The organism is Bradyrhizobium sp. ARR65 (assembly GCF_000472385.1).
Taxonomy (GTDB): domain Bacteria; phylum Pseudomonadota; class Alphaproteobacteria; order Rhizobiales; family Xanthobacteraceae; genus Bradyrhizobium.
In genome coordinates this window covers 55444-167814 of sequence record NZ_AWZU01000011.1, presented here as the reverse complement: position 1 = coordinate 167814, position 112371 = coordinate 55444, and the positions used below count along the sequence as shown (strand labels likewise).

Below are 112371 nucleotides of genomic sequence, written 5' to 3'. Positions count from 1 at the left end.
CTCTTGGGCGGAATCCGCGCCATCGTGGCGATCGTGGTTTCGATCTCCTTGATGCCAATGGTCTTCTTGCGCTTGTTCTCGGCGACCAGCATCTGCGCCGCTCCCGACTCGTCGATCACGTCGATCGCCTTGTCCGGCAGCTTGCGGTCATGGATATAGCGCGAGGACAGCTGCACCGCAGCCTCGATCGCCTCATTGGTGTATTTCAGCCGGTGATAGTCCTCGAAATAGGGCTTCAGCCCCTTCAGGATCGCGATCGCGTCTTCCACCGACGGCTCGTTGATGTCGATCTTCTGGAAGCGCCGCACCAGCGCGCGGTCCTTCTCAAAGTGTTGGCGATATTCCTTGTAGGTCGTCGAGCCCATGCAGCGGATCGTGCCCGAAGCCAGGGCCGGCTTCAGCAAATTGGACGCATCCATGGCGCCGCCGGAGGTGGCGCCGGCACCGATCACGGTATGAATCTCGTCGATGAACAGGATCGCGTTGGGATGCGCCTCCAGTTCCTTCAGCACCTGCTTCAAGCGCTCCTCGAAGTCACCGCGATAACGTGTGCCCGCAAGCAGCGTGCCCATGTCCAGCGAGAACACGGTGGCGGCTGCCAGCACTTCCGGTACCTCGCTGTCGACGATGCGCTTGGCGAGACCTTCGGCGATCGCGGTCTTGCCGACGCCGGCCTCGCCGACGAACAGCGGATTGTTCTTCTGGCGCCGGCACAACACCTGGATCGCGCGGTTGATCTCGGAGTTCCGTCCGATCACCGGGTCGATCTTGCCGTCGCGCGCCTTCTTGTTGAGGTTGACGCAATACGTCTCGAGCGCTTCGCCCTTTTTCTTGGAGTCCTCGTTGCCCTTGGTCTCCGTCTCCTCGTCAACGCCGCGCACGGGCCGCGCCTCGGAAACACCGGGCCGCTTGGCGATGCCGTGGCTGATGTAGTTGACGGCGTCGTAGCGCGTCATGTCCTGCTCCTGCAGGAAATACGCAGCATGGCTTTCGCGCTCGGCGAAGATCGCGATCAGGACATTCGCGCCGGTCACCTCTTCGCGACCGGACGACTGGACATGAATCACCGCGCGCTGAATCACGCGCTGGAAACCGGCGGTCGGCTTGGCGTCATCGGCGCCGTCGGTAACCAGATTTTCGAATTCGGTTTCGAGATAGTTGACCAAGCTCGTGCGCAGCTTGTCGAGATCGACACTGCAGGCACGCATCACGGCCGCCGCATCGGAGTCGTCGATCAGCGACAGCAGAAGATGCTCGAGCGTCGCGTATTGGTGATGTCGCTCATTGGCAATCGCCAGCGCACGATGCAGGGATTGCTCAAGGCTCTGGGAAAAAGTCGGCATTCGCGCTCCTGTGGCCCCCTGCCATCATGATCGCCGTCGCCCGTCGAGGCAACAACAACCTTGCTCACCATATAGTTATACAAGTTCGCGGCAAAAGACCGGTTCCGCGAGTTAAGCGTCGCAACAGCGGCATCCGTCCACGGTATTTCTCGATGCAAGACCCGTTCCGCTTTGGACCGAACGGGCGCGCCGTTATTTTTTTTCCATTACGCACTGCAGGGGATGCTGGTGCTTGCGCGCGAAATCCATCACCTGCGTCACCTTGGTCTCGGCGATCTCGTAGGTGAAGATGCCGCACTCCCCAATCCCGTGATGGTGGACGTGCAGCATGATCTTGGTCGCGGCTTCCGGGTCCTTATTGAAAAATTTTTCCAGCACGTGAACGACGAACTCCATCGGCGTGTAGTCGTCGTTGAGGATCAGGACGCGGTAGAGATTAGGCCGCTTTGTCTTCGGCTTGACCTTGGTGATGACGGAGGTGGAAGGACCGCCTGCGCCCCCGGTACGGTTCTCGTCGTTGCTCATTCGAACGGCAAAGACGGCGGAGGCGGGCCGAACAGATGGATCAGAGCTCAAAGTTAGTTGCGACATGGCACAAGCGTTCAAAAGGTCCCCACGGAAGCCGAATAGCGATCGTGTGACGCTGCCGAAGCTACCTCGGTCTCCAGACAAGCTTTCCAGATCGCCGCTCCCGTTCGGTCCGGCCCCCAGGGCGGATCGATCGATGGAATATGGGTCAGTCGGCGCCTCATCGCAAGCGCGGGGTCCTTGGACCCGCATACGGCGAGGTCGATTCCCGACCAGACGATCAACATCGTAGGTTAATCAATCCTGCGCCGATTTACAAAACCAATTCCATTCGGCTTTGCGATTCCGCAAGAGCTGTCCGCTTTCTGACAAGTTTCAGCGGCGGCGGAACAGGCGAGTCCCTGACCTTGCTTCGCCCAAACAAGCCCTTGCTTGGCCCAAACAAAAAGCCCGGCCGACGCGACCGGGCTTTCGGCGATGATGGCGTCGGCGTGGCGGCTTTACTGAGCCGGCGTTGGCGCAAACTTCGCGGCCAGCGTTTCCACCGGCTTGAACACCTGCTTGGCGAGATCGCCGTAGAGGCCCGCGATCTTCTGCGACTCCGCGACAAAGGTTTCATACGCCGTCTTGACGTATTCGGTCTCCGCCTCGAGCACCTTGTCGAGCGATTTCACGCTGGAGAGTTTTTCCACAAACGACTTGGTGTCCTCATACGATTTCTTGGTGTAGTCGCCGTACGCGGTCGCGATCGCGCTGAGCCCGTTCTGCACATTTGTGGCGGAAGCCACGAATGTTTCGAACTGCTCCTTGCCGTAATTCTGGAAGTCCTCAACCTTGAACATTACGAATTCCTTTTCCCAGACTGCTTGAATAGCCGGGAGGTCCCGGCTCCCTGACGCGATCGTTACATACTGCATTGCACAATAAACGTCAAGAATCTTGTGCGCTGCACAATAAGCCAAAATTCCCGGCGAATACCGGGGTTCAGAGCAAGGGTTCCTTAAGGCTTTGGCAACCCTCGCCGCCTACCCTGATTCCTGGACCTGTTCACCCTTCCGCAGGCAGTAAAAGGCTGTTTGTGAGCAGTGCCTCAGCTAGAAAAGCGGCCTGAACTTCGACTCCGCAAGGCAAGCCAATGGCCTGGATCGACGTTCGCGCAGGGAATGATCAGCGGGGACTGGGCACAATTTTGCCTCACGAGCCGGTGATCAAGTCAGAAACTGGGACGGGGATTCATGCTTCGCAAAAACCTGGCTTCCTCGCGCTTGGTGCGAGTTAGCATTTTCGGGCTCGTCACGCTGACGGCCGGCGCGATGGTCACGACCGACAGCGCTCAGGCGCGTCGCTATCACCGCTCTCACCACCACGCCGCCCGCTCTCATCATCAGGACTCGGACGACGATTACAGCCCGAAATTTTCGTCGATCATCGTCGACGGCAACTCCGGCGCCGTGCTTACGGCCAATAGCCCCGATGGGCTTCGTCACCCAGCCTCGTTGACCAAGATGATGACGCTCTATCTGCTGTTTGAGCGTCTCGATGCTGGCAAGATCAAGCTCGACACCGAAATGCCGGTATCGGAACACGCCTCCGAGCAGGATCCGACCAAGCTTGGACTGCGTCCTGGCCAAACCATCAAGGTGGAGGACGCCATCAAGGGGCTGATCACTCGCTCCGCCAACGACGCCGCCGTCGTGATCGCCGAAGCACTGGGCGGCAGCGAAGATAACTTCGCCAGAATGATGACGCGCAAAGCGCGCGAACTCGGCATGAGCCGCACCGTCTATCGCAACGCATCCGGCCTTCCGAACGACGAGCAGGTGACGACGGCACGCGACCAATCGATCCTCGGACGCGCCTTGCAAGACCGCTTCCCGCGCTACTACCGCTATTTCTCGACGACGGCCTTCACCTTCCACGGCCAGACGATCCGCGGCCACAATCACCTGCTCGGCAGCGTGGAAGGCGTCGACGGCATCAAGACCGGCTATACCCGCGCCTCCGGCTTCAACCTGGTCACCTCGATGCATCGGGGCAACCGTTTCCTGATCGGTGTGGTGATGGGCGGACGCAGTGGCGGTTCGCGTGACGCTATCATGCGCAGCCTGTTGGCCGAAAACCTCGAGAAGGCTTCCACCGTCCGTACCGCTGCCGCGATCACCGAGCACAACGTCGCGGACAACACGGCTGACGCCGATGATGACGCGCCCGATGCCCGCTCAAAGGGCATGCAGGCCGCCGTCGCGGAACCTGCGGCGGCAGCGCAGGCCCCTGCGCCGACTCCCCGCATGTCCCTCCTGGCCCAAGCGACCGCAGCGGTGCCACCCGCGCAGCCGAAAGATCCCGCTCCGCTCACCAACGGCGTGATCCAGAGCCAGCCGGTGGCAGTCATTCCAGGCTCGTCGGAGCCCATGAAGCCGGTCCGGGTGAAGACCGTGCAGGTGAAAGCTGGACCGTTGAAGCTCGCTTCCGCAGCCTCGTCGCAGCCGGCACCGCCCGTGACCAGCGCCCTCCCGCCGACGCGACCTGACGTCGCCGAAACCTCCAATGCCCTCGTTGCCAGGGCCGAGACCGGTCGCGGCGAACCGCCAAAAGCCGATACCGCCAAGCCCGAAACAGCGAGAACTGATCTGCCGCCGCAACCGCCGGGCTTTGGTACCGGCAACGGCATTCTTGGTGTCCTCCCCGCCTCGAGCGTGCCCTCCTCTTCGCCGCCGCAGGCGATGGCCTATGCCGCCTCATCGCAGCCCGCACCGCAGAGCGCCGTCAGCAAGTCCGCGGCCGTCCATACCGGCTGGATCGTCCAGGTCGGCGCGCTGGAGAGTGAAAGCGAGGCACAGCAACGCATCGAGGCCGCGCGCAGCCAGGCCCGCGGCCTGCTCGCCAAGGCGGACCCCTTCACCGAGCCCGTGATCGCCAAAGGCGAGCGTAAGCTCTACCGCGCCCGTTTCGCAGGCCTTGACCGCGATCAGGCGGAAGCGGTGTGCCGGACGCTAAAGCGTTCCGAAATATCCTGCATCACCGTGAAGAACTAATCATCAAATCCGCGAGAACGAAGACAAGAGCCCGCGCCGCAAAAGCGCGGGCTTTTTTGCGTCTGTGCGATAGCGTGTCCGGCGGAAGTCCGGTCCCGAACCTCCTCGCGGCGACCGTCTCGCTTGGAGCAGATGTGTCGGAACAGAAAGCCCGGGTCACGGTTCTGGCAGAACCGCGGCTTCTGCCGAGCTGCAGTGCCGCAAAGCTGCAAACGTCTCGTCAAGAATTTGCGGTTAGAACTTTTTGGAACAAATGATCGACCACGCCGCGCAACGGCGGGCGACCTCGGCGTCACTCAGAGGCGGCCAGCGGCTTTCGGTTGTAGCGTTTGTTGGCGTTGCCGGAGTCAGCCGTGATGCGTGCGAAGCAGAGTATCCTTGGCCTCGTTTACACGGGCGGCGAGATACGTCGACCCCCCTTGGTCGGGATGCAGTTTCTTCATGAGCGTACGGTGGGCTTTGGCGATTTCGTCGCGCCCCGCGCCCGGCTGCAGGCCAAGGATCTGGTAGGCCTCCTCTTCCGTCATTTTGCTGCTCGTCGTCGCGCGGCGCTGCCCCCCTGCCGCATTTCGCTGCGCGTCCTCACGCCAAGCGGGAAACCGGCGGTCCAGATAGCTTTCAAGTAAGGCCACGCTTTCCGCGTCAAAGGCCGTGATCATCGCCGTCAACTGCGGCAGGTCGAACTCATCCAGTTGGCGCCCTGCATGGGGGCCGGCAACAATTCGGCCTTTCAGCTCGCCGCTGTCGTGGTCCAGAGTCATTTCCAGAAAATGCGAGCGGACCTGCGAGCGCTGTCCTGCGGAGCGCTGGCCGCCGCCAAACAAGCCGCCGATGTTGCCGAACCCCGACGATCCGAACGGCGACCAGCCCAACAAGCCCGCGCCAAACACGCCGATCGGAATGGCGACCGCAAGCTCGCCGCGCAAACCGGCGAAGGCGGCGACCGCCAACGCCACCACGCCACCGGCGATCTTGAGCGCGCGCGCGAGTACGGCCGGGTTTGCGGCCCGGAACATCTGCAGCAGCAAGTAAAGCGTGAGGACGGCAACGGCGCCCGCGATCAGGGTCGGCATGGCTCCAATATAATGAAATCAGCCGCAAAAAGCAGGGATCACTTGATCTGGCCGAGCAGCTTGGCCGCGCCGCTCTCGCGGGCCGAGAGCCGCCTTAAGGCTTCGCGCCCTCCGGCGGCATAGGCCGCCGCGGCGCGCAAAAGTTCGCGCAACTGGGCCCCGGCGCCCGGATCGAACCGGCACCACGCCCCGCCGCTCAAGCGTGCGATTTCGCGAAATGCCTGCTCGGCCGTGGGATCATGTCCCTCCTGGAACATGAACACCGGCACTTTGAGCATGCCGAGTTCGCCCGCCTTGGCGCAGAGATCGTCGACGCTCTCTTCCATGGCATCGCCGACGAACGCCACTGCGCGCACGCCGGACGCCGCCGCCTCACGCCTCGCTTCGGCCAGCACCTTGCCGATCTGGGTGTTGCCGCCGCGACAATCGATCTTGGCCATCAATCTTGCGAGTTCGGAGCTGTCGGAAATCCATCGCGAGGCACGGCATTCATTGAACCCGCGGTAATAGACGAGACGAATATCGAGACTGCCGAGCGAGGCCGCTTCGCGAAACATATCTGCCTGGAGCGCGCAGGCCATGTCCCAGGTCGGCTGGCGGCTCATGGTGGCATCGAGCGCGAACACCAACCGCCCTCTCGCGCCTGCATGCGGCGACATCGTCCGCGCCTTGGCGACGAAGGCCGCGATGTCCTCCGAGCTCGATGTTTTGGCTTGAGGCACGGAGCCCGAGTGCTCGGCCTGTCGGGCCTCGTCTGGCAATTCATTTCTGGTCGGCTCGCGTGACACGACCAAGGCCCTCGCAGTTGGTGGCGAGCCTAATCTGGGCCGGCTTGTCGGGATGTGCCAGTGCTTTCGGTCGCAGCCGAAGGGCGGTTGGATAACTAGTGCGTCAGCGGCTTTACCTTCTCAGGTTCCTTCCCGACCGGCACGTAAGGCGCCACCGGACCAGGCTCCGCCAAGACCTTCGGCGTGCTGACTTCAACCGGCGTGCTGTCGGAAGTATCACTATCGGCCAGGAATTTATCCAGCATGCTCTGGATCGAGGCCTTGGCCGTCTCGGAGCCGGTATCGCGCATGTCGTTATGCTGGAATTCGGTCTTTACGACCGTAATACCTTCCTTCTCGCAAATGTCTTCGGTCGGGACCACGCCAGGATCGGCCTTGAACTGCGGATCGTGCGAGCGGAACGAAAGGATCTTGAACTTGCCCGAGGTGACGAAGGGCACGCGCAGATTATCGAGCGTCACGACCTTCTTGACCTCTTCTGGATACTGCTTGGCGAAATACATGGTGATATCGCCGCCCATGGAATGTCCAACGACGGTCAGGTGATCGTAATCCGCATTAGGTTGAACGTTCTTCATTTCCTCGACGGCGAACCTGATATTGGCAACGCCGCGCTGGATCTGCTTCAGACGTCCGACATAGAGCTCACCAACCTTGGTCACCATCGGCGGGTCGGTCGGCAGGTCGTGCTGGATACTGACGACGATATAACCGCGCGCGGCGAACACGTTCGCCAGGAACGAGTACTCGGTGTTCTTGACGGTGTTGCCGTGATTGAGGATCGCAACCGGCAGCTTGATCATGCCGGCATTCGCCTGCATCTCCTTGTCGCGGCGAACGGCGATATCAACCGGCACAGGGCGGTTGTCCCGCGCCGGATCGTAAAAGGTCAGAGACTCGTGCTTGATCGCCCATTTGCTCGCCGTGATATAGCCAACGACGAAAACGGCGCCGACACACAAAAGAACGGTAATTCCACGCTTCATTCTTGACCTCGGAGATCGGCTTGATCGCCCAATTCGAGTGCGGAAAGTCGCTCTATTCACTAGTATATGTAACGACTGCGTGACAGGAAGACCAAATGTTGTGAATTTGCCGCCTTATCGTTGTGCGCCGCACCTAGATATTGCACGGCGATAACGAGGAACTGCCGGCCTCACTAAACTTCGACGCTTTGCGCCAAGCTCCGGTTCAAATGCACAAAAGCCCGCGCGAGCGGGCTTTGCATTGCGCGGGATCAATCTAGGTAGGGAGATACCGTAAAGCGCTAAGCGAGAATGTCGTGCAGCTCGAGCGGCTTATCGACCTGGGCGAACCACTCCGCCCGATTTGCGGCGCGGCGCCGGCCGCGTTCATCCAGTGGTAATTTGAGCTGGCGCAACAGGCTCGTAACCTCTTCGCGGGCGGTAACATGGCCAAGGCTTGGCCGCGTGCCAAGCGTCGCCTCGTCGATGTCATCGAGCGCGGTCAGGCCGCGCGGAAAGAACTCGCGATAGACCACGCGCTCGGCAAGACCATCGATGGCGCGGAAGCCGAGTTGCAATGACAGTTCCTTCAGCCCGTCGGCGACGAGTTGCTTGTTACGCGAGCCCAGCATCGACAGGCGATTGCGGACCACGATCCAGTCGGTGGTGGCGCCGTCGAGCTGGCGGCGCTTGCGCCGGGTATCCCGGACCATCTCCGCATAATGGCTGATGCCGGTCACCGCATAGGTCGCGGGGTCGACGGTTCCGAGCACGTCGAAATCGAGAAAGCTGTCGTTGATCGGGGTGACCAAGGTGTCGGCCATGGAGTGCGCAAGCCGCATCAGGTAGCTGTCGGTGCCCGGCGTGTCGATGACGATGAAATCGAAGGTCCGCTCGACCGCGCTCACTGCCTCGGCAAACTGCTGGAACTCCGAGTTCTCGTTCTCGGCGATCTGCATGGTCTCGCCGAGCTTGATGCAACTATGGACCGGCAGTTCGAGACTGAGGCCGGTGCGCCGCGCCCAGGCGCTGCGGTTGTTGATGTAATGCGTAAAACTCTGCTGGCGGGAGTCGAGATCGATGGTGGCGACGCGCTGGCCTGCTTTCAGAAGAGCAACGGCAATGTGCAACGCCGCGGTGGATTTGCCCGACCCACCTTTCTCGTTGCCCATCACGACCACATGGGCGGCGCCCGATCGCCCCTGGCCAGCCTGCACCAGCATGTTTCAATCCCCGTGACATCTTTGAGTTGCGCGCGCCTGTGGTCAAGTGAAATGCACGCAGGCAGCATTAAATCGCACGTCGTGTCACTTATTGATGACTCGCCCGTCCGCGTTGCATCTTCTGCGGCCGAGCCCACAAATTTTGTACGAGTGATGTACGCGTTCAACACAAGGACGGAAGCGGACGCGCGTGGGTGCGCCAACCGCGCTGTTGCCAAAGTCGAATTCTCTGTTGTTAATGCGCGCGCCCTTACGCCAGCCTGGCGATATTGCGGTCCCGCCATCAAACCAGTCGAGCCCCGATGTCACGAAGTCCCATGATCGTCCGCACGGTCCCCACCTTGCGGCGCGCCGTCGACAGTCTCCGCACCCGCAGAGCCACCGTCGCGCTGGTGCCAACGATGGGTGCGCTCCATGACGGCCATGTATCGCTGGTCCGCCTCGCGAAGCGGCGCGCGGACAGAGTGGTCGTCTCGATCTTCGTGAACCCCACCCAGTTCGCACCGACGGAGGATTTCGGCTCTTATCCCCGAACCTGGAAGGCGGATATCGCCAAGCTGGCGGCCGAGAAAGTCGATCTCGTCTGGCACCCCGACGTCAAAGCCATGTATCCGGACGGCTTCTCGACCCGCATCCTGCCGGAAGGACCCGCGACAGTCGGCTTGGAGGATCGTTTCCGTCCGCATTTCTTTGGCGGGGTCGCAACCGTTGTCGCAAAGCTGTTCGCGCAGGTCCGGCCGGACGTCGCCATTTTCGGCGAAAAGGATTTCCAGCAGCTACGGGTGGTGACGCGGATGGCGACCGATCTCGACCTTGGCGTCAAGGTGATCGGTTCAAAAACCGTCCGCGAGCGCGATGGGCTCGCGATGTCGTCCCGCAACGTCTATTTGTCGCCAGAGGAGCGGCAGATTGCGCCCGAGCTTTACCGCGCCATGAAGGAAAGTGCCGGGCTCTTGCGCAGCGGCACCGAAATCGAGGCGGCGATGGCCGCTGGCACCGAAATCATCAAGCGAGCGGGCTTTAAGCTGGACTATTTCGAACTCCGGCATGCGGAGACACTGGCGCCGGTCAGCTCGCGCGACGAAAAACCGATGCGCATCCTGGTCGCCGCCAAGCTCGGAACCACCCGCCTGATCGATAACATGGGAGTCTAGCTAAAGCAGCCCAAGCTCGCGCAGTTCACGCCGCATCGGTTCGGGCATCTCGGCGAGGGCGGAGGCCGATGTCTTCGTGAGATCCGGCGGCACGGCATCTTCCTTGAGATAGCGCCAGCCCTGGAAGGGACGCATCGGGCGCGGCGACACCGCGATCACCTTGGGCTGCATCACCAGACGACAACGGCCGATGCCGTCGCGGTCACGGAACGGCTCGATCGCAACAATCTTCTCGCGCGCCGCGATCTCACCGCGGATCACCCAATAAAGCGAGCCGCCATTCAGGATCTCGTCGATCCGCTTCGGCGTCATCCGGGTCACGTGGACGTGCCGCTGCGGTAGCCCCTTCTTCTTGGCCACCTTCATTCGCTCGGCGACCCATCCTTTCAGCTCTTTGACGGAATCGCAGCCAACGGCGAGCTTGATCAGATGCAACGGCATGGTTGTTCGAAACTAACGACCGGCGGAGGCGCAATCAATCGTTCGATGGCGCGGGCTGAGAAGGTGTCGGGGAAAGCAGGGTTGGCCCTACCCCGGGCGCTGGCGTTGGCGATGGTGTCGTGTGTGCCGGTTTTGGTGTCGTCTTCTTGGCCGCGGCCACGGCCGGACTGGGGCGTGGGGCCGGCGCTGCCGCAGTCCCTGGCGGCGAAGATGAACGCGCTCCTGCCGGCCCCGCTGTACCGGTGCCCGGCTCCGGCGCCATGATGCTCACAGGAGGCGTAGAGGCTGCCGACGGAAACTCGGCATTGGTCGGCTTACCCGTCGGCGCCGAGGGCGGGAACGCCGCAAGTGCTCCCATGCCCGGAGCCATGGCGGGCGATCCGGTGGCAGCCGTGGTCTGCGGCGCATTCCACGCCGCGGCATAGCGATTGACGAGCGCTTCATAGAGATGCTCGTCCATATTGGTGATGATCTGGTGATTATCCGTCAGCGAGCGGAACACGCTGCATTCGGTCGGCGAGCAGTGCTCCCGCGCCTGCAGAACCTGCGCCACCAGACCGTAGCGGTCATGCTCAATCGAACGGCGCACCGCCTGCATGTCCGGGGTCATGGTTTTCGCCGCCGTCGCGGCATCGCCCAGTGCGGTCAGGCGCGAAATCTGGGAGGCGATATAGCTCACCGCGGCAGCAGTGGATTCGGCCGACGCGAACACCGCCTTCTCGCAGGCTGCCAGCACGACATCGCCGGCAAGGTCATCGAGGCAGGCCAGAGACGGCAATACGGCGCCGGTGATTGGAGCCACGGACCGCGCCTCGGTTGCAGCGCTACGACCAGACGGCGTGCCGTACCCGCGAATCGTGGACGCCACCGCGATCCCGACCGCCAACAGCGTAATGACCGTGAGCGCGCCGGTGGCGACCGATTTCTCGGCACGCACAAGCGTGATCACGACGAGAACCCCGAAAAAGCCCGCCGCAGCCAGCGTCAGCCACATCGGAAAGGCCGACGAGCGCCAGAAATCGTCCAGCGATGTAGCCCATGACCAATTCATGCGCGAAGAATCCCTGAGCCAGCCCGAGAAGCATTCTCAGCCAAGGTGAATGCCTCTTCAAGGCATGCGTAGTGCAGAATGACCGCGAGGCCCCTTTTGCTCGGCGCAGACGCAGGTTCCGCCTTGGTCCTGCCGGATACGGCAGTTGCTTCCAAGCGAATCGGACGGCATCGCCGCAAACTGTGTGCGGGCGGTTGAACACACTTGGAGACGGCGCGCCAGGGGGCCCAAGCGCGCAGGCCTCAAAGGGAAACACTCTGGTCGTGTGTTTAGCTGTTCGGTTACGAGAGGGCGAGCTGGCTTTCCTTCGCGACCCGTTCGAAAGCTTCCGTGGCGCTCTTGATCCGGTACTGGCAGTCATCACCTTCGGTCGGGAGCTGACGGATGACCTCATAGGTGCCGCGCGCGGCCGGACGCGAGATATTGCTTGCAGTGAAGTACACGGTCGATCCAACGGGGAATTTGTGTTTCAACGCCCTCTCCATCACACAACAGTACCGGTCCGCGCCCACGGTCCCGCTGCAGCGGCCGGTTGGATTCAGCGCCGGTTGTATAGCACGCGCCCATGCGGATTGGCCAGCTTCATGGCGGCATGGCAAACCCACAAATTCCGCAAGCTTTTCAGAGTGATAAAAGGTTAACCGGGATGGCTCACGGCCGCCCGCGACAGTCGCCCTACGCCCCTGCCCCGGCGCGCCCTTTACGCATTGTGCGGCAGCTTCCCATCGGGGCTCGCGCGGTCCACGGCGACCGGCAATTGGTGCGCCAGCACCTCCGAGACCTGATCGATCGGTATGTTGTACTTGGCAGCGATCTGCCGGACGGTGTCGTTGCCAAGCACCTGCCTGATTTGGTCGGCGGTTATCGGCAGGTTCTGGCCGGTGCCGATCCAGGACTTGACCTGCTCGCCGAAGCCAGCCTGCTGGAGCTTGGCGACGATCGCATTGAGCCCACCCTGGCCGCCCGAACCGAAGACTTCGCTCATCACCACCGGCAGCACCGCAGCGCCAAGCTGACCGAGCGCACTCTTAAACGCCGGCGAATTTTCTAGTGAATCGAAGATACCCATGGTCGTTCCCTCTGTTTGCGGGCTGCAGAACAGTTCCGATTGAGGCGCGGCGGCACCTGCCCGTCAAGCCGCGGACGTCGTCACATTGTCGTTGCGACGGTCTGGAGCGTTCCCTCTCATCGGTCATGATCTACACGTTCTCGAACTTTTCGATGACAAGCGTTTCCGCGAGCGCCGCCTCGGTCCATTCCCGAAAGGCGGGCAGCGCCATCATCGTTTGCATATAGGCCTTCGCCTCCGCCCCCACCTCGATCGCATAGGTGCGGAACCGATGCACGACCGGCGCGTACATCGCATCCGCGCCGCTGAAGGCACCGAACAGGAACGGCCCGCGACTGCCGAAGCGCCGGCGGCACTCGCTCCAGATCTCCTCAATGCGCGCGATATTGGCCAGGGCATCCGACGACAGCGCGACGGCGCCGACCGGCCGGTGCAGGTTCATGCCGCATTCGTTCCGCAGTGGCATGAAGCCTGAGTGCATCTCGGCGGAGATCGAGCGCGCATGCGCCCGCATGGCGCGGTCCTCGGGCCACAGCTTTTTCTCCGGGAAGCGCTCGGCCAGATATTCGATGATGGAGAGCGAATCCCACACGGTGATGTCGCCATCGACCAGCGACGGTACCTTGCCCGAACGCGAATAGCTCAAGATGCGCTGCTTGTCGGCCGGGTTGTCGGTGTAGAGCGGTATGAAGACCTCCTCGAAGGCGATATCGCTGGCGCGCATTGCGAGCCATGGCCGCATCGACCATGAGGAATAGTTCTTGTTGCCGATCACGAGCGTCAGTGTCATCCCGCACGAATCCTTTTTTGGCGTATGGTCGCGCCTATTGGGCGGCGCTGACGCGCTTTACCATTTTAGCGCGGGGGCTGCATCATGGCTTCATATTCGTACACGGCCGACATCCTGACCGTAGGCTTTTTCATCTTCGAGTGGTTGGCTTACGCCATCACGCTCGAGCATACGGCCTACGGCCGCGACAGCCTTTCGGCGCGCATGAATGTGTATCGCGAAATCTGGGTGCGCCGGCTGCTGGACCGCGAGGCCCGCATGGTCGACATGCAGATCATGGCGTCGCTGCAGAACGGCACCGCGTTTTTTGCCTCCACCAGCCTGTTTGCCATCGGTGGCGCGCTGGCGCTGCTTCGCGCCGGCGCTGACGCGGCGATCGTGCTCGGCAAACTGCCGGTCGACTTGAGCCCCTCGGCGCATCTGTGGGAGGTCAAATGCGTCGGCCTGGTGCTGATCTGCGTCTATGCCTTCTTCAAATTCGCCTGGGCGTATCGGCTATTCAACTATGTCGCAATCCTGTTCGGCGCGATGCCGCCGGCCACCAAGCGGGACACGGCGGAGGCTGAGGCCCATGTGATCCGCACCACCCGTCTGTTCGAGGCAGCCGGGCGGCATTTCAACCGCGGGCAGCGCGCATTCTTCTTCGCACTCGGCTATCTCGGCTGGTTCATCAGCCCTTACGTCCTGTTCGTGACCACCGCAGCTGTCGTGATCGTGACCTGGCGGCGCCAGTTCGCCTCCAACGCCTGGCGTGCGATGGAAAGCTAAAGCATGATCGCTTTGGCCTGACGCGCACACCCATCTCGGACCGTCATCCTGACGTGCTCGCAACGCGAGCCTCGAAGGATGAACGGCCCCGCTGCGAGAGCCGGGCCGTCGCGCTTTGAGGCCTCGCTGCGGCGCCTCAGGGTGACGGTGATAGTTCGGTCCGCTTGGGGCCAAGAGGGCCAGCTCTAGACGAAATCCTGCGGAGTGAAGGAGAGATCGAGCACCTTCCACTCGCCGTAGCGATCCGGCGGCAGCATGTCGTAGGGTTGGCAGGCCAGCAGCGCCCGGACCGCGCTCTGCTTCAGATCCACGCCTTTCAGCGAGGCGGTGCCTTCGATCAGGATGGGCTCGGCCGCAAGCCGCGCCTGCGGCGTCATCATGACGCGCAGCTTCACCATGACATGATCCGATCGCGCCACCGACACCGGCAGCTTCGAGCAGCTCTTCAGGTGCTGTCGGAATGCGGCCACCACGCTCGCGGACACGTTCGCGGCAGAAGATGCGTTCGCGTCGATGCCATCGCCCGACCTGTCCGGCGTGGAGGTTGGAGGCGGCGGGGCGTCCGGCAGCCCGAGCATGACGTGATATTTGACGGTCAGATCGGGCTCGGGCGGCGTATAGGTGGGTGACGCGGAAGTTGCCGAGACTGCGGCGGTCGGCTGCTGCGGTGCGGCTTGCAGCTGAGCCGCGGTTTCATGGCTTTCCGGAGCCGCTTGGCTCTGCGGCGGCTGGGCCGCTTCCGTTGGCGGCGGGGACGCGGCCGGCTGCGTCATTGCGGCCGCATCAAGCTGCGGAAATTGCAGCTCCGGCTTCTGCTCAGGTTCCGGCGGCTTCGGAGCCTCCTCCGGCGTAACCAGATCGACCGCGATCGGCTCGGCCGTGACCGTGCCGAACGGATGCACCTCGCTGAACAGCAGGATCAGCGCGAGCCCTGCGAGATGCACTACTGCCGACGCTGCAATGCCCGGCCGTGTGAGCTGCCGAACGTCCATCCTGTCCGACCGAATTGATCGCCGTCCCTCGTCTCAGCATAGCCGCCGGCACGGCGGCCTCAATCCCATTTCGGCGCGAATCCAAAATCGGTCAGCCGGCCCTTTGGACTGGCAAGCTCAAAAATCTGCTCCATTTCCTCGTCGGAGAGCGCGAAATCGAAAATGTCGATGTTCTCGGACAGGCGCTCGATGCGGGAGGTGCGCGGGATGGCCGACACATTCTGCTGCACCAACCAGCGCAGGCAGACCTGGGCCGGCGTCTTGCGGTGTGTGCGCCCTATCCGCAGCAAGGTCCCGTCGTTCTTGATCTTGCCCTTGGCGACCGGACTATAAGCAACCACCGCCATGCCCGCCTGCGCGCATGCCGCCTTGACCTTGGCCTGGTCGAGATAAGGGTGGTACTCAACCTGGTCGCACACGAGCGGTTCAGGACAAGCCTTCACCGCCTCCTCGATCAAGGCCACGGTGAAATTGGAGACGCCGATGTGCCGGGTCAGCCCAAGCCGCTTGGCATGCGCCAGCGCGCCCAGCGTCTCGGCCAGTGGCACGTGCGGATTGGGCCAGTGCAGCAGCAACAGGTCGACATGGGGCTGGCGCAGCCTGACCAGGCTTTCCTTGGCCGAACGCTCGAGATCATTCGGCGCGAAATGATTGGTCCAGACCTTGGTGGTGAGGAAGACCTCGTCGCGCTTTACGCCCGCGGCGCGCAGTCCATCGCCGACCTCGCGTTCGTTCTCGTAGACCTGGGCGGTGTCGATGTGGCGATAGCCGAGCTTGAGCGCCTGCTCGACGATGCGCGCACAGGTACGCCCACGCAGCTCCCACGTGCCAAGCCCGATGGCCGGGATCCTGGCGCCATTGGCTTCAATGAATTGCATGACGGAACTCTGACCAGTCGTGCCGTCATTATGTCCCGCAGGCACTGCCGTGCCAACCGGCGGCGCCGGGCCCTCCTCTTTGGATCCGGCCTTTGCCCAATCAACTTTTCGCCAGGGCCGCAAACACGGTATCGGGCGCGTGGGCAATGACGGCGAGCAGCGCCCGCGCGGGCCCCCGTGGCATGCGCTTGCCCTGCTCCCAATTCCGGATGGTTTCGACGGGCACCCCGACCTTCGCGGCAAATTCCTGCTGGGTCAGCCGTGCGCGGCGGCGCAGGTCGCGCACTTCAATCGTCCCGGTTTCGGCGCGTCCGCTTGGTGCATCCGGCGCCAGTGGAAACTCCTGCCCATCGCGCAATTCGACGATGCGTCCATCCGCTTTCAGCCGAAACCGCTGCATGCTCAAACCTCGCGCATGGCCTGCCAAGCGCGCCACGGAACAAGAGCTGGGGTGGATTTGCCGTGCGCGCTCGATGGGACCATGATGGGACAAGCGCGTTAAGGTCGGATTAACGATAACCACCGTTTGACACAACAAAGCACGTGATCTTGGGCTGTACTCTCATGCGTTCCCCCATCGGCCAACCAAGCGAATTGCCGGCCAGGCGCCGTCCTGGAGCATGGCTCTTTGGGTTGCTTATCGCGCTGGCCACGTCCTGCTCTACCGCCGCCGCACCAGTTGCGGCAGGCGCGCCAATCGAAGGCGCCGCTTGCCCGCGCAACGACGCGCTGGGCACCTCGCGTATTCTCGAGGTCGATGCCGCGAGTTTCCCGCGCGTCGGTTTGAAGAGCTTTCCGCAGACCTTGCCGCTGCAGGACAAGGAGGTCGTGCTGACCTTCGACGACGGCCCCTGGCCGCCGACGACGCGGAAGGTGTTGCAGGCGCTGGCGCAGGAATGCGTGCACGCAACCTTCTTCCTGATCGGCAGGTCCGCGTCCGAATTTCCGGACCTGGTGAAGCGGATCGCCGCCGAGGGGCACACGATCGGCCATCACACCTGGTCGCATCCGAGCCTGAAGCGCATTCCGCCCGACGAGGCCGCGGCCCAGATCGAACGAGGGATCGCAGCGGATGAAAAGGCGCTTCACGGTGTTGCGAGCCCAACGCCATCGACCCCGTTCTTCCGCTTTCCGGGTTTCGAATCCACACCCGCAACGCTCGATCTACTGCAATCGCACGGCATCCTTGTGTTCGGGGCTGATCTCTGGGCGAGCGACTGGCAAGAGCTGACGGCGCAGCAGGAACTAGCCCTGCTGATCAAGCGCCTCAAGGCGGCTCAGAAAGGCATCATCCTTCTGCACGATACCAAAGCCAGGACCGCCGCCATGCTGCCGGCCTTTCTGCGCTATCTGCGGGAGAACGGCTACCGCGTGGTGCAGGTGGTGGCTGCGGACCAGCAGAAGTCACGGGCCGCCGACATGAGCCGGGCGCCCTGATCTGACATCTTTGTGAAACTTGGACGGTTAATGCTGTATTCATCCCACGAGGTGCAGTCATAGATATTTGGCGTGGGAATACGGACGGTGCGTGATGGTCGGTAAGGGTTCGTTTGGCGTCCGGATCGGAGCTTGGGTCGCCCTTTGCGTTGGGTTCGCCTGGCTCCCCGCGCAAGCCGCTGTCGCGGCCGAATGCCCGGGCCATCCCGATGCGATCGGCACGGAGCGAACCATCGTGGTCGACCCGCGGGAGCACCCGCGCATCGGCACCATGCAATATCCCGAAACGCTACCGCTGCGCGACCATGAGGTGGTGCTCACTTTCGACGACGGACCGCTGCCGCGTCACAGCAACCAGATTCTGCAGATCCTCGCCGATAATTGCGTGAAGGCGACGTTCTTCCTGATTGGCCAGCAGGCCCGTGCCAATCCGGAAGGCGTGCGCAAGCTGGTGGCGGCCGGCCACTCCTTCGGCACGCACAGCCAGACCCATCCGCTGACTTTCGAGAAGATGTCGGACGAGCGCGTCAGGCAGGAGGTCGACGAGGGGATTGCATCCGTCACGGCGGCACTGAGCGATCCCAACGCTCTTGCGCCCTTCTTCCGCGTTCCCGGCCTGTTGCGCGCCAAGAACGTTGAGGACTACCTGGCTTCCAAGGGCATTCAGGTCTGGAGCGCGGACTTTGTCGCCGACGATTGGCGCCACATCCCGCCGGCGCGCGTCTATCAGCTTGCGATGAAGCGGCTGGAGCAGAAGCACAAGGGTATCCTGCTGCTGCATGATATCCAGGCCCGCACGGCTGCCGCACTGCCTATGATCCTGCATGAGATGAAAGCGCGCGGCTATCACATCGTACACGTCGTGCCGGCAACGCCTGAGCAGCCGGCAACGCCAACCGAGCCGCAAGACTGGCACATGCGCCCAACACCCGAGGCCATGCCGGTTGCCGGGGGGGCGAAGCTTCCGACTTTCGTCTTCAGCGAGGCGGAACGCCTGGTGGCACCGTCGTCTGATTTCGGTACGCTTGACGGCAAACTGCTGCTGAGCGGCGAACCGTTGGACCGGGTCAAACGGCCGATCGAAGCCACCACTTGGCCGAACCCGACGGCACAGCCGGCGAACACTGCTGCAACGACGCTCCCGGCGCCGTCGGAAAGCCTGTTCGAGATCCCCGAGAAAGCGCAGACGCCGCTGGCGACGGCTGCAGCCGAGACACCGCAGGCAGCCGCTGCAAATGCGGCGCGAACAGCCTTCGCCCGCGCCGCTGGCTCGCAGAAGCGCGTTGCCCGTGGCGGCAAGGCTGAGCCGAAGGCACAGGTGCGTGGCGAGAAGGGCGTGCGGCACCCGGTGAAGGTGGCCAGCCTCAAGAAACGCGAACGCTAGGATCAGCCTTCGAAGCGATCAGCCCGATAGGCCGAGACGTCCACGCTCGGCGTCTCGCCGCTCATCAGTTCGGCCAGCAGTCGCCCCGTTACCGGTCCCAGGGTAAAGCCCTGATGGCCGTGCCCGAAATGCATCCACAGCCGCTTGTGCCGAGAGGCAGGTCCCAAGACCGGCAGCATGTCGGGCATGCATGGCCGGGTGCCGAACCACGGCTCGGCTTCGACCGGCCGCCCCAGATCGATGATTTGGCGCGCTGCCTGCTCCGCGCGTGCAAGCTGCACCGGCGTTGGTTTTTCGTCGGGCATCGCAAGCTCGGCCCCGGTAATGATGCGCAGGCCGTTTTTCATCGGCGCTATCACATAGCCGGAAGCCACATCGCGCAACGGCAGACGCAGCGTGCTGCCGCCTGCATAGTGCCGGTGATAGCCGCGCTTGCGGACCATCGGAATCCGGTAACCGAATTTTCGCAAGGCGTTCGGCGACCACGGTCCCAGCGCGACCACGACGGCCTCAGCGTCGATGCGCCCATCGCGGGCTGTGACCGACCAAACGCCGTTGCGTTCGGTTAGCGTGGCGGCGTCACCGTGCACGATCGTCCCGCCTGAACGTTCAAACAGCTTGGCATAGGCCGCAACGAGCCCACCGGGGTCGGAAACAGTCCACGGTTCCAGCCAATGCAACCCGCCTAGGCCGGCATCGATCAGGCCCGGCTCGGCCTGTTTGAGCTCGTGCGCCGTCAAAACGCTGAACTTCACGCCGTGAACCGCATGCAGGGCCTCGGCCGCAGCGACCTCAGCGTCGAATGCAGACTGCTCGCGGTAGAGCACGCGAAAACCCTCGCGGCGCACCAGCGCGCCTGCCCCGGCCTCGCCGATCAGATCTTCATGCTCCCGCGCGGCACGGCTGATGATCTCGGCATAGGCCGCCGAGATTCGATCATGCCGCCCCGGTGCCGAGTGCCACCAGTAGCTGAGCAGCGGGCCGAGATGATGATGCAGCGTCGCCATCCGATAGCGCACGTCATTGGTTCGGCCGGTTGCGATCCGCTGCAAAGAGCGCCAGTCCCGCGGCATCGGATAAGGCCGCAACGCCTCACTCTGGATGATCACGGCATTGCCATAGCTGGTCTCCTGTCCCGGCGGCTTGCGGTCGACGAGCGCCACCGACCAGCTGCGACGCCGCAAATGGAGCGCGGTGGCCACCCCGACCATCCCGCTGCCCAGAACGATCGCGCTTCTCATGGCAGAAAGTCCAGTTATCCCGCTGTCCGCGCCGAGCGGCCCGCTAATCCAGTTCGAAAGCCGAGCTGTAATCCTGCTTGAGCGCAGGATCTTGCTCCGATTTCTTCAGCACGCAATTGCCCACGACGAGCAGATCGAGCTCATTTCCCATGAAACAGCGGAAGGCGTCTTCCGGCGTGCACACGATCGGCTCGCCCCGCACGTTGAAGCTGGTGTTGACCAGGACCGGACAGCCGGTCAGCGCCTTGAATTGCGTGAGCAGTCGATGGAACAGCGGATTGGTGGCGGCACTCACCGTCTGGATGCGGGCGGAATAATCGATATGGGTCACGGCGGGGATGTCCGAGCGCGCGACATTGAGCTTGTCGATGCCGAACAACGCCTGTTCTGCCGCCGTCATCGCGCGCCGCTTCTCGCGCCTGACGTCGGCGACGATCAACATATAAGGACTGTCGGAATCGAGCTCGAACCAATCGGCGACGTCCTCACGCAGCACCGCGGGAGCAAAGGGGCGGAAGCTCTCGCGATACTTAACCTTGAGATTGAGGTTCTTCTGCATGGTCGGCGAGCGTGGATCGCCAAGGATCGAGCGCGCGCCAAGCGAGCGCGGGCCGAATTCCATGCGGCCCTGAAACCAGCCGACCGCGAGCTGATCGGCCAGCGCTTGCGCGGTCGCCGCGATCATCTCGTCTTCGCGCAGCACCGCGAAGCGCGCCCCCGCTTGGCCGAGCCTGCGCTCGATCTCCTCTTGCGAAAATTGCGGCCCTAAAAACGCGCCCGACATCCCGTCGCCAGTCGGAATCGGACGCGGCTGGCCCTTGAACTGATGATAAGCGGCGAGCGCCGCACCGACCGCGCCGCCCGCATCGCCCGCCGCGGGCTGAATCCAGATCCGCTCGAATTTGCCGTCACGCAGCACTTTGCCATTGGCGACGCAGTTCAGCGCAACGCCCCCGGCCAGGCACAGGTTGCGCGCGCCAGTCTGGCTCGCGAGACTGCGCGTCAGCCGCAGCACGGCCTCGTCCAGCACTGCCTGGATGGAGGCGGCAACGTCCATGTGAAACGAGGTCAACAGCTCGTCGGGCGCCCGCACCGGTTTACCGAACAGTTTTGCAAACCGCTCGTTGGTCATGGTGAGACCGGTGCAATAGTCGAAATAACACATGTCGAGCCGGAACGAGCCGTCCGGCTTCAGGTCGATGAGGTGATCCAGAATGAGCTGCGCATATTTGGGCTCGCCGTAGGGCGCGAGTCCCATCACCTTGTACTCGCCGGAATTGACCTTGAACCCGGTGTAGTACGTGAGCGCCGAATAAAGCAGCCCGAGCGAATGGGGAAAGTGAATCTCCTGGAAGATCTCGAGCCGGTTGCCTTCGCCCATCGCTGCCGACGTCGTCGCCCACTCGCCGACGCCGTCCATCGTGAGCACCGCGGCCTTGTCGAAAGGCGAAGGAAAGAAAGCGGATGCCGCGTGGCTCAGATGATGTTCGGTGAAGAGCAGCTTTTCAGGCGCAATCTCTTCGTCGAACTCTTTTAGATGCTTTCGCAACAGACTCTTCTGGAACAGCTTTTCCTTCAGCCACAGCGGCATCGCCATCTGGAAGGAACGGAAGCCTTGCGGCGCCAGCGCAATATAGGTCTCGAGCAGCCGCTCGAATTTCAAGAACGGCTTATCGTAGAACGCGACGTGATCGATCTCGGCGAGCTTCGCACCTGCCGTTTCCAGGCAGTAGCGGATTGCGTGTCTCGGGAAAGACGGATCGTGCTTCTTGCGGGTAAAGCGCTCCTCCTGGGCGGCCGCGACAATGCGGCCATCCTCAACCAGCGCTGCAGCGCTGTCGTGGTAAAAGGCGGAGATGCCGAGAATGCGCATTTAGAACAGCGTGTAGATGAACGGGGCGAACACGGTTCCCTTGGTCAGCACCACGAGGCCGCCGAACACGACCATCATCGCGAGGATCGGCAACAGCCAGAATTTCTTGCGCACGCGCATGAAGCGCCACAATTCGGCGAGAAAATCCGTCATCAAAACTGGTCTCTCATGGTCTCAGGCGCGGGCCCCGGTGGGCGCGCGATCCAGTAGGTCGCAGCGTCGGGATCACGTCGCAAGCGCAACAAGTCCCTGCCCCGCATCCGCATCACAAGCCCGGTGGGAAGGATGGTGCCGTAGAACAAGAGCCCCATCACGATCGGGTTGACGATCCTGTGCAAAAGCAGTCCGAGCTTCATCCACAGGCGGTTGATCGGATGGAGCGCGGACGGCCGCAGCCACGCCGCAATGAGGAACAATGCGCCGGCGAGCGAAGACCACGGCCAGAGCCGCCCGTAATGCCAGCCGTTCAGGAGGCTGACGGCCGCGAGCGCACCCGCCATGGCGAGCCCAAAGGTCCGGTCTGAGCCGGGCTCTGTGACTTCCTCGCGGATAAAACTCTCGTGGGTTGACTGCTTCATCGAAAATTGTCGATACGACCTCACACGTTCGCGGGCTGCTTTATCAGGTGCGAGCCGTCAGGTCGCGGATTTTTTCAGCCCATTTCGGCCGGACGAACATGGTCCTGAACGACCAAACTGAGGCAAAATGCAGGAATTGACGCCCGATAAGCCGCTTTCGCATACCCCAGGCCGGTCTTGGGCCGGTGCGATCAGGCGCGCCTTCGCGCCAAAGCAGGTGCTGCTCAATACGGCCATGGTGCTTTACTGCCTCGGGTTGTTTCTTATCTTCGATTTTGCCTATTCGGCCTACACGACGGGTCAGGAGCGCGCCCGGATGGCGCGCGTCGCCGACCCGATCTACGATCACGGCTTTGCGCCCAATTTCGACGGCTATGACATCTGGGGCGAAGCGCGTTATCGGCTGATCACCGACAATCTCGGCTTCAAGGATTCCTCAACGCGCGAGGTGCCGCTGAAGGCCACCTCTCGCCGCATCCTCATCATCGGCGATTCCTTTGCGGAAGGAATCGGCATGCCCTTTGAGAATTCCTTTGCCGGACTCTTGCAGCAAGCCGGTCAGTCACGGGCCGACAAGGTCGAATTCCTCAACGCCGGCGTCGCCTCCTACTCGCCCACGATCTACTATCACAAGATAAAATACCTGCTCGATCGCGGCCTCACTTTCGATGAGGTGGTGCTGTTCTCCGACAGCTCCGACGTCGAGGACGAAGCGACCTCCTATTTCTGCATCGACGATAATCCAAGATATCGCGCGTTCTGCACCACGCCGCCCGGCGCGACGCCGCCGCCTGCGATCAAGCGCGATTTCTTCATGGACCACTTCGTTATCACCAACCGCGTGCGTATCATCCTCAAGCGGTGGATCCTGGCAAAGCTGGGCAACCGCCGCCACGCGATCGAAAACGATCACAACAGGATCGGCTGGACCACCCCCCATCCTGATCCGGCCAGGTACAAACCGCTCGGCGTCGAAGGCGGTATCGCGCGCTCATTGGAAAACATGCAAAAGCTGTCCGACCTCTTGAAGAGCCGCGACATTCCCTTGACCATCGTGGTCTATCCCTGGGCGCAGCAGATCGCGCAGGACGACCGTGACAGCAAGCAGGTCACGCTGTGGCGCGATTTCTGTCCCGGCCGCTGCAAGGCCTTCATCAACCTGTTTCCGGTGTTCTTTGCCGCCGCCGACCGCGACAGGGATTGGTACGAGCACCTCTACATCCTCGGCGACGACCATTTTTCCGCGGCCGGAAACCGCATGATGTATGAGGAGCTGGCCAAGCGGTTGCTCAATTGAGCAGCTGCTCAGTCGGAAGGGCGTCCCCAACTCCCTCGTCGTCGCCCGGCCTGACCGGGGCGACCCAGTATTCCCGAGACCGTTGTGTTAAAGTCAGACGGCGCGTACTGGATCTCCCGCCGGAGCCTGTCATCGGGCGGCGCATTCGCGCCGCCCCGTTGGCGGGGAATGACGGTCGGGCTTGGGATTGCGGTGGGTTCTTCGCGCTTCCGCGAAACTCATCGCCTCGGCCGGCGGACGGCCCTCACCTTGCCGCTGTTGCCACCGCCGCAGAAGAACTGGTCGCCGCCGTCGGATTCGAGCCCGGAGACGCCGATGCCGGGCGGCATATCGAGCCGCTCCAGCACCTCGCCGGTCTGCGGATCTATTCGCCGCACATCGCTCTCGTCACCTTCCCAGGTGCCGTGCCAAAGCTCGCCCTCGACCCAGGTCACGCCGGTGACGAAGCGATTGGTCTCGATGGTGCGAAGAATCCTCCCCGTTTCGGGATCGATCTGATGGATCTTGCGATCCCGATACACGCCCACCCAGAGCGCCCCCTCGGCCCAGGCGAGCCCGGAATCTCCGCCGGCGCCAGGCGCAGGGATGGTGGCGAGCACCCGTCCGCTCTTCGGATCGATCTTCTGGATGCGATCCTCGGCGATCTGAAACAGGTGCCGGCCGTCGAAAGCCGTTCCTGCATGTGCTGCGACATCGATCGAGCGTTGCATGGTCCCGCTCGCCGGGTCCAACGCGCTCAGCCTGTCCCCAGTCGCGAACCAGACCTGCTCGCCGTCATAGGTGACTCCATGCACCTTTTCGACACCCGGAAAAGGCCCATATTCGCGGATGATTTCGGCCGCCGCTCTCTTCATGTTTCGATCCTCGCCAGGAGTTTGATGGCGCGATCCTAGTCCGCGGGCAGAGGAGCCGGGAGTAACAAGGTGGTCGCGAATCCGGGCACGGGCGGGGTCACCCACCGGCGCGCGCGGCCGCGGCCAAAGAATTGCACCTTGCCGGCTGCGGCAAGCTCGTCGAGCGAGCGCTGCACGGTCCGCTGGCTGGCACCAAGCGCCAGCGCCAGTGCGGAGCTCGACCAGGACTCGCCGTCGGCGAGAAAAGCGAGCACCGCCGCGTGCGCCTCTTCGACCGGCCGCGCCAGCACGATCACCTTGCGCGCACTGCGCGGCACCAGTGCAAAGCCTTCCCTCGTCGCGCTGATATCGGCGAACGTGCGAAGAACGCGGCGAAGCCGCCCGATTTCCACGCGCAGCCGCGCGCGATGCGATTCATCGGCGTGCTTTCCTCGGAAAGCTCGGGCGACCAGCGTGCCCCTGGGCACGTCATTCGGCCAAGCTTCGGCCAAGGCGCGCGCGAGTGCAAACAACACCGGACGCGTCGTCAGCGAGATCACCTTGGTCGCATCACGTACGGCATGGCGACATGCGTCCACGACGAGCGCGTCCGATGCCAGCAATCTCTCGACCTCCTCGAGCAGAAGCGGTCGCGCCTCGCCATTGGCAATCAGTCGCGCCGCGGGCGTGTTCAGCACGAGGGACGCGCCTTCGACCTCGGCGATCAACGCCGGGATGGCCGCGTGCCGCGCGGCGCGCTCGGCCCGCACGAGCGCTTCGCGCGCCGCTTTCGTCCGGAGGCGTCGCATTGCGATCCCGGCAACGACCAGTTCATGGACGGCTCGTGAGGCCGGCGGCAACGGCGTGGGGTCGAGTACGGCAAGCCGGCGCTCGGCCTCGTCGAGATGTCCGATCAGGAGCAGGCGCCGGACCTCGAGATACCGCGCATGGGCGGCATTGACGCGATCGCCGTGCGCTTCGAGCGTCGCCTGCGCCGCATCGAGCGCTTTCGCCGAAAATCCCAGGTCGCGCGAAACCAGCGCGATCTCGGCCTCGGCCACCACGCACCGCGCCCGGGCGACCGCCTCTTTCGGACTGAACGCACGCGTCGCGATTCGCAGCAGGGCCTTGGCGCGAACGAGATCGCCGAGCTGCGCCATCGCGATGCCGCGAAGCGCGAGCGCAGGCGCATCGTCGCGCAACGCGACCCGCTTCAGCGCACCCAGGGGATCACCCGCCGCGAGCGCCCGGCCCGCGGCCGTGATGAGCGAGTCCATTTGAATCCCGCCACACTTGTCACTCTCACCGCTGCTCGGTCCTAGTCTATCTCACGGCCACAAACCAGTACGTCCTAGCGAGGAGGCCATCATGGTCGACTGGACGGCCACTCAACGTGAAACTGCAGGTGCCTGCGCCAGAAGCGGCAATGGCACCGCCCTTGGCGCGGCCGACTGGCTCTCTCTGGCGGCGGCCCCGACCTTCGCAACGATGGCGCTGCTGACGTCTGTTCTTGGTGGTGGCGCAACGGACATGCTCTGCACGAGCGCACATGCCTCGCCCCTAAGCGGAATGGTGCCGATGTACCTGCTGATGAGCGCCTTCCATTTGGCGCCCTGGCTGAAATTCGTCTCGCGGCGACGCGCTGCGAGGATGCGGAATCATGTTTAGCATCAGGGCGAGCAAAGGCGCGTCAGCAACGTGTCCACCCATTCGCATTGCAGATCGGGATTGGTGGGCACGCTTGCGGTTTGCCCACCCTGCTCGGCTACTCGGCCCCCGTTGGTCCCACTCAATCCGTCACGATCTTGGCGACGCAGAGCAGCACTACGAGCGCCAGAAAGAACAGGTCCATGTAGGCCTTCAGCTCGTTGTCACGGCGCAGCACGCTGACATCCTGAATGGTCTGCTTGCGCAGCGGCGAGACTGCACCGCCGTCGGTGATCAGAGAGACGAGCTTGCGTCCCTCCGCCTCCAGCCGTTCGATCCGCTGGTAGAAGAAGAATGAGCGCACGGCAGAGACGGCGCGCAGGCCGGCATAGATCAACACGAGGAGCGCGAGGACCGCGCGGTTGTTGTATTTCTCGATGTAGTTCAGGCTGAAATAGACCGAGGCCAGCAACGCGAAATCAGTGACGAAGTGGTAGACGAAGCTCAGGAATCGCATGGGTGCCCCGTGGCGGTAGGTGTTTCGTCTCTCGTTCGTGCGCGAAGTCTTGCCTTCCGGACGCAGGGCCGGAACAGCCGCAGTCAGTCCCACTCTTAATCGGGCTTACGCCACTGTTGTAACAGCAGGGCAACGGAAGTGAGGTCCGGCAGCGTTTGTCCCCCCGCGCAGCGAACCGGCGCCGCCATTTAGGCGCACGAGCGAGCCGCTTTCAACCCCGATTCCGAATGCTTCATCCCGAACGGTATATGATTCCTCTATTCGGCTTCCTGCGGACCGGCCGCGCCCTTGGCAAATCCCCCGATTTCTCCGCACAAAGCAACGTGGCAGCGAACACCGGATCGGGCTACAATGGGCCTTGCCACAGCATGTGGAGTGCGCCGATGCCCAGAAAGGGAATCACGGGCCACGACGAATGGGTCGTCACCGAAGCCTTGGCAACCGCCTTCGTTGCGCTGGAACAGCTCCCGTCGAAGCACCAGCCGCGGGCCCACATGGAGGACATCAGGAAGCTGCTCGCCAACGGCCGGGAGCCGGCGACCGTCCGCCTGCATCTGGCGCAAGCCAAATGCCGGCTCAACCCTCACCTTAACCCCTTGAGCATCTACGAGGAATACGGCATCAGCAGCGACCTTTACGGCTGAGGCCTGCGTCGCCCTCACGTTTCGCTGCTCCGGGCGAACCGAGGTATGGCCATGCTGCCAGGCGCTATCCGCCCTGGAGCGCGGAGAGGCCGCTTCAATAGCTTGCCAGGACATGGGAGAGGCCGGCGGCTCGAAGGCAAGGCACGATCTCGACATCACGTCCGACGACATTTGCGTCAGACACGGCAGCAGCTTCGGCTCACCCACCGGCGGGTTACGCACACCTTCCGCGGCCGCCCGCAGTTTGCGCGGTTTGGCCGAAGCCCCCATCTTTTGCCATGACTTTCCGTTGCGGAGAACGGCTATGAAAGCGTTTTTATTGGGTTGCGCAGCCGCGATCGTGATCGCGGCGATCGGCGTTGTTGTCCTGAACCAAGTTCAAGAACCGGTCCAGCAGGCCTTTGCGACGAGCGCAGTGCGCCTCTGATCAGCCGATGAAATCGACCCGCCTATTCCGCTGGCGTGGCGGCCGGTTGCCGTCGCGCATCATTGGCACCGGTGCGCGCGTTCTCCTCTTCGAGCCACAGGCTGTGGTGCTCCTTGGCCCAGTTCATGTCCACGGTACCCGATCCCATTGCTTCGAAGGCACCTTCCATTCCGATCGTGCCGATGTAGATATGAGCCAGCATCGCCGCTATGAACAGAACCGCGACGACGGAGTGGACAACTTGCGCGAGTTGCATCCCTTCAATGCCTGACAGGTAGAAGGGAAACATGAGCTGATATCCGCTGGCCGCAACCAGACCGCCGCCGATGACTACGATCCAGTAAATCGCCTTCTGGCCGGCATTAAAGCGGTAGGCCGGCGGCTGATCGTGTCCGATGATGCCGCCGCCTCGCTTGAGCCAATCGACATCAACCTTGTTTGGGATATTCCCGGCGAGCCACATCAGGAAGATCAGCACGACGCCGATCGTGAAGGGGAAGCTCAGATAGTTGTGAGCGTACTTCGCCCATTGCGACCATTCGGAAAACGCCTCGAAGCCGATCAGCGGCAGCAGCAAAGGCCGGCCGAAGGTGATGTTCAGCCCCGAAATCGCGAGCACGATGAAACAGGTCGCCGTCATCCAGTGCACGAAACGCTCAAAGGTCGTGAAGCGCACGATGGTCCGACCGGAACGTCCGCTTTCGAGCCGAACCATGCCGCGGGTGAGATAAAAGATCAGGAGCACGGCCAGCATGCCCAGGATCGCAATTCCGCCGACCCAGCGCAGCGCTACTGTCCGAAATTCACGCCACTCGCGCCCGGCCGGCTGCACGAGGACGCTGGAACGCTGATCGGGAATGCTGACGCGCCCCTGTATTCGGTCGAACTCCCGGAGAAGCTGCTGCTCCCTCACGGAGCTCGCGGTCGGATTGACCTGATCCTGCTGGGCGATGGATGGTGTTGACGCCGTCAGAATCAACAGAAATGCCAACGCGCCGACAGTCAAAGAAATCAACCGCTCGAAAGAGGCCATGAACTCCTCCCGATAGCTTGCGCGCTTCGCATGCCGCGCCGCCTCAAGACTCGATGGTTTCGCGATACGCGGTTTTCCAGCCCCAGGCGCCAGAGCCGTAACCGCGTTTCATGACGCGCTCCTTGTAGATCTGGGCGATGACTTCACCGTCACCGGCGAGCAACGACTTGGTCGAGCACATCTCGGCGCAGAGCGGCAATTTGCCCTCGGCGAGACGGTTCGCCCCGTACTTCTCGTATTCTTCCTTGCTGCCATCGGCCTCGGGACCGCCGGCGCAGTACGTGCATTTGTCCATTTTGCCGCGCGAGCCGAAATTACCGATCTTTGGATATTGCGGCGCACCAAACGGACAGGCATAGAAGCAATAGCCGCAGCCGATGCACAGATCCTTGGAGTGAAGCACGACACCGTCGGCCGTCGTGTAGAAGCAGTTCACCGGGCAGACCGCCGCGCAGGGCGCGTCCGTACAATGCATGCAGGCCATCGTGACGGATCGCTCGCCCGGCTTGCCGTCGTTGATGGTAACGACGCGGCGCCGGTTGATGCCCCAGGGCACTTCGTGCTCGTTCTTGCAGGCGGTCACGCACGCATTGCACTCGATGCACCGGTCGGCGTCGCAGAGAAATTTCATCCGAGCCATGTACGTTGCTCCTCTCAAGCCGCGACGATCTGACAGAGCGTAACCTTGGGCTCTTGCATGCCGGTCGCGGGATCATAGCCGTAGGTCGTGATCGTGTTTGCGCTCTCGCCGAGCACGATCGGGTCGGTACCCGCGGGATAGTTCTTGCGCAGATCGTTGCCGCCGAACCAGCCGCCGAAGTGGAACGGCATCCAGGCAACCCCTTTCCCGACCCGTTCAGTGACCAGCGCTTTCATCCTGGCGCGCGAGTTGTTTTCGGCGCCGCTCACCCAGACCCAGCCGCCGTCCTTGATGCCGCGATCAGCGGCATCAGACGGATTGATCTCGATGAACATGTCCTGCTGCAGTTCGGCGAGCCACGGATTGGTGCGCGTCTCCTCGCCACCGCCCTCATATTCCACGAGGCGACCAGAGGACAGGATCAGCGGAAATTGCTTGGCGATCCCTTTGTCTACTGCAGCCTTCTGCACCGAGAAGCCGATGTTGGGCACGCGGAACTGCTTTGCGTCAGGCAAGGTCGGATACTTTGCGACCAATTCGACGCGCGGGGTGTAGATCGGCTCGCGATGGACCGGAATGGGATCCGGCAAGCCGAACGCATTCATGCGTGCCTTGCCGTTGCCGTAAGGCACACAGCCATGCATCAGTGCAACGCGCTGGATGCCCCCCGACAGGTCGAGCGACCAGGAGACCGTATCGGGGTTGGCAGGATTGACCCTGGTGATGGTGGCCATCTCGGCCTCGGTCAGCTCCTTGTCCCAGCCGAGCTTCTTCAGCACCGCGAGCGTGAACTCGGGATAGCCGTCCTGAATCGCCGAACCCTTTGAATACGAGCCCTCTGCCAACAGGCTGACCTTCCGTGTGGTGCCGTCGGGCAGCTTCTCCTCGCGCTCGAGACCGAAGCGCGGCCGGAACGTGCCACCGCCATCCATCACATGGAGATTGGTATTGTAGAGCAGCGCCGATCCGGGATGCTTTATCTCAGGCGTGCCCCAGCATGGCCACGGCAGCCCGTAATAGTCGCCTCCGACTTCCGGATCGTCCTTGGGTGCGCGCATGGTCACCAGGTCGAATTTGGCCTGGTTCTTCATATGTGCCTTGAGCCGCTCCGGCGACTGGCCGCAATAGCCGGTCGACCAGCTACCGCGATTCATCTCGCGCAGCACGTCCTCGGCCTCGGGGAGATTGTTCTCGACCTTGATGTTTTTGAACATCTTGTCTGCAAAACCGAACTTCTTCGCCATCAGATAGATCAGCTCAAGGTCATCCTTGCATTCGAACACCGGTTTGACGATCTGCTCACCCCATTGCAGCGAGCGGTTTGAGGCGACCCGCGATCCCTTGCACTCGAACTGAGTAGCGATGGGGAGAAGATAGAGACCATCTTTGCGCCCGGCCTCGACCGAGAGCGACGTCCATGTCGTTGGATGCGGGTCGGCGACCACCAGCAGTTCGAGCGCCTTCAGTCCCTTTAGAGATTCGGGAATGCGCGTGATGCTGTTGCTGGCGTGTCCCTGTACGAACACCGCCTTGATATTGTCCTGCTGCGCGACATCTGTCCTCGGCAGGATCGTGGCATCGAACCAGCGGGTCAGCGGAATACCTGGCGTTTCCATCTGCTTCTTATCGCTGAAGCGCGAGGCCAGATAATCGTAATCGACTTCCCAGACCCGCGCCCAGTGCTTCCAGGCGCCTTCGGCAAGGCCGTAGTAGAACGGCAGCGTCACGATATCGAGACCCACGTCCGTTGCGCCCTGGACGTTGTCGTGGCCACGGAAGATGTTTGCGCCCGTGCCCGGCTTGCCCACGTTTCCAGTAAGCAAAAGCGCAATGCAACTCGTTCGCACATTGGCCGTGCCGACCGTGTGCTGCGTCTGGCCCATGCACCAGATCAGTGTCGAAGGCTTCTCTGTGGCGAACATCTTGGCGACCCGCTCGAGCTGAGCAGGCGGCACCCCGCTGACGCGCTCGACCTCGTCCGGCGTCCACTTCTCGACTTCCTTGCGAAGATCGTCAAAGCCATAGACGCGTTGCCGAATGAACTCCCGGTCCTCCCAGCCGTTCTTGAGAACGTGCCACATCATCCCGTAGAGCACGGGGATGTCGGTGCCGGGCCGCAACCGCACATATTCGGTCGCATGCGCCGCGGTCCTCGTCAGACGCGGGTCGACAACGATGAAATTGGCCCTATTCAACTCCTTTCCTTCGAGCAGATGCTGCAACGATACAGGATGGGCCTCCGCCGGATTTCCGCCCCAGATGATCAGGGTCTTCGAATTTCTGATGTCATTGAAGCTGTTGGTCATGGCGCCGTAGCCCCATGTATTGGCTACGCCCGTGACTGTCGTCGAATGGCAGATGCGCGCCTGATGGTCGGTGTTGTTGGTGCCCCAGAACGCGCCTAGCTTGCGGAAGAGATAGGCGCCCTCGTTCGTCATCTTGGCTGATCCGAGCCAGTAGACGGAATCCGGGCCGGACTTCTCGCGAACCTGCATCAACTTGTCGCCGATCTCATCGATGGCAGTGTCCCAGGAGACACGCGACCATTGACCGCCGGAAAACTTCATCGGGTAGCGCAGACGGCGCTCGCTGTGCACCAGTTCACGTACCGACGCTCCCTTGGCGCAATGCGATCCCCGATTGATTGGAGAATCCCAGCTCGGCTCCTGACCAATCCATACCCCGTTCAACACTTCCGCCGTCACCGTGCATCCGACCGCGCAATGCGTACAGACGTTCTTGCGAACGGTCGCACCTGCAGACAGTGGGCCGGCGACGGCGGCGTCCGCTTTGCGGACACCTCCGATCGGCAATGTCCCCAGTGCAGCCAGCGCGCCTCCGGCGAGGCCGGAACGCCGCAGGAATGCGCGGCGGTCAAGTCCGCCGACCTGCCCGGACAGGGTGGCCGCGACGGATCCACGCGATGCGGCTTCGGAACGCTCTGTTCTCTTGATCAGCACCGCAACCTCCCTCAATCCGGATAACGGTTGACGCGATAGTACTTCTTCACATGGTCGGTTTCTTTGTAGCGCGCCTTCCGTTTCTCATCGTTGGTCTCGCTGTCTGCCCGCGCGGGCGCGAGCAAGGGCGTTGCCAGCGTCGCGCTTGCGCCAACTGTGCCGATGCCGACCTTGCGGAGGAAATCGCGGCGGCCGACGGTCGTTTGCTTCTCGTCCTTCATCGCATTCCTCCTCAACCGGTACATTGGTCAGTTGGCGAACGTAAAAGCCTCAGCTTCGATTTCCAGAAACACGCGTCCAAGTGTTCCGACCGCGCGGTAGAATTTGGCGTTTTCGGCCTTGTCCAAATCAGCGAAAAAATGTCCCAGCCAGCGGGACAGATGTTTCTCGAAGAAGGCGCGCTGCGCGTCCGGGGACGCGAGGAAGCGACCAGCCGCAAGCCCGGCCATGACCTCGCATAAGGTCGCCGCATGATCCTCGGGTTCGGCATTGGTCTCGACCCGCTTGATGCCGAGCGCGGCAAGATCCTCGCGCAAGCGAGACAGCGGGCGCTCGTTGAGAAAGCCGGTCAGATAATAGGATGCGTAGGGCAGCAATTCGCCACGGCCTACTCCGACGAACAAATCAAAATATTCGCGCTCAACCTCGGTTGCGACCGCGCGCGCCGCCGCTTCCGCGAGGGCCGCATGGGCGCGCCCCAGCGGCGTCGCATCGTGGCGCAGTTGCGCGATCTGTTCGAGCAACGCACGCGATGGCGCGGAGGCGAGCAACGTTGCGAGCAACGCATATTCCTGCGCTCGCGCGGCATCGAGCGGATCAACAGCATGATCCGCCGCCGCTGACTCACCAAAGAGATCGGGACGAAGCACCTTGCGCGGCACGCCCGTCGCGGCTTCCACGGCGACCACCCGCTCCGCAGGCACCCTGTTCCAGTTGGAAACGGAAGGCTGCGCAATACCAATCTTGCGGGCAAGCTGGGCTACGCCGCCTGCTGCATCGATAGCGCGATTGAGGCCCGCATCGCGCACGTGGACCTCCCCATCCAAGGTGCCAAGCGCTTGATTAGCTTTGCGCAATCAAGACTAGGAGCGAGTTGGGGAACGGTCAATCAAGAGGCATAGCCCGAGACTATATCATTTGGTCGCAGTCTACCGAGGCAACGCGCCGCCATGCGTGCGTCGCCAGGGGAGATTTCCCTCGCTCTCTCCCGGCTCGCCCTGCATCGCACACGTTCGTTGCGATGCAGCAGAGCTTGGCTGCTGTTCGGCCGAGATGGACGCGCTGGATGGTTGAGGCTCCCCAGTCACTTCCGCCGGCTCTGACGCTTGCCGGAGTTCGCCCGATTGTTCGGCCGCCTCGGTGGATGACTCCGAGATGCTTTCAGCCGCCTGCGCGACGCCGCCGACAATGCGGTGAACGAGGGCGGCTAGCTGCTCCGCCGAAAAGTCGAGCGGACCAAAGCCAGGCATCGCGTCCGGGTCGTTGAAATCCCAGGCATTCTCTGCGAGCCCCACAAAATCGCGGATGGCAGGATCGCTGCTCCAGGCTCGACGAAGCGCCGCGCGGCTCAACTCCTGCGGAATGCCCTCGCGCAGAAACGCGGTGATGTCGGTGGCCGCGTCGATAGAATCGACTGGCGGCAAACTCGCAAGATCCAATTCCGGATCGGAAACCTCTTCCGCAGCACCGGCCGATGATGCCGGCTGCCGCGCCTCAACGGGCTTCTCGGACTGTGGCACAGCCTGACCGGCCCTCGCCTCCTGCTTGCGACGAGACCAGCGCGCGAGAAAATCATCGCCGCTCATTCTCGCCCATCCTCACGGCGCCGTCGCGCCAGCGCCTCTGGATCGGCCCGGCGCCGCTCGCGCTTGACGAATTGCCTTTCAACGTGGTGCTCGGCAACAAAACTTTCAATCGTCTGATGCAGAGCCTCAGGCATCGGCACTGCCTCGACCAGATTGGCGGCGGCTTCGGTGAACGCCTCGCCCTCGGCCGGGTCCGCGGTGACGGCCGAAACGGCGTAAGGCCAGGCGCCCTCGGAAGGGCTCAATACGATCCAGATGCTCGGTGCGCCGCTGGCAAGATTGTCGCGGTATCGCTCGGTCTCCGATCGATAAAGATCGACCGTCGCACTGCCGGCATAAAAGAGCGTCGCCTCGCGCTGCTCGCGTATGACCGTCCAGGGCGTCATCGCGGGCTCATCCGGCAGCACGCCGATACCGCGCCAGATGAATTCGATCCACGGAGACCCCGATTTGCGACGCTCGACCACGACGCCAACGGGAATGCGCTGCAACGGCGGGGCGGCGAGAGTCACGCTGTCGCCTCCGGATGCTTGATCGGCAACCCCGTCAAGAGATTCTGCGGTTTCATTCGCACCAGCCGATCGGATGTCATTGCCAATATCAAGTAGACCGGCTCGTGATCGAGAGTATCGGCCGCCAGGTCGGCGTCACCAAAGGTGAGCCGGAACAGCGCAAGCACGCGGCCGGCAGTGCGGTCGTCGAGAGGTTCACCATGCCAGAGCCGGTCGCCGATGCGGGACGCCTCGGCGTCGAGCCCGACATACCAGGTGAGCCTTGCATCGCGCAGCTCTGTTATCGGCTCGATCGTGACATCGATCCCCAGCAGGTGAGAAATCAAATGCGTCATCGCTTCCGCGATCGCTGCTCGTCCTTGTCCAGTTCCGCTGAGGTCAAGCGCCATGTCGAACTGATCGCTGCGCTGCCAATAGCTGTCGGCGTTCTCTTCGCTGAGAACGTCGATCTCGCCATCGACGGTTGCGCCGAGCATGGACATCAGCGACATAACCGGAGTCGCGGTGCGGCCGCCGATCATCTCATCATCTGCCAGAAGCAGCGAATGTTCGTGCGTAATGAGCCGCTGCTGCCGGAAGAACAGCTCACCCGCGCGCAACGTGAACGGATCGTCGCAGCCGTCCAATGCGTTGCGCAGGATCACGTGAACGAGTTGATCGAGGAACAGCGGCGGCAAATTGACCGAGGCGGAACGGATCAACGCGAGATAGGCCGCCTCCAGGGTCGGATGACGCAGCAAAAGGTCGCGGAACGCGAGCACGAACTGCCAATTCTCCCGCGCGTCGGCATCCGCCATTGCTGCCAGTTCGTCAGCGCCGACCGCCATGCGCGGATTGTCCAGCAGGTCCCGGTGTAACCTGCGCTCGACGGGACAGGCATCATCAGGCAGCCTCAGTTCGGGACGCACGAAATAGGCTTTCAGAAATTCGTCCGTGACCACAAGCCCGCCGCTCGCATCACGATCGAGCAAGTGGTGACCGCTCGCGATCCAGAAATCTCTCATCGGCGCGATTGCTCCCGGCTCATGTTTCCAAAATTGAAACTGCTCTCGAGTTCGGTGTCACCCTCCACTTCCATGAAATAAGAGCGCCCTCTTTGCGCCGCCGCTCTCCTAGCAGCAATCTGCGAAACCACTCGCGGATGTTGCGAACCGAGCTTCACAGGCGCGGTCCTCCGAGCTTCGCGTCGAGCCAGGAGGGCGCGACGAGCGCTTTGCGGAGATCGTGCCGATCGGTGGTCTCTGCCCCGATGTGGCGCACCAGAAGGTCGCCATTGCCGTCGATGGCACGAGAGGTCTGCCGCTCGCGTCCCAGGCGGCTCAAGAAATCGCGCGCGATGCCGTCGAAGCCGTCGACCTGCCAGCTATCGAGAACCCGCATCAGATGCTGGGCAAAGCTTTGCGTCACCTGAACCGCGCCTGTCTCGCCGAAGCCTTCCTGGTCGAGCGCGGAAGCGAGCGGATGCACGCCTGGTTCCCTATCGACGGCCGCCACCGTCCGGATCATGGCGCCGAACACCAGCCAGCGCGGCGGTTCATTCTCCCTCGCGGACGAAGGCCAGCCGAGCCGCCCGCCACCGACAAGCCCGCCGTCGACCCGGATCGCGTCCGGCCATTCGATCGTGATTTCCTTGTTTGGCGGTGCGTGGGCGCGCAACGCATCGGTCAGCGCCACCATCGCAGCATAGAAAGCGCGACGTGCGCTACGCAACGGCTCGCTGGGTTCTAGCACCACGGCGAACTCGGCAAGGTCAAATCGCCCGACATGGGTGAGCGTACCGGCGCCGCTCTCCTCGGCGATATCGATGGCATGCGCGAAGGCGTCGCGGCTCTCGCGCAGCCTCACCAGCGTGAACGGCGGAGGCAGATCGATCGGTTCTGAAACGAACGCGCTCGTACGGATGGCTTCAGCCTCCTTTCTTCTTTAGACAGAATAGCTTATACGAACGGGATGGGCGGCGCGAGTCTCTCGGCTTGAGAGGATGGTCAGCTCGCATGGTGCAGGCACCGAAAACGATCCTGATGTGCTCGTGTGAAGACACGATGCGCCTCGATGTATCCGCCGCAAAGTGCGCATGCCGCAAGGGCGAGATTGCGACGTTCCGTCAGTTGTGTCGCGCCGAGCTTGATCGATTTCGCGATGCGGCGAAATCTGATGCACCCCTTATCGTCGGCTGCACCCAGGAAGCTCCGCTGTTCACTGAAGAAGCCGGAGAGCGCCGCCAGAGCATCGATTTCGTCAACCTCCGTGAGACCGCCGGCTGGTCCGCTGAAGGAGCGCGCGCCGGGCCCAAAATGGCAGCGTTGCTTGCGGCTACATCCGAGCCCTCGCCTCCCTATCCTTCCGTGACCTTGTCGAGCGAGGGCGTGGTCCTGATCTACGGCCGCGACGAAACCGCCATCGAAGCCGGCGCCTTGCTCGCCGATCACCTCGACGTGACGGTCATGATCACGACGCCGGCGCAGATCGCGCCGCCGGCGACGACATCGTTCCCCATCGTCAAAGGAACCATCCGCAACGCCAAAGGCCATCTGGGGGCCTTTGAGCTCATGATCGATGACTTTGCGGCGCCGCGCCCCTCCTCGCGGGATGCTTTCGTGTTCGAGGCTGCACGCAACGGCCTGACATCGCGCTGCGACCTCGTCCTCGACCTCTCCGGCGGCTCGCCGCTGTTCCCCGCGCATCATCTGCGCGAGGGATATCTGCGCGCCGACCCGAAAGACCCGGCGGCGATGCTGCGTGCCGTGCTGAAGGCGCGCGATTTCGTCGGTAGCTTCGACAAGCCGCAATATGTCAACTTCACCGCCGACCTCTGCGCCCATTCGCGCTCGAAGCTGACTGGTTGCCGTCGCTGCCTCGATCTTTGCCCGACCGGAGCCATCACGCCGGATGGCGATCACGTGAAGATCGATGCGGAGGTCTGCGCCGGATGCGGCCAGTGCGCCGCAGCCTGCCCGACCGGCGCAGCCTCATACGCCCTGCCGCCGGCGGACGCGCTGCTGCACAAATTGCGCGCGATGCTGCTGACATACCGCGAGGCGGGCGGCCCCAATGCGGTCATATTGTTTCACGATGGCCAGCACGGCAGGGCGCTGATCGATGCGCTCGCCCGCTATGGCGATGGTCTTCCGGCGGATGTCCTGCCGTTTGCCGTCAACGAGGTGACGCAGGTTGGCCTCGAGGCCGTCGTGGCGGCTTTCGCATACGGCGCGGCGGGAATCCGTTTTCTGCTCAGGGCAAAGCCGCTGCACGACATCGCCGGCCTCTGCCAAACCATCACAATGGCCGATGCTATTCTCGCCGGACTTGGATTTTCGGAGCGGGCGGTTTCAACGATCCAGACAGACGATCCTGACGCGCTCGGCGAGGCGCTGCGCGGGATGGAGCCCGGACCGATTGTGGAGCATCCCGCCACCTTCAAAACCATTGGCAAGCGGCGCGACCTGCTTCGCCTCGCCCTTCATGAGTTGCATCGCGTGGCACCCGTGCCGACCGACGTCATTGCCCTTCCCGAAGGTGCACCACTCGGCACGGTCACCGTCGATGTGGCCGGATGCACGCTGTGCCTGTCCTGTGTATCTGCCTGCCCCACCGGCGCCCTTCGCGACGATCCCGAACGTCCAGTCCTCAAATTTGTCGAAGACGCCTGCGTGCAATGCGGATTGTGCCAGAGTACATGCCCGGAGAAGGTGATTACGCTGAAGCCGCAGATCGATTTTCGCGCCGCCAGAGCCGCGGCCGAGATCATCAAGGAGGAGGAACCCGCTCGCTGCATCCGCTGCGGCCAGCCGTTCGGTGTGAAGAGCACGATTGAGAAGATCGCGGCGAAGCTGGAAGGCCGCCACTGGATGTATCCCGCCGGCGATAGCCGGCTGGACGCGATCAGAATGTGCGCAGACTGCCGCGTCATCAGCATGAGCGAGCAGCAATTCGATCCGTTCGCCGGCGCTGGCGAACGCGCGCCGGTCCGAACCACCGACGATTATCTCCGCGAGCGCGAGTCCAAGCATTAGACGGCACACCCGCCAAAGGGCTGCGCGGACGCATGCGTCCGCCTCGCGCGTAGGCTCACAAATCTAAAACCCAGGCCATTGCTCGACCGGGAGGTCTGTCAAATTCGGATGCTGCTTGAGCAATTGAGTGACGTCCAGGTTCGGACGGTCCTTGAGAGCCTCCGTGACGCAATGGTTTACGTATCTGCGACGCGCGAGCCATTTGACCTTCCTGCCCTTGGCCTCCGCCTTGCACGCGATGACCGCCTGCTTTGCGGCAGTCTTGTCAGCCTTGGACGGAGCCGCAGCCGCGGCCGACATGAATGCAGCGACGCTAAGCAGCGTCGCGGTAACGCCCGCAAATAGAGCTGTGGCGAGACGAGACATGATGCCCTCCCCGTGATTATCGTCTGCGATGAACTTACGGCAAAAACAGGCATTCGGGCAGGGTTACAGACGTGGCGAATGCCATGCACGGCCTGCTGCAGCGCGCTCATTTGGCGGTCGCACGCCCCAAGAAATCCGTGAGCGCCTTACGGTCCTCAGCCGATCCAATGCGCTGCTCCGGCATCTTGGTACCAGGCGTGTAGGCACTCGGACCGATTTCGAAGAGCCTAGACACGGTTTCCGGCGTCCAGATGATGTTCATGTGCTTGAGTGCCTCGGAGAAGCGATATCCGGGCAGCGACGCAATCCTGCGGCCATACAATCCGGCGAGCGTGGGCCCGGCGCGCTGCGCCTCCTTCTCCGACAGTGTATGACAGGCAACGCAGGCCCTGAACACCTCGGCACCATGATCTCCGGCATAGGCGGCCAGCGGATCGTGCGCCGTGCCTTGCAGCGACGAGCCGATGGGATTACCGGTACGCGCGTTCCAATGCCGGATCCTGCCGTCGGCGCAGCCGGTCAGCAAGCTTGCATTGTCGAGCAGGAATGCCAGCGACCACACCGGCGAACCCGGACCCAGCAGCGTTCGCTCGACGCGGCGCGTCTTTCGATCGATCACCGCCACGGCGCCGCCAATTTCGGCTGCCGCTATCAGCGTACCGTCCGGAGAGATCGCCAGCGCAACGATCGGCGTCGAACCAGCCTGCGCTTCCCCGATCTCCCTCCCCTCCTTGGTCAGAAACCGCAGCCTGCCGTCGGCTCCGCCCGTTGCGATTTCGCCGTCGGGTGCGATGGCGACTGCGTTGAGAGGTGACGGGAGCGTAACGACGTCCGGCGGCCCTCCCGTGAGTGGCCAGATCCTTAGTGCGAGATCGTAACCGACACTGACCAGTGATCGTCCATCCGGCGCGAACGCAACGCCGTTGACGTTCTGGCTGTGCCCCTCAAGCACCTGCTGCGCGCTGCCGTCAAGCGACCAGAGTCGAACCGTGTGATCCCAGGACGCCGATGCGAGCTTCGCACCATCGGGCGAGACCGCAAGCGAGACGATCGGCGCGCGATGCCCCTCGAAAATTTGATCCGGCTGCTGCCGACCCGCGGTCCAGATGGCTATCCGCGCATCCGCTCCTGCGGTCGCCATTCGCCCGTCCTTAAGGAGGGCAACCGCATTCACCGCGTCCGAGTGGAAACGAAGGACTTGCTCTGCGGATTCCGTTCTGAGCGACCACCGGATGGCTGCGGTATCGAAGCTCCCGGACAGGGCGCTTTGGCCATCGCTCGAAACGGCGATCGCCCGCACCGGCCCGCCGTGCCCCGTCAGTTGCGCTTGCACCTGCCTTGGACTAAGCGCCAACAGAGCCACGACGATGAAGAGACTTACGGTCCAATTCATTAGCGGCCCCGACGAGCTATGGCCCGATCACCACTCTCGGCTCAACGTCCGCGATGCTGACCCGCGCGTCCAAGACCGCGCAAGTCAGAACGGTCCGGACCAGCCGCAGCATACCAGCAGCAGTTTGACGCCCGTGGTGCTCGGCCGGACGTTTGCGCCTCCCTCCTGCGCCGCAACGACAGCGGTCGTCATTCCGTTCCATGGTGCATTGCAGGGCGGAGAGCCCTCCTGGCGCTAAACGTCGCGCAAGCCGCGGTGGGCGTTGAATCACAACAGGCCAATTCCTATCGTCAATTCGACACGTCAAGGACGACGTCATGCAAATACGACCCAAAACGTATCTGCAGCTCACCTATTGGTGGCGGTCGTTCCGTGATTTGATGCCGCGACGTGCTCGCGACGCGCCTGTCGGGACATCACCGCCCCTCATCTATGCCGCTATCGTGCTGGCGTTACTTTTGGCCATTTTGGAGACAGATGTTCATCGAGGCGAATTGGCATCGCTTGGTCTTCTCAGCAATGAGCACCCGATCGATAGCAGCTTTCTGAGCCCGTAAGGTTTCGAGCTTCGACCAAGCTTGGTCCCAATAGCTCGCTTGTAGGGGCCTCCTTCGCGATGAACCCGGTTTCGCTACGGGCCTTAGGTTTAGCGCGTCGCCTCCCTCGGATATACCAAGGAGCGATCCTCAAAGGTCTCGACCGGCAGCTTGTCGGCGCGGCCGCTTTGCATGTCCTGCAATGTGGACATACCGGCGGTCGCCGTGAATCCATGGTTCGACAGCGGGTGCGATCGCATTATTCCGGTCGCGGCTGAGAGAAGAGCAACGGCTGCGATTGCAGACACAACTAAACCCTTCATGTGAGATCTCCGTCCGGCAGCACTGGAAGAAATTGCAGCGCTATCATCTAGCGCAAACTGCGCTCCGGAGAAGTGAGCCGCCTCACAGGCTTGAGCAGTGTTGTGGGGCTCACTTGCATGGAACTTGCACGAGCCTGCCGACGCGGCCTCGCATCAGCAGCGACGGTACGCCACCGTACATAAGAGGCGGCGGACATATTCGTGCGCCCGAGACCAACGGACATGCCAACGCACATGAATGGCGCATCGATCGCAGCGGAGCATTGCGTGTTGCTGGAGCCGCAGTGATGTTGCATGATCACGTCATGCGAGAGGTGGCCCATCGCACCGTAAGCGCGTTGATCTTTTTTGCGGCGGCCATTCTGACCGCGTTCGGATTGGCAGACATCGCGGACAACGAGCTTGGCCTGTCACTGCAGATCATTCGAAAGAGCGCGCTCTTTGCCGCCGTATTTGGTGCTCGGCTTTTTGCTGCTCATGTACTCGGATCGTTTTGGCAGGCTAAAATAGGACTCTGATCGGGGACTCGGGCTTCGCGGTGCCGATACGACCTACCGCAGCACCGCCAGCGAGCGACGCATCTTCGCGCCTTCTTCGTACGATGACGTACTTGGAAGGTGAATCCGTCATGTTTGCTGACAGGCTTAAGTCGAAATGCAGATGCATACGTTTGGCGGCATAATGCAGCAATAAAAAAGGTCCAGTGGACGAGACAAATCCCTCATCTGGATTCGCCTTCTCCGACTGGAGGCAAAGGGAGGAGGGATTGAATATGAGAACGCGCAAACTCGCGCGCGTCACGCGACGTCGTTTCTTAAAGCAAACGGGTTTCACCCTCATTGCCGCCGGCACGGCACCGCTCATTTCCGCGCCATTCGTGTCGCGCGCACTCGCCGATGCGAAGACGCTTTCGATCGTCCAATGGAGCCATTTTGTCCCCGCCTACGACAAGTGGTTCGACAAGTTCGCAAGGGACTGGGGTGAGAAGAACCAGATCGGCGTCACGGTCGACCACATCCCCGTCCAGGACGTTGCGGCCCGCGCGGCCGCGGAAGCCTCGGCCCAGGCAGGACACGACCTGTTCGGCTGGAACGGCGCTGGTGGTGCGCATCTCTACCGAAAGTTCCTGGTCGACGTCACGAGCCTCGTCGAGTCGGTTGAGCAGAAGTACGGCAAGATCACCGTGATCGGCAGGCAGATCGGCTACAACCAGGATGACCATAGCTGGTCAGCGTTTCCAGACTATTACATCAACTTCCCTGTCATGTACCGAAAGAGCCTGTGGGACGGCATCGGAATGCAGCCGGATAGCTGGGACAATATTCGGATCGGCGGCGCCAAGCTGAAGGCCAAAGGCAACCCGGTCGGCATCTCGCTGGGCCATTCCAACGACCCGAACACGACCTGGCGCGGGCTCTTGTGGAGCTATGGTGGCGCGGTTCAGGACGAAGCCGGCAAGCACGTCGTGCTGAACAGCAAGGAGAGCGTTGAAGCCGTGAAGTTCGTCGCCGCCCTCTACAAGGAGGCGATGACACCGGACGTGTTGTCTTGGAGCGATGCCAGCAACAATCAGTACATCGATTCCGGCGTTAGCTCGCTGATCATCAACCCGATCTCGGCCTATCGCACCGCCCAGCAGCTCAACAAGAAAGTGGCCGACGACATCTTTGTCATGAAGCCGCCGAAAGGGCCCGTGCGCCAGATCATGGGGGCCGCCGCCGAGTTCTACGGCATCTGGAAATTCGCCAAGAACCAGGATGCGGCGAAGGATTTCCTCAAATACTACGCCGACAATTGGGTCGAGGCCTTCAAGGCGAGTTCCGGCTACAACATGCCGATCTTCGCCAATATAGTGCCCAAGCCTATGCCGCTGCTGTCGGACGACCCGACCTCGACGCCGCACGACAAGCTCGCCGTCTTACAGACCTCCGACGAGTGGTCGGCGGCGCCTGGCTATCCCGGGCCATCCTGGCCCGCTACGGATGAAGTCTACAATGACTTCATCATCTGCGACATGATGGCGAAGGGCGCGACTGGCGTGAGCGCCGAAGACTCGGTCAAATGGGCCACCCAGCAGTGCGAAGCCATTTTCAAAAAGTGGCAACACAGGGCTTAAAAGCGCGACGGCCATCGCCTCGACAGTACCCTCCTCCGTCCAGGCAAGCCGCCGCTATCGGCTCAAGGAGCCAGACTGGGGAAGAACTCGAAGGCGCGCCGCCGAACAACGGCGGCGCCGATTGTCAACTCCAATGTCCGGATATCCAATGGCTGCCGTCCTGGCCACGAATATCGTCAAACAGTTTGATGAAGTTCTCGCCGTCAACGGCATCACGCTCGCCGTACCCGACGGCGAGTTCATAGTGCTGCTCGGACCCTCCGGCTGCGGGAAGACGACGCTTCTTCGCATCATCTGCGGGCTTGAACGGCAGACCGCCGGCGATCTGATCATCGGCGGCAGTATCGTTAATGACATCCCGCCGCGTGCCCGCGGCGTTGCGATGATGTTCCAGAGCTATGGGCTGTATCCGCACTATACGGTACGCAACAACATCGCATTCCCGCTGCGAACGCAGCGCGCTTCCCGCGCCGAGATCGACAGGAAGGTCAAATGGGCGGCGCAGCTGCTCGGACTTTCGCATCTGCTCGACCGACGGCCACGCCAACTCTCGGGCGGCGAACGACAACGTGTTGCGTTGGCGCGCGCGCTGGTGCGCGAGCCGACCGCACTCCTGCTCGACGAGCCGCTCTCTAATCTGGACGCGAAGCTGCGCGCTTCGGCTCGACAGGAGATCAAGCAGTTCCAGCAGCGGGTGGGCGTCACTACGATCTACGTCACCCACGATCAGGTTGAGGCCATGGGCATGGGCGACCGCATTGCGGTGATCGAGCATGGCAAGGTGCGTCAGGTCGGAACGCCAGCGGAGATCTATAACGAGCCCGCCGACCGCTTCGTCGCGACTTTTGTCGGCTCTCCGCCGATGAACCTGCTGGCGCGCAATGACGCCTATCTTGGCTTTCGGCCGGAGAACTTCCTGCCCAGGGAAATGGTCGACGACGGCAACGGCGGAGTCACCGAATTCTCGTTCCGCGTCGATCGTTGCGAATATCTCGGCTCCGAGCGGATCGCCTATGGCGTGATCGAAGGCTTTGAATCGCCGCAGCTCATCACGGCGAAATTGCCGCCGGCGCATGTTGCGGAGGAAAGCATCCGCCCCGGCGAATGGCATCGTTTCGCGGTGCGCAACAGCGCGCTGCGCTACTTCGATCACGATGGCAAGCGCGTGAACCGCTCGTAAAGCGAGTTGTCGCCGATGGTTACGATCGCCGAACCAGTCCGCAAGCAACCCGTCTCGCGCTTCCGCTTCATCCTGGATCGCCGCGACGTGCTCGGCGCGCTCTTCGTCGCGCCGGCCATTCTCTACGTCTTTCTGCTGGTCGGGGTGCCATTCCTGCTGGCCGTGTATTACTCCATTAGCGCCTACACCATCTACGATCCTTCCTGGCGCTTCGTCGGCCTTTCAAATTTCGAACAGGTCATCCAGAACCCGGTGTTCCTGGACACGCTGGGCAACACCTTCCTCTTCACCTTCGGATCGCAGCTGCTCGGGCTCATCCTGGGCAAGTTCGGCGCGCTGCTCTTGTTGCGCCCGTTCCCCGGGCGCAAGATCGTCAGAGCCCTTATCATCCTGCCATGGGCTGTACCGATCGCGCTCGCCAGCGTCGCCTGGGAGTGGATGTTCGACTCGCTCTACAGCGTCATCAACTGGACGCTGATCGCGCTCGGCGTCATCGACCGCTCCAACGCTCCGAACTGGCTCGGCAACCCGCATCTGGCGATGCTGTGTGTGATCGTGGTCAATGCGTGGCGTTTCTTCCCGTTCGCGATCGTCGTCTTTCTCGCCGGCATTACCTCGGTGCCGCAGGACATCATCGACGCCGCCACGGTCGACGGTGCGGGATTCTGGCGGCGCAATTACCAGATCATCCTGCCGATGATCCTGCCGATCGTTGCGATCGGCCTGATCTTCGGGATCGTGTTCACTTTCACCGATCTATCTGTCGTGTATCTCCTGACCAATGGCGGTCCGGTCAACGCCACCTCAGTGCTCGGTTTCGAAGGCTTCCAGGTCGGCATCGTCTCCGGTGACGTGTCGCATGGCGCCGCCATCTCGCTGTTCATGTTGCCGGTGCTATTCCTGGTGGTCATAGGCATGCTGCGCTTCATCCGGCGGCGGGAGATCTGAAGATGCGACGAGTCATCGCCAAGGTCGGCAAGGAGGTCGCATTCTATCTCGCGATCGCATTCTTCGTCGGCCTGACGACCTTTCCGTTCTATTGGATGCTGATCACCTCCCTGAAAAGCAATCCCGACCTCTATAACGTCACCAACGTTCCGTTCTGGTTCAATGAGCCGCCCACACTTGAGCATTTCCGCTACCTGTTCGAGCAAACCCTGTTTGGACGCTGGCTTGTGAATTCGCTCATCATCGGCGTCTGCGTGGTCGTGATCACGCTGATCGCCGCGCTGCCTGCCGGCTACAGCCTGGCGCGGATGACCGGCCGCAGCGGCGAGGCAATGGGAATCGGCATCTTCCTGACCTATCTCGTGCCGCCGACCCTGCTGTTCCTGCCGCTGTCGCGGATTATCGCCAATCTGGGTTTGCAGAATTCGATGTGGTCGCTCGTGCTGGTCTATCCGACCTTTACGATCCCGTTCTGCACCTGGCTGTTGATGGGGTTCTTCAAGGCGATGCCGGTGGAAATCGAGGAGGCGGCGATCGTCGACGGATGCAGCGTGTTCGGCGCTTTCATCAAGATGGTGCTTCCGCTGTCACTGCCGGCCATCCTGACGGCGGTGATCTTTACCTTCACCCTGACCTTGCAGGAGTTCGTCTACGCGCTGACTTTCATTTCCTCCTCGGCCCAGAAGCCGATCACTCTTGGAGTCGCCACTGATCTCGTGCGCGGCGACATCTTTTTCTGGGGCGAGATCATGGCCGGCGCCTTGATCGCCAGCATTCCGGTAGCGATCGCCTACAACTTGTTCCTCGATCGCTTTATCTCTGGCATTACGGGCGGCGCCGTCAAATAGCTTACGAAACCTTCGCTCTGGGCCGAGGGACCATTCCCTCTGATTAGCGCGTTCATCATCTCGCATGCGCGTCAAAAATCAGAACTAGGCTCCGTCCGCTCGTTCCGCTAACCGTGCCCTTGAGGCACGCGCGCTCAAGTCGTCGCTCCTACATTCCGCCACGGCAGTACGGTCCCGTACGTTTGTCATCGGCGGCGTGGGCGCGCCCTTCGCAGGGCTGGCCGGGCAGGTGTTGGAACAGCCGCCGTGCGGTGTTGGTTGATCTTGAGGGCGGAGCCAGGAGCCAAGTGTGGTTCAGTCGCCTCATGACTGCCGCAACTTCTGAATTTGTGAAACGGGCCGCGATTGCTGTCGCGCTCGCATCGCTCGCGTTTCTGGCATGGTATCTGCGAGATTTTCTTCTGGTCCTGGTCGGCTCGGTGCTGGTTGCAACGCTCCTTGAGCTGGTGAGCGAGCCGTTTGTGCGCTGGTGTCGCCTGCCGCGTTGGGTTGCCCTGCTCATCGCTGGACTCCTTGTGCTCGTTGCGATCGGCGGATCTGCCTTCCTGTTCGGCACGCAGATGAGCTCCGAGCTTGAGGACGTCCTCAGCCGGGCCAATTCGGCAACGACATCAATCACGAAGACGCTGCAAAATTCCCAGTTCGGCCGGCTGGTGTTGTCGCACATCAGCGGGGAAATGCCATCGCTGAGCAGCCTGCTCGGTGACGTACTCAAAATCAGTCTCCACCTCGTCGAGGCGGTCATCTTCATCGTTTTTGCGGGCATTTATCTTGCAGCGCAACCCGACCTCTACCGCAGCGGTGCGGCCTACCTGTTCCCGGGGAAATCGCGTCTGATCGCCGCCGACACCATAGACGATATCGGCCGGGCGCTCCGACTGTGGCTCCTCGGTCAGCTCATCCAGATGCTGCTGATCGGCCTGCTTTCCACGTTTGCCGTCTGGCTCATCGGGCTCCCCTCGCCACTCGCCCTCGGTGCAATCGCCGGGATCGCCGAGTTCGTTCCCTATCTCGGGCCAATCCTTGCCGCCATCCCGGCCCTTCTCGTCGCGGTGACCCAGGGACTGTACCCGGTCCTTTGGACATTGGTGGCCTACATCGCCATACACCAAGTCGAAGGAAATCTGATCGCGCCGATCATCCAGCGCCACATGGTTCTTGTCCCTCCCGCGACGCTCTTGCTCAGCATCGTGGCAATCAGCCTTCTGTTCGGGAACGCGGCGATTGTGTTCGCCGCGCCAATGACCGTGATCAGTTTCGTTGCGGTCAAGAAGCTCTATGTGCGCGACAGCCTTGGACAATCGACATCGCTCCCGGGTGAAGCCGATGCGGAACGTCTTTGAAGCAGATCGATTGAGACGCCGGTGAAGCCTGAGGAACCAATGGGATGGAACTTGCGTTATCGATCGGCTGGCTGGCCTTCGTGTCGTGGCTGATCCTGCGCGCCTATACGCAGCGCGATCTGTTTCCAGTTGTGAGGCCGGAAGAAGCGGCACGCGACACACCCCCGCGCATCACTGTAGTCGTTCCCGCTCGAAACGAAAGTGCCAATCTCGCGCGCTGCGTCAACTCGCTTGTTAACCAGACCTATCCTTCGGATCGGCTCAAGATCATCGTCGTCGACGATCATTCCACCGACGACACTTTCGAGATTGCGGCCTCGATCGCCCGACACCGACCGCAGCTAATGGTCATTAAGAGTTCTCCGTTGCCGCCGCAATGGGTCGGCAAGTGCCATGCCTGCTGGATTGGAGCGAGGACCGCGTCATCGGACGACGAGTGGATATGCTTCCTTGATGCCGATGTCATCGCCGAGCCTGGTCTTCTGAGTGCCGCGTTGGCGGTGGCGCAGGCGCAGCGACTAGACCTGTTGTCGCTGACGCCGCGGCAGCGGCTGGAGAGCTTCGCCGAGCGTCTCATCATTCCCTGCGGACTGTACCTGATGGCCTTCTGCCAGGATCTGGCGACGGTTCAGGCAGATCACAGCGACAAGGTCATCGCCAGCGGGCAATTCATGCTGGTCCGCAGGAGCGCCTATGAGTCGGTCGGTGGTCACGCCGCCGTGCATGACGCAATCTGCGAGGACGTCAAACTGGCACTGCGGATCAAGCGGGCTGGCGGGCAGGTCATGTTGCAGGACGGAAAAGCCCTTCTCTCGGCCCGAATGTATACGGGCTGGAGCAGCCTGTGGAACGGCATCTCCAAGAACCTTGTCGAGATGCTTGGCGGACCGACTGCAACGCTGATCACGTCCGCACTGGTGCTCGCGTTGTCAGTCGCGACAGTGGCGGTCCCCACGATCGACAGCATTTCATGCGCGCACGGGAGGGAGGCGGCCTGTATCGCCTTGGTCCCCGCTTCGCTTGGGACTGCCGCAGCGTTCGGCCTGCACATTGCTGGCGCAGTCTATTTTGGGGTCCCATTCTGGTACGGCTTACTGTTTCCACTCGGCTATGCGATCGGGGCATGTCTCGCGCTGGACAGCCTTCGGCGGCGCTGGCGTGGGAGGATCGTCTGGAAGGGACGGACTTATCCGTGAGCGACCAACCCGACTCGGGCGGACAAGAACGCGACCACGAGCATGTGGCAAGGATCTCGACCCCAACAATCCTGTTCGTTGTGGCCGCGACGGTGCTTGCGGTCTACGAGCTGCAGCTCGTTCTAATGCCCTTCGTCCTTGCAGGCGTCGTGAGCTATATCTGCACGCCCGCCATCGACAAGATTAGCCAAAAGGCCCGTCTTCCGCGTCTCCTTGTCTCCATTCTGGGCTTCCTCTTGATTCTGGCGCTGCTTGCGGCAATTGCGTTTCTTGGAGTGCCGCCGCTGGTCGAAGAGATCAAACGCATCTCGACCGACTTCGAAGGCACGGTGAACGGTCTCGCGCAGGGCGCCATTGGCGCAGGGAAAATCAACCTGCTCGGGCAGGAAATGGACGCCCAGAGCCTTGCGAAGGCGTTAGCAGGAGCCATTCGCGAGTCGTTCGGCAACATGCGCGTGCTGACATTGCTCGGGGGATCGGCAGTCGTTTCGGGGTTCGGATTTCTTCTGACGCTGCTCCTTCTCTTCTTCTTCATGGTTAGCGGCCACAGCATAGTTCGCGGGCTGCTATGGCTGATCCCTCCAGGAGAGCGCCCGCTCATACGAGATCATATCTTGTCCAATTTGGATCCGGTTCTCAGGCGATATTTCATAGGCGTCCTCGGAGTCGTGGCATTTGCTGGCGCGTTCGCCTATGTCGGCCTTGGCGTGGTGCTTGGGATCCCGCACGCGCTCTTTCTCGCTCTGGTGACGGGGATCTTGGAGGCGATTCCGATTGTCGGGCCGATTGCTGCGGCGACCATGGCGGGACTGGTCGCTCTCCAGCACAACTCAGGATTGGCCGCCATTCTCGGATACGCGATCTATATTGCGGCGCTGCGGCTATCGATCGATCAGCTCTTCGGACCGATCGTGCTGGGCGCAGCCGGGCGCGTTCATCCCGTTCTCATCATCTTCTGCTTTTTGGCCGGAGGGAGCCTGTTCGGCGTGATCGGCGTCATTCTCGCTGTTCCGGTCGCGCTGATCGTGAGGGCGACCCTTGCGGTGCTCTATGACGAGCCAGCGGATGGCGCGATCGACGGCAAGCGATGAGCGCCGGTGTCGGCTCGCACCGGCGCGGCTTCATATGGCCCTCTACCGAAAGACTGAACGATCGGCCCCGACTGTCGGTGCGCTGGAGGACGCGCCCAAATAGCCATGCTTGGCGAACCAGCCGACCGCATCGCGAAGAGCACTTGCGTACGGCCGCGCCCTGTAGCCGAGCTCGCGTTCGGCCTTTGCCGACGTGAAGAACATCTTGTGCCTGGAGAGCAGAACGCCCGCCCAGGTGGCAAGCGGCTCCCGCCTCGTCAAATAGGCCCGCGCCTCACCGGCGGCTGCCGCCGGAAGCGCGAAATACCAGGGAATCCGAACAGGAGGAGCCGATCGCCCGACAAGCCCGGCGATCTCGACCAGCATCCGGGAGAACAGGACGTCTTGCCCACCGAGAATGTAGCGCTCGCCGATCCTGCCCCGCCGCATCGCCGCAAGATGCCCGAATCCGACATCATCGACATGGACGAGATTCAGTCCCGTATCGACGTAGGCTGGCATCCGACTCGAGGCCGCCGCGACGATAATTCTCCCCGTCGGAGTCGGCCGGATGTCGCGCGGGCCGATTGGCGTCGACGGATTGACGATGACCGCAGGAAGCCCCCTCTCCTGCGCCATGTTCAGAACCAATTGCTCTGCCGCAAGCTTGCTGCGCTTATAGGCGCCAATCGCCTGCCGCGGAGACAGGATCTCCGTCTCATCGGCAGGCACGCCGTCGTGCCGACAGCTCAACGTCGCCACGCTGCTGGTATAAACGATCCGCTCGATCCCGGCGCGCAAGGCCTCCTCCATGAGATTGCGCGTCCCGATCACATTCGTTGAAAAGATCGCCGTGCTGTCCCAGGATGACAATCTGTAATCGGCCGCGACGTGAAACAGGTAGCGGCAACCGTCGCATGCGGCCCTGAGCGACTTGGTGTCCCTTAGGTCACCCTCGACGAATTGCAGGCCTGCCGCGGCCAGGTCAGTTCGCTCACTGCGGCGGCGGACCAGTGCGCGTATCGAGAATCCCGCGAGAACCAATTGACGCAACACGGCGGATCCGACGAAGCCGCTGGCACCGGTTATCAGCACGTCGGGCGATCTTGCCATGCAAGCACCTCGGAAGACTGTTCTCGGCGCGGCAGGCCCCATTTTTTCATTGCTGGGGCCGCAAGCAGCACAGCGGATGTCGTGAGAAGGCCGCGCGTTTCAATGACATTGATAACGCACCGTGCGCCAACGGTTCCAATTGCGACCGGGACGCCGTCCGGCGCTGCGTTGGCCGCTCTCGATGCCGGGAATAGCTAAAGCCCCATCCGATAGACGCTTGCGCTGAGGATGTCGCAGCAATTGACGAGCGCCTTGCGTGCGGGCAGCCAATCCATGCACAGCCGCATGACATCGAGCGTATCCGCCGGCCGCTTCAGCAGGCACCGACCAAGCGCAGACATCCGCGCTTCTCCAGTGCTCGACAGGCACGCCAGAGCGGCGCGTGGTATCTTGCGATGCATGGAGTCGATCACGACACGCACGGCCACAAAACGCATCCCATGCCTGGTGGCGAATTGGGCGACGAGGTGAGATTCCATATCCACCGCGAGCGCACCCGATCGCATCCCGAGTTCACGTCGCTGCGTCCTTGGCACGATTGCCGCATCGACGCCAGCAATCGGGGCGTAGAGGGCTCGCGGAATGGCCGACAGCAGCCATCCTGACCAGGCATCATCCGTCGAAAAGCTTCCATTGCGTCCAACAACGCCGGAAGCAATGACGACGTCACCTGAACCCAGCTCGGGCGAAAGCCCGCCTGCGAGCCCAAAGCTTACGACACCTTTGCAGCTTGCGGCTGTCGCCCCATCGAGGACTGTACCCAAATCTGCTGGCTGTCCGCCGCCAATCTCCCCCGGAAATTCACTTATGAGAATTTCCGCCTCAAGTGCGAGGCCGACGCAGATAATCGCCTGGCCATTTTCGGCCGCGTTATCCCCCGGCCCCTTGAGCAGCCTGGTGACTGGCATTTTTCAGAACATCTGGCATTTTTTCGGAATATAATGGTTTTCGGAATATAATGGGCTGCGGACGCGAAGGTCTGGACCAGCGTCCCGTCCCATAAACATGGACGAGGCGGAATCGTTTCAAGGTGCATGCTCGCCGACGCAAGCGGCGTGATCCGGGACATCGTCAGGACATGCGCCGACGCGTCGGCACATCGCTAAAGGAGATCTCTGCGCGCTGCCGGACCGATGTGCCGGCCATTCTTTGGAACCTGCAGCTCCGAGCCGCATTCGTCCTTCCGAAGATGGTCGATAACAGCGTTCGCGCCGGCGTCGACGCTCAAATCCTCTGACCGTTTGCGGCGCGGCTGCCGCTCAAGTCGGAGCGAGCTCAAACAACCGATAGGCAGTACGGCTCTTATGCTTAGCCTTCACGAAAATATTTCGCTGTTGGCAGAGCTCTGCGTGGCGGGGGCGACACTCGGAATTCTTTACAATCTGGTTGCCGCGCTCCTCGTTCTTCGATTTGGGAATCCGGCCAAGCCTGCAGTCTCCAAGCTACCGCGGGTGAGCATCCTAAAGCCGCTCCATGGCGCTGAGCCCGGACTGTATCCGCGACTTACGACTTTCTGCCAGCAGGATTTTCCGGAGGAGGTTCAGCTCATTTGCGGAACACAGCAAGCGGACGATCAGGCGATACACACGGTTCGGCTGGTGCAAAAACTCAATCCTGCTGCGCAGATTGATCTGATCGTCGACGAACGCTCCCGCGGCACAAATCGGAAGATCGGCAACCTCGTCAACATGGAGCCCAGAATTCGTCACGAAGTGGTTGTGCTGTCCGACAGCGATATACTCGTCGACAATCACTTCTTGCAGCGGATCACAGCAGAGCTCGAGAGCAGAAAAGCGGGAGCGGTGACCTGCGTCTATTACGGAGTCGGGTTACGCGGCATCTGGGCGCGCCTGTCGGCTGCCAACATCAATTGCCAGCTTCTTCCCAACGTCATCGTCGCCTTGTCGTTTGGCGCTGCCAGGCCGTGCTTCGGCTCGGCTATCGCCCTGCACGCGGAAACCTTGAAGCAGATCGGTGGCCTGGTCGCTTTCGCGGACGAGCTCGCCGACGATTACGCCATCGGCAAAGCGGTGCGAGCGCTCGGAAAGGAAGTTGTCATTCCGCGCTGGGCGGTCGGCCATGCTTGTTTTGACCGCAGCTTTCGCTCCTTCTGGGACCATCACATGCGATCAGCACGAACCATCCGCTCGATCGATCCCATCGGCTACGTAGGACTGCTTTTCATGCATCCGCTGATGCTGTCGGTCCTTGCCGCGTGCGCCGGGACGTCTCATTCGCTTGTCCTCATCACCTCGGCACTCTCAGCACGCGCCATTCTGACCACCAGCGTGGAGAGCACGTTCGGATTGCAACGACAGAGCTTCTGGCTGCTGGCATTGCATGACGCAATCTCGTTTGCGGTCTACGTGTGCAGCTTCTTCGGCAATTCGGTCACCTGGCGAGGATACAACTTTCACATTCTGCGTAACGGCACCATCGAAACGGACGACCTGATTCCGGAGCCTCGGCGAAGCGAGGACTGATCACCGAATGAAGGTTGGCGGTGGCGGCACGATCTGGATGGGCAGGGAATGTATCTTCCGCACCTGCGAATGGCGCCGGCGCAGTTTCGCGAGCGTGCCGGATCCTCCGGCGGGCAAGCGGTGTCGTCGTGCACCCTTGCGCCGTCTGGAAATTCGCAGTTGCGAGCACCTATGGCCAGATTGGATGATGGTGGGCTCGTTTGTGGTCTTCGGCAGATGATGCATTGGTCCAACAAGAGCCAGGATCCAATTGCCGATGATACTCACGATCGATCAGACCGAAGCAGTCGCAGGACATCCGCTCCAGCTCCTGCACACGCTCGATTTGGATGAACCGCCGCCTGGTGGAGATCACTCCCTCGGCCTCGAGCTCTTCCAGACGCTCCGTGACGCTTGCGCGCCGCACGCCTAGTAGCTGGCCGATGACCTCGTGGGTCAACGGGATTTCGCCCGCATTCAGACTCCTGCGGGCGAGCAGGAGCCATCGCGCCAGGCGTTGCTTCAGCGGATGCCGCAGGTTGCAGGCGCCGCACTGAGACGTCTGCACAAGCAGGAAGGCGACGTAGCGATTTAGCAGCGTGTGCAGCACCGGGAGGCGCTGCAGCATCTCGCGGAATGCCGGTGCAGCAATGCGTAGAGCCGTCCCGCCAACCTGAACGATGCGGCGGTGCAAAGGCGCGATCTGGGTCCCAAGCATTAGAGGTACGCCGACGCAGCCATCCGATCCGATGAGCCACACTTCAACGAAGTTTTCGTTGCCAACTCTTGCCGCGACCGACACCAGCCCGCTTTCGAGAAAATAGATGTACTCCATCGGGAGCTTCCAGTGCTGGAGCACCTGGCGAGGGCGGAGTTCCGCTTTCTCGGCCGATTCAAGCAGGACTGATAGCTCCTCCGGCGGCAGCAAGCGGAGCAGCTTATTTTGCAATGTCCCAGCACTTCGTGCTTCGACAGGGCTCATCCCCTCTGATCGAGGTCTTTCGTCCGAACCTGGCAATATGTCCATGGCAAACCTCTTGCCCCCGGCACTCGCTCTCGCAGCGCAGCCCGCCAAAAGCCCGAAGAGACGTGGCCGCATCCGGCGTAGGCGCGTCTGCCGGCGGGTCGCCCCAGTACAATAGGAACCGGCCGCTTCAATGAGGGTTCCTAAAGAGACGCACACAAGATCCCTGGTTCAAATGAAGCCGGAAGCTGCGGCCTGACGAAAGCTGCAGGCTGTTGTGCGAGTGCGCTGCTCGAGTTGAGACGAACTCGATTCCATTGGGCCGCGAGATGTCCGTTCGCGATCGGCTGCTCCAATATCTGCGCAGGCGTCTCGAAAGCGACCCGGTACCGCTTCGCTTGGTATTCTGGAACGGCTATCAATTCGATTTTGCGCCGGGGCCATCCGTCACCCTCGTCCTGCACAGTGATGAGCCAATTCGCGCCCTGTTGCGGGGCAATTTCGAGCGCCTTGGGGATGCCTACGTGAATGGCGCGATCTCGGTTGAAGGCAGGATCGAGGATGTCCTCGCGGTCGGCATTTCCCTGGCCGAGCGTTTCGGAAGACATGGAGCGCTGCAGCGACTTGCGCGCCTGGCGAGGCTCATCCCACACCGCCGCTCGGCGGAGACCGACGCCGCGAACGTCCAGCATCACTACGACGTCGGCAATGACTTCTACCGCCTCTGGCTCGACGAACGGATGATCTACTCGTGCGCCTACTTCAAGACGGGCCTGGAGGACATTCACACCGCGCAAAGGCAAAAGCTGGATCATATCTGCCGGAAGTTGATGCTCAGACCCGGCGAGCGGCTGCTCGATGTTGGATGCGGCTGGGGCGGCCTCCTGGTGTGGGCGGTAACGCGTTACGGGGTCAACGGCGTAGGTATCACGCTCAGCGAACGCCAATACGCCTATGCGAAGGAGCTTGTCACGGCTTCCGATCTCTCCGACCGGATCGAAATTCGTCGCCAGGATTACCGCGATCTCCGCCACGACGCCCAGTTCGATAAGATCGTGTCGGTCGGAATGTACGAGCATGTCGGATTGGAGAATCTCTCGTCATACTTCTCGATCATCGCCGATCTGCTTGAGCCTGGCGGGGCGTTCCTCAACCATGGCATTGTGGCGACGGACCCGGAAGGTCGTGCTCGCGGACCCGCGGGGGGAGAATTCATCGACCGGTACGTATTTCCCGGCGGCGCCGTTCCGCACCTCTCCCGCGCGCTCGTTGAGATTTCGCGCGCCGGGTTGGAGTTTGCCGATGTCGAAGATCTGCGGCCGCACTATGCGCTGACCCTGCAGCATTGGAGCCGCAGACTCGAAGCGCACCGTGGCGACGTTATCCGTACCGCCGGCGAGAGACGGTTTCGGATTTGGCGAGTTTTCCTTGCAGGCATGGCCTGCGCCTTCGACCGCGGCTGGCTGTCGGTTGCGCAAGTGCTGTCGTTCAAACCATTTGGAAGCGGTGGAGCGAGCAGACCATGGACACGCGCCTATCAATATGCGGAAGATCCTCCCGGTCGGGACGCTATTCCGTACGCGGGCCAATTGGACCGAGGGCGCAATTAAGGAACTCGTTACGGAAGCGCCCTCCGCGGAATCGTCTAGCTCTCCGCCTGGGCGGCATAAATTGAATGAGACGGCCTTGAACGTGTCATGCTGAACGGTCTCGTCAATCTCATCGACAGAAGACTCCGCGCCCTCCACGGAGTGACGGAGTATACGTCATCTCCGGACTGCATTTTTCGGATTCAGTTGGGGACCAGCCGAGAGCGGATCATGCTGGAAGACGGTACGGTGGTCGGCGCGGGCACCCGCATCGCCATCCTGCATTTTTGGAACGAACACATCCCTCCTTTCCCCAGAGGCGGGCCCAGGCTTGGCTGGGCGCGCAGGATAAGCCGTGCATTAGAGGATTCCCTGAGCGAGCTTGAACTGTACCTCGCCTCACGGCCCGATCTCTACGACGTCCTGGCGATCCGAGCCGAGATGACCCTCGCGGCCGCCGAACGGGCTCCGCAGCTCCTTGCTCTCGCCGCTAAATATGGCTTCGCGCCGATCAAGACCGGCAACGCATCCTTGGGCAGGCAGCTTCACCGTTTGGGCGAGAACATCCTGATTGCGATGCTCGTATTGGCGCATAACCCCCGCGCCTTCCGCGTCGATACGCTGCGCCGTTCATGCACGCCGATCTTCATCTCTCGGACCGAAATGCGCAGGCGTTTCGGCAAAGGCGGCGAAAACACGCGCCAGCGGACCGATCTGCGCGAACCGGCCGAAGCGGATGGCGGCAGGCGAGCTACCAACGCCTAACATCATTGGGTCTATATCCGTCGTGGTTGGCTCGGGACGGCACAAAGGCGCGGTGCCGTACCATTTCTGCATCGGGCCTCGGAACCTTAAAGCATTCCCGATCATTTCCCGAGTGCGTTGGCAGAATTCCTGCTGTTGCGCTGCTTTCAACGATCGCCCTTCCCGCCAGATGAAAGGGCCTCATCGCCGCGCCCGCCTCATGTCGAATCCCATCGAAGAGTACGGCCTAATCGGCGATGGAGAAACAGCCGCGCTGGTGCATCAGAGCGGCTCCATCGACTGGTTGTGCTTGCCACGTTTCGACTCCGATGCTTGTTTCGCTGCCCTGCTGGGCACAGCGGAGAATGGATTCTGGAAGCTCGCTCCTGTTAGCCCAGCGCGGACGTCGCGCCATTACGCAAAAGACACCCTCGTCCTGGAGATGGAATTTGAAACCAGCTCAGGAGCGGTGCGGCTGACGGATTTCATGCCCATTCGCGACAAGAACCCGGCTCTGATCCGGATCGTGAGAGGCTTGCGCGGTCGGGTGATGATGCGCAGTGAAATGAACCTCTGTTTCGACTATGGGTCCGCCCACCCCTGGCTTGAGGTCCATGGCGACCGAGCGATCGCGCGCGTCGGTCCTGACCTTGCCGTCCTTTACTCCCCGCTCAAGCTGCATCGGGATGGGCCGACGGTTGTTTGCGAATTCGATTTGAGCGCCTCCGAAGAGCGCGCCTTCGCTCTGATCTATGGCTGCAGCTCTGCACCCGAGCCGCCCGCCGTGGATGCGGCCCCAGCGCTGTCCAAGACTCTGCAGCATTGGCGTGAATGGATCGGCCGCTTTCAAAAGCAAACCGACTGGCCTGATCCAGTTCGCCGCTCGCTCATTACACTGAAGGCGATGATTTACCGCCCAACCGGTGGAATGATTGCCGCGCCGACCACTTCACTTCCCGAGCGGTCCGGCAGTGCTTACAACTGGGACTATCGCTATTGCTGGATCCGCGACGCAGCCTTCAATCTCATCGCGCTGGTCGATGCCGGCTATCAGCCCGAGGCAACCCAATGGCGCAACTGGATGTTGCGCGCGGTGGCCGGCGACCCCGAAAAGATGCGTATCGCGTACCGCGTCGACGGCTCTCGTCGTCTGGAAGAATGGGTTGCCGACTGGCTTGCGGGATATCGCTGGATTGCCCCGGTCCGGGTCGGCAACGCTGCAGCTTCGCAGCGCCAACTCGACATATTCGGCGAACTTCTGGATTCCATTCATATCGGTGCTCAAACCGGTATAGAGCGATCGAGCCAGGAGGAGGAGCTGCTTGAAGGCGTCGTCAAACATGTCGAAGCTGTGTGGCGCCTGCCGGACAACGGCCTTTGGGAATTACGAGGCCAACCCCGCCATTTCGTTTACTCCAAGGTCTCGGCCTGGGTCGCGATCGATCGCTATATCCGCCACCGTGAAGCGTACGGGCCCCATGCCGATGCCAACCTTGGCCGGATGAGAAGATTGCGAAAGACGATGCACGACGAGATATGTCAGGAGGGCTACGTCGCCGGGCTTGGTCATTTTGTCGAATACTTCGGAGGCGAGTCGCTGGACGCTAGTCTCTTGCTCTTGCCCCTCCTCGGCTTTCTGCCGATCGAGGACGAACGGATCGCGCGCACGATCGATGCGATCGAGAAGCACCTTGTGGTCGACGGCCTTGTTCACCGCAAGAAACCGCAGCAGCAGAATCCAGAAGGCGCCTTCCTTGCTTGTAGCTGCTGGCTGGCCGATTGCCAGTTGATGCAGGGACGACGCGAAGCCGCTCGCAAGACCTTCGAGCGTGTCCTCGCCGTGAGCAATGATCTCGGTCTTTTCGCCGAAGAGTACGACGTCAACGCCAAACGTTTCACCGGCAATTTTCCTCAGGCGCTCTCGCATGTCGCTGTCGTCCGCACCGCCTTGCGTTTCTCCGGCGCGGTCAGCGAGCGCGGCAGCGGACGGCCGAACCTGTCCGCGTGACAGAATCGTATATCAGCGGCTATCAGCAGCCGTTCTTGCGAGAGGCTCACTGGCCAGTCTGCGGCGTTTGAATGCCGGGAGCGGTCGGCTCGTAACGTGCCGGCCAGTCTTGCCGATTCGAATAGTCGGTCATGCTCAGACCATACAGAAACAGCAGCCAGAAAAAGCCGCTGACGGCGAACACCCATTTCAGCGAAGCTGATCCTTTCAGGCGCATGAAGAGGATGAACAAAGCGGCTGTCTGTATCCCTGCTATCCCATACTGCACAATGGGCGCCCAGATCCCCATCTTGAGGTACGCGGTCCAAGCGCTCACGGCAGCCAGCAGCAGCATGACGCCCCAGGCGATGACGAAGGGCAATGCCCGCGCACGTCTTGCTTCAATTTCGGGTCCGATGCTCATGAGCGTCCAAGCAGGTAGATGCTAGGGAAGAGAAAAAGCCATACGGTATCGACGAAGCTCCAGTAGATGCCGACCACTTCGAGCGGCGCATAATAGGTGGGTCCTATCTCGCCACGCCGTATCCGCCAGAGCAGCATGTAAAGCACCAGCGCGATTCCGACCGTGAGATGAACCGCGTGCAGGCCTGTTCCAACCCAGTAAAACATCCAGAACAGCTCGCCCGCCGATCCCTCTCCCGGCTTGGATTCGAAATGGACCACAGGCACGACTTTATCCTGGTAGTCGAGATAGTATTCGTAACCCTTGACGACGAGAAAGGCGGAGCCGAGCGCCACAGTGACGACCAGCCAGATCATCATCCTGCGAGGGTTCTCATCCTGGGCGGCTGCGTTGATGGCAAGCACCATGGTCAGGCTGCTGGTCAGCAGCAGCACGAAGTTCAGGCTGCCGCACCACAGCACAGTGTCCCTTGCGGCGGCTGCAAATTCGTGCGGATAAGTCATTCGATAGAGAAAATAGGCGAAGATCAGGGCACCGAAGAAGATCGTTTCATTCACCAGGAAGACCCACATCCCGAGCTGGGCCGTATCGCCTTGCTGTTCGAGCGTGGCGTATTGCACCTCGGGCGCAAGCCGTGCACTACCGGACATGCCGCGTACCCTCCTGGGTCACAAAGCTGTCGCTCTCTGGATCGTAACTGTACGGTCCGAGCCTGACGGCCGGCGTCCGCTCGAAATTGTGCTTCGGTGGCGGAGAGGGTGTGAGCCACTCAAGGCCGGTCGCGCCCCACGGATTGGCTCCGGCCTTCCGCCCCCAGAAGACGGACCAGCCGAGATAGAACAGCGGAAGCAGGTAGGCCACTGCGAGAATAGAAGCACCCGCGGAGGACAGCAGGTTCCACGACTGCCATTCCGCCGGATAGGTGTAGGAGCGCCTGGGCATGCCGAGGTAGCCGAGCACGAATTGCGGAAAGAATGTCAGATTGAATCCGACATAGGTGAGGATCGCGGCAAATCGGGCCCACATTTCCGGATAGAGCCGACCGGTCATTTTCGGCCACCAGTAATGCAGCGCGCCGAAGAAGGCGCTGACGGTCGCGCCGACCATGATGTAGTGGAAGTGAGCGATGACGAAATAGGTGCCATGGACGTCGACATCGACCGCAAGCGTCGCCAGCATCAGTCCCGTGACCCCGCCCATCGTGAACAACAGCACGAATCCGAGCGCATAGAGCATCGGCGCATCGAAGGTGATCCTTCCCTTGTGCAGGCTCACGGTCCAGTTGAACACCTTGATGGCCGATGGCACGGCGACAAAGAACGTCGCCAGCGAAAAGACGATCCCGGAATAGATCGAAATTCCCGCCACGAACATGTGATGAGCCCAGACAAAAAAGCTCAGGATCGCGATAGACATCAGCGCGATCGTCATTCCGGCATAGCCGAACACCGGCCGGCGCGCATAGCAGGGAATGATTTCACTGGCGACGCCCATCGCTGGCAGGATCATGATGTAGACCGCTGGGTGCGAGTAGAACCAGAACATGTGCTGCCACAGTAGCGGATCGCCGCCGTGCCGGGGATCGAACAGCCCGATGCCGATGAACCGCTCGACGGCAAGAAGGAACGTATCCATCGCCAGGACCGGAGTGGCCGTCAGCATCACGACGCTCACGGCATAGATGGCCCACACGAACAGCGGCAGGCGCATCCAGGTCATGCCCGGCGCGCGCAATCGGTGAATGGTGACGACAAAATTGAGAGCGGTCATGATTGACGAGAAGCCGTTGATGAAGACCGCCATGGCCGCCGCGAAGACGTAACCGTTGGCGTAGACCGTCGAGAGCGGTGTGTAAAACGTCCAGCCGGTATCGGCCCCTCCCATGATGAGCGCATAAAGCACGACGAAACCTGACAAATTGAAAACGTACCAGCTCAGAAGGTTGACGCGCGGAAATGCGAGATCACGCGCCCCGATCATCATCGGAATGAAGAAATTGCCGAAGGTCGTCGGGATTGATGGAATGAGGAAGAACCAGACCATGATGATGCCATGCATCGTGAACATGCGGTTATAGAGTGCGGGCTGCAGCAGGCCTTCAGGTGTCGCGAGATTCATCCGCATCAGCGTGGCGGCACCGCCACCGACAAAGAAGAAGAACGTGATCGAGACGAAGAAGAGCAGTGCGATGCGCTTGTGGTCACGGGTGAACAGCCAGGAGACGATCGTATTCTCCGATGTGAGATAGCTCGGCTCGGTCGCGGCGCCAGGTTCGACCGCCGGAACGCGCCCAAATGTCGTGGTGCTCATCGGCCAGCCTCCTGCTTGCCCGCGAGGGATTTGATGTACGCGATCAGCTTCAGCAGTTCGTCCTCCCCGAGCTGCCCCGAAAAATCGGGCATGACGGGCGGGTATCCGGCGACAGTGAAGCTGCGCGGGTTGAGAATGCAGTCCCGCAGGTACGCATCATCGGCAATCCGGACCGAGCCGTCCTCCAGGTGCACCAGCGTGCCGTAGAGCCCTGCGAGCGAGGGCGCATGAACCGTGCTGTTCTCGCCATGGCAGCCACTGCAGCCATGCGCGCGGAAGAGATCAGCGCCCTGCGCCGCAAGGGCTTCGTTCACGCCCTGCTCGGCAAGCCAGCGCGCGTAATCTGGCGCCGTCATTACGACGATATCCCCCTGCATCGTCGCATGCTGAAGCCCACAATACTGCGTGCATTCGAGCTTGAAGACGCCGGTTTTATTGGCCTTGAACCAGATAGTTTCGAGCGTACCGGGCACCACGTCGTGCTTGATGCGGAACGCCGGGACAAAGAAGCTGTGAATGACGTCCTCCGACGCCAACACCAGCCTGATTGTCTTGTCGACCGGAACGTGCAGAGCATCGATCTCGCGCTGTCCGCCTGGATGCTCGACCTTCCACATCCACTGCTTGCCGACGACATAGACCTCCTCGTCTGCCGGCGGCGGCTTGAACAGCCATAGATAGATGGCCGCCCCCCAGACAAAGAGGATCAGGAACACGCCGAGCGTCGCTGATGTCCAGACGATTTCGAAATGCCAGGTCTTTTCAACCAGATTGGCCCGTGAGGCGGTGCTGCGGCTACGATAATGGATGCAGAAGCTCAGCATCATTACTACGACCGTCGCCATGATCAGGCCGCTAAGCGCGAGCTCGGCTATGTAGAGGTTGTTGACCACCACCGCGTTGACGGCGGCTGTATCCGGCCAGAATGGGATCCAGTGATACATGGCCTCACCCGTAACGCCGCCGCCGGATGGCGATGAATATCGCGATCGCAGTCAACGCTGCCCCGATATTGGCAGCCATGAACGCCGCCGTAACCGGGACCGTCCATTGGCCGAGCGGCGCGCCCTGAACATGGCAGAGCAGCAGCAGACGAGTCAGAGGCCCCTGCGACTTGTCTTCCTCGGCATCCGCAAAGGCCGTGACCAGTTCCTGGGGCGAAGCCGTAAACCCCTCCACGTAGCGGCTGATGACGCCATCCGGTGCCGCGACGATGAACCCTGCGGGATGGATGTAGGTATCGAGCAGAGAGTCGTACCGATACGGAAATCCCACAGTCTCCGCGATGTTGCGTACGCTCGCGGGGCTCCCCGTCAGAAAGTGCAGGCCCGCCCTGCTCCCAGCACGATCAAGCAATGCGGCATAGGTCTCCGTTGCGGCGGCCGCGTCGCGCGGCCGATCGCGCGGATCGATGCTGATCGCAACCAACTGGTAATCGCGCCCCGGTTCGAGTGGCAGGGTCTTGAGTGTATCCCCGACGAGATTGCGCAGGGTCACGCCGCACAGCGACGTGCAGCGCAGATATTGGAGCACAACGATGACAGGTGACTTGGTGAAGTACGCGCCAAGCGAGACGCTGCGGCCGTCTTCATCGATGAGCTTCTCGCTGAGCGGCAGCCGCGCACCTGGATGCGCTCGAAACGAAAGGTCTGCAATATCGCTGGCCTGAGGCGTTCCCGATTGAGAGACGCGCGGTCCGAGGTAAGCGATGCTCGAACCAACAGCGCCGAGCAGGACGATAAGGACCAGAGCGTAGGCGATCCGTATCATTGTTGCGCCTTCGGAAAGCCGTCGATCCCCGTCTGCGCAAGCTTCTTCATCGCCTGTTCAATCGGGATATGGACAATCCCCTTCTGCTTGTCGATCCAGTAGTAGCCGTTGAGCCGCTGCGCCTCCTCGGCGCGAAAGCGTTCCAAATCGGCTTCCGCATTGGTCTGCAGACGGGGACCCGGTGGATTGATGTGCAGCGTGCGACTGACGTCAGGCAGCGCATCCGGATATGCGACGATCAGCACCAAGCAAGAGATGGCGAGCAGCACAAGGAGGCCGATATAGATCACGGCAATCGGCCCCAGTTCCCAGTCGGTCGGCTCAAAGGCAGTGACCGGATTGTCTTGCTGAACCTCTGTCTCGGCCATGACCGCTCGGGTCGCGGGATCGGGTTTGGATTCCTTGGGCAGCTTGCGCAAGAAAAGGTAGAATCCAACAATAGCAGTGAGGACCGCGCCGGCGATGACATTCCGCCACGCCATGCGGCCAGCCCCTTGGGTCTCCTCGTGTGCCTGGTCAGCCATGGTCCGTGGTCCAGATCGGTCGGCTCGCCGGCGCAAGCCCGCGGGAATAGCGCAACTCAAGAGCAAACAGCAGCATGATCGCGCCGCCCAGCGCCAGAACGGCCGCTACGTCAAGCCAGAATGGCGTCGGGCTCGTGGACTCCGGCATGATCAGAAGCCAGGTATTCGCGACGCGACTGATCAGGATCAAGGCACAGACGATCCCAACCACGCCGCGATTGTACTTGCTGGGCGCCCACAGCAGGACGAAGAACGGCACCACGAATCCGAAGCCGGCCGAGACGTAGATCGCCGGACGCCATGCCGAGTCGAGTCGCTTCAGGTACCAGGGGATCTCCGTCCTGAGATTCTCCTCCCAGATGATCAGGAACTGCATGAACTCGACATAGGCCCAGAAGATCGTTGTCGCGAGCAGGATGCGCGCAAGGTCGCTCATGTGCGCGCGACGCCTCTCCTCGGCCGGCCAACCGGAAGCCGCGACGGTCAACACGACCGTCGCCATCCCAGTGTTGAACCAGTTGGCCGCTTGCGTGTACGGAAAGATCGATGACCAAAATCGAGGTTCAAGTGAGAGAACCCAGTCGATCGCGGCAAAGCTCGCGGAGAGCGCCAGCACAATGAGTCCGACTGCGCTGATCCAAGACAGGCCGGAGGGGACAGGCTCCTTTCCTTCGCGCGGCCCCCACAGCGCGTAGGCCGCCAGCAGATTCCACAGCACCACATAGGTGCCATATCGGACACGAAAAGCCTGGGGGTTAAGATAGAAGGTATTCGGCAGGCCCGGCGGGGGGTGCGTCCAGCCATACAGCGAAGTCAAGTCGATGAAAGCCGGAATGCCGGCAAGGCTCGCGAGCGGCATTGTCATGATAGCGGCAGCGAGAACCGGACGGGCCGTTTCCATCCAGTCGCCACCGCTGAGGTCGTGGACGAGCACGAGCGTGACGCCCGCGAGTGGGATGCCGAGCCAAAGGACGTAGCTGCACAACCACGCATGCGCAAAAGCAGCCCAGTCCGACAGCGCACCGACGATGCAACCGGTAACGCCGATTGCGCAAACGGCGACTGCACCAATCCTGACCCACATCGGTTTCATTGCAGCGTGCTCCGCTTGTCGGCCGGTACGTCGGACAGCGATGCGCTCGCACTCGCCTGCAAAGCCCGTATATAGGCCACGATCGCCCAGCGGTCCGCCGGTTCGACCCGGTCCGCGTAGGAATACATCGCGCCATAACCGTGCGTGATCACGTCATAGAAGAGCTGGTTGGGCGCGTTCCGCAAACTCTCGCTGTGATACGATGGCGGGTGCGGAAAGCCGCGCTGCACGATGATGCCATTGCCGTCGCCGACCCTACTGTGGCAAGGCGAGCAATAAATGTCGAAACGCTCCTGGCCGCGTTCGAGCAGTGCCATGGTGACCGGCGGAGGGCTCGGCGCAGCGGGAGGATCGTCGCGTGCGACGGTGTGCGGCACCGGCTTGATCGGCCAGTTGACCTGAGAGCCGACGGGCAGTTCATAAGGATTCAGCTTCGGCTGATTGGCCATGTTGTCGCAGGCCGTCAGCGCGACCGACAGGACAGCCACCGCTGCGCCTGACCTCCACCTCATGCCGGAACCTCCTCGATGCGTTCGGCACCGAGCCGCTCGAACAAGGCGCGCACGGAAGCCGCGTCGAAACGCGGATCGGTCGCCTCAATGCAGATGACGAAGCGGTCGCGGGAGGCGCGTTCGAAGGCTCCCGCCTCGAAGATCGGGTGATAGAGCCTGGGCAGTCCGGACGCCGCCAGCATTCCGATAAAGCCGGCGGCAATCGTCACCAGCAGCATGAACTCAAACGTCCCGACCATGAAGGCCGGCCAACTGTTATACGGGCGGCCGCCCACGTTGATGGGATAGTTCAATGCTTCGTCCCAGAATTGGATCCAGTATCCCCAACACGCACCCAGGACGGCAGCGCTGAACATCAGAAGCGGCAGAAGCAGCTTCGCCCCCGGATGGATGATCCGATCCAGTCCCTCGACCGGATAGGGCGTATAGGCTTCGAACGCGCGAAAGCCGGACCGGCGCAGATCTTCTGCCGCGTTCCTCACCGCGTCCGGTGTTGCAAACTCCGCCACGACGCCAAAGAGCTTCTTCATTTGGCCTTCTCGTCTTCGATGATCTCGCGCACTTCGGCGAGCGAAATGATCGGCGCAAATCTCAGGAACAGAAAGAACAGCGTCAGAAAGAGCCCGATCGTTCCGGCAAGCGTCGCCCAATCCCAGAGGGTTGGGAAATAGTTCCCCCAATACGAGGGCATATAATTGTGCTCCAGGCTCGCGGTCGTGAAGACAACGCGCTCCTGCCACATCCCGACGATGATTCCGCCGGAGATCAGGAACAGCAGGACCTGATTGCCGCGAACAACCGGCAACCACAGCAATTGCGGAACGATCACGGTGAGGATCTTCTCCGACCAGAACAAGGGCGCCGTAAATCCGAAAGCCCGGTGAAGGAATTCGGTCCGTTCGGCGACGTCACTGCTGTAGAGCGGACCGAACGCTTCCCAGACATAAGCGTAAGCGAGCATCAGGCTGCCGACGAGCATCACCTTGGCCATGGCATTGAAATGATATTCCGTCAGCACGCTCTGGAGGCCGTAGCCCCAGCGTACAAGGATCGTGAGCATGACGATGACCGCGGTGCCCGACGTTACCGCGCCGAAGAAGAAGTAAGGGGGAAATTGCGTATCATGCCATCCTGGCGTCAGCCCGGCCGCATAGTCGAGGCCGACCACGCTGTGCACCGAGATGACCATCGGCGCCATGATCGCGGACATGATCGCGTAGACGATACGCTGGTTCTGCCACTCCGCGACCGATCCGCGCCACCCCAGGGCGAGGATGCCGTAGAAGATCTTCTTCGGCTTTGTCGTTGCAAGATCGCGTACTGTCGCGAGATCGGGAAGGATCCCCGCGTAGTAGTACATGATCGACATCAGAATGTAGCAAAGCAGGCAGATGAAATCCCACCACAGCGGGCTGCGCATCTGCGGCCAGACGCCCATCACGGTCGAATAGGGAAACAGCCAATAGAAAAATCCCGGCCTGCCCAGATGCATGATCGGCATCAGGCCCGCGCAGGGTGCGGCTGACAGCAACATGCTTTCCGCGATGCGGTTCGTGGCCGAACGCCACGGCGATCGTGTCAGGAAGAACAGCGCGGACACGATCGTGCCGCCGCTCGCCAGTGCGATCCACCAGACATATTCGGCAATCGCAAGCCCCCATGCGACCGGTATCTCGACGCCCCACACCCCGATGCCGACGATGAACAACACCGCCATCTGGACGATCAGCACCATCAGCAGCGCGAATGAAAGGCCGAATCCGATCCACCACCACAGTGGCGCGCTGCGCATGAGCACGCGACTGCTCACGTCCTCGCTCAAGGTGGTCAGGGTCACGTCCGGCCGGACAACCGGCGCCCCGGCCGGCAATTCATTCGTCAGCGTCGTCGCCATGGCGTATTGCCTCGCCGTCTCCGGACGTCTCGGTCTTGATCGTCGGATTGGGATTGCGAATAAGCGCGCTGTAACTGGTCCGCGGCCGCGTATTCAGCTCATCGAGCAACGCATAGTCGATCGGCCACGCTTTGCGTTTGGCGACGCCGCTGTTGCGGTCGTTGCGATCGCCGAACACTATCGCCTGGGTCGGGCAGCTCTGTTGACAGGCAGTACGCACCTCGCCGTCGGCGATCTTTCGATTCTCCTTCTCGGCGTCGATCTGAACGGTTCGGATGCGCTGAATGCAATAGGTGCATTTCTCCATCACGCCGCGGCCGCGCACTGTCACTTGCGGGTTCCAGGACTCCGCAGCGCGCTCGTTCTCTTCGGCATATCCATAGAAATTGAAGCGACGAACCTTGTAAGGGCAGTTGTTGGAGCAAAACCGCGTGCCGACGCAGCGGTTATAGACCATCAGGTTGAGACCTTCGTGATCATGCACGGTGGCGTGCACCGGGCAGACCACTTCACAGGGCGCCTGTTCGCAATGCATGCAGGTCATCGGCTCGAACGCCGTATCGGGCGCATCGGCCGAGCCCGAATAGTAGCGATCGACCCGCAGCCAATGCATCACGCGTCCTGCGAGGACCTGGTCCTTTCCAACGATGGGTATGTTGTTTTCGGCCTGGCAGGCGATCGTGCAGGCTTGGCAACCGATGCAGGAATTGAGATCGACGGTCATGGCCCAGGCACGATCGGGGTATTGATAGGCCTGATAGAGCGACTCTGCTTTCTTCTGCTCTACGATCTTGCCGGGGTCGCTTCTGAATTGCGTGAGATCGCCCTCGCGGATGAGGTCGCGCCCGAGCACGCGATCCTGGCCCTGGGTGGTCGCGAGCCTGTAAGTCTCTCCAGTCTTGATAATTGAGACTATATCGACACCCCAGGGATGGCCGGAGTTACGGACGGTATAGGCGTTAAAGCCGGAGCCGACGCCGAGCCCGCCGGCGGTGCGGCCCCAGCCTAGCGGCAAGGTGATGCAGTCGGGCGCCTGACCCGGCAGCACGAAAACCGGCGCCTTCAGCTTCGCCTTGTCGGCGACGATCTCGACGACATCGTGCGTCTTCAGATCGAGACGCTTCGCTGTACTTGGTGCGACGAGCGCGGCGTTGTCCCAGGTCAAGCGCGTGAAAGCGCGGGCCATTTCAAGAAGCCAGGGATTATTGGCGTGGCGCCCATCCCAAAGCCCGTCATCCGGCCGGAACAGCGCCTGCAGCGCCGGCTGGCTGGCAGTGACCGTGGGGTGTTCTTCAACTGCGACGTCAGAGACCGGCTTGAGCGGCAGGCCGGGCTCTGCACTATCGGCAACGACCCCGGTCCGCAGGGCCTCGTGCCAGAACGCTTCAAAGTCGCCCCGGTTCTCCTGCTGTGCGCGCTGCCGCCAGAAATCACGCAGTAGTCCGTAAGTATCGGGCGACAAATCCCCAAGCAGCACGGCGAGGACTTCCTGCGGGGCGCGACCGCCGTACAGCGGACGCACCTGCGGCTGCATGATTGTCACCGTGCCGTCGAAAGCGCGTGCATCGCTCCACGCTTCAAAGGCGTGCGCAGCGGGAATGCGCCACTTGCATGCGACCGCGGTCTCGTCATCGTAGAGCGCAAGTGCGACGGAGAACGGGACATGGCGCAGCCGCGCGGCAAAATCGAGATCGGCGGGCGCATCATAGACCGGGTTCGGGCCCAGGATCAGGAGCGTGTCGACCTTTCCCGAAGCCATATCGTCGGCGAGTTCGGCAAGGGATTGCTGCTTCGACCCGGGCATTGCTTCGACGGGAGCGATCAACCTGACCGTGCTGCCGAAGCCGCCAAGTTTGGCGTTGATCGCGTCGGCCAGGAGATGGACTTCGGCGGGCTGCTCCCGTCCGGCATGTATGAGGGCCTTGCCCTTGTTCTCACTTAAATCATCGGCTGCTGCCTTCAGCCAAGGCGCATATCTGTTTTCTGACTGCGACCATGCTTGCGGACCAGCTCCCAGCAGTGCCGCGAGATAACGCAAGGCGCCGATGATCTCGCCCGGCTGCATGGCTAGGCGATGATCCGCCTTCGCGCCCAACAGCGTGGGCGTGCTTTCGATCGCATAGACCCGGCTCATTGCACCGCCGGTTTCAGCCGGCCGCCGCGCCGCGGCAAACCGCCGGGCATAGGCGAGCCAACCCGGCGTTGCCGAGATCAGATCGCTTTCGACGCCAAGGATTCGTTCGGCCTTGCTCAGGTCGAAAATCCGGTCCGCATTCTGTCCAAAGCTGCGCGCGGCGGAGACGTATTCGCTGTCGCGATGAAGCGGCTCCCATTGATGCCAGCGCATGGCAGGAAACTGCTGCTGCAGCTTTGTCATCTGGTCCGCCAAGGACGGCGAGGTGATCGCTCCGGTCAGAATGCGCAACCCCTCCCCTTTTGCACCCATCAACGCATTGCGCCGGCTGTACAGCACGCTGACGAAGCTCTCCCTGGGAGCGATCCTTCCCTCGCCAAAGATGGTCTGGGCACGCCGCGGATCATAGAGTTCGAGAATGCTCGCCTGCATGATCGCGCTCGCTGCGCCCAGAGACGCGGGATGATCCGGATTACCTTCGACCTTGATTGGCCGTGCCATCTGATGCGCGACCAGGACCCCTGTGGCGTAGCCATCCTGAAGCGTCGCGCCAGTGTAGTAGCGGTTGCGACCGGGTACGACGTTTTCGGGCTGCTCGACGTAGGGCAGCAGTTGCCGCTGCCCGACCTCAGGACCGCATCCAGATAATCCACCCAGCGCCATCGATGCCGCCATCAGCTGAAGGAATCGGCGGCGGTCGAACGCATTGACGACGTCGCGAAACCGCGGGGCCTGCCGTTCGACCAGCGCCACGAACTCCGGTGACTCGGCCAATTCCTCGAGGCTACGCCAATATGTGCGGACTGGTTCGTTCATCGGTGACAGATCCCGCAGTCGGACAGAGCTTCCGTTTTGATGTGGTACTGCACCAGCAAAGCGTCGCCAGAGGGAGTTGAATCGGTGCGACGCCAGTGCGGGTTGAAGACCTGGTCCTTCGGGCGAAGGTGCGGCGCCGGATCTCGATGGCAGGAGAGACACCAGCTCATGTAGAGGTTGTTGGCCTTCCAGGTCATTGCCATATCGCCAATCGGACCGTGACACTCCGTGCAGCCAACGCCCTTGGCGATATGGATGCTGTGATCGAAATAGACATAGTCGGGAAGCGTGTAGACCCGCGTCCACCTGATCGGAGTGTTCTCAGCCAGGCTTTTCCGGTCTGGCTCCAGCATTGCGGCATTGGTCCAGATCTGCGAATGACAGGTCATGCAAATTGCGGTCGATGGCATTCCCGCGTTCGAGGATTCCTCCACTGTCGTGTGGCAATAGCGACAGTCGAGCCCAAGTCCGCTGACGTGATGCTTGTGACTGAATGGGATGGGCTGCTCGGGCGTGAACTGTTGCTGGCTGTTGTAATCCACTAACGGCACGACCCAGATGGCCGCCACCAAAAACACGCACACGCAAAACACACCGACGAGCGCTGCGGTCATGAACAAATTCGCGCGTGGCCCGAACACCGCCATCAGTACGCCCTGTGACAGCCCCCCAGCGCGTCACGCCAGTTCACACGATGTCGGAATATCGGCGAGCTGCGAAAGGAAACTCTATCGAGGGGGTGTCGTTCCAAAGACTTTCGACGATACTGCCGGCGCGATCGGCGTCGCGTTTGTACGTTCGCGTACAAAGCCCGCTGTGGTGGTGCAGGTGTCGGTGCGGCCGGCGGCTCTGACGCGATGGAGCGCTCCATTCAAGCGGCCGTCAAGGAGTCATAGTCTGGCCCGCATGACCGAGATGCGTGAGCAGATGAGGGCCAAGCTCGTCGATACGGCTCACGCCCAACAGGCCCATCGCATCCAATGCTTCGGACTTGAGGATCTCCAGGGCACGGGCGGCACCTGCGGCGCCGGCCGCGCCGAGCCCGTACAGCGGCGCACGCCCGACCCACACGGCATCGGCGCCCAGCGCGAGCGCCTTGAGCATGTCTGTTCCTCGTCGAACGCCGCCCGACGCGTACAGCGCGATCCGATCGCGGACGATGTTCCGTGCGACGGGCACGAGATCGATCGGCGAAATCGTCCAGTCGAGTTGCCGTCCGCCATGACTGCTCAGCACGACTCCATCCACGCCGCTGTCGACGGCGCGCCGCACGTCATCCGGACTGAGAATCCCCTTCAGAATGAACGGCTTCTTCCAGCGCTGCCGTATCTTTGCGACGGTATCCCAGCTTAGCGAGGTCGGTTGATGCGCGCGAACCCAGTTCGACGTTGCGAAGAAGCTGCGGCGGTTCTTCGGCACGAAATCGACGATGTTCGGAAAGTTGGGTATGCCATGGGACAGCACGTTTTGCGCCATCCAGCGCGGATGAGATATGCTCTCCAGCGCAGCGGAGGTGGAAAGTCGTTTCTTCCCGACCTGGTTACGCCGCTGCCACTCGCGATCGCCGAAGATCTGCGTATTGGTCGTGAGCACGAGAGCTTCACAGCCTGCCTGATCCGCGCGGCGAAGGAGCTCCTGCCAGACTTCGTCGCCGCCAAAGACGTAGAGCTGCCACCAATGGCGCACGCCAGGCGCCGCCTTGGCCACCTGTTCCATTGTGTCGTTCGACATCGTGCTCTGGACGAAGGGAACGCCGGCGTGCAACGCAGCCTGCGCCAGCATGCTGTCGCCGTGAGCGCGGAAAATGCCGTTGAGCCCCGTGGGCGACACCACGACCGGCATGGCGGCGGAGCGGCCGAGGATGTTGGTCTCGAGCGTGCGGCGGGATACGTCGACGAGGGTTCGCGGCACGAAACGCCAATCGGCATAAGCGCGCCGTTCACGGAACAGCGTGGCTTCATCCTGCGCACCGCCTTCGAGATATTCGAGCGCGAAGCGGGGCAAGCGCCGGTGGCTCATCGCCCGCAGATCGGCGATGGCAACAGCGCGTTGCAGGTCGAATCCGGTGTAATACCGCCGCGACGGCGTCCCATCGAGTTGCGCGAGCTCGGTGTGGCGATTGCGGTCGTAGGCCGTTGGATGCGACCGGCGACTGAGCGCCAAGCCGGCGGCGATCCCGGCTAGGCCAGCAAGGCCATACGCCAAGAACGGAGCGCCCCTGTGAGTGGCGGCGTGGTGCTGACCAAACCTGTCTAGGACCGACATCGCGACTTGAATCCTTGAGTTTGGCGTCTGTAGTCAAATCTCGGCGAGGTTCTCGCCGCGCAGCGAACTCGACCCCGGGGGCGTAGCGCTGAGATGCTGGGAGCAGAACATACCGTCCGATGTTGTTCCTCCGAGTCGGGTTGCTCATCTCGAACAGCAAATGCGCGCGGCCGCGGGTCGAATGCATCTCTTTGCGTCGCCTGAAAGCTCGGGCACATCACCTGTCCACAGAAGCAAACTCCCAGGCGCCCGCTGAATTTCCCGTAAGCCGATGCCGCGAGTGCAGCGGTTTCCTCGTGCCGGCAATGGACGTAGCGGATCCGGTCTTTCGCCTTGCGGAACCCTTCCACCAACCCGTTGATGCCGTCGCCGGGTAATCCGAAAACTGTATCGCCCCCCACTGCATCAGAATGCCAACGAGATGATCGGACACCGTTATCGGCATTTGGGTGACCTCGGCGAGGTGATCGGTGATGCTGGTAAAAGCGTCGCGGCAGAAATCGTTCCTGAACAGGCTGCGGACCACGGAACGGCAGACGTTCCGGCCTAAAGACTTTGCCCAGCTCGGAGCGTCGGGCTAGGCTTCGGTTGGCGTTCCCATTCGCATCGATGGAGAGATCATGCGGGTCGCAATTTGCGGCGGCGGAGTGATCGGAGCCTGCACCGCCTATTACCTCACTCGCCGCGGGATCAATGTCATTGTCGTGGAGCGAACAGAGGTAGCCGCGGCAGCATCCGGTAAGGCCGGCGGATTTCTAGCGCTGGACTGGTGCGTCGGGACTCCGCTCGATAAGATGGCGCGCCGAAGCTTTGTACTTCATGCCGACCTGCCCCCCGAGATTGGCGCTGATTGGGCCTACCAGCGCATGACCGCCTATAGCGGGTTCGTTGTCGCCGATGACGGTGCTCGTCGTCACGCACGGGCCAAACTCAACTGGCTATCCCAGAGCGTAATCATCACCGATCGACTAGGCACGCCGGAAACAACGGCCGTTGTTCACCCGCGCAAATTCACTTCCGCAATGATGAGCGCGGCGCAACGACACGGTGCCCTACTCTGCCCGGGCCGGGTCACCGGCATCGTCCGGAGCGCGGATGGATCGAGGATAAGGGGCGTCGAGGCCGACGGCGTCACTGTCGAGGCGGACGCCGTCGTAATCGCCATGGGACCTTGGTCGATGGCGGCTGCAGCGTGGCTACGTCTGCCCGCTGTCTTTGGGCAGCGGAGTCCGAGTCTTGTCTACGACACCGGCACAGATGTTCCGGCCGATGCGCTCTTTCTCGAATATCGCGACGAAAGCGGCACCATCACCATGGTTGAGGTCTTCCCGCGGGCGGACGGGAGCACCCTCGTCACCGCCTTCTCCAATCAGACCGCATTGCCGTCCGACCCCGCCACGGTGACGCCCGAAGCGAGCGAGATCGATCGCCTCCACGTGATCGCAGCGCGGCTGTCACCTGCGTTCCGGCCGGAGCGGATAATCGCCCGACAAGCCTGCTTTCGCCCCGTCACGCAAGACGGTCTGCCGCTCATCGGCAAAGTGCCCCAGAGCGAGGGCGTCTACGTCGCCACCGGCCATAACGTCTGGGGCATCCTCAATGCTCCGGCAACGGGCGAAGCCTTGGCAGAGTTGATCGCAGATGGCGCCTCTCGGAGCACCGATCTAGCTCCGTTCGACCCGGCCCGGCTTCGGCCACTAATTCCATCGCCGCTGCCGTTAAGCTGACGGCGGAACTCCTGCTGCGATAAATTAGTTCTGTCCCGGTGCCGAACGGCGGCGTCGGGCCGCTATCTCAAGGCCGATGCCAGCCATTTCGGCAGGCAGAGAACCTTCGGGAGTCGAGCAATGTTCGAAAACCACGAAGCCGCCGCTCCGATGACCAGCATTGCAGCGCTCCTGACGCAAAAACAGCACCTGCTCAGCCGCCTGGAAGAATGTCCCGGCCCTAACGAGCGGGAGGAGATCGAGCGTCTGCTTGACAGAATAGATGCTGAACTGAACGCAGTAGACAGACCGGATCGACTATGAGCCCACGGGCAATCGGGTACGGCCCCGTTTGCTTCATCGGGCTTGGTTCACAGACATCATTCGGTTGCAAACATGAAAGGTCGGGAGGAGCTCAGTGAAGTCGTGATCGGAGCCCGTCAGCTCGCAGGGATATTGGGCATCCCTCACGATGCAACCGGTATTGTGATCTTTGCGCATGGCAGCGGAAGCGGTCGCATGAGCCCGCGCAACAACCAGGTTGCGGCCGGCCTGCGCGAAGCTGGGCTCGCAACGCTGCTGCTTGATCTTCTCAACCCCGACCAGGAAGGAGACCGGCGCAACGTGTTTGATGTCACGCTGCTCGCCTCACGGCTGTCCGAGGCCGCGGATTGGACCCGCACACATCCCAAGCTTGCGGCGCTTCCGATCGGCTACTTCGGTGCAAGCACGGGCGCGGCCGCGGCGCTGATTGCGGCGGCCGAACACCGCAACGTTGCGGCCGTCGTGTCGCGCGGCGGCCGTCCGGATCTCGCCGGTGGCGCCTTGCGAGCCGTGCGTGCGCCAACCCTGCTGATCGTCGGCGGCGCCGATACGCCAGTGATTGCGCTCAACCGTTCGGCCTTCGCGAAGCTGTCTTGCGAGAAGGATCTCGTTGTCGTGCCGGGAGCCACCCATCTGTTTGAAGAACCCGGTACTCTGGGCCAGGTTGTGATGCACGCGAAGCGGTGGTTCCGTCGGTTTCTGTCATCGCCGCTATAAAGGCCGCATTGGCGCATTGAAAGGGCTCTCAAGGGCGACCCCGCGCAAAATCGTGCCTGCGGTGCCGGTTGCGCCGAGAGAGGCGCTGGCGGAGTTGGGCTCGGAGGCCGACGAGGTGGTCTGCCTGATAACTGCTGATCCGTTCTTCGCGGCTGGCATGCACTATCGGGATTTCCACCAGAGCTCGGATGCGGAGTGACTGAGCTGTTGCAGCGCTCAGCGGGCGGTCAAGCCGGCGCACGCCGATAACGGATCGAAGCCGATGTCGCTTCACCGCATCAAGTGCCGCGCCTTCGGGCTGGACCAGCGACTTACGGCGCGGCGTCCGTCAAGCTGCGTCGCAATATGGGCACGCCGCGTGCTGACTCGACGCGGACTAACACGGACGAGACCAGACCACTACCTACGGCGCCCCAAGTGCGTCATGAATCCTTTTCGCATTCGACGGAAAATCCCTCGAGTCGCCCACGGCCTCACCCGGAGCCGGATAAAGCCAAATGTGCGCATGCGGCACTTCCTCACCCAGAATGCTCGCGTGTATCTCCGGGCAGAACGCCTTTTGCATCGCCCGCGCGATCTTCCATACCACTTCGAAATATGCGCCGGCATTCGGGACGTCCCAGACCCAGCGAACGTGGCGCTTGGGAATCACCAGTGTGTGACCCGGGGATTGCGGGCGAATGTCGAGGAAGGCGAGATAGTCTTCGTCCTCATAGACTCTCGTGGACGGAACCTCGCCGCGGACGATCTTGCAAAATACACACTCGGTCATCTCTCCGACTACTCCGGCTGGCGGCATTCAATCTCATCACATCGATAGCTAATCAGTTAGGCCGGCTATGCCACCGGCCAATGCGATCAGACCTTAATTCTTGATCTCTTGCCGAGGCGAGGTTTGGGTCCTCCTCTCGGAACGAGACCTGCTCCCTCTCATTGACGTCCTAGCCTGGCTTTGGGAGGGGGCTTTATCTGGCGCGCTTACACGATCTGGCGCGCTTACACTGCCGCAAGGCAGGGGCGCGCAAGCTCGACGATCGTTGTTTATTCGCTCTCGCCCGGCTGGTTTGTGCTCATTTTCGTGGCATCCGGCGGTCTGCGGGCAATTATCGGTCCAAAGATTTGGGGAACGCTCGCGAGGCTGGGCGTGCTCGTCGGCACGTTGCGTATGGCGACGGAGGCGGCAATCCTTTTTCGTGCCAGCCGCAGGCAATTGCGGGTAGGCCCTAATACCAGTAGCAGTCTTGCTGACGCGATTTCACGCGTCGAATTCCTGCAGTCAGCGCGCCCTCCACAATCGGGGTTTTTACTGGCTGGCGGCCACCGAGACCTAAAATCGCCTCGGCCACACATTCCGGCGTGACCACCTATCTCCCTATTTCGGCGCCATGCCACCGACCATGTCAGGCTTCACCCGATCTTTCGCGAGGGTCGCCGCAAGGGAACTTCTATCGTCTGCGCCGATTGGAACAGCAGCAGGCAATGGTGACATCGATGCATGCGCGAGACCATCATACTCCAGCGCCGCGTGCCGAACCCTCGGCTGATGTCGACGCGTACAGGCTCGCGCGCCTCGTGCAAGCGGAGCGATTTTATGTGGAAGTCCTTTCGGATTTGCTCGAAGCGCGCCTGCCGTTCCTCGTTGGTGGCGGCTACGCTGTGAACATCTATACCGGTGCACGCCGTCCCACAAAGGATCTCGACATTTTCACGACCGCGCGTGAATTTCCCCGTCTGCTTGCCTGCCTGCAACACGACGGTCGCACTGCATCAACGGTGGACAAGCGCTGGATCGGCAAGATCCATCATGGCAATGATTTCGTCGATATCATCTTTGACTCGAGCAATGGCGCGGTGCCAGTCCAGGACCAATGGTTCACTCAGGCGCGACAGGGTCGTGTGCTTGGGCTTTGCGTGCCCTTGATCAGCCCGACCGAGCTTATTTGGTCCAAAGTCTTCGTCCAAAAACGGCAGCGCCATGATGGCTGTGATATCGCCAATCTAATATTGAAGCAGCGCGATGACATCGATTGGCACCGCCTGCTTGCGTACATGGACGCGCATTGGGAGATCCTGCTTTGCCACGTGCTCACCTTCCGCTGGATCTATCCCGGCGAGCGCGATGCGGTCCCAGCCTGGCTGCTCGACGAGCTTCTCGAGCGATTAAGACGACAGCGCGAACATCCACCACCCGGAGACCGGCTCTGCCGCGGCCGATTGTTGTCGAGCTCCGATTATCGGAGCGCCATCGAAGCGTGGGGATTTCTGGATGTCGAAGGCTAATGCGACAATGACGGCTGACACCAACTCGTTCACATTTGCGAGCATCGGCGATCTCCACGTTAAAGACGATCAGCCGGATTCCCTTCGCGAACTATTCGGCGAAGTCTCAAAGCGTGCGGGCGCCCTCGTGCTCTGCGGCGACCTTACTGACACCGGCACTCCGGCCCAGGCCGAGATCCTCTCGAAGGAGTTGCGCGCCTGCACGATCCCGGTCATCGGTGTTCTCGGGAATCATGACTACGAGTCAGGACATGCCGATCAGGTAAGGCGGATTCTTTGTGATGCCGGCGTGCGCCTGCTGGACGGCCACGCTGCGGAGGTCAATGGCGTGGCATTTATCGGCGTGAAGGGTTTTGCCGGCGGATTTGGGCCACGGATGTTGAGCTCTTTCGGCGAACCGGCGATCAAAACATTCGTCGCCGAGGCAATGAACGAGGCGATGCGGCTGGAAAACATCATGCGCACCGTGAAGAGTGAGCGCGCCGTTGTGGTCCTGCACTATGCCCCTATCGCGGAAACCGTGGAGGGTGAACCGCTGGAGATCTATCCTTTCCTCGGATGTTCGCGCCTTGCGGAGACGATTGATCGTTTCAAAGTGAGTGCCGTCGTACACGGTCACGCACATCGCGGAAGATATGAAGGGCGTACGCCCGCCGGAGCACCCGTGTACAACGTCGCCAGACACGTGCAGAAGCCGTCCGGCCTGCCATATGCCCTCATCTCCGTCTGAGAAGTGAGGCAGCTTTGCCGATGCCTAGACCGCGCCTACACGCGGCGAACGATCCCGTCGCGACATACGATAGAACCGAGAACCCCAGGCGACTCGTCAGATCGTTAGACGGGCCGCTATCTCCTGATAACACGCAGTACCGCGGCTGACACATGGGCATCAGGCGCACATTTGATCGACAAAGTCGTGCACCGACGGAGGCCCTCGACAATGTCCAGACACTACGACGCCGTCCTGTTTGATTTGCTGACCGCTCTCCTCGATAGCTGGTCTCTCTGGAACGCGGTGGCCGGCAGCGAAGCCGCCGGCCGCTCCTGGCGTGCCGAATATCTCAGGATGACCTACGGCACAGGCCCTTACCGCCCCTATGAAGACATGGTTCGGAAAGCTGCCGAGCGGGTCGGGCTGCCCTCCGGCCGCGCCGATGCTCTCGCTGCACGATATGGTGAGTTGAAGCCCTGGCCCGGCGTCACGGGCGTCCTGACCAAGCTTCGCGACGCCGGCTTGCCGCTCGGCGTCGTGACCAATTGCTCCGAGAAGCTGGGGCGCATCGCCGTCGGTCGCGTCGGGGTCTCGTTCGACGTGGTCGTCACGGCCGAGCGGGCGGGGTTCTACAAGCCCGATCCCCGTCCCTACAACCTTGCGCTTGAGGAATTAGGGGTCGCGCCGGAGCGCTCCCTCTTTGTCGCCGGCTCGCCCTACGACCTGCACGGAACCGCGCGCGTCGGGCTGCCGGCCTTCTGGCACGACCGAATGGGCGTGGAGCTTGAGGGCGCTCCCACCCCGATCGCGAGACATCGAGACCTGACGCCGCTCATCGCCGCCGTCCTCGGCTGAACCGATGCGTGACCGGAGCTTGCCAGCGGCGATCGCCTCGATGCTTTGGCGTGGTCAGGACCAATTCGGCTTTGCGAAGCGTGCAGTCCGCGAACGCCGCAGGAGCTGATCGAACACAACTGCCTCAACCTGCGCCTGCCCACCTGTGGCGGCACATGCGCGCCTGGGGCCGCGCCGCTGATGGCCCTAATCGCTGCCCCTAGACGCCCAAATCAAGAACACTGATCGGTGGAAACCGGCTCCGTGATTGGGAACCGGCAAGTTCTGTCACACAAGCTTCGTCACTCGGATGGTTTAAAGCACCTTCACCCGGCATCGGCCGAGGAAGGGACGCCCGATCATGTGTGCACCGGCGCGGGCTTTCGTGGCCCATCGCACTCCCACGCGTATTCGAATCAAGCTGGCAAAGGCTTCGGGGAAGACTCGGGGACCGCGTGCCGATCTTACAGACCTCAAGCAGCATCTCCTGAAACATCCCGACGTTCTCGGCGTGCAGCTAAACCCGCTCACGGCCAGCCTAATCATCGAATGCCGGAAAGGCTTCGAACTGACGGCACGACACCGGCAGCTTCTTCGATTGGATATGCAAGCGCCAAAGCATGTGCAGTCGGCCCACGATCGTCCGGGTCCGGCAGCTACGGACCACGACACGAATGGGCTGTCCGGTACCCTGATGCTTGCACATGTGCTGAAGCTCATTGTCGCGATCAGCACCCGGCAGATCGGCACGCAACTCATCGAGTGCGCTGTTGATGGCTTGATTCAGGCCGCGAGGAGCGAAGCCCAACGCCGCGCCGCAGTTCAAAAGCCGCTTGTCACTATCTCTGCCAGATAAAAATGCGCCCCTGCGGAGCAGCCGGTCCTTCAAGCACGTCCCTGATCCGAGCGCGTTTGATCTCAGTCGCTGGTTGACAAATGTCGAAGCGATCGCGCGCTGAGATTAAATCTGTCGCATCACCCATGCGTGATTTTCCGAGCCTCGAACTTTGCTGTCCTATGTAAATTCATAAAATTGTAACATACCCTACTCTCTTGCGTTAGGCTGAGTGGTTGTGAACCCCAGCGGGCAGAAGGAGCGTGCAATGAGCGTTCTCGAAGACGTCTTCAAAGGTGGGAACATCGTGACAGGTCTGGCTATCGGCATCGGCGCGGCGGTGGTTGCGCCGGCTATTATGCCAGTGCTGCGTCCGGTCGCCAAATCACTGCTCAAGGCCGGGCTCGTTGCTTATGACCAAGGGCGTGTTGCGTTCGCCGAATTGAACGAGCAGACAAGCGACCTCGTCGCGGAGGCGCGTTCTGAACTCGCGGAGGCGGGGCATAGCGCGGAAGCCGCCGCAGAAGCTGGAGAGGCACGGCCCCACCAGGCCTGACCTCGGCAAAATTTCCCGTAGAGCGGCCGACATGCGGCGGGCTGGTGCGGTGCGCCCGCAGGAATTCTTGCGCCGGCCAACAACGCTCGTCACAGGGCATTCCTTCTGCAGTTCGGTACGGGATACCGGCGGTGCGCGAGTCCACAACGATGCCCAGCGACGTCACGCCTCTCCACACGGCCGTTCGAGGTCGCGTGAGGTTCCGAGTCGCCGGATTGCGGGACGAGCAGTTGCTTGCCCGCACTATCGAACGTGGTCTTCTGCTGTTCCCGGGCGTCACCCGGGCGTCCGCCAGTTCACGCACCGGAAATGTTCTCATCCTCCATGACGAGGACACCTCGGTGCACGCGCTTGCCGGGCACATCGATGCGCTGCGGAGGGGCGAAATCCAGTTGGACCGCGAGGACGAGTCCGCCACACATCAATGGCACGCAATGCAGCCGGCCGAGGTTGTCGAAGCCGTTTGCACCTCGCCTTCGAAGGGACTGTCGCACCGGGAGGCTCAGCAGCGGCTCGAGAGCGATGGGCCAAATGCCATTCCTCGCAGCAGTGGCCGCACGGATTGGTCCATCCTCATGGACCAGTTCCAGGGGCTTCCGGTGGCGATGCTCGCGGGCGCGGCCGTATTATCTCTGGCCACCGGCGGACTGCTCGAGGCCGGCGCTATTCTCGCCGTCGTTGGCCTGAACGCTGCGATCGGCTTTGGGGTAGAGAAGCGCACGGAGCAAACGATCAGCCAGATCGGCGCGCCTTGCACGCGAACCGCGCAAGCGGTCCGAGACGGAATGGAAATCGAGGTTCCGACCCAGAGCATCGTTCGTGGTGACATTATCGTTCTGCAACGCGGCTGCGTTGTTCCGGCCGATGCCAGGCTCCTGCGCGTCGATGCGCTCACGGTCAGCGAGGCTGCACTGACGGGCGAAAGCCAGCCGGTCGCGAAATCGGAAAGCTTGCCTGCCGATTCCGCCGCCGCGCTCGGCGACCGCCGCAACATGGTCTATCGTGGCACGATCGTAACCGGCGGCAGCGGAACGGCCGTCGTCGTGGCCACCGGCCGACACACGGAGATGGGGCAGATCCAGCAATTGGTCGGCACCAGCACATCTCCGGAAACGCCATCGCTGCGGCAGATGCGCGAACTGGGCCGCCAGTTATTCTGGGCGACAGCAGCCGCAACCGGCGTGATTTTCGGTGCAGGCCTGTTGCGCGGACTATCGCTGCTGCAGCTCGTGAGATCTTCGCTTGCGGTGGCCGTGGCCGCGGTGCCGGAAGGCCTGCCCATGGTTGCGACCACAACACTCGCGCTGGGCGTCGAGAACATGCGCCGGCACGGCATCCTGGTGCGGCGGCTCGATGCGATCGAGACGCTCGCCGCCGCCAACGTGATCTGCTTCGACAAGACGGGCACGCTGACCCACGGCGCAATGTCTCTCGATTCCGTCGCCATCGGCGATCAGGTCTGGCGCAGCTCCGACGGCGTCTGGACCGATCGCGGGGGCGAATATGCGGACAAGAGCGACATGCGGCGCCTGCAACGGCTGCTCTCGATCGCCAGTCTGTGCAGCGATGCAGAAGTCCGTGAAGCCCAGCAGCGCTTTGAAGCGAGGCATTCCAGCACCGAAGTGGCATTGATCGAAGCAGCGCTCGCAATGGGCATTGACGTGGCCCAACTGCGGCGCGATCACCCGCGCTACTCGGTTCAGCGTCGCACCGAAGCCTACCGCTTCATGGTGAGCTGCCATCACGCGCCGCGAGGCTTCGTCATCGCCATGAAGGGCAGTCCGGCGGACGTGCTCGCGCGTTGCCGGTGGGAGCTGTCGCCAAATGGACGGCGCAGGCGTCTGACGCCCGAGCGGAAAAATGCTATCGAAGGCATCAACCAGCAGCTCGCGGAAAAGGGCTTGCGTGTGCTCGGCGTCGCCTTTCTTGAAGGGCGGAAATCCCGCGGAAGTGGGGAGCTCGATCTGGCCGAGGTTGCAGACCTCGTATGGCTCGGTCTTGCGGCTCTTTCCGATCCCCTTCGCTCCGATGTCCGGGACCTGATGCCGCAGCTTCATCGCGCGGGCATCCACACCATGATGCTGACAGGCGATCAGCGCCGCACCGCGTACACGATCGCCAGTGAAGTCGGGTTGAGCGGTGATGCTCCCATTGAGGTGATCGATGGGGTCGAGCTGGACCGTCTCGACACAGCGGAGCTTGCGCGCGCGGCAAGGCGCGCCCATGCGTTTGCGCGCATCACGCCGACCCAGAAGCTGAAGATCGTGCAGTCTCTGCAACACGCCGGGGCGGTCGTTGCGATGGTCGGCGATGGCATCAACGACAGCCCGGCGTTGCGCGCGGCAAACGTCGGCATCGCAATCGGACGCAACGAGGAGTCCGCCGCTCGCGAAGTGGCCGACATCTTTTTCGAGAGCGACCGGCTTGGAATGCTGCCGGTCGCGGTCGCGTGCGGCCGTTCCACTTATGTCAATATTCGAAAGGCGCTGCATTACGTATTGAGCACCAACACAAGTGAGGTCCTCACGGTGCTGGCCTCAACTGCCGCAGGCGCCGGCGAGATATTGAGCCCCGTGCAACTGCTTTGGATCAATCTGGTCTCCGATGTATTTCCCGGCATTGGACTCGCCATGGGTGAGCCGGACCCGAGCGTCTTGGATCGCGCCCCTCACGCCGCGGACGAGCCGATCTTGAAGACTTCCGATTTCGGGCGGCTCGCGAGGGAAGCCGGGCTGATTACGGCCGGCAGCTTTGGAGCCGGGCTGATCGGAGCCACGCGATATGGCATCGCTTCCCCGCAGGCGGGGACGATGGCATTCGGAAGCCTGGTCACGGGGCAGCTCCTGCACGCGCTCACCTACGCCGACAAGGGCGACGGATCCGACGCCGGGCCGACGCCATCCAACCCGGCCCTACTTGGAATTGTAGGGGGATCGCTGCTGCTCCAGGGTCTGGCAATGCTCGTTCCCGGCCTTCGCAACATTCTCGCCGTCGCGCCGATCGGGGCGCTCGACCTTGCAGCCATGATCGCCGGCGGCGTGCTGCCATATCTCGGCAATCGTGCACTTGCCGAAGCGGGAACGGCATCGGCGTACCAAGTTCAGGGCCGGGAGTTGGTGGGGCGCGTGCGCACGGGTTCAGACGCAGCACGCGCGACAGACCCGGCGGAACGGCTTTTGCAACGGAATGCTGTCCGCACATTGGGCGGTGCCGAAGCCTCAAGACGCCTCAGGCCTGCCCACCCGTCGCGATCCGCCGCCAGACGAGCGTCCTTGACTCGCTGAACCGGTCGGCCGAGCCCGGGTGTTGCGAGCTAGGATCGCCTCGGGAAGACGACCTCCGGCCGCTTTTTCGGTGGTCGCTCGAGCGCCTCTGATGTTGCTTCGGAGGCAACCTGCGCGCGGGTTCTCTTTTCCCGTTCAGACGACGCAAGCCTGCGCGTGACCATCGAATAGAACAACAGCGACGTGGCCGAACCAAGATAGCGTCCGCTCAACACCTGATAGACGCCGATTGCCGCAAACAAGCCGGCCAGACCCGGACGCTGCAGGAGCTGCTTTGCACCATAAGCGTTCCAGAAATTCTCAACAGCGCTGCCAAATGCCTGCCCTCTGGCGAGCTGGAACAAAGCGAGTCCCGAAAGGCCCGTCGCAACCGCGTCCAAGGCAGACGCCGGTCCGACGCCCGAGGTCGTCAGCGGGCTCGACTGGCTCGTCGGTGCCGTCGTTCGATCAGCGATCCTGAACAGTTCATATTCGGCTGCGGCAGCCGCGATCGGCGCGAAGCTTCCGGCATGATGAAGCAGAATACTCGCCGTCTCGGGTGTCACCTTCAACCGTTCGACAGCGGAATTGGCGGACAGTTTTTGCTTCACTGTTTCGAAGTAACTGTCGTCGCCGCGCTTCTCCGTTACGCGCAATCGAATTCGCCCGGCAACCTGGTGCGCAATGTAAGCAGTGGGGGTCATGCGGGTTGTATCCTTCCACTACTGATCACGAGGCCAATGTCGGCCAGATACGTGGCAAAACTTGGAGCCCATAAATGATCTGGCGCCTACCCTAACAACCACGTGACCATGAATATGAGACAGCCTGCACAAGCTCCGACGATCGTGCCGTTCATCCTGATATACTGTAAATCGCTCCCCACCACGAGCTCGAGGCGATCAGAAAGGGTGCGCGTATCCCAATTTCGCACGACCTCCGCGAAAAACGAGCCGATCTCGCTGCGCCACGCGATAACGGAGTCGGCCAAGTCCTCCACGACCTCGTCGATGTGCCGCTGCATCGCGGCGTCCGCCCCCAGCGCCTCGGCGACGATCGAAATCGGCTTTTCCAGCGCCAGTCGCAGACGCGATGAGGGTCGCGCCAGGTCGTCGAGCGTCGCCTGGCAGATTTCGTTCCAAACTGACCTGACCCAATCCTGCGTCTCCGAGTGCGCTAACAAGCGCCTCATGCCCTCATTTATCTTCTCGCGCTGCTCCGCCGAGTCGACCATTTCGTCGATTGCCGATGTGAGCGCCTCACGAAACCTGGAGGAGACCTCGCTGTCCGGCCGAGACAATCCATTGAGCAACTCCGTGATACCATTGACGATGGCGGCTGCAATCCGGCGATCGATCGCCTTGGGAATCCACCAGCGGCTGTGCTCGGCTACAAGCTTGTCGATCTGGTCGCGGTTCTTTTCGAGCCAGCCGCTCGCGAGCTCGCTGACTCGTTCAAACAGAACGTTCGCCTCCTGGCTGCCGGTGAGAACGCGAAGCCCACGTCGGATCATCGGCGCGAAATCCGCCTGGCGAAACTGATCACTCAGGATCCGCTGCAGAAACTCGCCAAGATCCGGACTCCTCAGCGAATGGATAAGATAGGGCAGCATTGCCGTGATCGAGTGCGCGACAAGTGGCGCAGTGGTCGGCGCGGCAAGCCAGGCCGCAAATCGTGCCCCAACATGCATTTCGCGAAGTTTCGGCAGAAGCACATCCGTCGTGAGAAAGTTCCGTTCGATGAAACGCCCGATGGTGCGCCCGATCCTGTCCTTGTTGTTGGGGATGATCGCGGTGTGAGGGATAGGGAGCCCCAGCGGATGTCGGAACAAGGCCGTCACCGCGAACCAATCCGCAAGACCACCCACCATGCCCGCCTCGGCACCGGATCGGATGAGCAGCGTCCCGAAACCGGGCTCCGGAACCAACCGTGTCAAGGTGAATATCACCCCCATGCCGACGAGCATGGTCGTTGCAACGATCCGGTTCCGTCGCAGTCGCTTGCGCGTCGGTCCGTCGGACTCGTTCGCCAACAGCGAAAGTGCTTTGCGGGGCGATGCCGGGGCGTGCTCTGGCAACATTCGGCTCATCCCTCCGTCGCTACCCCTTCGCGCCAGGATGTAAGCCTGCTCTCGGCAAATTGCATCGGAGCGTTCGATTGGACCGAGCGGACGCGGGTACCCCTAGTGTTGAAAAGTTCACCACCATGTCGCGCGAGACGCTTTTGGGCCGGTTCTGGCCATCCAGATTTCTCGCTCGGCGATTCCCTGGGAAAACTCAGCTTTGCCCCTTCTTGCCGGCATATCTGCGCGGCTCATTGGCGATCCGACGGCGCGCGTCTGGGGCGCCCATACCGAGCCGGCTAGCGTCGGTTTGCATCCTCGCGGTTGAAGCCGCGCCGGTGCGCTGCTCCGCGACGCGCGTGAGGAGAAGCGCTGGAGCTCGCGATCGGTGTGGTGATGACACTCCTCGTCCGTTTCCTTCAGGCGTCATGCGCAAGAGAGCATCGACACTGCTGTCGACTAGCTTCGGGGCTCAAGCGGCCCCCAACCCAATCTGCTCGCTGCGCTTGGCCTCGGCGTCGTAGACTTTGACCTGAAGCATCGGAAATCGCCCCTTGAGATCCGTGGCGACTTTGAGGGCGCGATCTTTGGCTTTGTACTCGCCCTTTAGCTGCCCATCCACGATCAATGCGTAGCCGGTTTTTGGACGCTCGCTTACCGCTCTCCGGTCCGGCGGAAGCGCAATGGTTCCTTGCGTGCGCTGTTGCCGCATTGGGAAACTCCGGCTTTGGGGATTGACTTCAAAACAACCGCGTTCGCGCGCATCTGTTCCAGTCGAGCGCGCCGCTCTGGCATCACGCACAGCAATGCCACGATACCAGCGTACCGCAGCTCAGAGGTGGGCAACTGCGTCCATCGTACACCTCCTGGCTACCGCACTCTCGTGCTGCCGCGGTCGATACGTCGCCCTACCGCTCATTCACACCGCGCGCCGGATCCTTCCGGCGGCTTGGGTACTTCGGCGCGCAGCCTTACGCATTCGCGTCGCGATTGACTTCGGTCTTTGCGAGCGTGGTGAGCAATTCGTCCGTCCGCTTTTCCTGCTCAAGGCTGTTGTGCAGCAGATGCTGATCTTCGCGAAATTCGAGCTGGCCGGCGAGCGCGGCTGCGGTGCCGTAGGCCGCGATTTCGTAATGCTCAAGCCTCTGCGCGGAAGCGATAATGCCCGCATCGCGAACGTAATCCTGTGTAACGATTGTGTACATCTTTTTGGTCTCGTTGATGAGCGCCTGCATGGCTTGATCCGTATGCAGTTTTGGGCTGGCTCCGTGTTTCTTCAGGATCGAGCGAAGCCGTTCGCCTTGTACAATTGTCTCCCGCTGGTGCTGCTCAAGCGCGGCTCTCAATGAGGCGTGCGACGATGCCTCGGCCATCCGGAGCAGTGCATTCTCAAGCTGCTCTTCGACACTGACCAGTTCCTGCAACTCGGCAATGTACATGTCCTTGAAATTGTCGATCTGCATAGACGTGCTCCTATGCGGCATCGGCGGCCGACGGTTCTCCCAGCTCTGAGGGTTTCCGATTGGCACAGTCCTTCGCCGGAAGCTGCAGCACTGTTGCCGTTTGGCCAACGCGGAGCATTGTAAGTAGAACGACGCTGCCGTTCTCAAATTCCAGCGCGTCGTGATGCGTGTCCCTCACTTGCTCATGGACCTTCCGGAAGCGCGCCAGTCGCGCTCCAGTGCTGCCAAACCGCATTCTCGGCAACAACTTTGCAAACGGATGATTGCAGACGACGTCCTCACTGAAAGCGAGCTCGGTTCCGGGCAACAGGCACACGGCAACTTCCGGCTCACCGACCGCGGAGAACCCACGCGTGGCAGTATTCGGGAATTCGCTCGTGACCAGCACATCCCCGGCCCTTGCCGGACGCGCTTGGACAGCATGCAGGCTGTAATCACACATTGGACGACCCTCCATTGCTTGTCATTGCTGGCCCGATTAGGTGCCGGCGAGCTTGGGATCGCTCTCGCTCGCAGCGCTCAAACACCCGCCGCCCCAGGCACAATTCCCAACAACCTGCGGAGGAGCCGGTTCCTCTCCCGTTATCAACGCCAGACAGCACCATATGAGCCTGGGTAGCCGGCGCGGGGGAGTGAGAGGTGATTCCAACAGGTGCAATGGCCGCTTGGCTTCATACCGCTCCGCTTCAAGCGCCACTTGAATCCGGACGAACCTCCGATTCATTCCAAGCTAGATGGAGATCGGCGACTGCCTGACGCCAGGCATCGCCGTTCGGTCCGCCGAAGCGACGGGCGTAGGCCGGATGAAAAGTGACGCGCACTGGATAGCTCTCGAATTGGAGCCTCGTCTTGCGCGCCGAGTGGATCGCTCGCTGCTCGCCAAACAGCCGGGCCGCTGTGCCGCCAAGGGCAATGATCACGCCCGGCCTGGAACGCCGAATGTCGGCTAGCACCGCTGCGCCATAACGGCCGACTTCCTCGGTCGTCGGGCTGCGATTGCGTGGCTTCCGGCCTTTGGAAAGCGCGATCGGGCGAAACGGAATGGCGTTCGCCAAACGCACTTGCTTGGGGTCGATCCCAGCCTGCTCTAGCATCTCGCGCAATGCCCGGCCGGCCGGACCGACAAACGGCCTGCCTCGCGCAGCTTCGTCAGCGCCGGGCGCCTCACCAACCAAATACAGCCGGGGCCGCCGGAACTGACCGTCGGGTGCAACACGACGGGGATCTAGACACTTGTTGTCGACGCTTACTCCAGTGACAGGTTTCCGCATTCGCCAGAGCCAGAATATCTCAACGTGGCCCGCCTCCATCAATCTGTCGTCGCGCCGCAGATTTCCAAGAGCCTACGGGATCCGCCTGGGTAGCCGGATTGGCTTGGAACCGGGACCCACAAACGCGTGTTCTCGAGCCATTGGATATGTGGCGCCTCGGCGCGTCGTTTGCTCCTGCGGGCGAGGAGCCCCGCGCAATGGCTGCTGATCAAGACGCATGCAGAAAACTGACATCAGGCCAATGCTTGCGACCCTTATCGACGCGCCGTTCGATGACAGGGAGTGGGTCTTCGAGACGAAGTGGGACGGCTTCCGACTGGTTGCAGAAACAGGAGGCGGAAACGGCTCTCTCTACTCGCGCAACGGCAACGACGTAACGAGGCGTTATGCCCAAGTCGCCGAAGCGCTGCAGGCCATCAAGCGCGATGCAGTGATCGACGGCGAGTTGGTGGCACTCGACGCGGAAGGCCGATCACGATTTCAGCTATTGCAAAATGCTCTTAGAGGTAAGGCACGTCTTCGATACTATGTGTTCGATCTGCTCTTCCTCGATGGGTACGACCTCCGCGGCAAGCCGCTGACCGAGCGTAAGGCGCATTTGCGCAGCATTCTGAGCCGACACCCCCTCCTCCACTACAGCGCGCATAGAAAGCAGCAAGGCAAGGCAGCTTTCGACAAGGCCCGACGTGCGGGGGAAGAAGGCATTATCGCAAAGCGTGCTGCAAGTCTCTACCATTCGGGAAAGCGCACGACAGAGTGGCTTAAAATAAAGGCCAGCCACGAACAGGAGGCCATCATCGTCGGCTTCACCGAACCGCGCGGTAGCCGCCAGTATTTTGGCTCGCTGGTGCTCGGCGTCTATGACAATGGTAAGCTTGTCTATGTTGGCCACAGCGGCGGCGGATTCTCCAGAGAGATGCTCGCAACCCTGCACGCGCGTATGATGAAGTTGAGGACAGACAAGAAGCCGTTCACGGACGCTCCGCACGAGGGCCGGACAACCTGGATCAGGCCGCGTCTGGTCTGTCAGGTCAAGTTCACCGAATGGACACGCGACGGAGAGATGCGGCAGCCGGTGTTTCTTGGCATGCGCACCGACAAGCCGGCGCGACAGGTCAAGCGAGAGCGAGCATGAGCGCGAGTTTTACGTCCTCGACAAGGGCGGAGGGCAGGCAGACAGCCGCTGCTTATCCTGGATTGGGTGCGGAGTCGGTCCCAACCTAATCTCGTCGGCCAAACGCGGCGGCGGTCATGTTCCTGCAAGAGCCTACTCACGTCCAAGCTCACCAAGCTCACCCTCCAAGCTCATCCTAAAGAAATTCAGATTCACTCACCTGTCGTTGCATCGCCTTCAAAAACTGAAGGCGTAAATGCGCCCATCTGCGCCGACATAAAGGCGGTCCTGCGTCGCGATCACCGTTTGAAAGCGTCGGAGACCGCTCAATGGCTCGCTTGCAAAAATTGGCTCGCCCGTATCGCCGCGAAACGCGTGCAGCCGATCATCGCCTTCGGCGCCAAGCACCCACACTGTCGCATTGGAGTGCCCATCGGTGGTCGTCGCAACAGGGGAGCCCCGGCCGCGGAGCGCACCGCACCACGCGGTCGTCATCATCAGCGGTGGTCCTGCTGCAATCTTCACGACTGTCAGATCGTGATCGCGGCCCGGTTGCGGGCAATGCGTTCCTGGGGTTTGAAAAGCAACAAAGACATCATCGCCGACGGCGTATGTTGCCGGTGAGGTGATGATCCATGACCGCGATACTGTTTCGGCGGCAAGCTGGCCGCCAATGCCGCCGAGATCGTTTCGATCAAGAAGATAGGCCTTGCCATCCTTTCCCAGCGCCAGGATCAGAGCACGACCGCCACCCGCGCCGGGAACGTCGAGAGGAAGCGGATTGCTGCCTCCAAGATCCGCATCGCGGGCATCGAGCGCCTTCCAATCTGACGGCGCAAAATAATCCCTCTTGTCTTCGCTGCGCCGCAGGTCGGCTCCGACCCGAAACACGCTTTCGCCGTCGCTCCAGGTCGACGCGCCGAAGGTGTTTCCGGTCGCAAAATAGATGTCGTGTCCGACGACGCTCAGTCCGCCGGGCGACCAGGTGCCACCTCCCCGCGCGCGGGTCTCGAAGCTGACGAGCTTGCCCGGATCCTGCAGCGAAATTCCAACCACCCAGCCATGATAGTTGCCGCAATCCCCGAAATGGCCGCCAAAGGCGACGTAGACTGTGCCATCGAGAAGTGTGAGCGCCGCGCGCTGATTTTGCACTCGCGGATCGAAATGCCGGCCCGACTTTTGCAGGGCGCCGGCAATATCGATCGGCCAGCCCGGAAGAACGCTGCCATCCTTTGTCGAAAGCGCGAACACCTCGTGATGCGCGCCGTTTTCCCGCTCCACGGCTGCATCGAAATAGATGGCCGCCGTCGCTGGGTCGATCACCGGAGTGCCGGTGATGCCAAGCGGATTGATGTTCCCGCATGGCAATGACGAGGCTCGCACGGGGCGCCCGACGAAGCGCCTCCATAATTCCTTGCCAGTCTTCGCATCAAAGGCCTGAACGATATTCGCCTCCGTCGCAACGAACAGAATCCCGGTGTTCGCGCCGGGAGGACGCCAGTAAAGCGGCTGGGCGTACATCGAGCCCGCAACGCGGGCGTCGAACGTGCGATCCAACTGGACCGACCTGGCTTTCTCCCACGACAATGCCGGAACGACGTACTGCCCGCTTCGGCTGTTGTCGCCGTGATGGGTCAGAATTGAGCTGCCCTGCGCGATGGCGTGCAGCGGCGAGAACGCAAGTGCAAATAGCCCCGCCATGACGGCGGCACGTGCTGTGATCGAAAAGGCGCTTCGGATGTTCATGCGCGCCCGGCAGTTCGGTCCTGCGCTGTTCCACCCTCATTGGGCGCCCGTGACAAGAGCTGCGGCGTTCCGCGCATCGAGCGCCAGCTCACTGCTTGTCAGCGAGAATTTCGGCGACCTCGTATAGATGAGGATCGATATCGTCCGTGAGCTTTCCGAACTCGCCCCAGGCCTTGCGAAATTCAGGTGACTGGTGCGCGGCCCGTAGCAGATCACGGTTTTCCCATTGAATGTAATTGACGATACGGCGCCCATCGAGGCTGCGATGCAGGCTGATCGAAATGAAACCCGGTTGACGTTGCATGAAGCGAGCACGCTCGGCCATGAGCGACAACGCTTCGGCCTGCTTTTCGGGTTCAGCTTCGATGATGGTGATCTGGGTGACTGGCTGCTTGTCGGTTTGGATCTGCGGCATGGCGATCTCCTTTCGCGCCTTATCGATCGATCTCCCCAAACACGATGTCCAGCGAACCGATGATTGCCGAGACGTCGGCCAGCAAGTGCCCGCGACTGAGCAAGTCCATCGCCTGCAGATGTGCGAACGACGGCGCGCGGATCTTGCACCTGTAGGGCTGGTTCGTGCCATCGGAGACCAGATAGACGCCGAACTCACCTTTAGGAGCCTCGACCGCCACATAGACCTCGCCGGCTGGCACGTGAAAGCCTTCCGTGTAAAGTTTGAAATGGTGGATCAAGGCTTCCATCGAGCGTTTCATCTCGCCGCGCCGCGGGGGGAAGATCTTGTTGTCCTGCACCGCGACCGGACCCTGCCCGTCAGGAGCACGGAGCTTGGCGATGCACTGTCTCATGATGCGCACCGACTGCCGCATTTCTTCCATGCGGACGAGATAGCGGTCGTAACAGTCACCGTTCTTGCCGGTCGGAATGTCGAACTCCATTTCCGGATAGCATTCATAGGGCTGCGCCTTGCGCAGGTCCCAGGCCGCGCCGGAGCCGCGCACCATCACGCCGGAAAAGCCCCACTCCCAGGCCTGCTTCAGCGTCACCCTGCCGACATCGACGTTCCGCTGCTTGAAAATGCGGTTGGCCGTGAGCAGCCGATCCAGATCGTCGACCACGCGCAGGAAGGGATCACAAAAGGCTTCGATGTCGTCAATCAGTTTCGGGGTTAGATCTTGACGCACGCCGCCTACGCGGAAGTAATTTGCGTGCATGCGCGCGCCGGACGCGCGTTCGTAGAACACCATCAGCTTCTCGCGCTCCTCGAATCCCCACAGCGGCGGGGTGAGCGCGCCGACATCCATCGCCTGGGTCGTAATGTTGAGAAGATGCGAAAGCAGGCGTCCAATTTCACAATAGAGCACGCGGATCAATTGACCCCGTCGCGGAACTTCGATGCCGAGCAGCTTTTCCACTGCGAGGCAGAACGCATGCTCCTGATTCATCGGCGCGACATAGTCGAGCCGGTCGAAATACCCGATCGATTGCAAATAGGTCTTGTGTTCGATCAGTTTTTCGGTGCCGCGATGAAGCAGGCCGATGTGAGGATCGACGCGCCGGACAACCTCGCCGTCAAGTTCCAGGACAAGACGAAGCACCCCGTGGGCAGCAGGATGCTGGGGACCGAAATTGATGGTGAAATTGCGAAGCCCGGCTTCCTGCATGGCGAGTTCTCGGTCACGACGCTGGCGGCCAGTCGTTTGCCGCTGGACGCGCGAAAACCCCATTTTCGGCAGCTATCCGATGCCACTCCCGCTAGAAGGACAGCAGAGCTGCTGTTTAATCCCATCCGAGGGGGCCGCCGGACGTCAAACGCCGCTCAAGCTTTGGTTGTTCCTAATGCTGTCGTGACTACGCGCGCAATGCTCGCGGCGGAGAGATAAATGGCCTCGGCTCGGGCCTGCGTCGCTTGGACCACCTGGCGGGGAACGTGCAGGCACTGGCCCCGTTGAGCTGGTGTTCGCATGTCAATCGAGGAAGCCACCGAGCTCCTTTGAAAGCTTCGCGTGGCGGCACGCATAGGAGACGAACCATGAAGATCAGTGAGGTGATGACACGCGACGCGAAACTTGCAAGTCCAAACGACACGCTGCAGCACGCGGCCAAGTTGATGAAGGCTTGCGATTGCGGCGTACTGCCGGTGGCCGAGGGTGACCGGCTCGTGGGCATGATCACCGACCGCGACATTGCAGTGCGGTGCATTGCGGAGGGCAAGGGCCCCGACGCCAAGGTTCGCGATGCGATGACGCAAGACGTGAAATATTGCTTCGAGGACGAGGACGTATCTCGCGTCTGTGCCAATATGAGCGAGATCCAGGTGCGACGGTTGCCTGTCATGAACCGGAACAAGCGCCTCGTCGGCATCGTCTCACTCGGCGATTTGGCGCGCCAGTCGCCAGCCACCGGGCGGGCGCTGCATGGCATTACGAAGCCGAGTCAGCAGCACAACCAGAGTTCCGCCGCCTAGCGGGCGGCACATCACTCGTTCCTCTGCCGGCGGACCGTGCGAAGCTATGATCCGGCTACGGGCCGGTGGGATAACCTGCCGCGGACGCAATGCGCACACCCGGCTTCGCCGCAGGAGTCGGCGGAGCCTTCCAGTCAGACGAAATGCCGGACGTAAACACCAAGACTGCCGTTCACGAAATGCTGCAAGTCGAACGTTGACCCCGCCATGGAAGCTTGTCCATGCGCGTGAATTGCGACGAGGCGCAGTTGAGTATGGGCTGCACAGGGAGATGTCCGTGATCCGAGATATGTTGATCGCTGGTCTCTTGGCGCTTATCGGGCCGGTCGGCCTCCCCGCGTCTTCTTCAGCCCTCGCGCAGGAGACACCGGCGCCTCTCGCGGCCCGTACCGGACTGCCGGCCAATTTCGATCAGGTCTTTGATCATCGCTTTGCCGAGGCCAACGGCGTGCGACTGCATTACGTGATTGGCGGCCCGCCGGGTGGCGATTTGGTTGTGCTTCTACATGGGTGGCCGCAGACCTGGTACACGTGGCGGCGCGTCATGCCCGCTCTCGCGGACGCGGGCTATCGAGTCGTCGCGGTGGACTACCGCGGCGCCGGCGAATCGGAGAAGCCGCCTGGCGGTTACGACAAGGCGACAATGGCGGCGGATGTCCGCGCACTCGCGCAACAATTGGGCGGACGAAGGGTCAACCTCGTCGGGCGCGATATCGGAGTGATGGTCGCCTACGCCTATGCGGCGCAGTGGCCGGATGAGGTCGCAAGGCTGGCGATGCTCGATGTACCGCTGCCAGGCACGCGGGTATGGGACGAACTGATCCATAAGCCCGACCCGGACATTTGGCACTTTGGCCTGCATCAGCAACGCGATGTCGCTGAGATGCTCGTCGCAGGACGCGAATACCCGTACATTTCCGATTTCTACAAAAAGCGGCTTGCCGCACCCATTGCCGATGAAGATCTCGCGGTTTATGCGCAGGCCTATGCGGCGCCGGGCGGCCTGCGCGCAGGCTTTGAGCTCTATCGCGCCTTTCCGGAAGACGAGGTTCGATTCAAGGAATTCCTGAAGCGGAAGCTCAAGATGCCGGTCCTGGCGCTCGCCGGTGAGCGCAGCAACGGCGCCAAGGAAATCGCGATGGCCAAGGATGTGGCTGATGACGTGCGCGGTGATGTTGCTCCTGAAACGGGACATTGGCTTCCGGACGAGAATCCGGGATTTGTTTCTAGCCGGCTTCTCGACTTTTTCGCCGAGACCGGGAGCGGATCGCGATGAAGATTTCCATGCCGTGGATACAACTCGCAAGCGGCGGCTCCGCGACACCGGGGTCACTCAGGCGAAGGCACGCAGCGACGGATACGATCGTGCTGCGGCGGGCGAACAGAATGTGGAGCCCGTCCCGCCTTGCGGTGGTCCTGAGGCCGGCAAGAATTGGTTCGAAATGATGCTGCCACCTCAATCGGACGGGGGTAGATGCACTCGCCCGAGCTCCGAACCGGCTTTGGTCGCTCCGCACAGGTTTCTGCCTAGAAGATGGCGGCTGAGAAACTCGACCTCGTCGGCAACTACGGCCTCGTGGGCCGGCCCGTCGTAGATGTCGAAATGATCGATACCTGGATAAATGCGGACCTCGCCTCTAGGGGCCCTTCGTGCTGCGTCAATTGCGGGCCCAGGTTTGGCAACCTGATCGTCCGCGGCGACGCAAACCAGCCAGGGGCAGTGAAGCGAGGCGGCATGTTGGATCGGGCTATAAGGCGGCCCCAGCAACCAAGCCGCTGAGCAGCGATTACGCCATCGCGATTCCTCGCCGATTGCGACGACACGACGCCAACCGATCTCGGCTCCAGGCGCGCTAATGAACGCCGCCTCATCCGGCTGACCCACGGCAGGCAAATAGCGACCTTCGGCTGCTGCGGCCTTCACCTCCTCCACGACCTGCTGAGGTTTGCTGTAGGACTGGGTGTCCCTGTCGAGCATCGGAACCTGGCTGATAGCCGCGGCCACCCTGGGATCCGCCGCCGCTGCGGCAAGCGCGTGGCCTCCGCCCGACGAGGAGCCGAACGCCGCGACACGTCCGGCATCGACGTCGGGCAGAGAGCGAGCAAGTGCGATGGCAGCATGCCAGTCTTCCAACTGGCGAGAAGGTTCGTATAGGTCCGGCTCGCCCGTGCTGTCGCCGAAGCCTCGATAATCGAACACAAGCGCCACGATCCCGGCGGCAGCAAACCGTCCGGCGAACGCGCCAAGACGGTCTCGGCGTGTACCGGTCAATCCATGGGCCATTACGACAATAGGTCTCGCGCCTTTATCGGCCCCCGCCGGGTACAACCACGCTGCGCATGTATCACTGCCCGAGGGGAACGTTAGTTCTTTGCGACTCATGCTCATTGGGTGTGTCTCTCAGAATGGGTCCGCTGATCTTCATGTCACGCAACCTCAGGAGCGCTCAGAGGCGTGGAACGCTCACACCGAACACCTGCTATTCGCACTAAACATTGGCCGCCTCCAACTCGTTCCTTGACGGGTCTGCCCAACCCGGGCCCCTCCATTCCCTGGAAAGGCCGACGCATCATCATGCGCGATCATGCGCGCCGTCGCGCACGATGAAACCCGGCCCATCATTGGAAACCTTCCTCAATCGCAGGCGTTCGCCAAAGTCGTCCCACGAAATCAATCGAGGTTCACTGCAATTGACGGAGGCGCTCATGGACGACGAAGATCCCAAGACCCACAAGGTCGATACCGAATATGCGAGCGCCGTCGGGCTCGGAGCAAAGTAGCATGATGGAGAGGCGCAATGGACGAAAGCACACTGCCGAGGACTCTAGTGACAGCGGGGTCGACGCCGATTGAGCGAATGTACTTTGCTTGGAACGACGCGCTCTCGCACAATGACGCGGACGCGCTGCTGGCGCTTTATGCAGAAGACGCCTGGTTCGAGAGCCCACTCGTGCCGCACCTTCTGGGAATCGATCGGGGCTATCTGCGCGGTCATAAGGAGATTCGACCGCTGTTCGACATTCTCGCGATTCGGAAGCCTCCGGTACGGCAGTATTACCGCACGGGCTATCTCACCGATGGCAAGCGGCTGATCTGGGAATACCCGCGAGATGCTGGCAAAGGCGAGCAGATGGATTTCGTCGAAGCGATGGACCTCAACGACGACGGCTTGATCCAGCGCCATTGCGTCTATTGGGGTTGGTTCGGCTTCCGCGTTCTCCAACGCAACGAGTATCACCGCGGCCAAAACGAATAGCGAAACGCAAGGTACTGCGTCGTCCCAGCTTGGGTACCGTTCTTCGTCCCTTGAATTTCGTTGCCATCGGCGGCCGGGCCGGAAAGTGCGATGTCGCCAATCAACCGAGACTGTTCGCGCCCCATGTCTTGGCTCTCGACATGGCCAGCGTCACCTACGGGACCTGTCTCGCCGCAGGTTCTGAAATTCTTCGGGTCCCTGCATCAGCTTTCCTTTCCGGTTCGCCCTGACCTCGGACGTGGCACCCACGTCACCTAGCCGGTCGATCACATCTGAAGCCAGCTCCCGTGCGCGGTCTCGAGAACTCTTGCGCTCTCGCTTGGTAGCGGCACGCCGAGGCTGCGCAAGAAGGTTGTCCAGCGCGATCTCCGCCAGCCGGCGAATGGCTTCTGATCGGTTTGGCCCGTCCTTTTGGCTGCGCGCCCATGCATCGACCTTTTCGAGAAGGTCATCCGTCAATCGAACGACCCTTACCCTACGTGCCGCGGTAGGATGGCGTGGGGACTTCCGCGGGGTCATTCTCGAACTGCGCATGTTGGACATTCCCAGATTCGGTGGGCCGTGAGCTACCAGGCCAACACAAGTACGACGAACTCCAGGATCAAGTGGACGTCGCCCGCACCTAGATACTAAGAATTCGAAAGTGCAAAGACTTGGAGGCACTCCGCTTGCGACTGGAGTCACGAAGGCACCCCGGACTCAGCAGATCATTTACTCTTGCTCCTACCTGTATTCTTTGCGATTGACTCGCGTGACAATCGTTCAGCCCTTAGGCGCCCGAGGTTTTCGCGTAATGCATTCTGATCGCGCTCATACTCCGAGAGCGCCTTCTTGCTTTCCGGCTGTTTAAAGACTCTTTGGGCTTCACGCTCAGCCGCAGACAGTCTCCTCCATTGTGAGTTCATCTCGGACTCCTTTTCACACATATTGCCGTTCGCGCCTCGGCAGGCTGTTTCCCTGTGGACGAACTCAGTGACGGTGCTCCACTCTTGGAAACAATTCCGAAGCCCGGACGGTTCCGCGGAGCGACTGCTCGCGCTGCAGCGCCGTCTCCTTTTAGGGCTAGCTCGCGAAATCGATACTGCGCAGGATAATACCCGGAGGAGTCCCTTCGAACTCCTTCGCGAGGAATTTGCGAGCCGCGCGCTCTTCAATCTGCTCGCGAAGCCTCATGAATTTGTGCCTCGCGCTGGCTCGGGCTGGTCCGCGCGACACTTTCCAGATCATCCATGGCGGAGGTCGAGACTGCGCACGGTATCTCCCTTCGGCCATCGTGCATTGAAAACAGCATGACCATGCGAGCGAATTCGTAACCGACGAAGCGACCTCGTGTGAGTGTCACCTGCGGGCAACTGCCGATCGATGCCCCTGATCTGGAATGGATGTTTGAAAGTAACGACTTCCCGCCGACAGCGGATGGTCATGAGTGGCTGCCTTTTGGAACCAACGCAGCTCCGACGAACACTCTCTATATTAGCGGACCATGCGCTCTTTCGGCTCGGTTGGCTACCCTTTTCTCGCGGTATGATGTCGCGGCACGAACTAGCCCTTCTCCTGCAGCGCGCCTTTTTGGGGCTACCTGCACCGTTTTTAGTCCTCGCTATTCATAGAACGGGAGCGTAGGGTTAATGCATCACCGTCCTTTTCCACGGCATCTACCGGTGACTGAGGGTAACGAACGCTCCCGCCGAAGAAGAAGGAGCGTGCGTTGCCTCAGTTTCGTTTTGCCGAGTGGATTGTGCGCACCTGAACGCACCTCACCTTTCCGGCTCGGACGAAATTCGGTGATCACGATCTTAGCCACAGCTAGATGACGCCTCTGTCACAATAAAAAAGGAGATCGACATGGCCAAAGGTCAGCAAAGGGGCAATCGGGAGGCCAAAAAGCCGAAAAAAGAGAAGATCAAGATAATCGCCGCCGCGCCAAGTCGAAAGGCCACAACATGGGAGCCGACACTTGCTGCCAGCAAGAAGAAGTAGGCATCGGGCGATCATCCGATGTGTTGACGCAAGCTCATTTCATCGTGTCCGCAAAGGCGGCTCCGCGACGGCGAGCACATCGCCCATTGCGGCATCGGCATAATCATGGGCTCGCTCTAGCGTGGTTTGGCGTATGAAGGACATCACGAAGGAAGCAATTGATCTTGCGGCCGCGCGTCATCTTGCGGGTGGCTTCAATTTCCCGGCCTACACGCCGCATAAGATCGCCCACGAGCTGATGCGCTGGGATGAGGAATTCAAAGACGCCGATTACACAGAGCTCGTCGTGGCGGTAACGCTTTGGCAGAGCAGCTCGCGTGACTAGGCGAGAGCGCTGCAAACCGCCACTCCAGCCGACAGCTCGCGTATGACCGATGTACTGAATGGCGGTGTTGCCCGTTCAAGCTGGGCGGGCCGGCGTTGCCTTTGAAGATATTCAGGAGCCGACGAAAGCTCGTCGGCGAATGCAGAACAACGACGTTCAGATGTCAGGCGTCGGGAGTAGATCATGAAGTTGAACGAAGCCCAGATAAGCAAGACTCTGGCTCAATTTCGAGCACAGGTGCTTGCTGAGGATCACCCGGCAGTCGCGCAGTTCTGCGAAATGTTCGGGCATCACACCTTCTTCCTCGATGACAGGGGACTCCACGTGTTGGAGCTGCTCGAGGTTCCTGGAATGGAAGCTCAGGAGGGAGAGATAGTGAGCCTTGCTGATTGGAGCGATGCGGATTTTAGGAAGCTGACCACGCACCAGCCGGAACCGACAGGTGTCGTCATTAGCTTGAAAGAGGTTCAACACTGAGACGGCGACTGCTTCGGTTCTACAGCGTGCCGCCTAAACCAGCTTGATCGATACGCAGGAGGTGCACGCCACGCGAACACGTCTTTGGGGATCGAGTCGCCGGAGAGCTGTCATCTGGGTTGCGGTCCGGCTGATGCCCATCGCTGCGACCGACACTTGAGCAGCAGCTCCCGTATCCACAGCATTGGTGTCGTGGCTCCGCCTCTGGAGGTGGCGATCGATTCAGCAGCTACGAGTGAACCCCCATTCGCTCAAACGCGGCGATCAACTGATCCGCATCGAAGGGCTTCATAAGAATTTGAAGCCGCGCCACAGGCGTGAAGCGTTGCCGTAGCTTATCGTCGGTATAGCCAGTAGTCAGGACGATGGGGATGTCTGGCCGAAGGGCCCGAAGCTCCCCAACCAATCCATCGCCATGCCGTCGGGAAGCCCGAGATCCACGACGGCGGCCGCGAGCTCGTGGAGCGTACTTCTCGCCTTCAGGACAGCTTCCTCGAAGTTTGTTGCGGCTTCGGTGACGAAGCCCCTCTCCGAGAGCATATCCGTGAGCAGCAGGCTCAAGAGGAATTCGTCTTCGACGACGAGGATGCGACGAGCGGGGGCGTTTCACTGGTTTAACAGATCGCGCACCCTGCCGCCAAGCTCCGCCGGGGAAAACGGCTTGCTGAGCAGCTTGGTGCCAGCCTCGAGGCGGCCCTCGTGCGAACGTCGCCGGCGTAGCCCGCCGTGATGAGAACCTTCGACCCGGCGCGATGTGCACGCGCGATGGCGGCCGAAACGACTGACGCAAAAACTCATTTTCGGAGGCGTTTCAATTGGATCACCCCTGTCCAGCCCACGCACGAAAAATATTCTTCTTTCGTTTTTTCAGAAATTGATATCTTATATCCGCGTCCCGCCTCGCATGAGGGGCGTATCGCGATCGTCACGAAACGTCGGGTGCGGGATGCGGTGGGCGCGTCGGGTTGCAGCATGATGCTTCATGCGGACGAACAACGCGATGCGCACGGTCAAATCGTGTGGTCCTGGCATCCCGGTGCTGATGCCGTGCGACGAGGCTTACGCCTCGCGCAGTCGGGGGCAAGAAAGCCGGTCCCCGGGGAGAGCGCGTATACGCCGTCAAACCATCGCGCGGGGAATGCCGGGATGTCTCGGCTGAACCTGTGGTGACTGCCGCCTGCTTTTCTTACTGCAGGCGGGCCATGGGTGCGGCCAGCGCCCGGCATTCCCTGCGCCCTCTTCCGAGGGCGCCCCAATCTTCAGAACTCGGACGCGAAACGCGCCGCGAGATGGGGGTTTCATGCCAGACGGACGCGGTGTCGCAACCCCACAGGCAATTTCCAAGAACTGATGATTTTAGGACCAAACGCGGGACCTTTGGTGCGCTCGGAGGGACTCGAACCCCCACGATGTTACTCACTGCCACCTCAAGGCAGCGCGTCTACCAGTTCCGCCACGAGCGCGCTTGGGAATGCCGGCGAAGGCGCCGGATCAACGGCGCCGATGTAACAAATCGACCCCGGCGGGACAAGGCCTGACGGGTGTCCAAACCCAAGGTTTTGCGATGGCTTTTTGGGATTTTACCGGGTCCCTGGGGATTTCGGCAGCATCTGCTTGACCTCAACCGCGATGCGGTTGCGGTCGACCAGCACGACCCCGCTGGCAACGGGCAGATTATTGGCGAGCACCTTGACCTCATCCGCCTCGGTGGCGTCCAGTTCGATGATGGCGCCGCGCGACAGCCGGAGGACTTGGTGGATGGGCATGGTGGAAGTCCCCAGGACGACCATGAGGTCGACGGTGACTTTATCGAGAGTTGACACTTTTGAACCGCCGAAACCGGGACTAGATGGCTACCTGGAAGACATCACCACGTTATGGTTAGCCAATGGTTAATGGCCGCGAAAACCTCGATTTGACGCCCTTTGCGGGGCCGGCCGGCAATGCGGTGGAATGGCGGATTTCGGATTCGCTCATCCCCTACCTGGACGCGGTCGCGGCCATGGAGGCGCGCGCGGCAGCCATCGCGGCCCAAGAGGCGCCCGAGCTGGTGTGGCTCTTGGAGCACCCTCCACTCTATACGTCCGGCACCTCCGGGAACTCCGGCGACCTCCTGGAGGCCCGCTTTCCCCTGTTCGCGACCGGGCGCGGCGGCCAAGTGACCTATCACGGTCCGGGCCAGCGGGTCGCCTATGTCATGCTGGACCTGAAGCGGCGTCGGCCGGACATACGCGCCTATGTCGCCAGTCTGGAGGAATGGATCATCCGCACCCTCGCGGCCTTCAATGTCCGCGGCGAGCGGCGTGAGGAGCGCGTCGGCGTCTGGGTGAAGCGGCCGGACAAGGGCCCTGGCTTCGAGGACAAGATCGCCGCCATCGGCGTGCGGCTCAAGCGCTGGGTCTCCTTCCACGGGATCGCGCTCAACGTCGAGCCGGACCTTTCGCATTTCTCCGCCATTGTGCCCTGCGGCGTCGTCGACCCGCGCTATGGCGTCACCTCACTGGTCGATCTCGGTCATCTCGTCACCATGGCAGATGTCGACATCGCGCTGCGGCAGGCCTTTGAGGAGATTTTCGGCGCCACAAAGGCCCGCTTGGCGGAAGCGACCGCTTGAGAGCTCAAGCCGCCGCCTGGTCCGGCGCCACCTCGAGCTTGCGCGCGATATAGCGCCGCTCCTGGCTCAGGCCGCCAAAGCCATAGGCGTCCGCCTTCACCTCATCCACGTGAGCATAGCTCTCGTGGTGCAGCGGCCCGAGCAACTCGCCCATGCGCTGATGGATCGCGGCGAGATAGGCCGCCTTCTCGTCCTTGGTGTTGGTGCCATCGACGACATGCACGTCGAGCCAGTAGCTCGCGAGCTTCGCTTCCGCCAGCGACCTGCCGCCGGCGAACCAATCCGCGGCATCGACCGCCTTGACGATGACGGCAGTCACCTTGGGGTCCTTGCGCAGGATCTTTGCAGTGAGCTCGTTCACCGCGGACGCGATTTCAGTCTTCAGTTGCGGCCGCTCACGAGCGGTCGAATATGTGACGGTGATCAGGGGCATGATCGTTCTCCTTTGTCTTTGGCGCGAGGCTTTCGCCTCGCCCGGGAGAAATAGACCTGCACCCATCATTTTGGTATCTTATCTCGATGGATAACAATGATAACCATTCATAATGACAAACATCCTCGACATCGCGACCGTCCAGGCCTTCCTGCTGGTTGCGGAATTGCAGAGTTTTACCCGCGCGGCCGAAGTGCTCGGCACGACGCAGGCCGCAGTCAGCCTGAAGCTGCAACGGCTCGAGGCGACGCTAGGCAAGCGGCTGGTCGAACGCTCGCCGCGCGCGGTGCGCTTGACCGCGGATGGGAGCGCCTTTGTTGCGCATGCCCGCGCTCTCATGGACGCGCACGAGCGCGCCCTCTCCGCACCCGCTGTCCTGACGCAACACTTGACGCTTGGAATCAGCGATCATGCCGCCGGTGGCGAGCTCGTGCCGCTGCTCGAGCGGCTGCATGCGTCGTCCTCGCAGCTCGTGCTGTCGGTGACGATCGGCTTCTCCCGCGAACTGCTCGACGCTTACGATCGTGGCGAGCTCGATGCGGTGGTCGTGCGGCAGGAAGGCAGCCGGCGCGGCGGTGAGAAATTGACGGAAGATGAGTTCGGCTGGTTCGCCTCGTCCCGCTTTGCCTGGCGTGGCGGCGAGCCGTTGCGGCTTGCCGTGCTGGCGCCGCCCTGCGGCGTGCGTGCAACCGCGCTGCGCGCACTGGAGAAGGCGGGCACCGCCTGGAAAGAAGCGTTTGTCGGCGGCGGCGTGGCGGCCGTGGTCGCGGCCGCGCTGGCCGGATTGGCGGTGGCGCCGCTCGCCCGGCGCATCGCGCCGGCCGCTCTGCGCGACATCGGCCCCGCGCACGGCCTGCCGCAGCTTGGCAGATCGAAGGTAATGTTGCACTCCAAGGTGAGCGAGCCTGCCAAGCTTGCCGCGTTGCGAACGCTGGCGGCCACCTTCCGCAGCGTCGCCAAATCCGCCTAGCCAGAGGCAAAACGAACCAAATGCAAATGGATGCCCTGACCCTGTTCGGCCTGTTCGCCGTCACCCTGATGCTCGTGTGCTACGCGCTGGAAGCGCGCAGTGTGTGGTATATCCTTGCCTTTGCGGGCGCCTGCGCGCTCGGCTCTGCCTATGGCTTCCTGCAGGGCGCTTGGCCCTTCGGCCTGGTGGAGGCTGTCTGGGCCGTGGTTGCCTTCCGCCGCTGGCTTCAGGTTCGTGCGTTGGCTGGCTGAGTGGACAGCGACCCGAATTCAGGGGAAAAGGGCCGTGCCGCGGAACAAAGTTCGGGCGCATGCGTTTGCCCGCGTCAAGGCGGGGTCCTGATGGTTCAAAAGGTCAAGCAACAGAGGGACTTGTTCGAGAGCGAACGCAGTTTCCGTCTTCTCGTCGAGGGCGTTGCCGATTACGCACTCTATATGCTGGATCCGAACGGGATCATCACCAGTTGGAACATCGGCGGCCAGCGCATCAAGGGCTACTTCCCCGAAGAGATCGTAGGCCAGCATTTCTCCCGCTTCTACACCGAGACCGACCGCGCCAACGGCAAGCCCGCCCGGGCGCTTCGCATCGCGCGGGAACAGGGCCGCTACGAGGACGAAGGCTGGCGCGTCCGCAAGGACGGCACCTTCTTCTGGGCGAGCGTGGTCATCGATCCGATCTATGAGGATGGCGAGCTTATCGGCTACGCCAAGATCACCCGCGACGTCACCGAGCGGCGCGAAGCCCAACTCAAGCTCGAGCAGATGCAGAAGCAGCTTGCCGAGTCGCAGAAGCTCGATGCGCTGGGGCAACTGACCGGGGGCGTCGCGCACGACTTCAACAATCTCCTGATGATCATCAGCGGCAGCCTGCATGCGCTCAAACGGGGCGCCGGCAACGACCCCAAAATGCAGCGCGCCGTCGCGGCGATCGAGAACGCGACCAAGCGCGGCGCCGCCTTGACCGGTCAGCTGCTAACCTTCGCCCGCCGCCAGAGCGTCAATCCCGAGCCAGTCAATCTGGCCGAAAGAATCGAGGCCATTCGCGAGGTGCTGGACACCGGCGTCGGCAGCGCCGTGCGCCTCGTCTTCGAGATGACGCCGGATATCTGGCCGGTGACGGTTGACATCGCGGAGTTCGAGACCGCGCTGGTCAACCTCGTGATCAATGCGCGCGACGCCATGCCCGTGGGCGGCACGATCACAATATTTGCGCACAACGAGACGATCAACGAAGGACCGAATGCGGGCGACTTCGTCGCGGTCGGCGTCAAGGACACGGGCCAGGGCATCGCGCCCGATATTCTCGGCAAAATCTTCGATCCATTCTTCACGACCAAGCCCGTTGGCAAGGGAACGGGATTGGGTCTGTCGCAGGTCCATGGCTTCGCGCATCAGGCTGGCGGCACTGTCAGGGTGGAAAGCGAGCTCGGCAAGGGCGCCAAGCTGACCATCCTGTTGCCGCGGCAGCATGTGGAGCACCGGCCGGACCAGGGCGAAGCCGTCGAGCTCGGCGGATGCGGTACTGTGCTTCTGGTGGAAGACAATCCGGACGTCGCTTCCGTGAGCCGCCATTTGCTGGAGCAACTCGGCTACAGGGTCCTCCGGGTTGCGGACGCCGACGCCGCGCTGCGCGAGATCGAGCGCCAGGACATTGATCTCGTGTTTTCCGATATCGTCATGCCCGGCAAGCTCGATGGCCTTGGGCTTGCGCGCCGCCTGAGGGAGAGTCGTCCCGGCCTGCCGGTGCTGCTGGCCACCGGCTATAGCGAGGCGGCCGGCGACGTCCGCGGCGATTTTCCGATCCTGCGCAAGCCCTATGAAATCCACCAGCTCAGCCGGGCGATCGCCGGCCTGCGGCGCTAGACTAATCAAACGGTCGGAAGCACCGAAAAGCTCTCGCCCGGCCGGCGCAGATTGAGCTGGTGAGGCTCGGCAGGCTCGTTGAGCACGGCGCTGACATAGGCCGAAGGTGGCCCCTGCTGGCACAACCTCACCAACTCGGCAACCGTAGGCGCGGCGCCTGCGAACAGCGCCTCCACGCTGCCATCGCGGCGATTGCGTACCCAGCCCTCGAGCCCGGCAGCCTGCGCCTGGTACTCGACCCAGGCGCGGTATCCGACGCCCTGTACTCTGCCTTGAATCCGCACCAAGAGGATCGCGTGGGTCATCGCCTGAGCCCGAGAAAATCCGCGGCACGCGCTTTCGTCGCCGCATCGCGCGTGACTTGGTTGGAGAGATCCGAAGAAGCAAGACCCTTTAGCTGCTTTGGCGAGATTCCTTCACGCAGCGCCTTAAGCGTCTCGAAAACCGCTTGCGTTGCGGCGGCAATGGGCGCATGGCCCTGCAGCGCGATCCGCACGCGCAGGGAGGCCAGATAACCGAGATCGTTCATCTCGTCCGGCGCCCCGCCAAGCACGATCGGGAGCCGTGTTGCGGCGGAGAGCGCTTCGAGCTCCGTAGTGCGCTTGATACCGGTGAAGAACAGCGCGTCGACACCCGTCGCCTCATAGGCCTTCGCGCGTGCGATCGCATCCTCAAGCGAGGTGATCGATGTAGCGCCGGTACGGCCGATGATGACGAGCGAGGGATCGCCGCGGCCGTCGAGCGCCGCCTTCATCTTGCCGACGCCCTCTTCCAGCGAAATCAGCCGCGTCTTCGCTTCGCCGAACGCCTGCGGCAGCAGCGTGTCTTCGATGGTGAGGCCACCCGCACCGGCCACCTCCAATTCCTGCACGGTACGGCGGACATTGAGCGCATTGCCATAGCCGTGGTCGGCATCGACCAGGACCGGCAACTGAGCTGCACGCGACATCCGCCGCATCTGTTCGGTAAGCTCGGTCAGCGTGATCAGCGCGATGTCGGGATCGCCGAGCACCGCGAGCGAAGCCACCGAGCCGCCGAACATGCCGACGTCGAATCCGAGATCCTCCGCAATGCGGATCGAGATCGCATCATAGACCGAGCCCGGACGGATGCAGGACGATCCCGCAAGCACCGACCGCAATTTCTCTCTGCGCTGACGGAACGTCATGAAGGTCTCTTCAGGTCACCAACAGTGGCAGTTTGGCTCACCGTCATTCCGGGGCGATGCGAAGCATCGAAACCGGAATCTCGAGATTTTCGGGTTCGCGCTTACACGCGCCCCGGAATGACAGTGCAACTCACGCAAATTCCAAAATCAACGCATCCACGGCCAGCGTGGCGCCCGGAGACGCATAGATCTTCTTCACCGTGCCGTCCTGCTCCGCGCGCAACACGTTCTGCATCTTCATCGCCTCGACCACTGCAAGCGTCTCGCCGGCCTTGACCTCCTGCCCTTCAGTGACTGCGATCGAAACCACGAGCCCCGGCATCGGGCACAACAGCTTCTTGCCGGTATCGGCCGCGGCCACGACCGGCATCAGCCGGGCAGAGGCGGCTTCCGCCTCGGTGAAGACATAGACGGGGACTTCGACACCCTGATGGGCAAGCCGCACGCCGTTGGGAATCGGGCGCACCTGCACCGCGATCAAGAGACCATCGATGGTGCCTTCCCACACGGGCTCGCCCGGCTTCCAGGGCGAGACCAGATGATGCGGACTGCCCAGCTCGCCGTCGGTGACGAATCGCACCGCGATGCCGCCATCCTCGCGCACGATGTCGAGCAGGACCTCATCGTGATCGAGCCACACCGCGCGCCGTCGCTCGCGGCGCACCGGGCGTCCCTGCATCTGGCCAGAGATCTGCCGCTTGCGCTCGCCGAGCACGTGGTCGATGGCGGCGCCGACTGCGGCGATCCGGCGCGCGATCTCGCCTTCGGGATGCTGCGGCGAGAAGCCCCGCGGAAACTCCTCCGCGATGAAGCCGGTGGAGAGTTTGCCTTCACGCCAGCGCGGATGGTTCATCAAAGCCGACAGGAACGGAATGTTGTGCCGGATGCCGTCGACATAGAACGCATCGAGCGCGGTCGATTGCGCTTCGACGGCGGCCGCGCGCGACGGCGCGTGGGTGACGAGCTTCGCGATCATCGGATCGTAATAGATCGAGATCTCCCCGCCCTCCTGCACGCCGGTATCGTTGCGCACGGTGATGCCGTTGGCGCTGCTCTCTGGCGGCGGCCGGTATTTGACGAGGCGGCCGACCGAGGGCAGGAAATTGCGAAAGGGATCCTCGGCATAGACGCGCGATTCCACCGCCCAGCCCGTGAGCGTGACGTCCTTTTGCGTGAGCTGCAGTTTTTCGCCCGCCGCGACGCGGATCATCTGCTCGACGAGATCGATGCCGGTGACCAGTTCGGTCACGGGATGTTCGACCTGCAGGCGCGTGTTCATTTCCAGGAAATAGAAGCTCTTGTCCTGGCCCGCGACAAACTCGACGGTTCCTGCGGAGTCATACTTTACGGCCTTGGCCAGCGCGACCGCCTGCTCGCCCATCCTGCGCCGTGTGCTTTCGTCCAGAAGCGGTGACGGCGCCTCCTCGATCACCTTCTGATTGCGGCGCTGGATCGAACATTCGCGCTCGCCGAGATAGATGACGTTGCCGTGCTTGTCCCCTAACACCTGGATCTCGATATGGCGGGGATCGACGATGAATTTCTCGATGAACACGCGATCGTCGCCGAAAGAAGATTTTGCCTCGGCCTTGGCGAGCTTGAATCCTTCGGCGACCTCGGCCGTCGAGTAGGCGATGCGCATGCCCTTGCCGCCGCCGCCGGCGGAAGCCTTGATCATCACCGGATAGCCGATCTCATCGGCGATGCGGACCGCGTGTTTGTCATCCTCGATGACGCCAAGATAGCCGGGAACGGTCGAGACCTTGGCTTTGGCCGCCGCTTTCTTGGATTCGATCTTGTCGCCCATCGCCGCGATCGCATCCGGATTGGGGCCGATGAAGACGACGCCCGCCTTCGCGAGCGCGCGCGGAAAGGCCTCGCGCTCGGACAGAAATCCGTAGCCGGGATGGACGGCCTCCACCCCGGTCTTGCGGCAGGCCTCAATGATCTTGTCGATCACCAGATAGCTCTCGGCGGCCTGCGGCGGACCGATCAACACGGCCTCATCGGCCATTTCGACATGCAGCGCGTCGCGGTCGGCCTCGGAATAAACGGCCACTGTCTGGATACCCATACGGCGGGCGGTCTTGACGATCCGGCAGGCGATCTCGCCGCGATTTGCGATCAGGATTTTCTTGAACATCTTTTGTTTTCAGGACCTTAGGCGGGCTCCTCCCGCGAGCCTTGCAGGCGGGGCGGATGTCACATTCCGTCTACAGCAAAACGGGGCTGAGGCAACGGCTGATCTGCCGCAAATGCGCAGTTCTGGGCCGATTTTGGTTCGGGTGCTCTACCCCGTGCGTCCGCTTCGCACGCGCGAGGGCGCGGTCATGGCCTCCAGCTTCAAGAGCTCATCGAGCTGCTGGCGCGTCAAGAGCCCCTCCTCCAGCACGATGTCGGCGATTTTCCGCTTTTCGCTCAGCGCGCGTTTGGCGACGCGCGAGGACGCATCATAGCCGAGCGTCGGACCGAGCGCGGTGACGAGCCCGATCGAATCCTCGACTAGCGCGCGGCAACGCTCGCGGTCTGCCTCGATCCCGTTGACGCAACGCGTCGTCAGCGTGGTGATCGCCGCAGTGAGATGGCGCAGCGACGACAAAAGGCAATAGCCGATGGTCGGCTCGAAAGCGTTGAGTTGGAGCTGGCCGCCCTCGGCGCACATCGTCACCGTCATGTCGTGCCCGATCACCATGAAAGCGACCTGGTTAACGACCTCGGGAATAACAGGATTGACCTTGCCGGGCATGATCGACGATCCCGCCTGCACGGCAGGTAAGCGAATTTCCGCAAGCCCGGCGCGCGGGCCGCTGGAGAGCAGCCGCAGATCGTTGCAGATCTTGGAGAGCTTGACCGCGACCCGCTTGAGCACGCCCGAGAACAAGACGAATGCGCCCATGTCCGATGTCGCCTCGATCAGGTTCGATGCCGGCACCAGCGGTTGTTTTGAGATGCGCGCAAGCTCCTCGATCGCGAGCGCCGCATAACGCGGATCGGTGTTGATGCCGGTCCCGATCGCGGTCGCGCCGAGGTTGACCTCGCGGAACAACGCCGCAGCTTCCCTGATCCGTGACTCGTCTTCCTTGATGGTCACGAAATACGCATCGAATTCCTGACCGAGCGTCATCGGCACTGCATCCTGGAGCTGCGTGCGGCCGATCTTGAGCACGTCGCCGAATTCCACCGCTTTGGCTTTGAAGGCATAGGCCAATTCGTCCAACGCCGCGATCAAAGGCTCGGCGGCAAAGATCACGGCAAGGCGCAGGGCTGTTGGATAGGAGTCATTGGTCGATTGCGACATGTTGACGTCGTCATTGGGGTGCAGCGCCGCATAGTCTCCCTTCGCGCGCCCCATGCATTCCAGCGCGACGTTGGCGACGACCTCGTTGGTATTCATGTTCGTCGAGGTGCCAGCGCCGCCCTGCACGGCATCGACCACGAATTGGTCGTGATGCTTGCCGTCGGCGATGATGCTGCAGGCCCGGTCGATGGCGTCGGCCTTCTCCGCGGAAAGGTGGCCGAGCCGCCGATTGGCGCGCGCGGCCGCCTGCTTCACATAGACCAGCGCGCGCACGAAATTCGGGAAGTGCCCCACCGGGACACCCGTAATTGGAAAGTTTTCGACGGCTCGCATGGTGTGGACGCCCCAATAGGCGTCCGACGGAACGTCGCGTTCGCCGAGCAGGTCGTGCTCCCGGCGCATCGTGGTCCGCGACAGCTCGATCGTCTGCGTGGTAGCAAGCTGGACGCTTGGACGAGCTTCGCCGGCAGGCGTTTCAGCGGAAGACGTAGTGACGGCCACTGGATGATCCCTTCAATGTTGCGTACAGCAAGCCCGCTCAGTTGGATTCGCGGGATGATGACCCGCTGCGTCGGCGCGTTCAAGCGCCGCTTCTTGGCGGGATGCAGGCGGGATCAGCCGGAATAGCTCTGAAAACGTCCGCGCACATAGGCGTGCGAAACCGCCTTCATCAGCTCGCTGACCTCGCATTCAAGAAAATTATTGGCAACGATAAGTGCGCGAATGGTCGCACGCATGTCTCCATCGCAGGCGGCAATGGCCTCATCCACCGCGCTCTCCAGTTCGTCATCCTCCATCCCTTGCCGCTTTGAGCTGGATGACATCGAAGCCATTCCCCCTGATCGCCACAAGCGTCATGTTCTATTTTTGTTCTCGCATGTCAACAGGGAACAGCGGCGCCTCGGATTACCTCCCTTGCGGCTTGGCGACATCCTGCACCAGCCGATGGATGAAGCGCAGCTTTTCGATCACTGCGGGTGACAGCACGAAAGGATAGAGATCGCGCGTGCCCATCGCGCGATTGATGCTGTTCATGGCGAAGGTAAATGGCAGCCATGCCGCAATGATCGCATCAAGGCTTCCCACCCCATAGGGATCAAAGGCGATCTGCGCCGACAGTCCGCCGATCCGGTCGGCGGAAGGTCTCACCTCGATACCGAAGGCTGCCGCCATTTCCAGTGTGTCGACGATGTGCAGATAATGCGCCCAGGTCTCGGCAAAATCCTCCCAGGGGTGCATGGTGGCGTAGGCGGAGACGAAATTTTCCCGCCAATCCTGCGGCGGCCCTTCGGCGTAGTGGCGCTGCAGCGCCTGTCCGTAATCCATGGAGTCGTCGCCGAACATTGCGCGGCAGGTGTTGAGTCTGCCGCCATCGCGCACCAGCACGTCCCAGAAATAATGGCCGACCTCATGCCGGAAATGGCCGAGCAGCGTGCGGTAGGGCTCGCCCATCTCGAGCCGGCGCCTCTCGCGTTCGAGTTCGTCCGCCTCGGTCAGCGCGATCGTGATCTGCCCGTTGTCATGGCCCGTCGTGATGCGCTGTCCACGCGCTGGATCATCGGCGAGGAAGTTGAAGATCAGCCCGTGCTCGGGGTCTTCGGCACGCGTCCTCACCGGCAGATTCCAGCGGAGCAGCGAATAGAACAGCCGGTGTTTTGCCGCCTCGAGTTCACGCCAGCGCGCGAGACGCACGGGGGCCGACAGATCCGGCACCGTGCCGTTGTGACGGCAGGCGCGGCAATAGCGCTCGCCGGGTTCGGTCAGCCAGTTGCACGCGTCGAAAGCGGCATTCGCACAGAACGCGCGGCCTCTGCCCC

The 112371-nt window shown here is 61.9% G+C and carries 111 protein-coding genes, 1 tRNA gene and 1 pseudogene (2 of these 113 cut by a window edge); 42 read left to right on the top strand and 71 right to left on the bottom strand.

The genetic code is table 11. The annotated features are described in order from the left end of the window. The 3 genes from clpA to F758_RS0115305 form a co-directional block, all read right to left on the bottom strand. Nucleotides 1-1343, bottom strand: the 5' portion of a protein-coding gene (clpA, locus tag F758_RS0115315) for an ATP-dependent Clp protease ATP-binding subunit ClpA (protein WP_024508672.1). Its footprint begins 1057 nt before the window's first position; the window shows 1343 of its 2400 coding nt (coding positions 1-1343); it begins with the start codon at nt 1341-1343; its stop codon lies beyond the left edge, outside the window. Nucleotides 1344-1535: 192 nt separating this feature from the next. Continuing rightward, nucleotides 1536-1868, bottom strand: a complete 333-nt coding sequence (clpS, locus tag F758_RS0115310; RefSeq protein ID WP_024508671.1) for an ATP-dependent Clp protease adapter ClpS — start codon at nt 1866-1868, stop codon at nt 1536-1538. Between the two features lie 503 nt (nt 1869-2371). Beyond that, the gene (locus tag F758_RS0115305; RefSeq protein ID WP_024508670.1) at nt 2372-2713 is read right to left on the bottom strand and encodes a phasin family protein; all 342 of its coding nucleotides are present in this window, start codon (nt 2711-2713) and stop codon (nt 2372-2374) included. A 393-nt stretch (nt 2714-3106) separates the two neighbouring features. Between F758_RS0115305 and F758_RS0115300 the strand changes: the two genes are divergently transcribed. Further along, a complete protein-coding gene (locus tag F758_RS0115300) occupies nt 3107-4906 on the top strand; it encodes a D-alanyl-D-alanine carboxypeptidase (protein WP_024508669.1) in 1800 nt (599 codons plus the stop codon). Between the two features lie 347 nt (nt 4907-5253). Here the strand turns inward: F758_RS0115300 and F758_RS0115295 are convergent, their stop codons facing one another. From F758_RS0115295 to F758_RS0115280, 4 genes are all read right to left on the bottom strand, one after another. Continuing rightward, the gene (locus tag F758_RS0115295; RefSeq protein WP_024508668.1) at nt 5254-5979 is read right to left on the bottom strand and encodes a DnaJ domain-containing protein; all 726 of its coding nucleotides are present in this window, start codon (nt 5977-5979) and stop codon (nt 5254-5256) included. A gap of 38 nt (nt 5980-6017) precedes the next feature. Beyond that, nucleotides 6018-6701 carry a VWA domain-containing protein gene (locus tag F758_RS0115290; protein ID WP_245286505.1) on the bottom strand — a complete coding sequence of 228 codons (684 nt, stop codon included), beginning with the start codon at nt 6699-6701 and terminating at the stop codon, nt 6018-6020. A 161-nt stretch (nt 6702-6862) separates the two neighbouring features. Further along, entirely contained in the window at nt 6863-7753 is an 891-nt protein-coding gene (locus F758_RS0115285) for an alpha/beta fold hydrolase (RefSeq protein WP_024508666.1), read from the bottom strand. A 281-nt stretch (nt 7754-8034) separates the two neighbouring features. Further along, the gene (locus tag F758_RS0115280) at nt 8035-8955 is read right to left on the bottom strand and encodes a division plane positioning ATPase MipZ (RefSeq protein WP_024508665.1); all 921 of its coding nucleotides are present in this window, start codon (nt 8953-8955) and stop codon (nt 8035-8037) included. Nucleotides 8956-9257: 302 nt separating this feature from the next. Here F758_RS0115280 and panC point away from each other — a divergent pair, with 302 nt between their 5' ends. Beyond that, nucleotides 9258-10109 carry a pantoate--beta-alanine ligase gene (gene panC, locus F758_RS0115275; RefSeq protein ID WP_024508664.1) on the top strand — a complete coding sequence of 284 codons (852 nt, stop codon included), beginning with the start codon at nt 9258-9260 and terminating at the stop codon, nt 10107-10109. On the opposite strand, the gene F758_RS0115270 is transcribed toward panC, so the two are convergent. The 5 genes from F758_RS0115270 to F758_RS0115250 all read right to left on the bottom strand — a co-directional run bounded on the left by F758_RS0115270 (nt 10110) and on the right by F758_RS0115250 (nt 13460). Next, entirely contained in the window at nt 10110-10550 is a 441-nt protein-coding gene (locus F758_RS0115270; protein ID WP_024508663.1) for a DUF1489 family protein, read from the bottom strand. It lies immediately after the preceding gene. Nucleotides 10551-10584: 34 nt separating this feature from the next. Further along, entirely contained in the window at nt 10585-11601 is a 1017-nt protein-coding gene (locus F758_RS0115265; RefSeq protein WP_024508662.1) for a hypothetical protein, read from the bottom strand. Between the two features lie 281 nt (nt 11602-11882). Continuing rightward, nucleotides 11883-12086 (bottom strand): hypothetical protein, encoded by a 204-nt coding sequence (locus F758_RS0115260; protein WP_157450028.1) that lies wholly within the window; start codon nt 12084-12086, stop codon nt 11883-11885. Between the two features lie 215 nt (nt 12087-12301). Beyond that, nucleotides 12302-12703 (bottom strand): YidB family protein, encoded by a 402-nt coding sequence (locus F758_RS0115255; protein WP_502689155.1) that lies wholly within the window; start codon nt 12701-12703, stop codon nt 12302-12304. Between the two features lie 97 nt (nt 12704-12800). Beyond that, nucleotides 12801-13460 carry a glutathione S-transferase family protein gene (locus F758_RS0115250; RefSeq protein ID WP_024508659.1) on the bottom strand — a complete coding sequence of 220 codons (660 nt, stop codon included), beginning with the start codon at nt 13458-13460 and terminating at the stop codon, nt 12801-12803. An 84-nt stretch (nt 13461-13544) separates the two neighbouring features. Here F758_RS0115250 and F758_RS0115245 point away from each other — a divergent pair, with 84 nt between their 5' ends. Continuing rightward, nucleotides 13545-14228: a DUF599 domain-containing protein gene (locus F758_RS0115245; RefSeq protein WP_024508658.1), complete on the top strand. Its 684-nt coding sequence runs from the start codon at nt 13545-13547 to the stop codon at nt 14226-14228. Nucleotides 14229-14413: 185 nt separating this feature from the next. Here F758_RS0115245 and tolA read toward each other — a convergent pair whose 3' ends face one another. The 3 genes from tolA to F758_RS0115230 all read right to left on the bottom strand — a co-directional run bounded on the left by tolA (nt 14414) and on the right by F758_RS0115230 (nt 16498). Beyond that, complete coding sequence (tolA, locus tag F758_RS0115240) at nt 14414-15220, bottom strand: cell envelope integrity protein TolA (protein ID WP_024508657.1); 807 nt, start codon at nt 15218-15220, stop codon at nt 14414-14416. 59 nt (nt 15221-15279) lie between these two features. After that, nucleotides 15280-16098, bottom strand: coding sequence for an aldo/keto reductase (locus F758_RS0115235; protein ID WP_024508656.1), 819 nt, complete (start codon nt 16096-16098; stop codon nt 15280-15282). A gap of 100 nt (nt 16099-16198) precedes the next feature. Further along, nucleotides 16199-16498 (bottom strand): helix-turn-helix domain-containing protein, encoded by a 300-nt coding sequence (locus F758_RS0115230; protein ID WP_024508655.1) that lies wholly within the window; start codon nt 16496-16498, stop codon nt 16199-16201. Between the two features lie 233 nt (nt 16499-16731). Here F758_RS0115230 and F758_RS0115225 point away from each other — a divergent pair, with 233 nt between their 5' ends. Both F758_RS0115225 and F758_RS0115220 read left to right on the top strand, forming a co-directional pair. Beyond that, a complete protein-coding gene (locus F758_RS0115225) occupies nt 16732-17535 on the top strand; it encodes a polysaccharide deacetylase family protein (RefSeq protein WP_024508654.1) in 804 nt (267 codons plus the stop codon). Between the two features lie 94 nt (nt 17536-17629). Further along, nucleotides 17630-18919, top strand: a complete 1290-nt coding sequence (locus tag F758_RS0115220) for a polysaccharide deacetylase family protein (protein ID WP_024508653.1) — start codon at nt 17630-17632, stop codon at nt 18917-18919. A 2-nt stretch (nt 18920-18921) separates the two neighbouring features. On the opposite strand, the gene F758_RS0115215 is transcribed toward F758_RS0115220, so the two are convergent. From F758_RS0115215 to F758_RS0115200, 4 genes are read right to left on the bottom strand one after another with little or no spacing between them, the layout of a single operon-like run. Continuing rightward, nucleotides 18922-20160 (bottom strand): NAD(P)/FAD-dependent oxidoreductase, encoded by a 1239-nt coding sequence (locus tag F758_RS0115215; protein ID WP_024508652.1) that lies wholly within the window; start codon nt 20158-20160, stop codon nt 18922-18924. Between the two features lie 43 nt (nt 20161-20203). Then, nucleotides 20204-22033, bottom strand: a complete 1830-nt coding sequence (locus F758_RS0115210) for a carbamoyltransferase family protein (RefSeq protein ID WP_024508651.1) — start codon at nt 22031-22033, stop codon at nt 20204-20206. Further along, nucleotides 22034-22186 (bottom strand): DUF5989 family protein, encoded by a 153-nt coding sequence (locus F758_RS50845; RefSeq protein WP_198026499.1) that lies wholly within the window; start codon nt 22184-22186, stop codon nt 22034-22036. It lies immediately after the preceding gene. After that, nucleotides 22186-22611 (bottom strand): hypothetical protein, encoded by a 426-nt coding sequence (locus tag F758_RS0115200; protein ID WP_024508650.1) that lies wholly within the window; start codon nt 22609-22611, stop codon nt 22186-22188. The genes F758_RS50845 and F758_RS0115200 overlap by 1 nt, the downstream gene beginning before the upstream one ends. Before the next feature lie 127 nt (nt 22612-22738). On the opposite strand from F758_RS0115200, the gene F758_RS0115195 reads away from it, so the two are divergent. Then, nucleotides 22739-23908, top strand: a complete 1170-nt coding sequence (locus tag F758_RS0115195; protein ID WP_024508649.1) for an SGNH/GDSL hydrolase family protein — start codon at nt 22739-22741, stop codon at nt 23906-23908. 218 nt (nt 23909-24126) lie between these two features. On the opposite strand, the gene F758_RS0115190 is transcribed toward F758_RS0115195, so the two are convergent. Beyond that, on the bottom strand, nt 24127-24762 hold the full coding sequence (locus F758_RS0115190; RefSeq protein ID WP_024508648.1) for a Vgb family protein: 636 nt from the start codon (nt 24760-24762) through the stop codon (nt 24127-24129). Between the two features lie 35 nt (nt 24763-24797). Continuing rightward, nucleotides 24798-26018 carry a hypothetical protein gene (locus F758_RS0115185; protein ID WP_024508647.1) on the bottom strand — a complete coding sequence of 407 codons (1221 nt, stop codon included), beginning with the start codon at nt 26016-26018 and terminating at the stop codon, nt 24798-24800. A 91-nt stretch (nt 26019-26109) separates the two neighbouring features. On the opposite strand from F758_RS0115185, the gene F758_RS0115180 reads away from it, so the two are divergent. Continuing rightward, a complete protein-coding gene (locus F758_RS0115180; RefSeq protein WP_024508646.1) occupies nt 26110-26409 on the top strand; it encodes a hypothetical protein in 300 nt (99 codons plus the stop codon). Nucleotides 26410-26530: 121 nt separating this feature from the next. Here F758_RS0115180 and F758_RS0115175 read toward each other — a convergent pair whose 3' ends face one another. Further along, nucleotides 26531-26905: a hypothetical protein gene (locus F758_RS0115175; RefSeq protein WP_024508645.1), complete on the bottom strand. Its 375-nt coding sequence runs from the start codon at nt 26903-26905 to the stop codon at nt 26531-26533. Nucleotides 26906-27288: 383 nt separating this feature from the next. Here F758_RS0115175 and F758_RS0115170 point away from each other — a divergent pair, with 383 nt between their 5' ends. Together F758_RS0115170 and F758_RS44045 are read left to right on the top strand one after the other, a co-directional pair. After that, nucleotides 27289-27549 (top strand): hypothetical protein, encoded by a 261-nt coding sequence (locus F758_RS0115170; RefSeq protein ID WP_024508644.1) that lies wholly within the window; start codon nt 27289-27291, stop codon nt 27547-27549. 112 nt (nt 27550-27661) lie between these two features. Continuing rightward, on the top strand, nt 27662-27976 hold the full coding sequence (locus F758_RS44045) for a hypothetical protein (protein ID WP_035722057.1): 315 nt from the start codon (nt 27662-27664) through the stop codon (nt 27974-27976). 22 nt (nt 27977-27998) lie between these two features. Here F758_RS44045 and F758_RS0115160 read toward each other — a convergent pair whose 3' ends face one another. The 9 genes from F758_RS0115160 to F758_RS0115120 form a co-directional block, all read right to left on the bottom strand. Continuing rightward, a complete protein-coding gene (locus F758_RS0115160; protein ID WP_024508643.1) occupies nt 27999-29009 on the bottom strand; it encodes a formate dehydrogenase subunit gamma in 1011 nt (336 codons plus the stop codon). Between the two features lie 43 nt (nt 29010-29052). Then, nucleotides 29053-29649 (bottom strand): formate dehydrogenase FDH3 subunit beta, encoded by a 597-nt coding sequence (fdh3B, locus tag F758_RS0115155; RefSeq protein ID WP_024508642.1) that lies wholly within the window; start codon nt 29647-29649, stop codon nt 29053-29055. Nucleotides 29650-29663: 14 nt separating this feature from the next. Then, nucleotides 29664-32609: a formate dehydrogenase subunit alpha gene (locus tag F758_RS0115150; protein ID WP_024508641.1), complete on the bottom strand. Its 2946-nt coding sequence runs from the start codon at nt 32607-32609 to the stop codon at nt 29664-29666. Nucleotides 32610-32620: 11 nt separating this feature from the next. Further along, the gene (locus tag F758_RS0115145; RefSeq protein ID WP_024508640.1) at nt 32621-32830 is read right to left on the bottom strand and encodes a twin-arginine translocation signal domain-containing protein; all 210 of its coding nucleotides are present in this window, start codon (nt 32828-32830) and stop codon (nt 32621-32623) included. A gap of 27 nt (nt 32831-32857) precedes the next feature. After that, nucleotides 32858-33637 carry a molecular chaperone TorD family protein gene (locus tag F758_RS0115140; RefSeq protein WP_024508639.1) on the bottom strand — a complete coding sequence of 260 codons (780 nt, stop codon included), beginning with the start codon at nt 33635-33637 and terminating at the stop codon, nt 32858-32860. A 120-nt stretch (nt 33638-33757) separates the two neighbouring features. Beyond that, nucleotides 33758-34414, bottom strand: coding sequence for a DUF3306 domain-containing protein (locus tag F758_RS0115135; RefSeq protein WP_024508638.1), 657 nt, complete (start codon nt 34412-34414; stop codon nt 33758-33760). Continuing rightward, the gene (locus F758_RS0115130) at nt 34411-34926 is read right to left on the bottom strand and encodes a DUF3305 domain-containing protein (RefSeq protein ID WP_024508637.1); all 516 of its coding nucleotides are present in this window, start codon (nt 34924-34926) and stop codon (nt 34411-34413) included. The genes F758_RS0115135 and F758_RS0115130 overlap by 4 nt, the downstream gene beginning before the upstream one ends. After that, nucleotides 34923-35930, bottom strand: a complete 1008-nt coding sequence (locus F758_RS0115125) for a DUF6352 family protein (RefSeq protein ID WP_024508636.1) — start codon at nt 35928-35930, stop codon at nt 34923-34925. The genes F758_RS0115130 and F758_RS0115125 overlap by 4 nt, the downstream gene beginning before the upstream one ends. A gap of 154 nt (nt 35931-36084) precedes the next feature. Further along, nucleotides 36085-36771 carry a biotin/lipoate--protein ligase family protein gene (locus F758_RS0115120; protein ID WP_024508635.1) on the bottom strand — a complete coding sequence of 229 codons (687 nt, stop codon included), beginning with the start codon at nt 36769-36771 and terminating at the stop codon, nt 36085-36087. Nucleotides 36772-36968: 197 nt separating this feature from the next. Between F758_RS0115120 and F758_RS0115115 the strand changes: the two genes are divergently transcribed. Continuing rightward, the gene (locus tag F758_RS0115115; RefSeq protein ID WP_024508634.1) at nt 36969-38939 is read left to right on the top strand and encodes a 4Fe-4S binding protein; all 1971 of its coding nucleotides are present in this window, start codon (nt 36969-36971) and stop codon (nt 38937-38939) included. A 63-nt stretch (nt 38940-39002) separates the two neighbouring features. On the opposite strand, the gene F758_RS0115110 is transcribed toward F758_RS0115115, so the two are convergent. Continuing rightward, entirely contained in the window at nt 39003-39305 is a 303-nt protein-coding gene (locus tag F758_RS0115110; protein WP_024508633.1) for a hypothetical protein, read from the bottom strand. Nucleotides 39306-39411: 106 nt separating this feature from the next. Next, nucleotides 39412-40698 carry a c-type cytochrome gene (locus tag F758_RS0115105; protein WP_024508632.1) on the bottom strand — a complete coding sequence of 429 codons (1287 nt, stop codon included), beginning with the start codon at nt 40696-40698 and terminating at the stop codon, nt 39412-39414. 1146 nt (nt 40699-41844) lie between these two features. Here F758_RS0115105 and F758_RS0115095 point away from each other — a divergent pair. From F758_RS0115095 to F758_RS0115060, 8 genes are all read left to right on the top strand, one after another. Continuing rightward, on the top strand, nt 41845-42075 hold the full coding sequence (locus tag F758_RS0115095; RefSeq protein WP_024508630.1) for a hypothetical protein: 231 nt from the start codon (nt 41845-41847) through the stop codon (nt 42073-42075). A gap of 254 nt (nt 42076-42329) precedes the next feature. Further along, a complete protein-coding gene (locus F758_RS0115090) occupies nt 42330-43673 on the top strand; it encodes an extracellular solute-binding protein (protein WP_024508629.1) in 1344 nt (447 codons plus the stop codon). A 148-nt stretch (nt 43674-43821) separates the two neighbouring features. Continuing rightward, on the top strand, nt 43822-44853 hold the full coding sequence (locus F758_RS0115085; protein WP_024508628.1) for an ABC transporter ATP-binding protein: 1032 nt from the start codon (nt 43822-43824) through the stop codon (nt 44851-44853). A gap of 15 nt (nt 44854-44868) precedes the next feature. Continuing rightward, nucleotides 44869-45801: a carbohydrate ABC transporter permease gene (locus tag F758_RS0115080; protein WP_035722137.1), complete on the top strand. Its 933-nt coding sequence runs from the start codon at nt 44869-44871 to the stop codon at nt 45799-45801. 2 nt (nt 45802-45803) lie between these two features. After that, on the top strand, nt 45804-46649 hold the full coding sequence (locus F758_RS0115075) for a carbohydrate ABC transporter permease (RefSeq protein ID WP_024508626.1): 846 nt from the start codon (nt 45804-45806) through the stop codon (nt 46647-46649). A 305-nt stretch (nt 46650-46954) separates the two neighbouring features. Next, nucleotides 46955-47992 (top strand): AI-2E family transporter, encoded by a 1038-nt coding sequence (locus F758_RS0115070; RefSeq protein ID WP_024508625.1) that lies wholly within the window; start codon nt 46955-46957, stop codon nt 47990-47992. A 44-nt stretch (nt 47993-48036) separates the two neighbouring features. Beyond that, on the top strand, nt 48037-49188 hold the full coding sequence (locus tag F758_RS0115065) for a glycosyltransferase family 2 protein (RefSeq protein WP_024508624.1): 1152 nt from the start codon (nt 48037-48039) through the stop codon (nt 49186-49188). Beyond that, the gene (locus tag F758_RS0115060; RefSeq protein WP_024508623.1) at nt 49185-50279 is read left to right on the top strand and encodes an AI-2E family transporter; all 1095 of its coding nucleotides are present in this window, start codon (nt 49185-49187) and stop codon (nt 50277-50279) included. The genes F758_RS0115065 and F758_RS0115060 overlap by 4 nt, the downstream gene beginning before the upstream one ends. Before the next feature lie 42 nt (nt 50280-50321). On the opposite strand, the gene hpnA is transcribed toward F758_RS0115060, so the two are convergent. Together hpnA and F758_RS44040 are read right to left on the bottom strand one after the other, a co-directional pair. Continuing rightward, complete coding sequence (gene hpnA, locus F758_RS0115055) at nt 50322-51371, bottom strand: hopanoid-associated sugar epimerase (RefSeq protein ID WP_024508622.1); 1050 nt, start codon at nt 51369-51371, stop codon at nt 50322-50324. 194 nt (nt 51372-51565) lie between these two features. After that, the gene (locus tag F758_RS44040; RefSeq protein WP_024508621.1) at nt 51566-52279 is read right to left on the bottom strand and encodes a phosphorylase family protein; all 714 of its coding nucleotides are present in this window, start codon (nt 52277-52279) and stop codon (nt 51566-51568) included. Nucleotides 52280-52504: 225 nt separating this feature from the next. On the opposite strand from F758_RS44040, the gene hpnI reads away from it, so the two are divergent. Continuing rightward, entirely contained in the window at nt 52505-53854 is a 1350-nt protein-coding gene (hpnI, locus tag F758_RS0115040; protein WP_084305407.1) for a bacteriohopanetetrol glucosamine biosynthesis glycosyltransferase HpnI, read from the top strand. Nucleotides 53855-54023: 169 nt separating this feature from the next. On the opposite strand, the gene F758_RS0115030 is transcribed toward hpnI, so the two are convergent. Continuing rightward, nucleotides 54024-54815: a Crp/Fnr family transcriptional regulator gene (locus F758_RS0115030; RefSeq protein WP_198026498.1), complete on the bottom strand. Its 792-nt coding sequence runs from the start codon at nt 54813-54815 to the stop codon at nt 54024-54026. Nucleotides 54816-55126: 311 nt separating this feature from the next. On the opposite strand from F758_RS0115030, the gene F758_RS0115025 reads away from it, so the two are divergent. The 3 genes from F758_RS0115025 to F758_RS0115015 all read left to right on the top strand — a co-directional run bounded on the left by F758_RS0115025 (nt 55127) and on the right by F758_RS0115015 (nt 59138). Continuing rightward, on the top strand, nt 55127-56407 hold the full coding sequence (locus F758_RS0115025; RefSeq protein WP_024508618.1) for a class I SAM-dependent methyltransferase: 1281 nt from the start codon (nt 55127-55129) through the stop codon (nt 56405-56407). A gap of 210 nt (nt 56408-56617) precedes the next feature. Continuing rightward, a complete protein-coding gene (locus F758_RS0115020) occupies nt 56618-57151 on the top strand; it encodes a hypothetical protein (protein ID WP_024508617.1) in 534 nt (177 codons plus the stop codon). 52 nt (nt 57152-57203) lie between these two features. Then, nucleotides 57204-59138 (top strand): glycoside hydrolase family 15 protein, encoded by a 1935-nt coding sequence (locus tag F758_RS0115015; RefSeq protein ID WP_349542751.1) that lies wholly within the window; start codon nt 57204-57206, stop codon nt 59136-59138. A gap of 46 nt (nt 59139-59184) precedes the next feature. On the opposite strand, the gene F758_RS0115010 is transcribed toward F758_RS0115015, so the two are convergent. The 14 genes from F758_RS0115010 to F758_RS53285 all read right to left on the bottom strand — a co-directional run bounded on the left by F758_RS0115010 (nt 59185) and on the right by F758_RS53285 (nt 73209). Continuing rightward, entirely contained in the window at nt 59185-59541 is a 357-nt protein-coding gene (locus F758_RS0115010; RefSeq protein ID WP_024508615.1) for a cytochrome C oxidase subunit IV family protein, read from the bottom strand. Continuing rightward, entirely contained in the window at nt 59538-60191 is a 654-nt protein-coding gene (locus F758_RS0115005) for a cytochrome c oxidase subunit 3 (protein WP_024508614.1), read from the bottom strand. Before F758_RS0115005 ends, F758_RS0115010 begins: the two co-directional genes overlap by 4 nt. Beyond that, nucleotides 60181-61851 carry a cytochrome c oxidase subunit I gene (locus F758_RS0115000; RefSeq protein WP_024508613.1) on the bottom strand — a complete coding sequence of 557 codons (1671 nt, stop codon included), beginning with the start codon at nt 61849-61851 and terminating at the stop codon, nt 60181-60183. Before F758_RS0115000 ends, F758_RS0115005 begins: the two co-directional genes overlap by 11 nt. Continuing rightward, a complete protein-coding gene (gene coxB / locus F758_RS0114995) occupies nt 61848-62795 on the bottom strand; it encodes a cytochrome c oxidase subunit II (RefSeq protein WP_035722049.1) in 948 nt (315 codons plus the stop codon). The genes F758_RS0115000 and coxB overlap by 4 nt, the downstream gene beginning before the upstream one ends. Before the next feature lie 4 nt (nt 62796-62799). Further along, on the bottom strand, nt 62800-63621 hold the full coding sequence (locus F758_RS0114990) for an SCO family protein (RefSeq protein ID WP_024508611.1): 822 nt from the start codon (nt 63619-63621) through the stop codon (nt 62800-62802). Further along, nucleotides 63618-64145: a hypothetical protein gene (locus tag F758_RS46515; RefSeq protein ID WP_024508610.1), complete on the bottom strand. Its 528-nt coding sequence runs from the start codon at nt 64143-64145 to the stop codon at nt 63618-63620. Before F758_RS46515 ends, F758_RS0114990 begins: the two co-directional genes overlap by 4 nt. Then, on the bottom strand, nt 64138-65238 hold the full coding sequence (locus F758_RS0114980) for a hypothetical protein (protein WP_035722046.1): 1101 nt from the start codon (nt 65236-65238) through the stop codon (nt 64138-64140). Before F758_RS0114980 ends, F758_RS46515 begins: the two co-directional genes overlap by 8 nt. Then, entirely contained in the window at nt 65235-65750 is a 516-nt protein-coding gene (locus F758_RS0114975; RefSeq protein WP_024508608.1) for a c-type cytochrome, read from the bottom strand. The genes F758_RS0114980 and F758_RS0114975 overlap by 4 nt, the downstream gene beginning before the upstream one ends. Then, a complete protein-coding gene (locus F758_RS0114970; protein WP_024508607.1) occupies nt 65747-66280 on the bottom strand; it encodes a DUF3341 domain-containing protein in 534 nt (177 codons plus the stop codon). Before F758_RS0114970 ends, F758_RS0114975 begins: the two co-directional genes overlap by 4 nt. Further along, the gene (gene nrfD / locus F758_RS0114965) at nt 66277-67644 is read right to left on the bottom strand and encodes an NrfD/PsrC family molybdoenzyme membrane anchor subunit (protein ID WP_024508606.1); all 1368 of its coding nucleotides are present in this window, start codon (nt 67642-67644) and stop codon (nt 66277-66279) included. The genes F758_RS0114970 and nrfD overlap by 4 nt, the downstream gene beginning before the upstream one ends. Beyond that, the gene (locus tag F758_RS0114960; protein ID WP_024508605.1) at nt 67622-70594 is read right to left on the bottom strand and encodes a TAT-variant-translocated molybdopterin oxidoreductase; all 2973 of its coding nucleotides are present in this window, start codon (nt 70592-70594) and stop codon (nt 67622-67624) included. The genes nrfD and F758_RS0114960 overlap by 23 nt, the downstream gene beginning before the upstream one ends. Continuing rightward, a complete protein-coding gene (locus F758_RS0114955) occupies nt 70591-71208 on the bottom strand; it encodes a cytochrome c3 family protein (RefSeq protein WP_245286504.1) in 618 nt (205 codons plus the stop codon). Before F758_RS0114955 ends, F758_RS0114960 begins: the two co-directional genes overlap by 4 nt. Before the next feature lie 268 nt (nt 71209-71476). Continuing rightward, complete coding sequence (locus tag F758_RS0114950) at nt 71477-72757, bottom strand: alpha-hydroxy acid oxidase (RefSeq protein WP_024508603.1); 1281 nt, start codon at nt 72755-72757, stop codon at nt 71477-71479. An 89-nt stretch (nt 72758-72846) separates the two neighbouring features. Continuing rightward, nucleotides 72847-73209: a thiamine pyrophosphate-binding protein gene (locus F758_RS53285; RefSeq protein ID WP_502689154.1), complete on the bottom strand. Its 363-nt coding sequence runs from the start codon at nt 73207-73209 to the stop codon at nt 72847-72849. Nucleotides 73210-73479: 270 nt separating this feature from the next. Between F758_RS53285 and F758_RS0114945 the strand changes: the two genes are divergently transcribed. The 3 genes from F758_RS0114945 to F758_RS0114935 all read left to right on the top strand — a co-directional run bounded on the left by F758_RS0114945 (nt 73480) and on the right by F758_RS0114935 (nt 75606). Further along, nucleotides 73480-74586 (top strand): NAD(P)/FAD-dependent oxidoreductase, encoded by a 1107-nt coding sequence (locus tag F758_RS0114945; protein WP_024508602.1) that lies wholly within the window; start codon nt 73480-73482, stop codon nt 74584-74586. A gap of 120 nt (nt 74587-74706) precedes the next feature. Then, nucleotides 74707-74889: a hypothetical protein gene (locus F758_RS44030; protein WP_035722042.1), complete on the top strand. Its 183-nt coding sequence runs from the start codon at nt 74707-74709 to the stop codon at nt 74887-74889. Between the two features lie 72 nt (nt 74890-74961). Then, nucleotides 74962-75606, top strand: coding sequence for a dienelactone hydrolase family protein (locus F758_RS0114935; RefSeq protein ID WP_024508601.1), 645 nt, complete (start codon nt 74962-74964; stop codon nt 75604-75606). Between the two features lie 403 nt (nt 75607-76009). Here F758_RS0114935 and F758_RS44025 read toward each other — a convergent pair whose 3' ends face one another. After that, entirely contained in the window at nt 76010-76378 is a 369-nt protein-coding gene (locus F758_RS44025; RefSeq protein ID WP_024508600.1) for an HIT family protein, read from the bottom strand. An 821-nt stretch (nt 76379-77199) separates the two neighbouring features. Between F758_RS44025 and F758_RS44020 the strand changes: the two genes are divergently transcribed. The 6 genes from F758_RS44020 to F758_RS0114895 all read left to right on the top strand — a co-directional run bounded on the left by F758_RS44020 (nt 77200) and on the right by F758_RS0114895 (nt 84107). Further along, nucleotides 77200-77886, top strand: coding sequence for a nucleotidyltransferase domain-containing protein (locus F758_RS44020; RefSeq protein ID WP_245286503.1), 687 nt, complete (start codon nt 77200-77202; stop codon nt 77884-77886). Further along, on the top strand, nt 77873-78616 hold the full coding sequence (locus tag F758_RS0114915) for a metallophosphoesterase family protein (protein WP_024508599.1): 744 nt from the start codon (nt 77873-77875) through the stop codon (nt 78614-78616). The genes F758_RS44020 and F758_RS0114915 overlap by 14 nt, the downstream gene beginning before the upstream one ends. A gap of 210 nt (nt 78617-78826) precedes the next feature. After that, nucleotides 78827-79453, top strand: coding sequence for an HAD family hydrolase (locus F758_RS0114910; protein WP_024508598.1), 627 nt, complete (start codon nt 78827-78829; stop codon nt 79451-79453). A 364-nt stretch (nt 79454-79817) separates the two neighbouring features. Next, entirely contained in the window at nt 79818-80288 is a 471-nt protein-coding gene (locus F758_RS49595) for a hypothetical protein (protein WP_157450024.1), read from the top strand. A 247-nt stretch (nt 80289-80535) separates the two neighbouring features. Next, nucleotides 80536-80823, top strand: coding sequence for a DUF5132 domain-containing protein (locus F758_RS0114900; RefSeq protein WP_024508596.1), 288 nt, complete (start codon nt 80536-80538; stop codon nt 80821-80823). 194 nt (nt 80824-81017) lie between these two features. Next, nucleotides 81018-84107 (top strand): cation-translocating P-type ATPase, encoded by a 3090-nt coding sequence (locus tag F758_RS0114895; protein WP_198026496.1) that lies wholly within the window; start codon nt 81018-81020, stop codon nt 84105-84107. Between the two features lie 29 nt (nt 84108-84136). Here F758_RS0114895 and F758_RS46510 read toward each other — a convergent pair whose 3' ends face one another. From F758_RS46510 to F758_RS0114865, 5 genes are all read right to left on the bottom strand, one after another. Continuing rightward, complete coding sequence (locus F758_RS46510) at nt 84137-84790, bottom strand: hypothetical protein (RefSeq protein ID WP_024508594.1); 654 nt, start codon at nt 84788-84790, stop codon at nt 84137-84139. Nucleotides 84791-84876: 86 nt separating this feature from the next. Beyond that, nucleotides 84877-86022: a DUF445 domain-containing protein gene (locus F758_RS0114885; RefSeq protein WP_198026495.1), complete on the bottom strand. Its 1146-nt coding sequence runs from the start codon at nt 86020-86022 to the stop codon at nt 84877-84879. Nucleotides 86023-86620: 598 nt separating this feature from the next. Continuing rightward, nucleotides 86621-86860 carry a hypothetical protein gene (locus tag F758_RS0114880; RefSeq protein WP_024508592.1) on the bottom strand — a complete coding sequence of 80 codons (240 nt, stop codon included), beginning with the start codon at nt 86858-86860 and terminating at the stop codon, nt 86621-86623. Nucleotides 86861-87119: 259 nt separating this feature from the next. Next, nucleotides 87120-87611: a YciE/YciF ferroxidase family protein gene (locus tag F758_RS0114875; protein WP_024508591.1), complete on the bottom strand. Its 492-nt coding sequence runs from the start codon at nt 87609-87611 to the stop codon at nt 87120-87122. Nucleotides 87612-88297: 686 nt separating this feature from the next. Beyond that, nucleotides 88298-88921: a uracil-DNA glycosylase gene (locus F758_RS0114865; RefSeq protein WP_084305395.1), complete on the bottom strand. Its 624-nt coding sequence runs from the start codon at nt 88919-88921 to the stop codon at nt 88298-88300. A 178-nt stretch (nt 88922-89099) separates the two neighbouring features. Between F758_RS0114865 and ligD the strand changes: the two genes are divergently transcribed. Then, nucleotides 89100-90017, top strand: a complete 918-nt coding sequence (ligD, locus tag F758_RS44010) for a non-homologous end-joining DNA ligase (protein WP_035722032.1) — start codon at nt 89100-89102, stop codon at nt 90015-90017. Nucleotides 90018-90233: 216 nt separating this feature from the next. On the opposite strand, the gene F758_RS44005 is transcribed toward ligD, so the two are convergent. The 3 genes from F758_RS44005 to F758_RS0114845 form a co-directional block, all read right to left on the bottom strand. After that, nucleotides 90234-91742, bottom strand: a complete 1509-nt coding sequence (locus tag F758_RS44005) for an outer membrane protein assembly factor BamB family protein (protein WP_157450022.1) — start codon at nt 91740-91742, stop codon at nt 90234-90236. Between the two features lie 88 nt (nt 91743-91830). After that, complete coding sequence (locus F758_RS0114850) at nt 91831-92157, bottom strand: antibiotic biosynthesis monooxygenase family protein (RefSeq protein ID WP_024508587.1); 327 nt, start codon at nt 92155-92157, stop codon at nt 91831-91833. A 19-nt stretch (nt 92158-92176) separates the two neighbouring features. Then, entirely contained in the window at nt 92177-93367 is a 1191-nt protein-coding gene (locus F758_RS0114845; RefSeq protein WP_024508586.1) for an NADH-quinone oxidoreductase subunit D, read from the bottom strand. A gap of 368 nt (nt 93368-93735) precedes the next feature. On the opposite strand from F758_RS0114845, the gene F758_RS0114840 reads away from it, so the two are divergent. Then, nucleotides 93736-94170 carry a CBS domain-containing protein gene (locus F758_RS0114840; protein ID WP_024508585.1) on the top strand — a complete coding sequence of 145 codons (435 nt, stop codon included), beginning with the start codon at nt 93736-93738 and terminating at the stop codon, nt 94168-94170. A gap of 271 nt (nt 94171-94441) precedes the next feature. Beyond that, the gene (locus tag F758_RS0114835) at nt 94442-95446 is read left to right on the top strand and encodes an alpha/beta fold hydrolase (RefSeq protein WP_024508584.1); all 1005 of its coding nucleotides are present in this window, start codon (nt 94442-94444) and stop codon (nt 95444-95446) included. A 180-nt stretch (nt 95447-95626) separates the two neighbouring features. On the opposite strand, the gene F758_RS0114830 is transcribed toward F758_RS0114835, so the two are convergent. Beyond that, the gene (locus F758_RS0114830; protein ID WP_024508583.1) at nt 95627-96553 is read right to left on the bottom strand and encodes an alpha/beta hydrolase; all 927 of its coding nucleotides are present in this window, start codon (nt 96551-96553) and stop codon (nt 95627-95629) included. 415 nt (nt 96554-96968) lie between these two features. On the opposite strand from F758_RS0114830, the gene F758_RS0114815 reads away from it, so the two are divergent. Further along, nucleotides 96969-97427, top strand: coding sequence for a nuclear transport factor 2 family protein (locus F758_RS0114815; protein ID WP_024508582.1), 459 nt, complete (start codon nt 96969-96971; stop codon nt 97425-97427). A gap of 1062 nt (nt 97428-98489) precedes the next feature. Here F758_RS0114815 and F758_RS44000 read toward each other — a convergent pair. Beyond that, nucleotides 98490-98769, bottom strand: a pseudogene (locus F758_RS44000) (DUF1488 family protein). Nucleotides 98770-99272: 503 nt separating this feature from the next. On the opposite strand from F758_RS44000, the gene F758_RS52785 reads away from it, so the two are divergent. The 3 genes from F758_RS52785 (at nt 99273) to F758_RS0114790 (ending at nt 100209) form a co-directional block, all read left to right on the top strand. Beyond that, nucleotides 99273-99407, top strand: coding sequence for a hypothetical protein (locus F758_RS52785; RefSeq protein WP_283805861.1), 135 nt, complete (start codon nt 99273-99275; stop codon nt 99405-99407). Between the two features lie 133 nt (nt 99408-99540). Further along, the gene (locus tag F758_RS0114795; RefSeq protein ID WP_024508580.1) at nt 99541-99732 is read left to right on the top strand and encodes a hypothetical protein; all 192 of its coding nucleotides are present in this window, start codon (nt 99541-99543) and stop codon (nt 99730-99732) included. Between the two features lie 183 nt (nt 99733-99915). Continuing rightward, nucleotides 99916-100209, top strand: a complete 294-nt coding sequence (locus tag F758_RS0114790; RefSeq protein WP_024508579.1) for a hypothetical protein — start codon at nt 99916-99918, stop codon at nt 100207-100209. Between the two features lie 357 nt (nt 100210-100566). Here the strand turns inward: F758_RS0114790 and F758_RS50840 are convergent, their stop codons facing one another. From F758_RS50840 to F758_RS0114775, 3 genes are all read right to left on the bottom strand, one after another. Next, nucleotides 100567-100770: a response regulator gene (locus F758_RS50840; protein WP_024508578.1), complete on the bottom strand. Its 204-nt coding sequence runs from the start codon at nt 100768-100770 to the stop codon at nt 100567-100569. Nucleotides 100771-101587: 817 nt separating this feature from the next. After that, nucleotides 101588-101672 (bottom strand) — tRNA-Leu (locus F758_RS0114780). Between the two features lie 117 nt (nt 101673-101789). Next, complete coding sequence (locus F758_RS0114775) at nt 101790-102032, bottom strand: FliM/FliN family flagellar motor switch protein (RefSeq protein WP_024508577.1); 243 nt, start codon at nt 102030-102032, stop codon at nt 101790-101792. A gap of 65 nt (nt 102033-102097) precedes the next feature. On the opposite strand from F758_RS0114775, the gene lipB reads away from it, so the two are divergent. Continuing rightward, the gene (gene lipB / locus F758_RS0114770) at nt 102098-102823 is read left to right on the top strand and encodes a lipoyl(octanoyl) transferase LipB (RefSeq protein ID WP_024508576.1); all 726 of its coding nucleotides are present in this window, start codon (nt 102098-102100) and stop codon (nt 102821-102823) included. A gap of 4 nt (nt 102824-102827) precedes the next feature. Here the strand turns inward: lipB and F758_RS0114765 are convergent, their stop codons facing one another. Then, on the bottom strand, nt 102828-103256 hold the full coding sequence (locus F758_RS0114765) for a tautomerase family protein (protein WP_024508575.1): 429 nt from the start codon (nt 103254-103256) through the stop codon (nt 102828-102830). Between the two features lie 112 nt (nt 103257-103368). On the opposite strand from F758_RS0114765, the gene F758_RS0114760 reads away from it, so the two are divergent. From F758_RS0114760 to F758_RS0114750, 3 genes are all read left to right on the top strand, one after another. Then, nucleotides 103369-104226 carry a LysR family transcriptional regulator gene (locus F758_RS0114760; protein WP_024508574.1) on the top strand — a complete coding sequence of 286 codons (858 nt, stop codon included), beginning with the start codon at nt 103369-103371 and terminating at the stop codon, nt 104224-104226. A gap of 26 nt (nt 104227-104252) precedes the next feature. Next, nucleotides 104253-104477, top strand: a complete 225-nt coding sequence (locus tag F758_RS0114755; RefSeq protein ID WP_024508573.1) for a hypothetical protein — start codon at nt 104253-104255, stop codon at nt 104475-104477. A 90-nt stretch (nt 104478-104567) separates the two neighbouring features. Next, nucleotides 104568-106088, top strand: a complete 1521-nt coding sequence (locus F758_RS0114750; protein ID WP_024508572.1) for a PAS domain-containing hybrid sensor histidine kinase/response regulator family protein — start codon at nt 104568-104570, stop codon at nt 106086-106088. A gap of 5 nt (nt 106089-106093) precedes the next feature. Here F758_RS0114750 and F758_RS0114745 read toward each other — a convergent pair whose 3' ends face one another. From F758_RS0114745 to F758_RS0114720, 6 genes are all read right to left on the bottom strand, one after another. After that, a complete protein-coding gene (locus F758_RS0114745) occupies nt 106094-106393 on the bottom strand; it encodes an acylphosphatase (RefSeq protein ID WP_024508571.1) in 300 nt (99 codons plus the stop codon). After that, nucleotides 106390-107256, bottom strand: coding sequence for an isocitrate lyase/PEP mutase family protein (locus F758_RS0114740; RefSeq protein WP_024508570.1), 867 nt, complete (start codon nt 107254-107256; stop codon nt 106390-106392). Before F758_RS0114740 ends, F758_RS0114745 begins: the two co-directional genes overlap by 4 nt. Before the next feature lie 130 nt (nt 107257-107386). Then, nucleotides 107387-109399, bottom strand: coding sequence for an acetyl-CoA carboxylase biotin carboxylase subunit (locus F758_RS0114735; protein ID WP_024508569.1), 2013 nt, complete (start codon nt 109397-109399; stop codon nt 107387-107389). A 147-nt stretch (nt 109400-109546) separates the two neighbouring features. Beyond that, nucleotides 109547-111055, bottom strand: a complete 1509-nt coding sequence (locus F758_RS0114730) for an aspartate ammonia-lyase (RefSeq protein WP_245286501.1) — start codon at nt 111053-111055, stop codon at nt 109547-109549. Between the two features lie 113 nt (nt 111056-111168). Then, nucleotides 111169-111378, bottom strand: coding sequence for a hypothetical protein (locus tag F758_RS0114725; RefSeq protein ID WP_035722086.1), 210 nt, complete (start codon nt 111376-111378; stop codon nt 111169-111171). 82 nt (nt 111379-111460) lie between these two features. Then, nucleotides 111461-112371: the 3' portion of a zinc-binding metallopeptidase family protein gene (locus F758_RS0114720; RefSeq protein ID WP_024508566.1), read on the bottom strand. The gene runs 154 nt beyond the window's last position; 911 of the gene's 1065 nt are visible here — the last part of the coding sequence; its start codon lies beyond the right edge, outside the window — the gene reads right to left on this strand; its stop codon occupies nt 111461-111463.

Bases quoted from the DNA above. Each gene is read 5' to 3' on its own strand.
- F758_RS0115270 (WP_024508663.1), bottom strand. From the start codon at position 10,550: ATGCCGTTGCATCTGATCAAGCTCGCCGTTGGCTGCGATTCCGTCAAA.
- F758_RS0114990 (WP_024508611.1), bottom strand. From the start codon at position 63,621: ATGATACGGATCGCCTACGCTCTGGTCCTTATCGTCCTGCTCGGCGCT.
- nrfD (WP_024508606.1), bottom strand. From the start codon at position 67,644: ATGGCGACGACGCTGACGAATGAATTGCCGGCCGGGGCGCCGGTTGTC.
- F758_RS0114850 (WP_024508587.1), bottom strand. From the start codon at position 92,157: ATGCCGCAGATCCAAACCGACAAGCAGCCAGTCACCCAGATCACCATC.
- F758_RS0115160 (WP_024508643.1), bottom strand. From the start codon at position 29,009: ATGGCCTCTTTCGAGCGGTTGATTTCTTTGACTGTCGGCGCGTTGGCA.
- F758_RS0115090 (WP_024508629.1), top strand. From the start codon at position 42,330: ATGAGAACGCGCAAACTCGCGCGCGTCACGCGACGTCGTTTCTTAAAG.
- F758_RS0115245 (WP_024508658.1), top strand. From the start codon at position 13,545: ATGGCTTCATATTCGTACACGGCCGACATCCTGACCGTAGGCTTTTTC.
- F758_RS0115135 (WP_024508638.1), bottom strand. From the start codon at position 34,414: ATGAGCGGCGATGATTTTCTCGCGCGCTGGTCTCGTCGCAAGCAGGAG.
- F758_RS0115305 (WP_024508670.1), bottom strand. From the start codon at position 2,713: ATGTTCAAGGTTGAGGACTTCCAGAATTACGGCAAGGAGCAGTTCGAA.
- F758_RS0115095 (WP_024508630.1), top strand. From the start codon at position 41,845: ATGTTGCATGATCACGTCATGCGAGAGGTGGCCCATCGCACCGTAAGC.
- F758_RS0114815 (WP_024508582.1), top strand. From the start codon at position 96,969: ATGGACGAAAGCACACTGCCGAGGACTCTAGTGACAGCGGGGTCGACG.
- F758_RS0114750 (WP_024508572.1), top strand. From the start codon at position 104,568: ATGGTTCAAAAGGTCAAGCAACAGAGGGACTTGTTCGAGAGCGAACGC.
- F758_RS0114765 (WP_024508575.1), bottom strand. From the start codon at position 103,256: ATGCCCCTGATCACCGTCACATATTCGACCGCTCGTGAGCGGCCGCAA.
- F758_RS46510 (WP_024508594.1), bottom strand. From the start codon at position 84,790: ATGACCCCCACTGCTTACATTGCGCACCAGGTTGCCGGGCGAATTCGA.
- F758_RS0115110 (WP_024508633.1), bottom strand. From the start codon at position 39,305: ATGTCTCGTCTCGCCACAGCTCTATTTGCGGGCGTTACCGCGACGCTG.
- F758_RS0114835 (WP_024508584.1), top strand. From the start codon at position 94,442: ATGTCCGTGATCCGAGATATGTTGATCGCTGGTCTCTTGGCGCTTATC.
- coxB (WP_035722049.1), bottom strand. From the start codon at position 62,795: ATGTATCACTGGATCCCATTCTGGCCGGATACAGCCGCCGTCAACGCG.
- F758_RS0115200 (WP_024508650.1), bottom strand. From the start codon at position 22,611: ATGAAGCAGTCAACCCACGAGAGTTTTATCCGCGAGGAAGTCACAGAG.
- F758_RS0115030 (WP_198026498.1), bottom strand. From the start codon at position 54,815: ATGAGCCCTGTCGAAGCACGAAGTGCTGGGACATTGCAAAATAAGCTG.
- F758_RS0114960 (WP_024508605.1), bottom strand. From the start codon at position 70,594: ATGAACGAACCAGTCCGCACATATTGGCGTAGCCTCGAGGAATTGGCC.
- fdh3B (WP_024508642.1), bottom strand. From the start codon at position 29,649: ATGGCTCGGATGAAATTTCTCTGCGACGCCGACCGGTGCATCGAGTGC.
- F758_RS50845 (WP_198026499.1), bottom strand. From the start codon at position 22,186: ATGACGGATTTTCTCGCCGAATTGTGGCGCTTCATGCGCGTGCGCAAG.
- F758_RS0114880 (WP_024508592.1), bottom strand. From the start codon at position 86,860: ATGCGGCAACAGCGCACGCAAGGAACCATTGCGCTTCCGCCGGACCGG.
- hpnI (WP_084305407.1), top strand. From the start codon at position 52,505: ATGTGCCGGCCATTCTTTGGAACCTGCAGCTCCGAGCCGCATTCGTCC.
- F758_RS0115175 (WP_024508645.1), bottom strand. From the start codon at position 26,905: ATGCGATTCCTGAGCTTCGTCTACCACTTCGTCACTGATTTCGCGTTG.
- F758_RS0115280 (WP_024508665.1), bottom strand. From the start codon at position 8,955: ATGCTGGTGCAGGCTGGCCAGGGGCGATCGGGCGCCGCCCATGTGGTC.
- F758_RS0115230 (WP_024508655.1), bottom strand. From the start codon at position 16,498: ATGCAGCGGTTTCGGCTGAAAGCGGATGGACGCATCGTCGAATTGCGC.
- F758_RS0115065 (WP_024508624.1), top strand. From the start codon at position 48,037: ATGGAACTTGCGTTATCGATCGGCTGGCTGGCCTTCGTGTCGTGGCTG.
- F758_RS0114935 (WP_024508601.1), top strand. From the start codon at position 74,962: ATGAAAGGTCGGGAGGAGCTCAGTGAAGTCGTGATCGGAGCCCGTCAG.
- F758_RS0115210 (WP_024508651.1), bottom strand. From the start codon at position 22,033: ATGCGCATTCTCGGCATCTCCGCCTTTTACCACGACAGCGCTGCAGCG.
- F758_RS0115080 (WP_035722137.1), top strand. From the start codon at position 44,869: ATGGTTACGATCGCCGAACCAGTCCGCAAGCAACCCGTCTCGCGCTTC.
- F758_RS0114955 (WP_245286504.1), bottom strand. From the start codon at position 71,208: ATGACCGCAGCGCTCGTCGGTGTGTTTTGCGTGTGCGTGTTTTTGGTG.
- F758_RS44040 (WP_024508621.1), bottom strand. From the start codon at position 52,279: ATGCCAGTCACCAGGCTGCTCAAGGGGCCGGGGGATAACGCGGCCGAA.
- F758_RS46515 (WP_024508610.1), bottom strand. From the start codon at position 64,145: ATGGCTGACCAGGCACACGAGGAGACCCAAGGGGCTGGCCGCATGGCG.
- F758_RS0114970 (WP_024508607.1), bottom strand. From the start codon at position 66,280: ATGAAGAAGCTCTTTGGCGTCGTGGCGGAGTTTGCAACACCGGACGCG.
- F758_RS0115190 (WP_024508648.1), bottom strand. From the start codon at position 24,762: ATGAAGAGAGCGGCGGCCGAAATCATCCGCGAATATGGGCCTTTTCCG.
- F758_RS0114845 (WP_024508586.1), bottom strand. From the start codon at position 93,367: ATGCAGGAAGCCGGGCTTCGCAATTTCACCATCAATTTCGGTCCCCAG.
- F758_RS0114725 (WP_035722086.1), bottom strand. From the start codon at position 111,378: ATGTCATCCAGCTCAAAGCGGCAAGGGATGGAGGATGACGAACTGGAG.
- clpS (WP_024508671.1), bottom strand. From the start codon at position 1,868: ATGAGCAACGACGAGAACCGTACCGGGGGCGCAGGCGGTCCTTCCACC.
- F758_RS0115085 (WP_024508628.1), top strand. From the start codon at position 43,822: ATGGCTGCCGTCCTGGCCACGAATATCGTCAAACAGTTTGATGAAGTT.
- F758_RS0115265 (WP_024508662.1), bottom strand. From the start codon at position 11,601: ATGAATTGGTCATGGGCTACATCGCTGGACGATTTCTGGCGCTCGTCG.
- F758_RS0115195 (WP_024508649.1), top strand. From the start codon at position 22,739: ATGCAGGAATTGACGCCCGATAAGCCGCTTTCGCATACCCCAGGCCGG.
- F758_RS0115075 (WP_024508626.1), top strand. From the start codon at position 45,804: ATGCGACGAGTCATCGCCAAGGTCGGCAAGGAGGTCGCATTCTATCTC.
- F758_RS0115235 (WP_024508656.1), bottom strand. From the start codon at position 16,098: ATGCAATTCATTGAAGCCAATGGCGCCAGGATCCCGGCCATCGGGCTT.
- F758_RS0115285 (WP_024508666.1), bottom strand. From the start codon at position 7,753: ATGAAGCGTGGAATTACCGTTCTTTTGTGTGTCGGCGCCGTTTTCGTC.
- F758_RS0114830 (WP_024508583.1), bottom strand. From the start codon at position 96,553: ATGAGTCGCAAAGAACTAACGTTCCCCTCGGGCAGTGATACATGCGCA.
- F758_RS0114795 (WP_024508580.1), top strand. From the start codon at position 99,541: ATGAAGGACATCACGAAGGAAGCAATTGATCTTGCGGCCGCGCGTCAT.
- F758_RS52785 (WP_283805861.1), top strand. From the start codon at position 99,273: ATGGCCAAAGGTCAGCAAAGGGGCAATCGGGAGGCCAAAAAGCCGAAA.
- F758_RS0114975 (WP_024508608.1), bottom strand. From the start codon at position 65,750: ATGAGGTGGAGGTCAGGCGCAGCGGTGGCTGTCCTGTCGGTCGCGCTG.
- F758_RS0114760 (WP_024508574.1), top strand. From the start codon at position 103,369: ATGACAAACATCCTCGACATCGCGACCGTCCAGGCCTTCCTGCTGGTT.
- F758_RS0115185 (WP_024508647.1), bottom strand. From the start codon at position 26,018: ATGGACTCGCTCATCACGGCCGCGGGCCGGGCGCTCGCGGCGGGTGAT.
- F758_RS0115070 (WP_024508625.1), top strand. From the start codon at position 46,955: ATGACTGCCGCAACTTCTGAATTTGTGAAACGGGCCGCGATTGCTGTC.
- F758_RS0115125 (WP_024508636.1), bottom strand. From the start codon at position 35,930: ATGAGAGATTTCTGGATCGCGAGCGGTCACCACTTGCTCGATCGTGAT.
- F758_RS0115025 (WP_024508618.1), top strand. From the start codon at position 55,127: ATGTCCGTTCGCGATCGGCTGCTCCAATATCTGCGCAGGCGTCTCGAA.
- F758_RS0114745 (WP_024508571.1), bottom strand. From the start codon at position 106,393: ATGACCCACGCGATCCTCTTGGTGCGGATTCAAGGCAGAGTACAGGGC.
- panC (WP_024508664.1), top strand. From the start codon at position 9,258: ATGTCACGAAGTCCCATGATCGTCCGCACGGTCCCCACCTTGCGGCGC.
- F758_RS0115105 (WP_024508632.1), bottom strand. From the start codon at position 40,698: ATGAATTGGACCGTAAGTCTCTTCATCGTCGTGGCTCTGTTGGCGCTT.
- ligD (WP_035722032.1), top strand. From the start codon at position 89,100: ATGCAGAAAACTGACATCAGGCCAATGCTTGCGACCCTTATCGACGCG.
- F758_RS0115000 (WP_024508613.1), bottom strand. From the start codon at position 61,851: ATGAGCACCACGACATTTGGGCGCGTTCCGGCGGTCGAACCTGGCGCC.
- F758_RS44005 (WP_157450022.1), bottom strand. From the start codon at position 91,742: ATGAACATCCGAAGCGCCTTTTCGATCACAGCACGTGCCGCCGTCATG.
- F758_RS0114910 (WP_024508598.1), top strand. From the start codon at position 78,827: ATGTCCAGACACTACGACGCCGTCCTGTTTGATTTGCTGACCGCTCTC.
- F758_RS0114900 (WP_024508596.1), top strand. From the start codon at position 80,536: ATGAGCGTTCTCGAAGACGTCTTCAAAGGTGGGAACATCGTGACAGGT.
- F758_RS0114875 (WP_024508591.1), bottom strand. From the start codon at position 87,611: ATGCAGATCGACAATTTCAAGGACATGTACATTGCCGAGTTGCAGGAA.
- F758_RS0115295 (WP_024508668.1), bottom strand. From the start codon at position 5,979: ATGCCGACCCTGATCGCGGGCGCCGTTGCCGTCCTCACGCTTTACTTG.
- tolA (WP_024508657.1), bottom strand. From the start codon at position 15,220: ATGGACGTTCGGCAGCTCACACGGCCGGGCATTGCAGCGTCGGCAGTA.
- F758_RS0115250 (WP_024508659.1), bottom strand. From the start codon at position 13,460: ATGACACTGACGCTCGTGATCGGCAACAAGAACTATTCCTCATGGTCG.
- F758_RS0115260 (WP_157450028.1), bottom strand. From the start codon at position 12,086: ATGGAGAGGGCGTTGAAACACAAATTCCCCGTTGGATCGACCGTGTAC.
- F758_RS44030 (WP_035722042.1), top strand. From the start codon at position 74,707: ATGTTCGAAAACCACGAAGCCGCCGCTCCGATGACCAGCATTGCAGCG.
- F758_RS0114755 (WP_024508573.1), top strand. From the start codon at position 104,253: ATGGATGCCCTGACCCTGTTCGGCCTGTTCGCCGTCACCCTGATGCTC.
- F758_RS0115220 (WP_024508653.1), top strand. From the start codon at position 17,630: ATGGTCGGTAAGGGTTCGTTTGGCGTCCGGATCGGAGCTTGGGTCGCC.
- F758_RS0114740 (WP_024508570.1), bottom strand. From the start codon at position 107,256: ATGACGTTCCGTCAGCGCAGAGAGAAATTGCGGTCGGTGCTTGCGGGA.
- F758_RS0115020 (WP_024508617.1), top strand. From the start codon at position 56,618: ATGCTGGAAGACGGTACGGTGGTCGGCGCGGGCACCCGCATCGCCATC.
- F758_RS0114790 (WP_024508579.1), top strand. From the start codon at position 99,916: ATGAAGTTGAACGAAGCCCAGATAAGCAAGACTCTGGCTCAATTTCGA.
- F758_RS0115170 (WP_024508644.1), top strand. From the start codon at position 27,289: ATGCCCAGAAAGGGAATCACGGGCCACGACGAATGGGTCGTCACCGAA.
- F758_RS0114945 (WP_024508602.1), top strand. From the start codon at position 73,480: ATGCGGGTCGCAATTTGCGGCGGCGGAGTGATCGGAGCCTGCACCGCC.
- hpnA (WP_024508622.1), bottom strand. From the start codon at position 51,371: ATGGCAAGATCGCCCGACGTGCTGATAACCGGTGCCAGCGGCTTCGTC.
- F758_RS0114840 (WP_024508585.1), top strand. From the start codon at position 93,736: ATGAAGATCAGTGAGGTGATGACACGCGACGCGAAACTTGCAAGTCCA.
- F758_RS0114915 (WP_024508599.1), top strand. From the start codon at position 77,873: ATGTCGAAGGCTAATGCGACAATGACGGCTGACACCAACTCGTTCACA.
- F758_RS0115010 (WP_024508615.1), bottom strand. From the start codon at position 59,541: ATGAGCATCGGACCCGAAATTGAAGCAAGACGTGCGCGGGCATTGCCC.
- F758_RS0114980 (WP_035722046.1), bottom strand. From the start codon at position 65,238: ATGAAACCGATGTGGGTCAGGATTGGTGCAGTCGCCGTTTGCGCAATC.
- F758_RS44045 (WP_035722057.1), top strand. From the start codon at position 27,662: ATGGGAGAGGCCGGCGGCTCGAAGGCAAGGCACGATCTCGACATCACG.
- F758_RS0115005 (WP_024508614.1), bottom strand. From the start codon at position 60,191: ATGTCCGGTAGTGCACGGCTTGCGCCCGAGGTGCAATACGCCACGCTC.
- F758_RS0115180 (WP_024508646.1), top strand. From the start codon at position 26,110: ATGGTCGACTGGACGGCCACTCAACGTGAAACTGCAGGTGCCTGCGCC.
- lipB (WP_024508576.1), top strand. From the start codon at position 102,098: ATGGTTAATGGCCGCGAAAACCTCGATTTGACGCCCTTTGCGGGGCCG.
- F758_RS0114735 (WP_024508569.1), bottom strand. From the start codon at position 109,399: ATGTTCAAGAAAATCCTGATCGCAAATCGCGGCGAGATCGCCTGCCGG.
- F758_RS0115300 (WP_024508669.1), top strand. From the start codon at position 3,107: ATGCTTCGCAAAAACCTGGCTTCCTCGCGCTTGGTGCGAGTTAGCATT.
- F758_RS0115115 (WP_024508634.1), top strand. From the start codon at position 36,969: ATGCGCCTCGATGTATCCGCCGCAAAGTGCGCATGCCGCAAGGGCGAG.
- F758_RS0115145 (WP_024508640.1), bottom strand. From the start codon at position 32,830: ATGAAGGACGAGAAGCAAACGACCGTCGGCCGCCGCGATTTCCTCCGC.
- F758_RS0115215 (WP_024508652.1), bottom strand. From the start codon at position 20,160: ATGAGAAGCGCGATCGTTCTGGGCAGCGGGATGGTCGGGGTGGCCACC.
- F758_RS0114865 (WP_084305395.1), bottom strand. From the start codon at position 88,921: ATGGAGGCGGGCCACGTTGAGATATTCTGGCTCTGGCGAATGCGGAAA.
- F758_RS44025 (WP_024508600.1), bottom strand. From the start codon at position 76,378: ATGACCGAGTGTGTATTTTGCAAGATCGTCCGCGGCGAGGTTCCGTCC.